We start from the raw sequence: 115,343 nt of genomic DNA, 5'->3' as shown, positions 1-115,343 counted from the left end.
GTTGAATCTAAAAAATATTTCAGAGATGCTGTAGCATAATGCCCTAATGAACGAATACTTTCAGCAACATTGTCAATTATTTCCTCTAATTGAAGATATTGCTCATGAAAAAATTCATGTTTTTCAAAAAAATCTTTCCCTTCAACATTCCAATAAGCATTACGTGTTTTAGTGTATAGCACATATTCATCTGCTAAAAGTTTTGCTAAATGATTAACAACTTCCTGACGATTGTCTTCTGTAATTCCGATATTTGTTTGCATTTTATTTATTTGTTTATTAATAGAATTTTTATTATATTATATGTTAACTGCATATTAAAAACGGGAAGGAATCCTTCCCGTTTTTGTCTAACCTCAACTACTACGAAAACCTATTTTTATTCAATTATTAACTCATTATTTACAGTTATTACACCAGGTGCATTCCATGCTATTCTACCTGCCTGATCTTTCTGGTATAAAGAATGAACAATCCCTTTCAATGTTACATTACTTCCAGAAACATTTACTGCGATTTCCTTATCATTAATAGACCAATTACGTAATAGAGCCCGCTCTATATCTTTCTTTTCTATATCATCATGAGTCTCTGTCTTAATTGCAATGTTATTTGTTACACCTTTTACTCCAATAAGATTATTCACTGCTTTATTTGCCGCTTCTTTCTGAAAGTTCCATTTTACTTCACCATCAATAGTAACCCAACCATCTTCAACTTTTACTTTTATTTTATCGGTTGGAATTTCCCAGCTCCATTTAAAAGCATTTAGAATTTCATTAGCAATATCATTACCACTTTTATTAGTAAAACTTTTTAATTGTATTTTAATATTTTCAACTACAGCTTTAACTCCAGCAACATTTTTAGCAGCTCTTTCGGCTTCAGATTTTTTAGTGTAACTATCAACAAGACCTGTTAGTGTAACAACACCATCTTTTGCAATTACACCAATTTCGATAGTTTTTAATAAAGGTTCCCATTTAATAGCATCGTATACATCTTTTTGTAATTCTGTATTATTTTTCATATTATTTACTTTTTAATCATTTTTTATTTAACAAAGATTACGATAATAATAAAATAATGCTTTACACAATTATTATAAACTGTTACATCATTCACACTTTCTAAAATGGTAAAATTTCAAATTTAATAACTCTTTACTTCAAGTATCATTTTATCCAATACTACTAAAGTCTTCTGACAATACCTGTATCTGATAATTAGGAAAAGATAAAACAGGGATAGTCGATTTATTTATCATTTGATGAGCATAGCTCCCCAATAACAAATTAGAAATACTTTTTTCTTGCTCTGTCATTATAGAAATTAAATCAGCATTTACAGAATGGGAATAATCAAGAATTAAATCTGTGAGATTATCACCATGAAGAGAAGTAATTGTATATGGAATTTTATTTTTATCAATGTAACTTGCAGCTTGTTCTGCATATTGCAATAATTTTTTTTCAATACTATTAGAATTTGACAACCTCACAGTGACAAGGTGAATTTCTGCATTAAATTGTTTTGCTATATTAACTGTATAAGGAACCTTCTCGCGTGTTTCTAACGAATTATCAAAAGGCAATACGATTTTATTAATTTTAGATGATATTTTTCCTTTTCTGACAGAAATTACAGGAACTTTAGAATGAGAAATTATTTTGTAAGCATTTCCACCGATAAACAACTCCTCAAAGCCAGATTCACCATGAGTAGAAAGAACTATTAGTGAATCATCAAACTTTTCTGAAAGATTTGTAGTTTCCTTAAAAATTAAGCCTTCTTTTAATGTATAATTTATTAAACTTTTTGAATTAATTTTTTTATTATAAACTTCTAATATACTATCAAATTTAAATTTTGCTTCTAGTCGCTCTTTTACTATTATCTCATTACCTTTGCCTTCATTTTTTAATATAACATGAACCAATTGGATATTCGCTCCAACTGTATTTGCCAGCATTAACGCCTGATTTAAACCAGTTAATGACTCCTTTGAAAAATCTAAGGGAACAATAATTGTTTTCATGTTTTTATTTTTTTATTTAAGTAAAATTCAACATTTTTATTTCGACATATGTTATATAACTTTTGAAAATAGTTATAACATTCACACATTACGTTTGAATAATCTCGATATTTTATTCAGTAAACTGCATGTATACGAGAATAACTGCAGCCGTAGTCATTAAGATTAAAGTGGCAAAACCAAGAATGTTTGATTTTTTACCATTAGTAAATTTCCCCATTACTTTTTTGTTATTCGATATATGTAGAATAATTGCAATTAATATTGGAGCAGTTAAACCATAAAGTATTGCGGAATATATAAGTGCTTTAATTGGTGATATACCTATATAATTTAACAATAATCCTAATGCCAGAGAAATGGCAATAATAATATAAAAACCTTTAGCTTCATTAAATTTTTTATCCAAACCTTGATTCCAACCAAAAGTTTCTGTAACAATATAAGAAAGAGATCCGCTTAAAACAGGAATTGCTAAAAGTCCAGTACCTATAACACCAATGGCAAAAAGTATATAAGCAAATTCTCCGGCTAATGGTTTCAAAGCCTGAGCAGCCTGTTCAACTGTATCTATCTGATATATGCCTCCATTAAATAACACAGTACCTGTTGTTAGAATTATAAAAAACATTACGACATTTGAAAATAACATACCAAAATCAACATCCTGCTTCATTTCGCGCATTATTTTTTTGTTAACAATTAAATGTTTTTTATTCTGTTGTTCAACCTCCATTGTTGCCTGCCAAAAGAAAAGATATGGAGAAATTGTTGTTCCTAATATTGCAACAAGAATGGTAATAAAATTTTTATCGAACTTTATAGTTGGAATAAAAGTAGCTTTTATAACTGCTAACCAATCTTGTTTATATAAAAATGGAACTATTAAATAAACTAAAAGAACTATGCAAAGATATTTTAGAATTGAAAATATTTTTTGATATGGCAAGTAGATTATTAAAACTAAAAGTAGTATGGTAAAAAATACACTAAAAATTGAAGCGTGAACTGCTGGGAATAAAAGATTTCCAACTGCACCCATTCCAGCAATATCAGCACCAATGTTCAATATAATTGCAGGAAAACTAAACAATAACAATAAATATAGAATAGGCTTTGAATAATTATTTTTAATAGTACCTGTTATACCAAGTGAAGTAACTAAACCTATTCGAGCACACATTTCCTGAATAGATGCCATTAGAGGAAATGTTATTAATGCTGTCCATAATGTTGAAAGACCATAAGCTGCTCCGGCTTGCGAGTATGTTGCAATACCAGATGGATCGTCATCACTTGCACCGGTTATTAGTCCCGGGCCAAGTATTTTCCAAAAGCGAGAAAGGCTATTTGCTTTATTTTTTTTATTGTTCATTTTTTGATTGCAGCAATAATATTAAAAACAATTATCTCTTTTTACCTTTTCCTCCACTATTTCCATTACTATTTTTTTCAGGACTACTTCTATGACCCTGAGATTTGTTATCGTTTTTATAATTCTGATTATTTGAATTGCCATTTTGAACTTTGTTCGAATTACTATTTCGACTTTCTGGTTTAAAACTATTCGTTTTTTGTGCTTTACCATGATAACCTTTAGCATATTTAATTCTATGATCATTAAAATGAACATATGGTGAATTTCCATGATAATTAGGCATTACAACTTTATATCCTCCATATAAATCGTAACCTCTATATCTGGCAGGAAGATAAGTTCTACGAATCCAAACTCCCTGACTGTAATAAATAAATATTGATGATTGAACATCATAATATGCCTCAACATCGGGCAAATAATAATAACGAACTTCAGGGTATCCCACAGGACCCCACGGTGGAAGTGAACCAATATTTACATTTACCGAAACCTGTGCTTGCACAGTACTTACTAAAAACAATACTGTTCCTAATAGAACTAATTTTATAGCTTTCATTTTAATTTGTTTTAACAAATCAAAGATGATTCTATTAATTCATGAAAGCATTACATAATTTGTTATTTGATTTATATAATTCACATATTATTTTTTAAACTTAAAAAGGGCTTTAATATGTTGTTTTAAAATTTCTTTTTCTAATTCTGCAGTATTTGTTGAGTGGTTATTAGCTTCTTTTGAGTTCAAATCTGCAGTTTCATTATCCCCAGTTTCGTATTGCTTTGCTGCTTCATGATGGAACTTTGCAGCTTCCTCTGATTCTATTGCTGCTTTTTTGTGTTTTTCAATTATTGATTTCATTTTATACTTGTATCTTTAATTATTAACAATAAGATAAAGGTCGATATATTCGTTAATTAAGGTTTACATAATTATTAATAAAAATTATATAATTAACATGTTTTAATATACACAATAGTTTGGTCTGTGTGTCACAGTAAATAGAAATGAGAAAATGAAAATAAAAAAGTGCTTTCTGAAATACAAAAAGCACTTTTAAATTAAAGAATAAATTCTTTACATATTATTTACTTTCAATAATATGATGTTTTTGAATTTCTTTCTCAAGTTCTGAAGCATGAGTTGCATGACCATTAGCTTTTACTGAGCTATGATGAGCTTTTTCATGACTTCCAGCTTCGTGATGTTTTGCTGCTTCATGATGAAATTTTGCTGCTTCTTCTAAATGTGATGCTGCTTTTTTGTGTTTCTCAATTACTGTTTTCATTACTATTTGTTTTTAATTGTGAATGAATTTTCACAACAGAATAAAGATCGCTATCCTTATAAAATTAATAATTACATTATTTTGAGAATAAGTTACATTATTCACATATTAAGGAATTTGATTAAATTTACAAAATGTAAAAACAACAATCAAACAAAATATGTCCAACCAAGAATATTTAATAAAAGATTTAGGTGAAAATAAATTCTTATCACCATTAAAACTTTCTAAAGTAAATAATGACGGAATATACAATTACGTAAATTCATCAGAAAGAATTCTTGCAGATGTTCATCTTGAATCAATAGAAGATAGTACGAGTAAGAATATTTCGTTATTATCTCTTGAAAAAGCTGGTCCACACGAAAACATATTTTTTGAACCTTCTAAAACAAAAGTAGCAATTGTTACATGCGGTGGACTTGCGCCAGGGCTTAATAATGTAATTCGTTCCTTGGTTTATGAATTATTTCACAGGTATGGTGTTATTGATATTTTTGGCATTCTTTATGGTTACGAAGGTTTAAATCCAAAATTTAACCATAAATGGATTAAGCTTACAACTGAACTAGTACAAGACATTCATCAAAAAGGAGGTTCAATTCTTGCCAGCTCACGAGGTAATCAACCTATTGAAATTATGGTTGACACATTAGTAACAAATAATATAAATATTTTATTTTGTATTGGAGGAGATGGCACATTACATGGAGCACATGAAATTTATAAGGAAATTGAAAAACGCCGGTTAAAAATTGCAGTTGCTGGTATTCCTAAAACAATTGATAATGATATTTGTTTTATGGATAAAACTTTTGGCTTTGAAACTGCATACACTATGGCAAGCCCAATTATTAAAGATGCACATAATGAAGCCACAGGCGCATACAATGGGATTGTTGTTATAAAACTAATGGGACGTGATTCCGGATTTATTTCTGCATACGCGGCACTTTCTATGCAGGAAGCAAATTTTGTGTTAGTTCCTGAAATCCCATTTGACCTGAAAGGAGAAAATGGGTTATTATCTGCACTTAGAAAAAGAATTGAGCAACGTCACCATGCGCTTATAGTTGTTGCAGAAGGAGCAGGTCAAGATTTATTTACTGATAACCCGGTAGAAAAAGACAAATCTGGTAACATTAAGCTCAACGATATTGGAATTTTTCTAAAAGATGAGATAAAAGAATATTTCCAATCAATAAATATTCCTGTTTCAATAAAGTATATTGATCCAAGTTATATTATTAGAAGCGCTCCGGCAATAGCCAGTGATAGTATATTTTGTTCGAATTTAGCATGCAATGCTGTACATGCTGCAATGGCAGGTAAAACAGATTTTGTTATCGGGAATTTGAATGGTCATTTTATTTTAATACCAATTTCAATTGCAATTAATCAAAGAAAGAAAATTGACCCAGACAGTGAATTATGGTTTAATGTTTTGGAAGCAACAGGGCAACCGAATAGTATGAAGAATTAATAATTGTGTTCAGTGACTCAAGGAACACGGATTCAGCAGTTCTCGATAAACTCGAACTAGCATTAGTGAGAGCTGCACAATCATCATCATTGATTCTTCGAGTAGCGAAGCGTATCGAGAAGTAAGGAGTTATTATTTTTTATAATTTATTTTCTTTGCAAGTAGTTTTTATATTACATTCTCTCCATATACCAGTTTAATTCCTTTTCCATTTTTTTGTATTTAAAAATGGTAGTAATAATTTTTTGTAAGCGAATAAAAGCCGTTTCGCTTTTAACAACGTAGTCAAATGCTCTGTGATGCATACAATTTATTGCTACATCTATTTTATCCTGCGATGATAACATTACAACAGGAATATCAGGGTTATATGCTTTAATTTTGTCTAATGTTTCAATTCCATTCATAGCATCCTTAACTATTCCGTTAAGATGATAATCTAAAATTATTACATCAGGATGATGTGATAAATTTTGCATACATAGTTCACCAGTAGCAAAAGTTTCAATAGTAAAATCAGCATGCTGCAGAAATTCAATTTCTAACAACTTTAAAAATACTGCATCATCATCTACAAGGAACAGTTTTATTTTCTCATTATTGTTCATTTGTTTGTGTTTTTAATCGCATTAAATTCTTCTAGTAATTCTACACATGCCTGTTCGCAAATATTACCAAGTTGAAGAACTAAATCTGGTATCCCATCAGTCTGTTTTTGTGTGCTTGCATATTCCTGAACCTTCTTTGCCATTATTTCAAAATCGGCACTAATTCCCATAATTGAAAAAGAAGGTATTATTTTATGGACTGCAGAATATAAAGAACTCCAGTCTTTATTTTCCATGCTTTGTCTCATAGCAGATATTAACGGTGGAGTTTGTTCTAAATAAAGAGATATCATTTCCATCATTAATTGCGGATCTGATTTAGTACGATGAATTAAATATGCCAAGTCAATACACTTTAACTTTTTATTATTGTCAATTTCAACTTCAATTATTTTATTTACATGCTGAAGTGATGGTTTTTTTACTAAACCAACAATTTTACTATACAATAACCTTTCGTCAACAGGCTTAGCTATATAATCATTCATTCCAACTGCTTTGCATTTTGCTAAATCAACTGTTGTAACATCTGCAGTTAATGCAATTATAGGGATTTTAGAATTCATTTTGTTACGAATATAATCAGTAGCTTCAAAGCCATTCATTTCAGGCATTTGCAGGTCCATTAAAATTACATCATAAGACTTAGCTTGTAATTTTTCAATAGCAATTTTGCCATTACCAGCGATATCACGATCAAAACCATAATCATCTAATAATGTTTTCATTAATAATTGATTAAGTGCAATATCTTCAACAACTAAAACTTTTATATTTTTAATATCTGGATCTAATTCAACTAAATCTAATTCTAAGTTTGCTTCTTCTGTTGTTTTTTGAAAACTTAAAATAAAACTAAAAGTTGATCCTTCGCCAACAACACTTTTAACGCTAATACTTCCGCCCTGAGGTTCTACTAATTGTTTCACAATTGCTAGACCTAAACCGGTTCCCCCGTATAATCTTGATGTACCGCTTGAAGCCTGCTGAAAATTTTCAAAAATTTTGCTTATTTTACTTTCAGCAATTCCAATTCCTGTATCAGTAACAGAAAATTCAATATCTACTTTTTCAACATCTTCGCAAAGTAATTTCACATTTACTATAATTTTTCCTTCTGTAGTAAATTTAACTGCATTGCTAACAAGGTTTAAAATAATCTGATGTAAACGAACGGGATCACCAATTAAGACTTCTGGTATTTTGTTATCATATATTTTAACAAGTTGCAGATTCTTTTCCTGAATTTTTGTTTCAAATAAATGAAGCATTGCCGAAATGGATAATGACATTTTAAAAGGTGTTTGCTCAAATGTCATTTTACCGGCATCAACTTTTGCTAAATCAAGTATATCATTAATTAATACAATTAACGCATCGCCACTCATTTTTATGGCGGTTAAATATTCTCTTTGTTTTGCAGACAAATCTGTTTTTAACACAACTTTTGTAAAACCAATAATGGCATTCATAGGAGTACGAATCTCGTGACTCATATTCGACAAAAACTGTTGTTTTGCTTTTACAGCTTCCTCTGCTATCATTGTTGCACTTTCAGCCTTTGATTTTGCTTCTTCGGCAATTCCGGTAGCTAATTCAGCAAAAACAATTGCTTCGGTTAATTCTCTTTCAATTCTTTTTTGTTCTGTAACATTTCTTGCTACTACTACCGCACCAATTACTTGCCCTTGATCGTTTTTATATACAGAGCCATTAAATAAAACATTAGTTAATTTATGATCCTTTATTACCAAAGGGTAGTCAGTAACAAATCCTTTATCAAACACTTCCTGATAAACTTTACGTGCTTTTTGAGGTTCGGTAAAATAATTAAAGAAATCTGTTCCGATTAATCTTTCGCGAGAAATTCCTGTTATGCTTATTGAAGCATTATTCATATCGGTAATTTTACCTTCCGGACTTATTGTAAATAATGGATCGCGACTAGCTTCAATTAAACTACGTGCATAATTTGCAATTATTAATTCCGCAGCACGTTTTTCTTTCTCGTCATTTTGAAATACAAGTTCCTTATCTGCAATAACTAATTCCGCAGCACGTTTTTCTTTTTCACTTGTTTGAAACACAAGTTCTTTATCTGCAATTACGAGCTCTGCAGCACGTTTTTCTTTTTCGCCTGTTTGAAAAACTAATTCTTTGTCAGCAATTACAAGCTCTGCTGCACGTTTTTCTTTTTCATCATTTTGAAATACAAGTTCATTGTTAGCAAGTATTAGCTCTGCTGCACGTTTTTCTTTCTCGGCATTTTGAAAGGCAAGTTCTTTGTTTGCAATTATAAGTTCTGCGGCGCGTTTTTCTTTTTCCTCAAACTGAAACAAAAGTTCTTTATTTGCTAGAATTAATTCTGCAGCACGTTTTTCTTTCTCGTTGTTCTGAAATAGAAGTTCCTTATTTGCCAAGATTAATTCAGATGCACGATTTTCTTTTTCGGTATTTTGAAAAGCAAGTTCTTTATTTGCAATGATTAATTCTGCTGCACGTTTCTCTTTTTCATCGTTTTGAAATGCGAGTTCTTTGTTAGCATTGCCTAGTTCTATTGCCCATTTTTGTTCTGCAATATCTCTTGCTACTACAACAGCACCAATTACTTTTCCATTAGTATCTCTGTACACAGATCCGTTAAATAATACGTCTGTTAATTTTCCATTTTTATGCTTAAAGGTTAATGGGAAATCAGATATTGATCCTTTTTTAAAAACTGCTTTATAAACTTCGCGTGCTTTATCAGGATCGGTAAAATAATCTATAAAATTTGCACCTAAAAGTGTTTCACGTTCAATGCCTGTGATATTTACTTTTGCCTGATTCATATCAGTAATCTTTCCTTCAATACTTATTGTTATTAAAGGATCCAGACTAGCTTCAATTAAACTGCTGGCGTAAAGAGATTCGTGTGTTTTTGTTCGTTCCATTTTATATTTGTATTCCGCCTTTTAAAATTTAATTTCCAATTTCTTCAATTGGGCTTCTCCTTTTATCTTTCAATTGTTTAAAATGAGAAGGTGATAATCCGGTAACTTTTTTAAATTGATTAGATAAATGTGCGACGCTACTATAATTCATCTTCCAGGCAATTTCGGTAATGTTTAACTCACCATAAATTATAAGTTCTTTTATTCTTTCAATTTTATGTGAAATGATAAACTGCTCTATTGTGGTTCCTTGTACTTCTGAAAATAAATTTGCCAGATATGTATAGTCGTGATTTAATTTTTCACTTAAATAGTCAGAAAAGTTTACTTTAATTAATTCATCGGTATGATGAACCATTTGAATAATTGCATTTTTTATTTTTTCAATCAACATGGCTCTTTTGTCATCCATTAATTCAAGCCCGGAGTTAAGAAGTGCAATTTTAACTTGATCACGTTGCTCTACAGTAAGTGTTTCCATTATTTCAACTTCACCTAATTCAACAACAATAAAATGAAGTCCAAGTTTTTTCAACTCCTCTTTAACTGCCATTTTACAACGACTACTCACCATATATTTGATATACAATTTCAAATAACCTCTTTTTTAAAGATTTAAACAAAGGTGAACAACTTTTAGACAGAAAGTGTTATAAAACTTTTAAATTAAGTTACATAATTCACACATTTAAGAAATGTGTTGTAAAAAGAGAATATGAAATGCTTAGTATTATATGTGAATAATTAAGTAATATTATTGAATAATAATACAATAATATTTTTCAATATTGTTTTAACTATGTTTCAACTAATAAATTATTATCGCAATATATATCTGATTATATGAATTATACATTATCGACTCCACTTCGCCAGACTCAGGTTAGGTAGCTAAGGATGATTGTAGGACAACGCTATGGACAACAGTCTCTTTTATCATCTATAATGGAGTGTTACGAAATGAAGGATTTAGTTCATTATCCATTCAATAGATTTTAATCGTAAAAAAAACGTTTTTAGTCCTCCTACACTTTGGTAACCACAATGGATAACTTGGAATACTAATAAAATCCTATTTCTAGTCCTACACTTAACTTAGGTAATTCGGGATAATAACTAAAACTGGGTTTTATTAAATCAGAAATACGATAAGTTGCACAAATTGCAATATGATTTGAACCTAAACGAGCTTTTACGCCATACTCATAGTTTTCAAAATATTTTAAATTTTGTTCCGTAACATTGATTACAGAAGCATTACTACTATCTGCAGCAACAGTTTTATCTTTAGTAAAATGATTATTTGAAAAATCCCAGTTTGCATAACCTCCAATGTCAAGGTATTTTCCTAATTTATTTCCTCTCCTGTCAAAATTAAAACGTGTAAACAATTGTAATCCCAATCCACCAACAGCTATTCTTTCTTTTTTATGAATACCAACAGAAGGAAAAGTTTTTTTCGAATTTTGTTTAATGCTATAAGTTGAAGACATCATACTTATATCATAGCCCACTGACCAAAAATTACTAATTTTCATTTTGTGTCTGAATCCAAAAAAAACAACGTTAGAAGCTCCATTTCTAACCTTTGCAGTATTTTCCGAAAAGTCATCAGCGACAAATTCATATCCGACATAAAAAAGATTAAACTTTTTTAAATTCGGACCAGTTTTAGGAATTATTGTGTCATTTGTTGGCTCTTCTTCTAAAAGCACGTTCTGAGCATATGAGCTGTATGATACAAACAATATACAAATAAATGCAATGTATTTCATTTTTACAAAAATTTAAAATTGTTTTTCTAGCATATAACCTAAATAATAAATTCTAAGAACATCGCCTTTTTCAAAATCAGATGGGTCTAATGTTAGTACATTATTTTGGAGAACCTCAACAACTGCATATTTCTTAAGTATTGCCTTAGAATTTGCAATATGATAATACAAATATTTATTATTAGTTTTATTTGACGGTAATAATAATGTTTTAACAGATATAGCATTTTCATTTACAATAATTTCAACTGTAGGCTGCTTTGCTACAGAAACCATGCTATTTAAGAAATAAGATGCCTGAGGAATTCCATAACCATGAGCATAATCAAAGTATGGGTAAAGTGTTGCAGATTTTTCTATTTCTAAAAACAACTGCATATTAGTTAAACCTAAATTAGACTGCCATGCACATGCCGCAAAACCAGCTACCAAAGGACTAGAAAAAGAAGTTCCATCAGTTTCGTGAATATTGTTTGGACTGGCTGCAATTACATGCGAAAATGCAGAAACATTAGGTTTTAAACGCCAATCTGCAGATGGTCCGTATGAACTGTAGTTCATGTGATAATAAGTATTGGGATTAATTCCGCCAATTGTTAAAACGCTATCTGCATCGGCAGGTGTAATAATCTTTTTCCATTTGTTGGTGCCCTCGTTACCAGCTGCATTTACAACAAGAATTCCTTTAGAAGCAGCAATATTTGCTGCACGCGATACCAAGCTGCGCTTACCATTCATTTCCCATGGGAAATAGCGACTATCGGTATAACCAAGGGAACTGTTAATAATCTTTGCTCCGTTTTTATCAGCCCACTCAACAGCTTGCAGCCAGTTTTTTTCTTCACTGAAAGGTTCAGAGCCAACTTCTGTGCGAGCTAAAAGAAACTCAGCATCTGTAGCTAATCCGACAGGAATACCATCAATTAGCCCTGCTATACATGATAAAACATTTGTACCGTGACTATTTGCCAAATATACATTTTCCTTATCAGAAGTAAAATCCCAAGTTTTAATAATTTTATTTGCTTTTCTGATATGCTCAAATGCGGGATGTTTATCAACATTCGGAAACCCACCATCAAAAATCGCAATACGAATTCCATTACCGGTAAAACCTACATTACGGAACAAATCACCTTGTAAATGTCCAGTCTGATTTTTCAGAAATTCTTTTTGAGTAGAATCAATTTTAATTTCATCGCCATCTGAGCACAATACCAATCTGGAAGTTAATTCCTCAACACCTTGCACAAATGGCAGAGTTTTTACTTCTGAAATCTGGCTTGAATTAGCCTCCACAAAAACAGCATTAAACCATCTTGTGCAGCCTGTTATTTTTTCAACTTTTTGAGAAATTATTTTTGAGTATTCTTCAGAAACAGGAAAATCAGTAGAATCATAAAGAGATATTCCTAACTGCATTCTTCTCTCAATTGCCTTTGCATCAAAATAAGTAAAAGGATTAAAAGTTACTCCATTTTTATTTTTAAAAAAAACTGCATATTGATTCTGAGAAAATGAGTTTAATACCACACCTAAAAACAAAATGAAAAATAAATACTTCATAACATTTAATTAAAAAGTTCATTTATTGGTTCTCCTGTGCATCCGCTAGGGTACTCAATATTCAACATAGTTGAAATTGTTGGTGCAATATCAACTAAATGCACTTCACGTAAAATAGTTTGTCGTGTAATTTTCCATCCGTACCATAAAAGTGGAACATGTGTATCATACGAATAAGCAGTATTATGATCAACATCATAATCAGAATCCTGAATCCAGCCTGGCTCAAGATTAATTAATATATCGCCTGATCGTTTCTGATTAAAACTATTTTGCATATACATAAATATTCCCTTAGTAAAATTATTTGTTTCAAGAGTTGATGCAGTTACGGCATTCTCAACTCCATTAAACTGTAACATAAAAGAAGCTACTTTATTTTGTATATCTGTCAATGAAATTTTAGAATCTTCTATCAAAGTATGATTTAAAAATATCTGTTGATCAAGATAAGTTAGAACCCACTCACCTTCTCCATAAACAGCATTCAAATAGCTCTTCAATAATGACAATGCATAATACTGTTTAAAGACTCCTCCAGGCAATTTGTTATCAATCAAATACTGAGGATTCTGAGATGAACCATGATCAGCTGTCAAAAAAATTAAAACATTTTCTTTTCCTATCTCAGTCTCTATAAAATCAATAAAATGCGCAATTTCTTTGTCTAATCTCAAATATGTGTCTTCTATCTCTACCGATAATGGTCCAAACCGGTGACCAATATAATCTGTAGGCGAAAAACTTATTGAAAGAAAATCTGTGCTGCTGCCTTTTCCAAGATTCTCCCCCACAACCGCAGCAATTGCAAAATCGTGAGTATAAGTATTTCCAAATGGGCATACCTTAAGTAAAGAATAATCTCTTTCTTTTTTTGGTGGCTTACTTAAAAATGCAAGGTCATAAGGAAAACAACTTTGTTTATTGCCAAACCCTTTTTCGTATTTATTTGTATCCGGAAGGCTTTCTTTATATTCAGGCATTGTCAACAAAGGAGTCCATAATCTGTCAAGATAAAAATCAGAAAGTTTTTTGTTATTAAACTCTGTAACCCACTTTGGAAGTGTATCTAAATAATATGTACTTGTAATAAAATTACCTGAATTATCATCATACCAATATGCTGCATTAGGATTATGGCCACCCGGTAAAATTGATGCCCTGTCTTTTAATGAAATTGCAATTACTTTTGATTTATTCTGATTAGATAACCTTAATTCATCGCCAATAGTTGTAGTTAAAAGATTAACCGGCGACATTTTTCCTTTATCGGAATTACTGCCTACAGCCTTTACTTTAGAATCTTCAACACAATAAACTTTTTGCTTTTTTAATCTTATATACCATTCATTTGAAACTATTCCATTTACAGAAGGAGTTGCACCTGTAAAAATTGTTGCATGACCTGAACCAGTTTGAGTAAATATATAATTCTGACGTGCATTTTTACAAAATGCACCTTCATTTACAAATCTTTTAAAACCATTCTTCTCCAATTTATCCCAGTATCTCGAAATATAATCGTAACGCATCTGATCAACAACTATTCCTATAACAAGTTTTGGCTTTTCGGGTGGAATAGCTTTTGTTTTTTGAGCATTGCAAATACCTGATGAAAGTAAAATACTTATAAAAAGAATTGCTGTAAATCGCATAATTTTATTTTGATTAATTCAAATACAAAAATTGTGATTTTAGTTTACATTTTAGAATTAATTATGGCATATTATCCAGCAGTTTTAAACACCGAATTGCAATTTTTATTATTTTTATAAAAAAAATAATGAGACTAATATTAATTATATCAGTAGTGCTTTTATTATCAGGCTGTAAGAAAACAGAAACTGATATACAGAAACCTTTTATTACAATTTCAAAACCTGCAAATCATGCTAATGTAGCATTAGGAAATAACTTATTTTATGAAATAGAATTTAAAGATGACTTTGAGTTAAAAGAATACAAAATTAAAATTCAATCATCGACCATACCTATTTTAAAAAATACAGAAAGTTATTTATGGGACACTACTATTGTTAAATCAATATCCGGAATTGAATCTTTAATTAAAGATCAGTTACAAGTGCCACTAAATATTGATTCGGGAAGATATCTTTTTTTGATTTATTGTAAAGATAAAGCCGGAAACGAAGAATTTACAGCTCGGGATTTTAATGTAATTACTGCAAAATAGTTTTTAGACTATTAATTCTGACACTCTAAAAACTCATTAAATAATCATCACGTTTACTGCCATATACAAAAATGCTATTTTATTATTATTCAAAATATTTTTTAATTGTATAGATAAAATATAGGTAATAAATACATGTCATTATACACAGATATCATATTTTTGTATTGAAAATAATTTTGGTTGCAAAGTTTTTAAAATTGCCGTAGGTTTGAACTTTAAATACAAATATGAAAAATACTGAATCCGATTCAACATATAATAATCTAGAAAAAATGTCAATTCGTGAAATTTTACATAACATTAATCACGAAGATCATAAAGTTCCGACAGAAATTGAGAAAGTAATTCCTCAAATAGAAAAACTATCCGAAGCTGTATTTCAGAAACTTCAAAACGGTGGCAGGCTTTTTTATTTAGGATCAGGAACCAGCGGAAGATTAGGAATTGTTGATGCATCAGAATGCCCACCAACTTTCGGTGTTGATAAAGGATTGGTAATCGGAATAATTGCAGGTGGAGATCAAGCCATTCGTCAGGCAGTTGAACATGCAGAAGATGATTATGATTCAGGATGGAATGAATTATTGAAGTATAATGTTACAGATAAAGATTTCGTAATTGGGATTTCTGCTTCAGGAACAACCCCTTACGTAATAGGAACACTTCAACATTGTGCTCACAGTGGTATTATTACCGGTGCAATAACTTCAAATCCAGGCTCACCAATTGCACTTGAAGCAATTTTTCCGGTTGAAGTTAACACAGGCTCTGAATTTATTACCGGAAGTACAAGAATGAAAAGTGGAACAGCACAAAAGTTGATTTTAAATATGATATCAACATCTGTAATGATAAAATTAGGCAGAGTGGTTGGAAATAAAATGGTAGATATGCAGCTGTCAAATAATAAATTAATTGAACGTGGAACCAGAATGATTTCTACTTTTTTAAATATTCCTGAAGAGCAGGCAAAAGCTTTACTAATGGAAAATAAGAGCGTTAGAAAAGTAATTGAAAAATATTCATAATTATATTATGACTTTTTCAATAATAATCACATATAACTTTGGTCTGTTTATTTAAATGAGAAATATTTTTAATTTAGCAATATAAAATCAAAACCTTTAACTTATGAAAATTAAGATTGTTGTACTTCTTATGGGCTTACTACTGGTATCTACATTATCATCTTACTCCCAGTCAAAAAAGAAGAAAAAAGAAAAAAAATCTAAAGCAGTAATTGAACAACCTGTAGTACTACCCGAGAATTCAAAAACTGTAACACCTACTATTGATAATTCAAATACAAATTCTACAAATCAGAATAATGACGGTAAACAAATAACACCTATTAAAGATCAAAAACCGGTTGCAAATACAATTACCGAAGCAAAACCAATAAATTTTGAACAAATAATTCAACAATCTAAACCTGTTGTTACAGATAAACCAAACGGCTCAATAAACTGGACACAACAATATGTTGAAGCAAAAGGTTTTTCGGTAATGGATAATGTAAAATTCACAAATCCAGCACAGGCAAAAGCAATGGCTCGCAGAGGTGCTGTTGTTGATGCTCAGAGAAATCTTTTAGAAATTGTAAAAGGTGTTCAGGTTACAGGTGAAACTACAGTTAACGACATGATTGCATCAAGCGATTTTATTTATACAAAAGTTGATGGAATAATAAAAGGAGCTCAGGTGATTGGTGAACCAATTGAAAAAGATGGTGGAATTGAAGTAAGAATGAGAGTTCCGCTTTATGAAACAAATGGTATTGCATCAGCAATTTATGACAAAGTACCTGCATTAAAAAGTGTAAATGCCAACACATTAAATGACGTAATAAATCAGGTTCCACCTGAACTAAAAGATCAGGTTCTTGAAGGTCTTGCATTTAATTTTAATGGAAAGAAAATAGATCCTTCAATGTTTCCTGTTATTGTTGACGAGAACAATAATTTAGTGCTCGACCTTTCAAAGATATATGATCCAAAAAGCGGTAAGTTTCCTCAGCTTTTATCTTCAACTGAAGAGATTTTTAAAGAAGTTGGGTTTGACAAAGGACTTCAAATGCTTAATGTTATTAAAGCAGAATCAGGAAGAATTGTAATTGATAATGAAAGCGTAAAAAAAGTAAACTGGGGAAAAATTGGTCAAACTGTTGCTAAAATCGGGAAGTTTCTATTAATGCTTATTTAATTATTAAAAGTAGATTGTTATGAAGAAAATAATTTTATTATGTCTTTATATTGGATTAATATTCAGTGTTAACGTAGCCTTTTCACAAAAAAAAGGTAAAAAAGACAAAACAAAATCAACAACCACAACAAATAGCACAAATACTCCTGCAAATACTATTCAACAAAACAATCCCGTAATTGTAAACGAAACTCTGAAAACGGATAACAATATAACCGAAGTTGAAGTTAAAGGAGTTGGAATTAAACGTGACGATGCTTTACAGGATGCCTTAAGAAATGCTGTTGGTCAGGGTGCTGGTGTAGCAATTGTTTCAGAAACAAATGTTGAAAATTTTATGGTAGTTCGCGATGCAATATCTTCAAAAACTGAAGGCTATATAGCAAGCTATGTAGTGTTAAAAGAAATACCATTCCCTGACAGATATGAAGTTACAATTAAAGCTAAAGTAAGTTTATCTCCATTAAAGGCCGACATTCAGACTCTCTCTAAATCCATCGGTGGTGTAAGATTTTTAGTTATGTACGACACTCGAAAAGTTTCGGCAGAAGAAAAACCATTTTATGATTTTGCATGCGAAAGAGTAAATGAATTTCTTGCTGAAAGAAAATACAGGTATATTGATAAAGGTAGATTTGAAACTTTACAGAAAGAGGCAATAGGATTGTATCAGGATGAAACTAATTCTGAGACATATGTTCAGCGCTTAGGAATGAAAGCAGATGCACAGTTTATTATTTTAATAAGCAATATTTCATTAAGTTCGACAGAAGAAAATTATCGCTCTGTAACAAAGGTCATGATTGAAGCAAAGGCTTATGATAACTGTACTGCAGAAGGATTAGGCACTATTGTACTTGAAGCAGATGCTAAATATGGAGAAGATCCTAAATCAACTAAAATGCTTGGAGTAAAAGATGCTGTTAATAACGGATTTATAAAACTGCTTTATTTATTTAATCAATATATTGGAAACTGGGTAAATAATGGTACTCCATATGAAATCCGTTTTTATTCTATCGGAACTTTCAGAGATTTTCGCGAACTAAGAAATAAAATGCTTGCAGATTCTAAATTTGGTGGTCAATTAGAAATTGTAAGCCTTGAAAATTTTACAAAATTAAATTTAACGTTTAAAGACAGACCTGATGATTTGGCATATAAAATACTGGATTATGCAGATCAGATACCTGAGTTTAAATCAAAAATTCTGGATGTTAAATTAATTTACGGAAGACAAATTAATTATGCACCACAAAAGGTAAAAGTTCCTGAACTTGAACAAGTAAAATCAAATATTAAATAAAATACTGTAATATGAAAAAAGTATTATCAATTTTAGCAATAATGTGTCTTAGTGTAATCTATGTATATTCACAAGGCTCAAAGGTAACAATGTTCACACAAAATGGCGAGAAATTCTGGATTGTAGTTAATGGCGAGAAAAAAAATAAAGAACCATTAACAAAAGTAACTGTAGATAATTTAACTGCACAAAACTATAAGTTTAAAGTAGTTTTTCAGGATCAATCATTGCCTTCATTGGATAAAGTAATTTACACAAAAAATGTTGAAACAAATGCGTATTCTGATGCAACTTATACCATCAGAAAAAATGACAAAGGTGACAAATATGTAATCAGATTATTATCAGGCGAAGAGCTAACAACTACAACAACTACCACAACAACAGCACCTGCAAATTCAAATGTAACAACAACCACAACAACTTCAAACCAACCAAACCAAACTACTCAAACTTATAATCAAACCACCACAAATACAACTACCAGCAATCCTGACAATATTAATATTGGATTTGGAGTGAATGTTACCGAAACACAAGATGGTGTTAATATGAATGTAAATATGGGTGGAGTTAATGTAAATACAAATGCAAGTGCTACTTCAAATGGAATGAATACTTCAACAAATATGAATGCAAATGGAGTTAACACATCAAATCACACAATTACAACCTCATCAACTACAACAACTACTACAACTACCACTTCTACTTCCGGTAATGTTGTTTCAAACCAAAAGCCAATTAACAATTCGCAAAATAACACAATAGTAAAGGAACCTGTAAAAACATATGTAATGCCTGGCTATTCAGGACCTACCGGATGTTCATGGCCAATGACTAACGAAAGTTTTAATACTGCAAAAAATTCTATCTCTTCTAAATCTTTTGAAGATTCAAAACTTACAATTGCCAAACAAGTGGTTGGAAACAATTGCCTTGTTTGTTCACAGGTTAAAGAAATAATGAAACTTTTTAGTTTTGATGATACAAGATTAGAATTTGCTAAGTTTGCTTATAAATACACTTTCGATATCGGAAATTATTATCAGCTTAATGACGCATTTACATTCGAATCATCAATAGATGAATTAAATCAGTTTGTTACTAACGGAGGAAATTAGACTATTCTTAACAAAATAAAAAAAAACCGCTAATAGCGGTTTTTTTTTATTTTGTTATTTTCTCTTTTTGCTTTTAAAAAAACTTGGAAAAGGTATTGAAGACATTGTTTTTCTTACAGCACTCTTTGTTTCGTGTTCTTCATCGTCATCATAATAACCGTAACCATAGCCATAACCATATCCATATGATCCATATCTATAACCATAACCATACCGGTTACCATAATAATTTGGAATCTTCACATCATTAATCAGAATACCTAAAGACCTATAATTATTATCGCTATACAGGTTATTTACAAATTTTAATACCGTTCTGCTACTATAATTTTGCCTAACAACAAAAATATTTGTATCGGTATATTTTGAAATCAATAACGAATCTGTTACTAAAGCAACAGGAGGAGTATCAATAATAATAATTTCGTAACGTGACTTTAATTCATCAATTAACTGACGCATTCTATCACTCTCTAGTAATTCTGCAGGGTTTGGAGGAACCGGTCCTGAAGTAACAATACTAAGGTTTTCCTGAAGCGTTGGAATTATTACTTCATCGAGAGTATTATTGCCAATAAGATAAGTACTTATTCCTATTGAATTATCAATTCCAAAATCTTTATGTAGTTTTGGCTTTCTTAAATCCAAACCCATAATTATTGTTTTCTTACCTGCTAATGCAAAAATTGAAGCCAGATTCAATGCACAAAATGACTTCCCTTCTCCACTAACAGTTGATGTAATAGCAATAGTATGTGTTTTAAGATTCTTGTCAATATGCAGGTATTGCAAATTTGTTCTTAAAGTTCTGAAAGACTCGGCAATTGATGATTTTGGTTTTTGATATACAACAAAATCAATAGCTTTACTATTGTGTCCAATTGCAGCTATAATTGGAATATTAGTATTAGCTTCCACATCATGGCGGTCAAGAATTTTATCATTAAAGAAATCTACAATTATTATTATAATCAGTGGTATTAAAATTCCTATTAAAATGGCAATTGTATAGTTTAATGTTTTTTTGGGACTTACCTGAGTAGCATTCTGAACCAAACAGTTATCAATTATTTTATTATCAGGAACATTAGACGCTTTTGCAATTCCAGATTCTGCTCTTTTTGTCAATAAATAAGTATATATCTGATCGTTTAGCTTGTATTTTCTTTCGATGTTAATTAATTGTTTTTCTGTACTTGGTAGTTTGGCAATTTCTGTTTCAACTAACGCCATCCGTTTATCAACTTCATTCATTGATATTACATTTGACTGGATTAGATTTCTGATATTCTCTGCTAATGCTTTTCTATTGCTTTCAATTTGGTTATTTACCATTTCAATTGCCGGATTTTTCAAGTTTGAAGCATAGGCATAGTTATTTTTCTGCTTACTCAATTCAGACAAATCAGTTATTAATTTTATTAGCATTGGGTCATCTATTCCAACTATAGAGGGAGCCATAACATCTGTAAAATCCTTTTTCTCGTCGATATACTTTCTAAGATACTCAAAGTACTTTGATTTAATTGTTAGTACTGCCTTTTCTGACTGAACTCTTTCAATTTTATCATATAAAACACTACCTTCTTTACTAATATCAATTAGCTTATTATTTTGTCTGAAATCTTGCAATTTGTTTTCATTATTTTCTAATGAATCTGTAATGTCATTTAGCTGTTCGTCGATGAACTTTATAGTATTTAAAGCAATTCTGTTTTTCTCTTCAAGTCCAGAATTAATATATACTTCTAAAAGTTTATTTATAAAATCAGCTTCCTTTTGTGGAACTAATCCCTGAGTAGAAACTTCAATAATTGTAGATTTTTTATCTGTTGTTATTAAACTTATTTTTCCTCTATACTGATTTGTTAAAAGGTTAATATCATTAATAATGAAAAAATACTGGTAGCTAAAATCAGGGTCACTTTTATTAAAAGGTTTATTTAAGTTAATACAGAAAGTAAAATCATCATTTGAGAACCATTCCCCAAATTTCATTTTCTTCTTTATTCCAAGATTTTCATCAACTTCAAGAAGATATTCGCTTTCTGAAATAAATTTTATATTTATCGGATGGTTAAAATTATTTGTTCTATTAGTATCAATTATAGCAACAAACGGACTCGACTTATAACGTTCAACAGTTCTAATTCTCCCCATTGAAAAATATGATATAGCAAAATCTGGCAACTGACTTATTGTTTTATGAGTCATTGTGTATGAATTAAGAATTGCTATTTCATTTTCTACAACCTTTTTTCTTGTCCTTCTTAATATACCTTGTTCTTCTAAAATACCTTCAACTCCACCAGATAAAGTATTATCCTTATCCTGAACCATTACTAATGCTGATTGTCTAAATATTGGATCAGTATATCTATTTATAAAATAAGCAATGCTTATTGTTACAAAAACGGAAAATGTAAACCAATACCAATTTGCAATTATTTTAAATATAAATTTCTTTATATCTATAGATTCATTTTGTTGGCTTTGGTTATTACCCTTATTAATATTTGATTCCATTAAAATTTAAAAATGAAATTAATAACAAGAATTGCTGTAGTTATTGAAGAAAGAATAATTGAAACATTTGAAGCATTTAATTTCCAATTTTTAGTTTTAATTGGCTCTACATAAACAACATCATTTGGAGTTAAATAGAAGTGTGGGTCTTGTAAAAGATTCTTATCCAATAAATTTACTCTAAATGTAGTAGTCCCTGTTTCGGTTGGTCTAACTACTAAAATATTTTCACGATTTCCATAATCAGATAAATCTCCTGCTTCACCCAGAGCTTCCAAAAGTGTTAATCGGTTATTATAAATGTAAAACATCCCGGGACGTCTTACTTCTCCAAGAACAGTAAATTTAAAACCACCAAACTTAACAATAACTTGTGCATCTTTAAGCATCTCATCTACCTTTTTCTGAACAGTTATCTGCATTTCTTCCAATGTTAAACCTACTGCACTTATTTCACCAAGAATAGGAATAACTACTACTCCTTTTTCACTTACTGTATATCCTCTATAATAAAGTGATGCCTCATTGTTATATGCATAACTTGAAGAAGTTTCATTATCAATATTGAACAAAGCTGTAATTTCTTTATTCAAACTTATAATTTTAATATTTAATACATCCCCAGCATGGATTTTATACTGCGACATCTGATTTGTAAATTTTGATGTACTGTCTGATGTTCCAGCTCCCTGTAAATAAAGCATCTTCTTTTGGCGTGTACAAGACAATCCAATTATGGAAAACAATAAAATTAAAACAAGAAATCTTCGATTAAATACTTTCATGTTATTGTAAATAAAGCGCGAAGTTAATAAATTTCTTACAAACTTATTTTAAAAAATTCATTTATAGTCTTAAAAACAAACTATGTTTAATATAACAATAAGAAAATAAGGTCAACTTTTAAACTATATTCTCTGCTAATTTCTCAAGAGATATTGATAATTTTTTTGCTGTTTTACAGAAATACCGCCTGTTTTTAAAAGCAACAACCCACATAATTCCATTAACAGCATTAGTTAAAAACACTTCATCTGCATTTAGAATATCATTTTCAGAAACACAAACATCGTCATAAACTGTAATTTTTTCATTTAATGCCAGCTGAATAATTATTTCACGCATTATTCCAGGCAAACATCCTTCTGACAATGAGGGAGTAATAAGATTATTGTTTGACAAAACAAATAAATTTGAAGAAGTCGCCTCAATTATTTGATTGTGCTCATTTATTAAAAGACTTTCATCAATATTTTGTGAACGGGCATATAAAGCCGCTTTAATATAAAATAATGAATTAGCAGATTTTATATTGCTAAGTTCATTTATTGGCTTTTTCCATTCTGAAAAAACTCCAATTTTTAATCCCTTAGAGTTTAAAGAATAGTTTAAAGTATCAAGAGGAGTACATTCAATATAAAAATCGGTTTTGTTTGAAATTGGCTGATAATTTCCTCCATCTTTTCGGAATATACATAATCTGATTTTAGCCCCACCAAATAATTTATTTGCATTTAATAATCGTGAAATTTGTTTCTGAAAATAAGATGCAGAATATACCTCAGGTAACTCCATTTGCAAAACTCCAGCACTTTTTCTAAGTCGTTCAATATGGTTTTGCAAAAAAGGTACAGTCGTGCCAACAGCACGCATTGTTTCAAATAAGCCATCACCATATTTAAAACCTCTGTTACTTCCCAAAAAAATGGCCTTATCTGAAGGGATAAATTCACCATTTAAGCAAACAAAAGTAACTTGTCCCATTTTAAATAATTTTATTGATAATTTTAGATAAATCTGAATTAGGCTCAATAAGTATTGGCATAATGTTAGCAGCAAGTGCTGTTTCCACATCTCTTTGCTGGTCGCCAATAAAATAAGAATGCATTCTATCTATGCTGAACCTTGCTATTGCTTTTTCTATTAATAAGGAGTTTGGCTTTCTGCACAAACACGACTCAATTTCATTATGATGCGAACAATAATATATCTCTAAAACTGAAATGTTAAATTTATTTAGTTCTTCAATCAAAAACTCATGTACTTTCTCTACATCATTTTTACTATAAATTCCTTTTGATATTCCACTTTGATTTGTAATAACAATAAACTCAAAGCCTTTAATTGACACGGCTTTCAGAAAATCAACAACTCCATTATTAATAACAAAATCTTCTACTTTATAAGTATAATAAAGCACATTGTTATTAATTACTCCATCCCTATCAAGAAAAATTACTTTTCTCACAATCCAAAATTTTGTTTTATCATATTAATAAAAATAATAAATAATTCCGGTTTTAGAGCTAAGGGAAAAATAAATCCAAATACTGCACCCCAGAAATGAGCATCGTGACCAATATTATCAACATTCTTTTTTGACATATAAGCTGAATAAGCCAAGTATAAGATTCCAAAAATAAATGCAGGAATTCCTATTGGTATAAAAAAAATATAAATTTTATTTAAAGGATCAAAAAGTATCGAAGTAAACAATATTGCCGAAACAGCACCTGAGGCTCCAACTGCATTATAACCATAATTATCTTTATGCTTAAAATAAGAAGGAACAGATGAAACTACAGACGCCATAACAAATTCCAAAATATATAAAAATGTGGCTTTCTCACCAAAATAAGCTGAAAATGCTGATTCTACATAAACTCCAAAAAAGAACAAAGTAAGCATATTAAAAATAACATGATTCCAATCTGCATGAATAAACACATGCGAAATAAACCTATACCATTGATTTGAATGTTTAACCTGATACGGATTAAACATTAACTTATAATAAACCTCACGCTTATTAAATGCAGAAATTGTTACAAGTGCAACAGTAGCAATTATTATATATGTAATCATTTTTTACTTAACAATAAACTTTAAAACTTTATTTCCCCTGTTTGTTTCAACATTAACAATATATAAACCTTGAGAAATATTATTACAATCAAATAAAATTTCATTAGTTCCCTCGGGCCACTCACCTACATATATTTCTTTAATTATTTTTCCATCAGGACTATATAATGAGATTTTAGCATCTAATTTATAACTACTTTTAATCACTAAATTGTAATCTTTGTTATTAGAATAAATATTTAAAGTAAAATTATCCGAATTAAGTTCCTGTACATTATTTGGATTGTAAATACTAAACTTCCACCAGCCAAGTGGAGCTGGCATTGGACGTACCTGAGTTTTTCCGGAAACTGCCTGAGCCCATATATAATAATAAACAGATGATCCTGAAGCCTGAACAGGAATTTCGCCAGACCATGTATTTGTTGAAGCATTTATTAAGGACATTGGAGTTGACAAAAAAGGTTGAGTTGTGTCTGTTCTGTAATAAATCAATGCAGATAATATACCTGTTTTGTGCATTATTGTGGCATTAACCTGATAATTTGACCATACATTATCTGTATTTTGTAAAGCCTGATGAGAAATAAGCAAAGGATTATATGCTCCTATCTCATGAGACGTGCAATGGATAGTCCCACTTTGAGGAATAATGCTGTTTGAGTTAATTCCAACTACCCTATAACCGGGCATAGCTTCCTTATAAATTCTTAATGCTGTAGTGTCATACTGTGTATAGTATGTAGGCACAAGAACAGTTTTATTAATAATTAGTGAATTAGTATATGTTAAATAATCGCCACCACTGCTTGGATAAGAGCTACTTGATTCAGGTGGCATAGGAATTCTTATTATTTTAAAAGCTGTTCCAAAAACAGAATTAAAGTTATTAAGGATATAATTTAAATTAGTTTCTATTTGGGGTCCATCTGAAATACCTGCAGGATACTGTCCTATTAGTAATGTCTCTTCATCCAACAATTTCATGTGCATATCAATATGGTGTATTCCATCATATGGCAAAGTTTCCATTTTGATATAATTATTTATTCCTAAAAAATCATTTACAATATTATTGATATCTGTTTCTGTTTTAGGCGTTGAATTGTATGCCGTTATTGTTGCATTTTCATCTAAAATAAGATGACTTGAAAAAGCTGTTCCAAAACCATCACTCATAAAATTCCCACCCGTAGCAACTAAATCAGTTGGAGCAGTAGTGCATTGATATATAGGCAGACCAAGTCGGGTAGCAAACAATGATGGCGAAGCATCATCAAGTGGTCTGTTTCTATTATATACCCAATCGACTAAATATAATGAGTCCACATCATTTGTGTATATATTGTTAGGGCCAAAATCTCTGATCCAAACTGAATTCATGGATGTTTTAATATATGCTGTATTTGTTGTGCTAATACTATGACTAGTCAGATAATTTTTTACAACATTTGAGTCACTGCAATAAATATAAACTTTAGCCTCTTCACGAGAATACTTTATTATTTCACTTAAAAATGCTTCATATCCTGTTTTCCATGATATTAAAACAGCCTGCATTTCCTCCCATTCGGCAGCATTACGAATTGGCGAAACCGGAGGAGAGGTTATTCCTTTTGGAACAGGTCTTATATAATTGGGCAATTCATTTAACTCTTTTAAAGTTGAATAATTAGGAAGTTGTTCTTCAACCTCCTGAGCAAATAATTGCATTGCGCAAACTATAAGCACAATAGAAAGCAAATAATATTTCATAAAGATTTTTTTACTAATATTTTTATAAAGGTAATATAGTTTTATTACAAAAGAAAAAGCCGTTCCGAATTCGGAACGGCTTTTAAAATATCAGTATTTATTTTAGAAGTGGAAAATTAAATTAATACATCCAGTTAAATTGTCTGTATCAATTGTTCTTTCTGAACCCCATGCATTATCATTTTCAGTTTCTTTAGTAATAACTGATGAACCATTCCAAGTTTCAGTTTCGGTTTTTCCTTTGCCTGTAGTTTTTAATAAAATTCCCCAGCCAAATTCGCCACCAACAGAAATTTTTGGTGCAAAGAAATATTCAACACCAACAAATCCTCTTAGTCCGATTCCAATTGTAGTTCCTTGTTTTACTTTTAATGTTCTGGTTGTTCCTGCAGCAAATGTTGATGATAAAGCTTCACCATATACATTTTTTTCATTCTCGGTACCAAAAGCACCTTTACCATAATTAAACAAAAACTCACCACCGTAAATTCCTTTTAAACGACCTTTTCCTCTGTGTTTCTCTAAACCTAATCCAATAACAACGTTTGAATAGCTTTTCTTTGCTTTATTAACTATAGTATCATTCTGATTTACACCAGCTGCATCATCTACCATAGTTTTGGTTGTTTTAGACATACTCTGAAGTCTGAAATTTACTCTATATGCAGTTTCTGCATCTGTAAAATATTTACCCCAGATTGCGTTATTTGTTTCAGCAGAATTATTTACAAAATTCCAAGCTGCTGGATCAGCAAAAGCTGCGCCACTATTAATTTTTACCATATTTCCAAAAAAATTGAAAATTGGAGAAGCGTCAATTCCAATAGCATAATCACCAGCCTCTGGTAATATTGGAACTCCTTGTTTTGATTTTAAATCCTGAGCATTTGTTACAGTTATAACTGCAAATGCAACTAAAATTGTTAATGCGAATTTTTTCATACATTTTAAGTTTTGGTTTTACGGCACAAAATTAACTATATTTTATAATATAGAACACTAATTTTTAAAAAGATAAGTAAAAATAGATTTGCGAAAACACTATATCACTGAAATTTAATAAAATATGTTAATAAAATGTTAATAACCCTGTTAATAAAATTGCATCTATCTAATAACTAATAGGGCTATGTTTTCAACATGATGTGTATGAGGAAACATATCAATCGGTTGAATTTTCACTACCTTATAATCGTTATTCATCAATTCTAAATCACGTGCTTGTGTAGCTGGATTACAACTTACATAAACAATTTTATTGGGCTTTGTTTTAAGTATTGTTTCAACAACTTCCTTACTAATTCCATTTCTTGGTGGATCAATTACTATAACATCAGGTATACCATTTTGCAGAATAAACTCTTCATTTAATATTTCTTTAGTATCACCTGAATAAAATGTAGAATTTGTTATTCCATTAAGCATGGCATTCTCACGTGCATCTAAAACAGCATCCTCAACAAATTCTACTCCTACAACTTTCTTTGCATTTTTTGCAAGATATAAACCAATAGTTCCAGTTCCGGAATATAAGTCGTAAACTATTTCATTGCCTGTTAAACCTGCATATTCTAATACTTTGTTATATAGTATTCCTGCCTGAGTAGAATTTGTTTGGAAAAAAGATTTCGGACTAATTTTAAATTTTAATCCATTTAAACTTTCAATCATGTAACTATCCCCTTTATATAAAACGGGAGTTATTCCATCCAAACTATCATTGTGCTTTGGATTAATTGCAATATAAAGTGATGTAATCTCGGGAAATTTATCTGTAATATGTGATAACAACATTTTTTGCCAGACTTCATTTTCAGCAAACAAACAAAGAATTATCATTATCTGACCATCTAATGTATTTCTTATTATCAGATTACGAACATATCCAGTATGCAATCTTAAATCGAAAAATGGAATATCATTTTCCACGCAAAAGGAATAAATCTCTTTTCTTATTAGATTTGATGGTTCTTCCTGCAAATAACATTTATCAACTTGAAGTACTTTATCATACCTTCCCGGTATATGAAATCCGGCTCCCCAATAATCAGTTGGTTTAGGTAGCTCTTCTTCACCATCATAAAGCCAACGCTTATTTGAAAAAGTAAATTCAAGTTTATTTCTGTAATTTGTTGTTTTCTTGGATGAAATAATTGGTAATATTTCTCCTATTTCTATTTTACCTATTCTTTGAAGCTGATCAATTACTTGTTTGTTTTTAAAAAACAACTGCTTATCATAAGGTAAGTTCTGCCATTTGCAACCACCACAAACCCCAAAATGTGAGCAAAAAGGATCAACTCTTAATTCAGAAAGTTTTACCATTTTAACAACCTTGCCCTCCAAATAATTTTTATTCTTTTTTATAATAAGTACATCAACAATATCACCAGGTACAACAAAGGGCACAAACAAAACTTTATTTTCGATTCTGGCAATTGCCTTACCCTCGGCTGCTACGTCAATTATTTCAACGTTTTCAATTATTTGTCGTGTAGTGTGTTTTCTTGGCATTATTTTATTTTCTTGTAAACAGATAAAAATTCATTCCAGATCATTGCTGTGGCTCCCCAAATCCTATAACCATAAATAATAAAACAAGGAGATGTATATGTTTTTTCTTTGTATTCAAATGTGAAAGAAGAATGATTATTAATGTCAAGAAAAGCTTCTATTGGTGTTTCTAAAATTTCTTCAACCTCATCTTTGCTTCCAACTAAAACTGGTTTTCCTTTCATGCTAACAATATACGGATGAACCATGATATTACTAACAGGAATATGGAGTGGACTTAGTTTTCCAACATATTCAATCTGATCTTTTTTTATACCCACTTCCTCTTCAGCTTCACGAACAGCTGTTGCATATAAGTCCTCATCTTCTTCCTCTACCATTCCTCCGGGAAAAGCCATTTGACCACTATGCGGACCATGACCAACAGTTCGTTTTATAAAAACCACCGACCACTTAGCATCGTGCAAATAAAGACAAATTAATACGCTTCCATGACGATGTGGCTCTGTTTGCTCAAATTCCTTATAAAAAACACGATTTCCAGAAGCCATTTCAAACTGAGATTGCTCTCCGGGTAATGGCTTTTGAAGTTCAGAGCGAAGCTTTTCAATAAAATCCACCAAATACTATTTATGAAATGTCTTTAAAAAATCCTCTACTTCAGGCACACCACCTTGATAAACCAAATATCCATTATATGGTTCGCGTCTTGTTGTTTCGTCATTTATTGGTGTCATCATCAATCGTCTTACCTCGGCAGGATCATCAGTCTGACCAAGTACCCAACCCAATTTAATGTAAGCAGTTTCTGGTAAGAAATTCTCAGCAGGAACAATTCCTTTTGCCATTAAATCACGACCGGTATCATAAACATACATGTGGCAGAATCCATATAAAGTCTGAACAGCCATAAAAATATGAACACCTTTTTTAGCAGCACGTTCAATTGCTGGATACAATGGTTTGTTAATATGACCCAAGCCAGTTCCTGCTATTATAATACCACGATATCCATTATCAGTTAATGAATCAATAATGTCAGGTTGCATATTAGGATAATAATAAACAATGCTTACTTTATCTTCAAAATATGGCTTAATAATTACATTACGATCTTTTCTGCGATGATTATATTCTTTTTTTATTGGCTGAACCCCATTTGCTTTGGATATTGTTGCGAGAGGAGTATCACTTAATGTTCTAAATGTTGAACGATAAGATGAATGCATTTTTCTTACCCTTGTACCACGATGCAAGAATCCATATTCGTCAGAAGTCGGACCGAACATGCAAACCATAACTTCTGCGATATCGCCATGACCCGCAGCTGTTGCAGCATGAATCAAATTTAAAGCAGCATCAGAAGATGGTCTGTCACTTGAACGCTGTGAACCTACCAAAACAATAGGCACTGGAGAATTCTGAACCATAAAAGTTAGTGCAGCAGCAGTATGACTTAAGGTATCAGTTCCATGACCAATTATAATTCCATCAATACCGTTTTCAATTTCTTTTCCTATTGCAATAGCTAATTTTTTATATTGCTCAGGACCCATATTTTCGCTGAAAACAGCAAATAATTTTTCTGTTGTTAAATTACAAACATCTGCCAATTCGGGTACTGCTCCATATAATTCTCCGGGTGAGAATGCAGGAATTACCGCACCTGTTCGATAATCCAAACGCGATGCTATTGTTCCGCCTGTACCAATAAGTTTTACAGATGGAAAACCATTAGTAAATGGAAATTCCTTTTCAGGAATTTTATAATTTGCCTTTTTATAACCGGTTTCCTTCATGTCTGTTATTGTAACTACATCAAGTCCGATGTTATAACCAGTAACAATTTTCAAAACAATGTGCAAATCATCATCATTTTCTGAACGAGGTAATACTGTTCCTGCAAATTTTCCACGTGTAGTTTCTATTTCTGCAGTACCCCAAACTCTTACATTATATTTTTTTAATAACTCAAGAGCACGCCCTTTATATCCTTGAAAAAAATCTTCACTCATATTCTGAATATTAATGATTTTTTATATAACTATTCAATACTTTCAGACTAATGTTACCAATTGCTTGTTTTCTCAATTGACCCATTACCCAATTAGCTTTTTCTGTTTCACCTTTATTTTTGCCAACTTCTTTAAATCTCTCTTTTAAAAACACAACAGGTGCACAAATATCTTCTTCCTGACGCTTTTTAAATTTCATTGTATCTAACACTCCCGAAAATTCCATTTTTGGGTGCTGATAAATCATTGGTAACATTTCTTTAGCAAAAAGAAAATTAATTTTTTCGTTATACAGGAATTTAAAAAGACCATAAATAATTTCATAATTAAACTCTGACACAGGTTTAATTCTTCCTTGAATATTTTTTAAGAAATGCCCAAAAAATGTTCCTACAAAAACTGGCTCAGCTTTAAATTCATTAATTATTCTTTCGATAATAGGAACTAAATTATTTCTGAAAATATAATGATAACAATCTTCAGGAACTCCCCATTTTTTTAATTGATTATATCTGTCAATTACCTCAACAGGTAATTGTTTTTGCAAACTATCAATATAATCACTTTCCAATGGAATCGGAGCAGAATCAGTATCTGGATACATTCTATCGGCACCTGGAAGTACTCGTTCGAAAATTGTTGTGCCATCACTAATTGACTTTCGTGTTTCGTTAGGTATTCCTTTAAATGCCATTTTACAACGCTCTTCAATTGTTTCCAACGCAGTTTTCATATCTGCGGCTGGTCCCCAGATTATTAAAATTGCATCATTTTCATTGCAACTTAAAAGTTGACCTATTTTATTAAAATCGGCAATACTTACCTCCGGATCAAATTGCTCACTATGTGCCATATTTGGATGCTCAAGACAAGCAATAACTTTTAAACGCTCTGAAATTTCATTAGCAAAACATCTTCCGGGTTGAGTAAAATGTGACAATGCTGAATTAAACCCGGGTAAACCAATTGCCATTATTTTATGCTCTGCTTGCCATGCTGCTCTTAAAGCAGGATAAGGAAAATTAAAATCTTTAAAATTTATCTCATGTGACTTAATTTTCCAATCATCGATATTTGAAATTGATTTTAATAATTTATCTCTTAATTGCAGTAAAGACCATTGTCTGAAACATTCATTATGTGTTAATTCAGGAATCCATTTATTATGAGCAACTCCCTTAATTTCTACTCTTGAACCACCTTTACAACTAACGTTTACATCTTCGCGACCAGCACCAATTCCAACCCTAACTTTTCCTGTGCTTCTGTTTAAAAAGCGGATATAATTTGCAGCTTCCATTACCTCATCAGGATTAACCATATCAGGATAAGTCACAGTTTCAATCAATGGCATTCCAAGTCTATCAGTCATGTAAATTCTACGATGACCAATATCTGATACTTCTCTGCAGGAATCCTCTTCAATACTTAATTGAATTAATCTTACTTTTTTGTTTTTTAATGGAATCTCTCCTTCAACCCCAAGAATTGCAGTACGTTGAAATCCGGTTGGAATACTGCCATCAAGATATTGTTTACGTGTAATATGGACTTCGCCAACAATATTTAATTTACTTAATAAAGAAATTTCGAGTGCAATTCCCAAAGCTTCTCTGTCAATTTTAAAAGGTGGAGTATCATCAATTTCGTAAGTACAAGCTGTTTCGTGTTTTAAGCGATAAACAATTTCTTTACGTGTTTTAAATTCCATTAATGCAGTACCATCATATTCGCCTAACTCACTTAATGTTGGACGCATATGTCTGATAATTTCAGCATGATAATCATCCGGTTTTTGAAATTTACCAGCCGGGCAATTACAAAATAATTTTTCTTTAGTTTTTAATTGCTGATGAACTTCAAGTCCTGACATAAAACCGATTCTGTCGTAATCTGCCTGAGTTGCATCTTTTCTTTTAACGTAACCAATGGCTTTTTTGGTTTCTTCGTAATTTTTTCGGGGATCAAATATTTTGCTCATTCTGAACTTTGTTTTTCTGTTATTTAGCCAATATTTAATTAAAAATAATTATAGCAGTTTAAAAGTATAATTCCGTGTAAAATTAATTTTCGTAAAGAGATTTCCCAAATAAACCGAAACAATTTATTTGTGCACTGTTTTACTGATTGTTGTACTTCTCAGCAATCTGGTCTAGAATTTCAATATTTTCCTGATAAGAACTTGAAGTCAACAGTTTAAGTCGATAATCCTTACTATCGGGTAAAGATTTTAAATATTGAACATAATGACGACGCATTGTCATAATTCCTCCAAACTCACCTTTATCTTTTGCTGATTGTGCTAAATGGTTTTTTGCAATTTCTATCTTTTCAACAATTTTTGGTTCAGGAAGAATTTCACCGGTATCTAAAAATGACGGATATGATTAAAAATCCATGGTTTACCAATAGCAGCACGACCAATCATAATTCCGTCAACATTGTAATTAGTAAACATTTCAAGGGCTTTTTCTGGACTATCAATATCACCGTTTCCAATAATTGGAATTTTTATACGCGGATTATTTTTTACTTTTCCAATTAAAGTCCAGTCGGCTTTACCTAAATACATTTGTGCCCGTGTTCGCCCATGAATAGTTAAAGCAGAAATTCCAACATCTTGCAATCGTTCAGCTATATCTTCTATATTTTTTGAATTTTCATCCCATCCTAAACGGGTTTTTACTGTTACTGGAATTTTAACTGCTTTTATAACTTTTTCTGTAATCTCGACCATTAAAGGTACATTACGCATCATACCACTACCCGCTCCACGATTAGCAATTTTTTTTACGGGACAACCAAAATTAATATCAACAAATTCCGGTTTTGCAGATTCAACAAGTAAAGCTGCCTCGACCATACTTTCGGGCACATGACCATATATCTGAATTCCTATTGGTCTCTCATAATCTGCAATATTTAATTTTTGCAGACTTTTTCTTCCATTGCGAATCAGTCCATCCGACGAAACAAATTCGGTAAACATTACATCAACACCTCCAAGATTTTTGCAGATATAACGGAATGTAGAATCGGTTACATCTTCCATTGGTGCCTGAAAAATCGGCTTCTCTCGTAAATTTATTCCGCAAAAATTCATGCGGCAAAAGTAATCAATTTGATAATTGAACAAATTATTTAATAATTTCATTATGTTTGTTAACCTATACAAGTACATAAATAAAACAATATGGCGTTTAAAAAATTATTGGTTTTTGCAATATTTATGCATTTTGTTTTAACAAGTTATTGCCAAAACCTTATAAATAACGGTGATTTTGAAGTCCCTGGTTGCGATACTGTGACTTGCATGACACTAATTAATAGGGCTAAATGGTATAACACATCTGAATTGCACGGAGCACTATACTTTACTACGAATAATTTTAATGCAACACTTTCAGCAAAAAAAAATGTTTATGGAAGTCAGTTACCTCATAAAGGAAATAATTATTTAGGTTTATACAATAATTCTCATTTATACACTTCTCTGATAAAATCACTAAAGAAAGACAGTTTATATTGTTTTACAATGTATGTTAGCATGGCAGAAAAAAGTGCATCAAAAGGTGAATTTGGTGTTTATTTTGCGAAAACGATTGAAAAAGGTACAGAAAATGAGATTACGCCAATTGCATATTGTAAACCAAATTTTGATGTAATACTTCAGGCAACTGATACCTCAGATTGGGTTCGAGTATGTGGAACATATAAATCAAAAGGAGGTGAAAAATATCTTGTGATAGGAAACTTTAAATCGATTTATAAAAACAATTCTAAGACATTTATTTTCGTCGATGATATTTCACTTGAACAAGTGCCAAAGGACAATTTTATATGCTGCCTTGAAGAATTACATATTAAAACTGGTGACACCATCACTTTAAAGCAATTGCTTTTTAAATCTTCTAGCGTCGTCATTGAAAACTCATCATATCTTGAACTTAATAGGCTAGTTGAATATTTGAAAAAGTTTCAAGAATTAAAAATTCAAATTAACGGGCATACTGATAATGTTGGTAAAACAGAAAGTAATATTGAACTTTCTAAAAACAGAGCAAAATCTGTATATGAATATTTAATAAACAAAGGTATAAAAGCAGAGCGAATGCAGTATGATGGTTTTGGCAGCTCTAAACCAATTGTGCCAAATATCACTGAGGAAAACAAAGCAAAAAACCGAAGAGTGGAAATTGTTTTCGCAAAATAATTTGCACAGTGTTGTAATTGCTTAAATTATTTCATTGAAATAAAAACAGTCAGGTCGAAAGACCTGACTGCATACTAGAATGATGTCAGGTCTTTCGACCTGACATTAAATCTATGATCTTATTTTATCCAATAATCTGTTTAATGTTACAACTTCATCTTCAGTTAATTTCTTAAGTAGCTTATCAACTTCCATTTCTATACAATCCATTCTGCTTAATAACTTCAAGCCTTCATCTGTAATTCGCACATCTTTTTGTCGCCGGTCTTCTTTATTTTCGGATCGTTCAACAAGTTTTCTTTCGTAAAGCTTATCAATAATACGACTTACATCTGAACTTTTATCCAGCATTCTTTCCTTTAAAAAACCAATGGTTGAGGGACCTTCATTAAATCCACGCAAAACACGTAAAATATTATACTGTTGCTCGGTTACATCATGCCTTTTAAGAAACTGAAGAAATTTATAACTTAAATGGTTTGTTGTATAAGTTAAATTAATCATTCCTTTATGATATTCATTCCGGAATCTTCCTTTTATTTCATCTTCAATTTTCATAATGGCAATATTAAAAAATTAGCCACTGATTCACAAATTGAATTTTTCAATCAATGAATCAGTGAAATTTATTATTTAGCTTTTGCTAACTCAACTCTACAAGTAAAAGTAACATCTTCACCAACCATTAAACCACCAGATTCTGTTAACGAACTCCAGTTTAAACCATAATCCTTACGATTTAATTTACCCGAAATTTTAAAACCAGCTTTTGTGTTTTTGTATCCATCAACAGCTGTTCCACCATAAATTACATCTAAAGTTATCGATTTTGTTACACCATGCATTGTAAAATCACCGGTAAGTTTGTAATTTTTTGCATCAACTTTTTTAAATGAAGTGCTTTTAAATGTTGCTAACGGGAATTTATCAGTTTCAAAAAAATCTGCACTCTTCAAGTGTTTATCACGCATCTCATTATCGGTATTTATACTTGTAGCATCAATTACAAAATTGATTTTAGCATCTGAAAAATCAGGTTTATCGCTAAAAACATTTCCCTCAAATTTTGTAAACTGTCCGGTAACTTCAGAAATTACCATATGCTCAAGACTAAAATTAACCGATGAATGAGCACCGTCAAATTCCCATTTTGTTGATTGTGCATTTACTGCAAATGCTATAAACATTGCTACAAAGAATAAATTTATTGTTTTCATTGTTTTAAATTTTTAATTATGGCACAAATATACGTCATAACTTTATACGTTACAACATATATTATTTTTATTTTTCTGATTTTAACATTTTTTATTAATAATACTACTTGTGAACATTGTTAGCAATAATTTATATTTTTCTTACTATTTTTGAGAAAAATATACGAATGAATTTCTGGAAGCTTCCATGGTCATATAAACAGAGTTTTATTGTTTCCATTATTATGTTTCTAATTGGAGTATTAATAGAAACAATAAATAAAGGAAATGGTATAAGCCCCCCTCCTTTTCCAATAAATTTATTTCTTGGCGGATTAATACTTTTAATAATTCTATTATTATATGTTTCTAAAGACAACAGTTTTGTTAAATGGCTCTCATCTGTTCCTGCAGCAATTTCTGCAATATCGACTTACACTGGAATTATTTTAATAATGGGATTTATTCCTCAAATAAATAATCAAAATAAATTTTTAGAAATCGTAGGATTCTCACACATTGCTTCAAGCTGGGAATTTCTTCTATGCTCTTTACAATTAATAATTATATTAGGTTTAGTTACAATAAAAAGATTATCTCCTTTTACTTTTAAAAATTTTTCATTCTTTTTAAATCATGCAGGTTTATGGATTATTTTAGTTAGTGGTTCGCTTGGAGTTAGCGACATGCAAAGAGTTTATATTCCTGCTTATTACAACATAAAAACAAATACCGGGAACAACACTAAAACAGATGAAACAATCAAACTACCTTTTACTATTGAACTTATTAAATTTAAAATTGAAGATTATAACCCTGAAATTGTTTTAATAAACAATAAAACAAAAGAGACTATAACAGAGAGCAGCATAACAAAGAATATAAAAAAAGGCACATTAATCAATATTTCCAACTATAAAATTAAAGTAGACACATTTTATAATTCTGCATTTCATAATCAAAATTCATATACGCCAATGGATATTGAGGGTTCTTCGCCTGCAGCATTTATTACAGTTTATAACAATAAAACTAATGATTCAATCTCAGGATGGATATCAAGCCAGAATCTACAATTTCCTGCAAAAAATTTAAAATTAAATGATAGCATTTCGGCTTATTTTACAATACCTCAACCAAAGAGATTTAGCTCAATTCTAAAAATAACAAATGAAAATAATATCGAAAAAACAATACTTATTGAAGTAAATAAGCCTTTTAAAATAGGTCAATGGGAATTATATCAAACAAGCTATGAATTGGAAAAAGGCAGATGGTCAACTTATTCTGGAATTGAGGCAGTAAAAGATAATTGGTTATATGCTGTTTATACTGGAATTTTTATGATAATAGCAGGAGCAGTTTTATTATTCTGGCAGGTAAAACGAAAATAACATTATACATGGAATTAATATTAAACTTCAAATATATTGCATTACCTGTAATAATAATATGGATAATTGGTGTTATACTTTCATTATTTTCAGATAAAAAATTAATTGTTAATATTGGGAATGCATTTGTTTTACTGGGAATTTTTTCACTAAGTATTTTTATCAGTATTCTTTGGATTAAGCTTGAAAGAGCACCAATGCGCACTTTAGGTGAAACAAGATTATGGTATTCATTATTTCTTTCGATAATAGGAACTATTATGTACTATAAATGGAAAGTTAAATGGAGTATTACTTTTAGCATATTGTTATCGATTTTGTTTTTAGCGGTAAATTTAATACATCCCGAAAATTTTCAAAAAACACTAATGCCTGCATTACAAAGCTATTGGTTTGTTCCGCATGTAATAGTTTATATTTTTGCTTATGCAATTTTAGGTGCAGCAACTTTGCTTGCAATAAAAGGGCTTATATTGGCTTATAAAAAAAGATTTGACAATATAATTATTACTTATGCTGACAATTTAGTTTACATAGGTTTTTCATTTCTTACTTTCGGTTTGTTATTCGGGGCTTTATGGGCAAAAGAGGCATGGGGAAGTTACTGGACATGGGACCCAAAAGAGACATGGTCTTTTATTACATGGCTGCTATATTTATTATACATTCACTACAGATATTTTAATCGTAAAGCAGAAAAAACTCCCCTTTGGTTATTATCACTTGCATTTCTTTTTTTAATGATTTGCTGGTTCGGAATTAATTATCTTCCTACCGCTGCCAATAGTGTTCACACATATTCCCAAGGTTAAAAATGTATAATTTTTCAACATATCTACTTTTCTATATTTAATGTTTATTAACATCTGCATATAGTTATGTGTTTTAAAACATGTTTTATATTTATGGTCTGATTTTAATAGGACAGATACAAGAAGTTTTTATATTTTTGTCTAAAATTTCATAAAATGCATACAGTATTAGTAGGAATTAATTACAAAACCACACAAGTTGATGACAGAGAAAAATTATATTTCTCATCAGAAAAACTCGACATTGCTCTTCCAGTATTACTTACTTATCCTGACATTAACGAATGCGTAATTTTATCAACTTGCAATCGCATAGAAATATATGCTGTTGCAAACAATACTGATATAGCATTTAAAAGTATTATAAAATTCTTAAGTGACTTCCATAAAATTCCTCAGGAAAACTTCCTACCTCATATTTACAAAAAAAATTGTGGAGAAGCTGTAAAACACCTTTTTGAAGTAGCGTCAAGCATAAACTCCATGATATTAGGAGAATATGAAATTCTTGGTCAGGTTAAAAATGCATATGAAAAAGCACAGAGTTTAAATTGTACTAAAGAGTTTATCAATAGGCTTTTTCAAATGGCAACAGTTGTTGGTAAAAGAGTCAGAACCGAAACAGGGATAGGTAAAGGTGCTATTTCTGTTGGATCTGTAGCAGTAAATCTTATTAAAGAAACATATCCAAACGATAAAAAGCTAAATGTAATGCTTGTTGGTGCAGGTGAAGTTTCAACTTTAGTGGCTACAAATCTTACAAATAAGATTGATTGTAATATTACAGTAACAAACAGATCAAATAATAAAGCCGATGAATTTGCTCAAAAATTTAATGCACATTTTGTAAACTACGATGTTAAAGATGAACATTATGCAAAACAGGATGTGATTATTTTTTCAACAGGTTCACAGGAATATATTATCAAAAATGAAGATCTTGAAAAACTAAATGTTTCTAATGGCAAAAAAGTAGTTTTAATTGACCTTTCAGTTCCAAGAAATATTGATCCTGCTTTAGGTAAAAATGAAAATGTTTTCTTAAAAACAGTAGATGATCTGGAAAAGATTATTGATACCAGCCGCGAAGAAAGATTGAGAGAAATTATTAAAGCAGAAGTTATAATTAAAGAGGTTGAAGGAAAATTCTTCGAATGGTATAATATGCAATCAATTGTTCCTGTAATGAGAGGAATAAAAGGAGAATTTAATTCTATTAAAGACAGATTGGTTGAAACATATAGTTCTCAACTATCTGGATTAACTGAATCACAAAAGGAAATCATAAAAAATATGATGGATAGTTATTCAGATACTTTAATTAAAACAATCATGTTAAACCTTAAAGAAGTTACCGACCCTACTCATCTTCATCATCTTGGCGACGCTTTAAAGAAAACTTTTAACGTAAATATAAATCAACATTTAAACCACCCTGCTAATCCACACGGCACACCTAATCCGCACGGAGAACAACATCCACATAATCCTCATAGTCCACAACACCCACACGGCTCAGAAAAACCTCAAAATCCTCACGTACCTAATCCACATCTTCATCATCATCATGCATAATACTTTTATTGTAGCTACAAGAGGAAGCTTGCTTGCTCGAACACAAACAGAGCAAACTGTTGAAGCAATTCAAAAACAAAATCCTGATAGCAAATTTGAAATCACTCAGTTTTCTACTATGGGTGATAAAGTTACCGATAAACCATTAGTAAGCTTTGGTGGAACTGGTGTTTTTGTAAAAGAACTTGAAAATGCTCTTTTAGAAAACAAAGCCGATTTGGCAATTCATAGTTTAAAAGATGTTCCAAGCAATATTCCTAACGGATTAGAATTAGTTTGTTTTCCCAAACGCGAACTTACAAATGATCTTTTTCTGACAAATAACAATGTGTCAATATTTGACATGCCACAAGGTTTTAAATGCGGAACAGGTAGCCCAAGAAGAATTATTCAGTTAATGAAACTTCGTCCAGATGCCAAGTTTTCTGACCTCCGTGGGAACATCGATACAAGACTTCGCAAATTAGAAGAAAATCAATATGACGCTATAATATTAGCAGCTGCAGGAATGAACAGATTAGGAAAAACATTTCCAAAATCAGCAATTCTTTCTGTTGAAGATTTATTACCGGCTGTTGGTCAGGGTGCTATTGCAATTGAATGTCGTGCCGATGATAAAAGAACTATTGACGCTGTCAGAAAAATTAATGATGAAGCAACAGAAATTGCTGTAAAAACTGAAAGAGTATTTATGGCAGTTATTGAAGGTGGATGTAAATTCCCCCTTGCAGCTTATGCAACTGTTTCCGGAAATAAAGTTATTCTTGATGTTTTAGCAGGGCAACTTACTACCGGAAAATATTTAAGAAAAGTTGAAGAGACTACCATTGACAAAGCATCAGAAATGGCTAAACGCATGGCAGACACTCTTCTTGAAGATTGCCAAAAGCAAAATATTAACTTATTTGATCTGAATGTGTGATCTTCATAACAAAATACTAATATCTACACAGCCAACTGAAAGTTTTCCCGAATTTGAAAAAGCGCTGAACAATTCAGGTGCAATTATTTTAAATTTTCCAATGATTTCTGTTACAGAAGCAGAGATTACCGAGCAAGAAAAAAACACTATTCTAAATATTTATAAATTTAACTGGCTAATTTTTACAAGTAAAAACGGTGTTCAGTTTTTTCTGAAAAAACACTTCGACCTTACCGGGAAAAAAGAACTTCCTAAAAATTTAAAAACCGCAGTTATTGGAAAAAAAACTGCAAACGAATTTATCAAAAATGGAATTAAGCCTAGTTATATAAGTGAAAGTAATCTTGCAGAAATTTTTTCGACTGAATTAAAAGAAAATATTATTGAAAAAAATTCTAACGTACTTTTATTACTTGGAAATTTAGCGGGAGATTTAATTGAAGAAACTCTTAAAAACTATGCTATTACAACAAGAATAGATTGCTACGAAAATTCTAACCCAAAAACTGTAGATCTGGAAATTATAAAAAAGATTAAATATGATGAATATGATCTGATTATTTTCACAAGTTCGTCATGTTTTTCTAATTTTGCAGAAACACTAAAAAATCACGGTATTAAAATCAAAAATTTAAGAGTTGTAAGCATAGGGAAATCAACAACTAACACAATGAACGAATATGGTGTAAAACCAGTGATTACAGCAAAACAGTCAAATATTGAAGGAATTGTTCAAGAAATAAAAACATATTATAAACCAAAATCTTAATATTATGAATTATAAAGCTTCTTTTCCACAAACAAGATTACGCAGACTTCGTTATAATGGTGTTGTTCGTAACATGGTTAATGAGACTTCAGTTTCTGTTGATAATTTAATTATGCCTTTGTTTGTTTGTCCAGGTACTAACGTAAATAATCCAATTAAATCAATGCCTGGCAACTCTCAATTATCAGTTGACAATATTGTTAAAGAGTGTAAAGAAATCTATTCTTTAGGAGTAAAATCAGTATTATTATTCGGAATTCCAGAACATAAAGACGAGGATGGCAGTGTTGCTTGTGAACATAATGGAATAGTTCAACAAGCAATTCGTGCAATAAAAAAAGAACTTCCAGAAATGTACATTGTAGCTGATGTATGCAATTGCGAATATACAACTCACGGACATTGTGGTCCAATTGTAGATGGTGATGTTGACAACGACTTAACACTTGTTATTCTTGCGAAACAATCAGTTTCTTTAGCACAGGCTGGTGCAGATATGATTGCTCCTAGCGATATGATGGACGGTAGAATTGGAGCTATAAGAAAAGCTCTTGACGAAAACGGATTTTTGAAAATTCCAATTATGTCATATGCCGCAAAATATGCTTCTGGTTTTTATGGTCCATTTAGAGATGCAGCTGAAAGTGCTCCAAAATTTGGAAATCGTGCTTCATACCAAATGAATCCTGCAAACAGCGACGAAGCAATGAGAGAAATAGCTCTTGATATACAAGAAGGCGCAGATATCGTAATGGTTAAACCTGCTATGAGTTATTTAGATATTATTTATCGCACAAAACAGGAGTTCCGTATGCCAGTTGCTGCTTATAATGTAAGTGGCGAATTTTCTATGGTAAAAGCTGCTGCTGCAAACGATTGGATCGACGAAACACGAGTAATGATGGAAATTATAACATCAATCAAAAGAGCAGGTGCAGATATTATAATTACATATTTTGCAAAGGATATTGCTAAATACCTAAGAGATAAAAAATAAAAAAGTTCATAAAGTGCCTTAAATACTTAAAGTGCCTAAAGTACTTTAAGTACTCTAAACTTTAAGTATTTTAAGTACTTTTTAAATAAAGAAATAATGATAACAGATAAAAGTAAAAAAGAATTTCAACGCGCATGTGAAAGTATTCCAGGAGGCGTTAATTCACCAGTTAGAGCATTTAAGAGTGTTAAAGGAACTCCTTTATTTATAAAACAAGCAAAAGGTTCAAGAGTTGAAGATATTGACGGCAATTCTTTTATTGATTTTGTTGGCTCATGGGGACCAATGATTTTAGGACATTGTCCTGATATGATTTTAAATGCATTAATTGATGCAGCAAAACGCGGAACCAGTTATGGTGCTCCAACAATTGTGGAATCAGAGATGGCTGAATTAATCTGTAAAATGGTTCCTTCCTGCGAAAAGGTAAGAATGGTAAACTCAGGAACAGAAGCCACCATGAGCGCAATTCGTCTTGCACGTGGTTATACAAAACGCGAAAAAATTGTAAAATTTGCAGGATGTTATCATGGTCATGGTGATAGCTTTTTAATTAAAGCAGGTTCAGGTGCAATTACTTTGGGACTTCCTGATAGTCCTGGTGTAACACAATCTATTGCAAAAGATACTTTAACTGCAGATTATAACAACTTAGAATCAGTTGAGCGTTTGTTTGCTGAACATAAAGATGCAATAGCTGCAATTATTGTTGAAGCAGTTGCAGGAAATATGGGTGTAGTAAAACCTGCACCAGGTTTTCTTCAGGGACTTCGTGAAATTGCAACAAAATACGGAGCATTATTAATTTTTGATGAAGTAATTACTGGTTTCCGTCTTGCAAAAGGTGGTGCTCAGGAATATTATAATGTAAAACCTGATTTAACAACATTAGGCAAAATAATTGGCGGTGGCTTACCAGTTGGTGCATATGGTGGAAGAAAAGACATTATGGATATGCTTGCTCCTCTTGGACCAGTTTATCAGGCAGGAACACTTTCTGGAAATCCATTAGCAATGTCAGCAGGTTTGGTAACATTAAACTATTTAAATTCAACTCCTGACTTCTATCAAAAGCTAGAACAAAAAGCAGCTAAAGTTGAAGCAGGTTTTATCGAAAATCTTAAAAAAGCAGGAGTAAAAGGAGTTGTAAACCGCGTTGGTTCTATGATGACTTTATTCTTCAATGATAAACATGATACATTAACTTCTTTTGATGAAGTGATGACAAGCGATAAAGATAAATATGCTAAATTCTTTTATTTATCACTTGAATCAGGAATTTACCTTGCACCTTCTCAATTTGAAAGTATGTTTATTTCTGAAGCACATACTGAAGAAGATTTAAACACACTTTTAGCAGCTAACCTTAAAGCTTTGCAACAGTTGTAACAAAAGAAAGAAACATATAACAATTAACAGTGAACATTTTTCATTAATCATTTAACATTAAACAATCATTTAAATGTCAATATTTTTAGATACAGTAAAAGGAAAAAAATGTGAACGTCCACCGGTTTGGTTTATGCGTCAGGCTGGAAGAGTTTTGCCATCATATCTTAAACTTCGCGAAACTTATACTTTCAGCGAATTAATGCTTGAACCGGAATTAGCTGCAAAAGTCACATTACTTCCTGTTGATGATTTAGGTGTTGATGCTGCAATTCTATTCTCAGATATTCTTGTTGTTCCTCAGGCTATGGGATTAAAAGTAGAATTTTCCGACAAAGGCCCACGTTTTGAAAAACCATTAAAAGAAGTTTCAAATCCTTTGGAACACTTGCATCCTGATGCTTCGTTCTTTGAATATATTTACAAAGCAATTAAAATAATTAATGAAAGTAAACCTAAAGAAGTTCCATTAATTGGTTTCTGTGGTGCACCATTAACTGTTTTATCTTATATGATTCAGGGTTTAAGTTCTAATCATGAATTTCCTGATGCAACAAAATTCATTTTTGAGCAACCTGAATTAACTGCAAAACTTGTTGATATGATAGTAGAAATATCTCAGGTATATGCACAAAAACAAATTGAAAGTGGAGTTGAAGCATTTCAGCTTTTCGAGACCCATGCAGGATTAATTCCTTATCCTATTTATAAAAAACTTTTCCTTCCAGCTGTTGAAAAAATCGGAAAAACAGTGAGAGCAACAGGAACACCATTCTTCTTTTTCCCAAAAGGGATTGGCAACGGAATAGTTGATATGAATTACAATATTGCAGACGTTGTTAGCATCGACTGGCAAGCTGATATTGCACAAGTTCGCAAACAAGTTGGATCAGAAGTTGGATTACAAGGAAATTTAGATCCTCGCTTACTTTTAACTTCACCGGCAGTTTTAAAGAAAGAACTTGAAACTTATATTGATTTTGGAAGCAAAGAAACAAAATGGATATTTAATTTAGGTCACGGAGTACTTCCAAACACTCCTTTTGAAAATGCAAAATATGCTATAGACTGGATAAAATCCGCAAACTGGAAAAGATAATATTACAATGGAAAACAAAAAGCAAGTATTATTAAAATATAATCGCCCGGGACCAAGATACACAAGTTATCCGCCAGCTAATTTTTTTCACAATAAATATAACAATAATCACTTATTAGCTCACGTTGAAGAATCTAACACTGTAGGACCCGAAAATATTTCGATTTATATTCATATTCCATTTTGCTCACAACGTTGCCATTTTTGCGGTTGTAACACTACACTTTTTGAAAGTGAGAAAGTTGTTATAAGATATATTGATTGCTTAATAAAAGAAATACACTCAATAGCAAATCACATTAACACAAAAGACAGACAAGTTACACAGATTCATTGGGGCGGCGGAACTCCAAACTCTATCAGGCACGAACACATTAACAGAGTAATGAATGAGATTCGCAGTCTATTTAAAATTAGTAATACTGCCGAAATTGCAATTGAATGCAATCCTGCTTATCTTGATTATAATGAAATCCATTTTTTAAGAGATTCCGGATTTAACCGAATCAGCATAGGAATTCAGGATTTTAACCCAAAAATTCTGGATTGTGTTAACAGACTACACTCAAAACTTCCACATAACGAATTAATAAAAATTATACGTGAAGCAGGATTCACAGGAGTTAACTACGACTTTATATATGGTCTACCAGGACAAACTGTAGAAAGTTTTAACAATACAATAAAACAAGCAATAGAACTATCACCTGACCGTCTAGTAACATTTTCATATGCTCATGTTCCATGGGTAATGGATGAACAAAAAAATCTTGAAAAATTAGGTTTACCAACTCCTGAAGAAAAACTTTCTATGTTTCTTTCCTCAATGGATATTGTTGCAAATAGTGGCTACGAACAAATAGGATTAGACCATTATGCAAAACCAACCGATGATCTTTCAAAAGCATTGCGTGAGAAACAACTACATAGAAATTTTCAGGGATACTGCACAAAGGAGACAACAGGACAGGTTTATGGTTTTGGTTGTTCTTCAATAACCCAGCTATGGGGCGGTTTTAGCCAGAATGAAAAATCTTTGACTAAATACATGCAAAGAATCGAAGCAGAAGGATTAGCTGTTGAAAGAGGTTATTCATTAAGTTTTAATGAACAAATCTGTAAAGAAGTAATTGATGAAACAATGTGCAATGGTGTTGTTGATTTCACTGAAATTGGCGAACGTTTTTTTATTACTGGAGATGAAGTAAAATCGATTATTGGTTATAACGAAGAAAAACTTCTGGAATTTGTTAATGATAGATTATTAACTATTACAGACAAAGGAATAAATGTTAGCAAAACCGGAATGTTAATTGTCAGAAATATTGCTATGGCTTTTGATCCTCAGTTAAACACTGAAGGCGACAAATATTCAAAAACAATATGACCGGTGTTTTGCTTATCAACATGGGTGGACCAGAAAGTCCTTTGGAGGTAAAAAAGTTTTTACGACTCATGTTTCTTGATAAGCACATAATTCCAGCACCATACATTATCAGAAATCTTTTATCTTTTTACATTAGTAGTACGCGTTATAAAAAATCGTGGAGCAGGTACCAAATAATTGGAGGCACTCCTATTAAAAAAGATACTGATAAATTAGTTATAATAACACAGAACACATTAGGAACATCATTTAAAGTAAAAGCTGCATATTCCTATTCTGAACCATTTATTTCAACAGCTATTTCGGAATTTAATAATGAAAACATTAAAAACATTATTGCAATTCCATTATACCCACAAGCAAGTATTACAACAACTGAAAGTGTAGCTTTTGATATTGAGAAAATTAAAAACAATTTTCCGCAAATAAAAATTAAAGTTGCCAAAGAATTTTTTACTAATAAATATTTTATAGAATTCTGGAACAACATTATTTCATTTCATAACAAAGAGAATAATTTAACAAATCCACTACTTCTTTTTAGTGCACATTCAATTCCGGTTTCTTTTATAAAAAAAGGAGACACTTATCAAAAAGGTATAGAGGAATCAGCAAAATTAATTGCAAACTCTTTGGGATTAGAATACAAAGTCTCGTATCAATCAGGCATGAATCCGAAAACGTGGTTAGGTCCAGATACTATAACAACGATTAAAGAATTAGCATTAAAAGATAAAAATGAAATTGTAATTATTCCTATAAGTTTTGTTAGTGAAAATCTTGAAACTCTTTATGATCTGGATAATCAGATTATACCAACAATAAAGAATGAAATAAAAATTAACATATCAAGAGTAAAAATCCCAGCAATACATACATCATTTACAGAGATGATTAAAAATATAGTTTATGAGCTCAAATATTGAAAAAGACATAGTAATTATAGGTGCCGGGTTAACAGGACTAACTTCTGCATATTATTTAAACAAAGAGAAAGCAGATTTTATAGTAATAGAAAAAAAAGATAAAGTTGGTGGAGTTATTCAAACTGAAAAACATAATGGATATATTGTAGAAACCGGTCCAAACACTGGTGTAGTTGGACAACCTGAGGTTGCAGAATTATTTGAAGATCTAGGAAAAAAATGTGAGATTGATATTCCTGGAAAAAACGTAAATAAAAGATTTATTCTTAAAAACAGTAAATGGGAACCACTGCCATCTGGTATCTGGAAAGGTATTACCACCCCCCTTTTTACTACAGGAGATAAATTCAGAATTCTTGGAGAACCGTTTCGCTCACGTGGTAAGGACCCAAACGAAAGCCTTGCACAGATGGTACTTCGCAGAATGGGAAAAAGTTTTTTAGATTACGCTATTGATCCTTTTATTCTGGGTGTTTATTCTGGTGATCCTAAAATTCTTATTACCCGCCATGCCATGCCAAAACTATACAAGTTAGAACAGGAATATGGCAGTTTTATTGGTGGTTCAATAAAAAAAGGATTTAAAAAGAAAACCGAAAGAGAAATGAAAGCCACTAAAAAAGTGTTTTCTGTAAAAGGTGGTCTATCAGTATTAATAAATACACTTTATGAAGAAGCAGGTACAGATAAGTTTATTTTAGGTTCATCTGATTTACAAATAAATTATACCGACGGAAAATATATTACAACTTTAAAAAACTCGGAAGGAAAAGAAATTACAATTAAATCAAATAAGTTAATTACAACTACAGGAGCATTTGAATTAGATAACTACTTGACATTTTTAGATAAGGTAACTCTTGCTCCAATTACGACATTACAATATGCAAATGTTGTTGAAGTAGTTTTAGGTTTCGAAAATTGGGACGGCTTTAATCCCGAAGGTTTTGGCGGTCTTATTCCTTTTGTTGAAAACCGTGATGTGCTTGGTGTACTTTTTATGTCTACACTTTTCATGAACAGAACTCCTGAGAATGGAACATTATTCACAATGTTTATTGGAGGAATGCGTAAAAACTATCTTTTCGAAAAATCAGAAACAGAAATAAAAACCATAATTGAAAAAGAGTTTATGCAATTAATGAAGCCTTCAAAATTTAACCCTTCATTATTTAAATTATACTGGCATAAAGGTGCAATTCCACAATACGGAATTGAATCAGAAGAGCGTTTTAATCAGATTAAAACACTTGAAAATAAATATCCGGGATTAATTTTTGGCGGAAATCTTAAAGATGGTATTGGCATGGCTGATAGAATTAAACAGGGTAAAGAACTTGCAAAAAGGGCAACAAATAAAGAATAACAACAATTTTCATCTCTATTACCTTACTGATTTCATAAAAAATCAAATTCATATTTGCTTAAATAACGAAAATATTTTTGGCTTTTAACGTATTTTTCACATTTTATATCGTTTTAACTACGATTTATATTCATCCTATTATTTTTTTTTATAAATTTGGCAATATATGATTTATCAATAAAATGAATTCGAGAAAAAGATCTTTAGCCAATCTTCCGGAAGTATTTCAGTATATGACTGATAAAGAATTTGATCTTCTTGAAAAAACTAAATACGAAGTAAGTTATAAAGCCGGAGAAGTAATTTTCAAAAGAGGAACAAAAACAGCTCAGTTAATGTTTCTAACTACTGGACTTGCAAAATCTTACATTGAAGGCTATGGCGATAAGAACCTTATTATCAGACTAATTAAACCCAATGAAATTATTGGTGTTTTAGCTTCTTATGTTGGTAGTCAACATCAATTTTCAGTAATGGCTATCGAAGACTGTACATGTTATTTTTACGATTTGGAATCATATAAAGAAATCGCTCGCAAAAACTCAAAAGTTTACGATTTGCTAACTCAAAGTATTTGCATTCATTCTATGCAATATTATAATAAATTTATTAGCCTTACTCAAAAACAGGTTAATGGCAGAATAGCTGAAACTATACTATATTTATATAATGACATATATCAAACTAATCCTATAACGCTCTCAATAACAAAGTATGATATTGCTGACATGACAGGAATGTCTAAAGACACAACAACGAGAGTACTTAAAAGTCTTGATAACGAAAAGATTATAAAAATACATAATAATGTTATTACAATTTTAGATTTAGAAAAACTTGCCCAAATAAGTAATAACGGATAGTTAATTTTGAATTAATTTTTTTTAACAATTAAAGACTTTTAAGAAGAAATTTAACTGATATTTTTTGAATTTTTAAAAGAATGATTTTCTATGTTTAATTATTAGCCATTCATAATTAAATAGCATAATCTAACAATACTCTTGAACTTTTGATCACATACACATTTACATTCCAGTATATTACGAGCATTACTATTCGCATTCCAAAACACAATCATTATACATATTGTGTTTTTTAACACGTATTGTTGCGACTTTAGTCGTATATATCATGGCTTATACTGACCATTATGCGCTAAACATCATAATAATTCCGCACAAATTACTTTATTAAATATTAAATAGATATTATTACTTATTTATATTTGTTCGAAAGAAATTTTAAAATTAATATTCACTAATAAACATTTATTCTATGAAGAAAACAAACATTTTTTTAAGCATTACTGCTGTAGCAACTTTAATGCTAATTTTAGTTTTTACAGGTTGTAAAAAACCTGCTGACGGCGTTGATGGTGCAATGGGACCACAAGGACCAGCCGGACAAGACGGTGTTGACGCAAACGAAACTTGTAAACTTTGCCACAACGCTACTGTAGTTGAAGCTATTGCTCAGGAGTATGACTTCTCAAAACATTTTACAGGTTTAGCTGCTGAAGAAGAAGTAGGTAGACAAGAATGTGCACCATGTCACGAATCTGAAGGATTTAAATATGTTTGTGCTAATAACACACCTGCAACTTTCGTAATTGCTACAGGTGCAACAACATATTCAAATCAATATACAGTACCACAAGCAAATGCTATTGGAAACATTTCTTGTTTCACATGTCATAGTAGCTTACATACTACTTATAATTCTACAGATTTACCAGCTTTAACAACAACAGCTGCTGTTCCAATGACTATGTATGGTGGTTCAAAAACTATCAATTTAACAGCTGATAACGGTATCAGTAACTTATGTGTTAAATGTCACCAACCTCGTCCAATTACTACTTCTACAACTTCAACAGGTTTAGGTAATGTAATGGATTATGCTGCTCTTGTTTCTGCTCCAAACGATACTTTCTACAGCAGATACACAAGTTCAACAAATAAAGTTTCTTTAAGTTTCAGATCTGGAAACCATTACGGTTCAGTTGGAGCTATTTATGCAGGTATGGGTGGTATTGAATTTGGTACTGGTTATTCAAATTCATTCCATACAAACAATGCTTCATGTCAGGATTGTCACATGGCTACAAGATTAAATGGTTCAGGTGGACATACATTTGTTGCTAAAGGAAATTTCAACGGTTGTAATACAACTGATTGCCATACAGGAATGAGTTCAACAAACACTGATTATACTGGAACAAAAGCTGCTATTAAATCTTTATTAGATCAGTTAGCTACTAAAATTAACACTTTAGGTAACGGTACAAATCCAATTTTACAAGTTGATGCTACTGAAACTAACTTATGGTTAGGTTTATCAACTGGCAATTATGATGGTTATTTAAACATCTATAATGCTTCTTCAAATCCTGGTGGATTCTATAAGACATCTGGAACTACAGATCGTTTCCCAAGTTTAACAAATGCTCAGTGGGGAACAATTATTAACTTCCAGTTAGCTTTAAGAGAATATAGTTTAGGTATTCACAATACAAACTATGTTACAACTTTATTAACCAATTCACTTTCTGCTTGGTAAGCTATTGCTTAAAAAATAACAAAAAAGGGTTGCCATACGGCAACCCTTTTTTTATACAATTTGCTTAGCTATGTTTTTTCTTTATTTTTACAAAAAAATAATTTTATGAAAAAAACTTGGATATTTTGGATACTAGCTTTTATTATAACATTATCTGCGGCCTATTATCAACGCATTACAGGTCCAACCTACCCTAAACGTTGTAAAATACAAACAGGCAATGAAATTGTAAAGTTCAAACTTATTCGCTCATCTGATACAGGTAAAGATCTTGCCATAAATATTCCCGCAGTTGGGAAAGAAGCTAGTGGATATTTGTATTATAAACGTTTCAATACTCCTGATAAATGGACAATATTAGAAATGAAAAATCACAGTGATACATTAACCGCATCAATGCCATCACAACCTGCAGCAGGAAAATTACAGTATATTGTTAGGTTAAAATTACATCCTAATGACAAACTCGAAACTGAACCTCCTGTAGTAGTAAGATTTAAAGGTAGTGTACCAATGTGGGTTCTAATTCCACATATATTCTTTATGTTTCTAGCTATGTTTTTTTCAAATTTCACGGGTTTACTAGCAATTGGAAGAGGAGCTAAACAAAAGAAATGGGCATTAATAACTCTATTAGTTATGATCATTGGAGGTTTGTTTTTAGGTCCGGTAGTACAAAAATTTGCATTTGGCGAATTATGGACAGGTGTTCCTTTTGGCTGGGATTTAACAGATAACAAAACACTTATTGGGTTTACAGGATGGCTTTTTGCAGTTGGAGCAAACTGGAATAAAGAACGCCGAGGCTGGATTATTTTTGCAGCTATACTTACTTTAGTAGTATATAGTATACCTCATAGTATGTTCGGATCACAGTTAGATTACAATACAGGAGTTATTAAACAAGGATAAATTTATAATTTGTTATAAAAAAACCTAACAGGTCTAAAAAGCCAGTTAGGTTTCATAATACATTTTATGAAATACATTAAATATCGAGAATTTCGATTTTAATAATCTTAAAACCTTTAACTACTTCTACTGCAGCTAAAATAACTCCCGAAAGAACGAACATCATCCCTATTAAAAACAAAGATAGAATAACATATTGGCTATAATCATACTCTACAAGAATTTTTAATCCGATAAATAACGATGATAATATAAAAAAAGCAACTCCTAAAGAATAAAAAACTACAGCATCCCTAACAAGTCGCAAACGTCTTTGAAATCTTATTAATTGTGCATTTATACTATGCATCCTTATACCCTCTTCGTAAATTACCTTAGTTTCTTTTGCATGAAGCAAAAGCTTCCTTCTTTCTTCGTTTAAAACTCTTATTCTGGCTACAGTTGCGGAATATTTATTTCCCATTCCAAGAAGTAAAAGAGCGCAGGCTGAGATCATAATTCCTGGTGCAAGCATTGCCTGAATTATGTTTACAATTGAAATATCTATATTCATAACAAAAATATTTTTAGCAAAATTAGTATATATGTATTCAAGATTTTAATACATATATCATAAAATTAATATTCCTTATTATAAACAAATTTCGATTTAATTCAGTAAATAAATAAACCTAACAGATTCTTAATTTCTGTTAGGTTTATACAATTTATTATTTTGATGGCTTTAGCCATTTATCTAACCAACCAAAGAACTCACGTTGCCATAAAATGCTATTCTGTGGTTTAAGTACAAAATGTGTTTCATTTGGAAAAATTAAAAGCTTGCTTGGAATTCCTCTTAATTGAGCACAATTATAAGCCTGCATACTTTCAGTATATGGAATTCTAAAATCGTTTCCTCCGGATATCATCATTATTGGAGTATCCCAGTTTTGCACAAATTTGTGAGGACTGTTTGCATAAGTATTCTGAGCTACTTTGTTATTTTTATCCCAGAATGGTCCACCTAAATCGTGGTTTGTAAAAAACTCTTCTTCAGTCTCAGCGTATTGACTTTCCAAATTAAACATGCCACAATGTGCAATAAATGCTTTAAATCTTTTCTGGTGATGACCAGCTAACCAATAAACAGAGAACCCGCCATAACTAGCACCAATACACCCCAAACGTTCTCCATCGATATAACTTTCCTTTTTTGCTTCGTCTATTGCAGATAAATAATCTTTCATATTCTGACCACCGTAATCACCGGAAATTTGAGCATTCCACTCCTGACCAAATGATGGAACACCACGACGGTTTGGAGCAATAATAATATATTCATTAGCAGCCATAATCTGAAAATTCCATCTGTAACTAAAAAACTGGCTTACGGTACTTTGCGGACCACCTTGGCAATAAAGCAAAGCAGGGTATTTTTTTGTTGAATCAAAATCAGGTGGGTAAATATACCATACTAACATTTTTTTATTGTCTGTTGTTGTAATCCAATGTTCTTTTGACTCACCCATTTTAACTTTATCGTAAATATTTTTATTTGTAAAAGTTAGCTGAGTTTCTTTTCCGTCACTCAAATTAATATTATAAATCTCTGTAGCCATTGCAATTGACATTTTGCCACCGATCATAATATCTCCAACCAACCCGATAGTAGTATAGTCATGCTTTCCAAAAGTAATCTGTTTTACAAAATTTGTTTCTAAATCTACAGAATAAACCTGTTCTGTTGCACGAATTCCACTTATAAAATAAATCTTTTTACTATCTGCACTCCACTGAAAAGATGTTGCATTCTGATCAAAATTCTGACTTAAATCTTTCTTTTCTTTAGTAGATAAATTTATTAAAAATAATCTTTGTTTATCAGATTCATAGCCTGGGGTAGGCATACTTTGCCATGCCATAAATTTTCCATCAGGCGAGAATGAAGGATATTTATCATAACCTGGCATTCCCTCTGAAAGATTTTCTGTTTTGCCCGTCTCGATGTTATAATAATATACATCACTATTTGTACTTATAGAGTATTCGTTTGGAGTCATTTTCTTACATGTATATGCAATACCTTTGCTATTTGAACTCCAGCTAATTTCTTCACCTTCAAAATATGGTGAAAGTGGAGAATCATAAGGTTCACCTTCCATGATATCTTTTCCGGCTGAAATTTTTCCGTCTTTTATTACACTATAAAACACATGACTTACATTTGCATCTTCCCAATGATTCCAATGACGATACATAAGTTCTGTCGCCATGTAAACTTCTGTTTTTGGTAAATCTGCATGAATATCCTGAGGTGTTTGTCTTACTTTTACATCTTTACAATAAAGAACCATTGTTCCATCAGGAGAATACTCAAAACTATTGATTCCATCTGGAATATCAGAAATTTTAATTTGATCTGTACCATCTATATTCATCTCCCATATTTGCGTAGTTCCATCTTCATCAGCAATAAAGCCTATTTTCGAACCATCCGGTTTCCATCTCGGATTAAATTCAGAACCTGCAAAAGTTGTTAAATGCTTTGCTTCGCCACCAGCCGCAGGTACAGAAAATAAATCGGTATAACCACGATTAGCAGAAATCGAATGTCGTGTAACAGAATACACAATAGTTTTACCATCGGGCGATAGTTTTATTTCACCTATTCTTCCGAATTTCCATAATAGTTCCGGGCTTACCTTTGTTTCATTAATTGGCTGACTTGCCAAAGAATCAAATACTAAAGAAGAAGTTGCAGATTCAGAAACAGAATCAGCATTTCCGGTTTTGAAACTAAAATTATACTTCCCTAAAAATATTCCAATAACAAATATCAGAATAACAACAATTACATAAATTGATTTTTTCATTATTACAATTATTAATTTATTTTTTCTTGTCTAACCTATTCAATCCATCAATAGCGAGTTGGTAATTAGTTACCATATTTTTAGCCTGAGTATAGAATTCTCTTGCTTTATCTTTATTTTTCATTTTCTCATAACAATATCCTTTATTATATACTGCTTCAACATAATCTGGTTTTGAAGCCAAAGTAGAATCGAAATATTTAATAGCTTCCTCGTAATCCAAAGCATAAATCATATTCACATAACCCTGATTAAAATAGGCATAACAATATGATTTATCTAAATTGCGTAAAATATATTGGTATTCCCTCAAAGCTTCATCATATCTTTCATTTTCCTGATAAAACATACCAAGATTATAGTGTGGCTGAATATCCTTTGGATTAAGATTAATAGCAGTTTTATAATATTGAATTGCTATTGAATCTTTTAATTCAGAAAATAACATTCCTAACATCATGTACGCTTCAAAATATTCGGCATTATTTTCGGCAGCTTTCTGAAAATTCAGAATTGCAGCATTATTTTCCTTTTTATCACGATGAATCATGCCTCGAACAAAGAACATTGTTGCATTATTTGAATTTACAGTTGCAGCAAGATCAAGATATTCGGTTGCTTTTTTATAATCTTTAACATAAAAATAAAGTGTACCCAGCTTAACCAAAACATCGTCATTATTTGGATTAATTCGATTACATTTTTCCAATATCAGCTTTGATTCTTCTGATTTACCGTTTGTTATATAAAACTCACTTAACCGTATAAAATACTTTGCATTTAGCGAATCTAATCTTGTTGAAATTATTGCATCGTTTATTGCACTATCAAGATCCATTTTATTAAAATAAAGCTCTGCACGACGCATGAAAAGCTCAGCATTTTTTGGAGTTTTTCTAATTGCATTTGATATTTCTGGTATGCTTAACGAATCTAAGGATTTATTCAATATAACCTGTGTGCTTTCAGAATTTGTATCACAAGCATAAATAAATCCAATTAGAATAACAATATATACAATATATTTTCTCATTACAATAAAAAATAAATGCCTGAAAATAATTTCAGGCATATTGATTTAAAATTTTACTTTGTTACAACTGCAAGCTTTTCTCTGATTTTCGCAACAAGCTCTTCGGTAAGTTCCAGATTATCTGTTAAAATTTGTTTAACAGCGTCTCTTCCTTGTCCAAGCTTGGTTTCGCCATAAGAGAACCATGAACCGCTTTTCTTAATTATATTGTTATCTACACTTAAGTCAATAATCTCACCAATTCTTGAGATACCTTCACCAAAAACCACATCAAATTCAGCTTTACGGAAAGGTGGAGCCATTTTATTCTTTACAACTTTAACTCTAACTCTGTTTCCAAAAGCTTCTTCGCCTTCTTTTAACTGAGAAATTTTACGAATATCTAAACGAACTGAAGAATAGAATTTTAAAGCATTTCCACCGGTTGTTGTTTCAGGACTTCCAAACATAACTCCGATTTTATCGCGAAGCTGATTAATAAAAATACAACAGGTGTTTGTGCGGCTAATATTTCCGGTTAATTTTCTTAATGCCTGTGACATTAAACGAGCCTGTAATCCCATTTTTGAATCACCCATTTCACCTTCTATTTCAGCTTTTGGAGTAAGTGCAGCCACTGAGTCGATAACAATAATATCAATTGCTCCTGAGCGAATTAAATTATCTGTAACCTCTAAAGCCTGCTCACCATTGTCGGGTTGAGAAATATATAAATTTTCAACATCAACACCTAGTTTTTCTGCATATGTTCTGTCGAAAGCATGCTCTGCATCAATATAAGCAGCAATACCACCTGCTTTTTGTGCTTCTGCAATTGCATGTATTGCTAAAGTGGTTTTACCAGATGACTCTGGACCGTATATTTCAACAACTCTTCCACGTGGATAACCTCCAATACCAAGAGCTATATCAAGAGCAATTGATCCGGAAGGAATAGTTGCAATATCACTAATAATCTGGTCACCCATTTTCATAATGGTACCTTTACCGTAATCTTTTTCAATTTTTTCTAAAGTTGATTGAAGGGCTTTCATTTTTTCCTTCAAAAGAGATTGGTCTTTTTGTTCTTTCTTACTTTCCATTTTATATTTGTTATTTAATTATTTTTTGATCAAGAATTTGTGAGGTATGTGCACTGGTATTGACTTTTGTAATGATTTTTTCTATAATTCCATTTTCATCAATAACAAAGGTAGTTCTTTTAATTCCATTAAAAGTTTTGCCTAAAAATTTTTTTTCACCCCAAACGCCATATAAATTACATATGACTTTTTCAGTATCAGCAATCAATGGAAAAGGCAAACCAAACCGTGTTGCAAATTTTTCGTGTGAAGCAACACTGTCTGCACTTACACCAATAATCTGATAACCCGATTTCTTAAATAATCCCTCGTGATCGCGAAGATTACATGCCTCAACAGTACAACCCGGAGTATTATCTTTTGGGTAAAAATATAGTACAACTTTTTTTCCCTTAAAGCCAGCTAATGAAATTGTTTTTCCATGCTGATCAACGCCACTGAACTGCGGTGCTTTCGCACCTTCTATTATTTCTGACATAATAATTATGTTTTCAACAAACCTACCGATAAAAAAATATTTATTACCATTTTCAGCAGAATTTTTTTCAACCTTTAGTAAAATTTATGACTATAAATTTGATGTGCAATAAATAAAATATAACTATCTTTATTTTTAAATTAAACACTAATATAGATATGAAAACAATTGCATTTGTTGTATTGCTCACACTTGTACAGATTCCGAATTTTTTATCGGCTCAATCAAAATTAAACGACATTCCTTCATCAGATTTACCCGCAAATGTTAAGCAGACCCTTGATAAATATGTTGAAATACTGAATATTACAAACCTTGATGATTGTGCAGTAAAATTCTGCGAAATTGCCGGTGGTGGTTTAGTAAACGACGATGGTAAAACTTTAAGAACTACAATTAAACCATATTCATTAAAAAAAGATCACGACGATATTAAATTTTACAAACAACCAGTTGAAATTACAAGAGTAAACAAATCAGTTTCGGGATTACAAGGTTTTGGTGCAAGCGCAATAAAAGGTCAGGTTTATAAAATATGGATTGCAAAAAACAATGGAGTTGCCGGACCAGCTGCCCCTGTTTCGATAATGGTTCCCGAAGGGCATGCAACAATAACAACACCTAAGGTTGTAAACATTGGTAGTTTTTAAAATTATTGCTCCAATACCTGCATAAAAACTCTAAACCCCATATGATTTGATGAATGGGAATAAAATTCCTCTGATTCAATTCTGACATCATAACCAGGACTAATCCAACTACCACCTTTTGCAATTCCTTTTTCCTTTATCATTTCAGAAGCATTACCAGCAATATTATACACTCCAAATCCGTTTGGCTCATAATACATTGCGGGCATGGTCAATGCCTCAATTTCTTTTAAAGAAACTGGTTTATTAGACAAAATTGAGTTTACAAGAATAAACTTTTTATTTATTGTATCGAAAGTAATTCCCTCGTCACCAATGCTTAAATAATTACACGCTTTTCCGCCTTTATTATTTACTAAATAATACCCACCCCAAGGATAAACATTTTCTTTTAACCCGCCATGTGCAGCATTTTCCCATTCAGTTTTATTCGGCAATCTGAAAACAACTTTTTTAAACTTTCTTTTTGCCTGAGAATTATATTTTTGAGTCAGCCAGTCGCAATATTTTATTGCCTGATCGTAGGAAACATTTACCAAAGGATAATTCTGATAAGCAGGATGGCGAAAATATAATTCAACATAAGGTTCATTATAAGCATTTTTACTTTTCCAGCCATTAGTATCGGGCAATGCAACTTTATATTCTTCAATTTTTCCGCTTTGTTTTAACTCTGATAAAAAATCGCGATATTCTACATTTGTGGTTTCATAAACATTGCAATAAAGCATTGAATCAACCTTAACATAGTTTTTGTTAATTGATTTATAAGTAAAAATTAAATCATTTTTCTGCGCATTTAAGTTTGAAATTACCAAAAACAAAAATGCAAATAATGTTATTTTCATAATTGTTAGCTTTATGTTTCTAAATATTAACATTTAATAAATATAGATAACGGCGAACTTATTAAAAAATTTGTTTTCTACTACCGAAATATAATTTTATTTTTGTCTTTACGTTACAGCATCTAAAATGAGTCTATTTCAATTTATAAAAAGTCGTGTTTTTTTTAAGCATCTTGGTTTAGCTATAGGTATTACTATACTTTTACTAACACTTAGTTTTTTCTCTATTAATTTTTACACACATCATGGTGAAGCGATATCGGTGCCGGATTTTAGCGGTTTAACATTTGAGCAGGCTCAAAGAATGGCTGAAGACAAAGATTTTAAAGTTGAAATTTCTGACTCTGTACATTTTCAGGAAAAAGAAAAAGGAACTGTTGTTTCACAGGTTCCAACAGCCGACAGCAAGGTAAAAACAGGAAGAACAATATATCTAATTATTAATGGTCAGGAACCTGAAAAAGTTCCAATGCCTGATTTAACAGGAATTTCGGTAAGACAAGCAACTTCAGATGCTGAGATATTCGGATTAAAAATAGGGAAACTAAGATACGTGCCTGATATTTCGACAACAGTTCTTGAACAAAATTTTAAAGGAAAACCAATTAAAGCAAACACTCTTATTATAAAAGGATCAACAATTGACTTAGTAGTTGGTAAAGGCGAAAGTAACGAGAATACATTTATTCCAAATGTTTTAGGATTAACAAATGACGAAGCAGAATTAAAACTTTCTTCACTTTCGTTAAATATTGGGGTTGCAGATTATGACGAAACTGTTAAAACTACTAAAGATTCAACAAGAGCAAGAATCTGGAAACAACATCCTAAATCAGGTAATGACAATGACATTAAACTAGGCAGTTATATTGACATTTGGCTAACATTAGATAATGATTTAATTCCCGAGGTATCAACAGAAAATACACCACCCGATGGCTTATAAAATATTTTTTACTTTTTTAATTACTTTCATCGTAAGTATTACTAATGCACAAGTTGTATTAGTACCACTTGAAAGTAACCCGGTTATTGAAAAATACATTAAAGAAAATACAGATAACCCAAAAAATCTTCTTTCAAATGATACAATATCATTTCCCTTTTTCGACGATTTTTCAAAATATTCAGTTTACCCCGACCAATCAAACTGGCTAGACAATTCAGTATTTGTAAATCAGTCATACGGAGATAACCCTCCATCAATTGGAGTTGCTACTTTTGATGCTTTAAATTTTGCAGGACAACTTCATTCAAATGCCACATCAAACGGATTTATTAGTGATACACTTACATCAAAACCTATAAATTTACTTACTCATATTATTACAAATCCGATTTTGATTTCATCCACTTTATTATTTTATCATACAGGTAATCAAATTTACTACCCTGCAGATTCACTTTCATATGTAAGTGGAGGAACAGTTCATAATTGCATGACCGAGCCTGTTACTTATAATATAAATTACTTCATATATTATGGCAATTTAGTAGTAAGCGACTCTTTATACACGTACGACTCATCAACAAGCACTTATACTCATATAGATAAAACCATAACATATAACATTAATCCTTCCGATTCATTGTACTTAAGCTTCTATTATCAACCACAAGGAATTGGTGGTAACGCTCCCGAAGCAGCAGACTCATTAGTTCTTGAGTTTAAAGTTCCGGGTAACTCCTGGAAACATATCTGGTCAAAACCAGGCTCTGCAAATCATGCTTTTAAACAAGTATTAATTCCCTTAACAGTTTCGACATATTTTATAAAGGGATTTCAGTTCAGGTTTAAAAATTATGCAAGTATTGGAACTTCAACAATTCCAAGTTTTGCTAGTAATGTTGATATGTGGAATATTGATTACGTTAAAATTGGAAAAAATAGAAATCAGTTTGATACTATACCAAATGACGTTGCATTTGTTTATAATGCCGGTCCATTTATTAAAAATTTCTACTCTGTTCCATGGGCTCATTATAAAAGTGTTACAAATCAAAAGAAAGACACATTAAAGTTTTTTTACAGAAATTTAAGTGATACTTTAAGAAATGTTCAATGCAGATATAAAATAACAAATAAAACTAATAATACTGTTATTTTCGATCGTTCACTTGGAAATGAAAATGACACAGCTTTTACAGATTATTATTTTATAAGAAAAGATACTGCAAATTATTTTCCATTTAATTCGGATAATCAGGCAAATTTTGAAGTAAGAATTAGCCAAACATTCAGCACCTTAGATATTCATGCTCCTTATCGCTGGAACGACACCTTAAAATTCTATCAAAAATTCGAGAGCCACTATGCTTATGATGACGGAACTGCAGAATATGGTTTTGGTTTAGCAGGTAACAATACTCAGAATGGAAAAGTAGCATTTAAATTTTACACATTAAAGCCAGACACAATCAGGGGTGTGTATATGTTTTTTAATAGAGCCCTTAATGATGCAAATCAAAAATTCTTTTATTTAACAATATGGAGTGCAGCAAACGGAAGACCAAGTCAAATCATTTACAGCCAAATGGGAGAAAAACCTCAATTTCATGGTTTAAATGAATTTCACTATTACAGTTTAGACACTTCAATATTTATAACTGACACCTTTTTTGTTGGCTGGATTCAAACTACTCAGGACTTATTAAATATGGGATTTGATTTAAACAGCGATAATTCTTCAAAGGTTTTTTATAATATTTCTGGAAACTGGCAAAATATTCCATATGCAGGTACGCCTATGATGAGACCTGTTTTTAGCACTATGCCATTTGTTAACATTAACGAATCTGTAATAAACAAAGAGATAAGCATTTATCCTAATCCTGCATCAGATTATATCAACATAAATGTTAGTTCTGCATATAATTTTCAGATTTTTGATATTACAGGAAGAGTAGTATTACAAACAAAAACTGAGAATGAGCAAATTAACGTTTCAACTATACCTTCAGGTGTATACATATTAAGAGGATCTGACGGGAAATCGCAATTCACTCGAAAACTTATTATTAATAGGTAATGCACGAGGAAGAAGATATTTTATTAAACGAAGAATCTAGCGACCTTTTTGAACATTTTAAAATAATTGTAGATAAAGGACAATCGCTACTTCGTATTGACAAATTTTTAGGATTACGTTTAGAAAATATCTCAAGAAACAGAATTCAAAATGCAGCTATTTCTAATTGTATTTTAGTTAACAACAACCCTGTAAAATCAAATTACAAGGTAAAACCATTTGATGTAATTTCAGTTGTTTTACCTTATCCACCAAATGAACATGAGGTACTGGCAGAAAACATTCCGATTGAGATCGTATACGAAGACAATGAATTGGTTATAATTAATAAACCAGCCGGAATGGTTGTACACCCTGCAAAAGGGAATTATACAGGAACATTGGTCAATGCATTACTATGGCATTTTAAAGATCTTCCACTTTTTAATACAGGGCAAATCAGACCAGGTTTAGTTCATCGTATTGATAAGGATACTTCTGGATTACTTGTTGTTGCAAAGAATGAACTGGCACACTCAAAACTTGCAAAACAATTTTTTGATAAAACAACAGAAAGAACATATTTAGCATTTGTGTGGGGTACATTTGATAACAAGTCAGGAACTATAAACGGAAATATTGGAAGGTCTCCCCGCGACAGAAAAAAAATGACAATTTTCCCAGATGGCGATTCCGGAAAACATGCGGTTACACATTATAAAGTTATTGATGAATTCAGATATTGTTCTCTTATTGAATGTAAACTTGAAACCGGACGAACTCATCAGATAAGAGCACATTTTGAATACATTAAACACCCTTTATTCAGCGACTTAATGTACGGTGGTAATAAAATTATTAAAGGAAATAACTTTGCAAAATACACTCAATTTGTTGAAAATTGCTTTAATATTTGTCCACGACAAGCACTTCATGCAAAATCTTTAGGATTTTATCATCCTTTAACAAAAAAAAGGCTTTTTTTCGACTCTGAACTACCTTCCGACATGGCAGATTTAATTAACAAATGGAGAGAATTCGCTGCAAGTAATTAAACTTCTATTGTTTATAAAAATAATAAATTTTTTATTTTTTTTTGAGAATTAAAAAACTATTAATATAAATTTGCACCGTAAATAAACATTTAAACCTCTATGAAAAAACTTTTTGGACTTTTAATGATTGCAGGAATGATGTCATTCGTTGCATGTGGACCAAGTGCTGAACAATTAGCTGCTGAGCAAGCAAAAGCTGACTCTTTAAAAGCTGATTCTATTGCTAAAGTTGAAGCTGCTGCTGCTGCTGCTGCTCAAGCTCAAGCTGATTCAATCGCTGCTGCTGAAGCTGCTGCTTTAGAACAAGCTAAACTTGATTCAATTGCTGCTGCTGGTGCTAAAAAAGGCAAGAAATAATAATTCAGCCAAAAGCATTAAAAAAAGGTCAACATTAATGTTGGCCTTTTTTTTATGGAATAATAATTCTTATTGAATTCTCAGATAATCTGAATCTAAGACACTTATCCATAACCGCAGGTTCTCCGTCAAAATGAACTGCACCTGATTCCTGCCTGTATATATCAACTTCTTTTGCTACAAATGTTTCAACCAAAGTAGCTTTATTCATATTTTTTAAAAATAAACGACTGGCAAGTGCAGGAGCGTGAATTAATCCAAACGGTTTTAATATTACAACATTCATTAACCCATCAGTTATATCAGCATCTGGTGAAATATAAACATTATTACCATATTGATTTGCATTTGCAACAGTAACCAGAAAAGCATCAATATTTATTTCTTTACCATCCGCTACTATCTTATAATTTGAAGGTTTATAATTTCTAAACTCACGACCAACAATTCTTGTGTAAGTCTTAAACCCACGTTTTCCTGCAGTTGCAAACAAGTGACCAATCTGAGCATCAAATCCGGTACCTGCTGTACAAAAGAAATTTTCATTATTAATAAGACAGCTATCCATATTAATAGTTCTACCATAAATTATAATTTTTGCTGCCTTTTCTAAATTCATTGGAATTTTAAAATGTCTGGCTAAACCATTTCCCGACCCAAGGGGTAAAATTGCAAATGAAATATTTGAATTTACCAATGCACGAGCAGTTCTGTTTACTGTACCATCTCCACCTGCAGCTACAACAATATCAAAATGATCTTCTTTTATTCTCTTCTTTATTGCATCTGTTATATCAAATTGAGGACTCTCCCAATATTGAAAAGAAATTTCAACGCTGGAACCAATCCATTCCTTAAGTTTCAATTCAAGGTTAATTTTTTTCCTTGCCCCAGCTATAGGATTTAATACAACTAATAATTTTTTCAAAGCAGTTTAATAATCTTCAAAGTTAAAAATACCTGTTAAATTATTAATGTAATTCTATATTTTGAAATCATTATGTTTTTTATACTTTTGAAATATCAACTAACAAATTAATAAATGAGATCTCTGTTTCTGTTTATTTGGTTCTTTATTTTTCAATTTTCAATAGTTGCCTTTTCTCAACAATCAAAAATTGATTCTTTACTAGAAATAAATTCCAATACTAAAATTGATACTGTTAGAATAAAAACTTTACTAACTCTTACCGATTTATACTCTTTTCAGAATTCTGATTCTGCAATATTATTTGGTAAACGGGCTAAAGTACTTGCCAAAAGAATTAAAAACCAGTCATACATAGCAAATGCATCAACAGAATTAGGTTGGGCTTATTATGTTTCGGGAAATTACACTACAGCACTTGATAATTTTTTAGAAGCACTTAAGATTTATGAGAACTGTCAGGATTTTAAAAATATGTCAACTGCACTTGGAAATATTGGTTCGGTTTATCTAAATCAAAAAAACTTTAAAAAAGCACGGGAATATTATACCAGAGCTTTAACTATTGATCAAAAAACAAATAACAAAAAATGGATCGCTTCTGATATCAGTAACCTTGGAATAATTTATATGTCAGAAGGAAATTACGAAAAAGCAATTGAATCTTATACAAAAGCTTTAATAATTAATCGTGAAATTAAAAACAAAAGAGATATTTCTATGAATCTTGGAAATATTGGGAATGTTTATTTCAAACTTGGTGAAGATTCTTCTAATACCACAAAACAAAGCGATAGCCTTTATAATATTGCTGCAAACTATTACCTAGATGCAATTAAAATAGATGAAGAACTTGGAAGAAAACTTGGAATTGCAATTAAACTTGGAAACCTTGGCACCTTATATATTCTAATGAGAAAATTTGCCGAGGCCGAAAAATATCTTAAACGAGCAATTACACTTTCTGATAGCATTGGTGCAGTAGATATGATTGACAACTGGCATAAAAATCTGAGTGAATTATATGAAAAAACAAATAATCAGGCAAAAGCACTGTATCACTTTAAAAGATTTAAAGCAATTAAGGATAGCATTACTAATATTCAAACAACACAAAATTCTTTGCGACTTGAAATGAAATACGAATTTGAGAAAATTCAGGCTACTGAAAAAGCAGAGCAGGATAAAAAAGATTTAATAGCTGAATCAGAAAAAAACAAACAACTATTGATTTTAATTTTTGTTTTGGTTGGAATGATTGTAGTTAGTGTATTTGCAATTTTTGCTGTAAGACAAAAAAATATTATTAAGAAAGAAAAACATCGTTCAGATGAATTACTACTTAACATTCTACCGCATGAAACAGCAGAAGAATTAAAAACAACAGGCAGTGCAAAACCTAAACAATTCGATTTGGTAACTGTACTTTTTACCGATTTTAAAGGGTTTACCAAAATTGCCGAAAAAATGACTGCTGATGAATTAGTAAATGAACTTAATTTAATTTTTTCTGAATTTGATAAGATTATTTCTAAATATCCTATAGAAAAAATAAAAACTATTGGCGATGCCTATATGTGTGCCGGTGGACTTCCAACAGCGAATACAACTAATCCAATGGATGTAATAAAGGCAGCACTGGATATTCAGGAATATATGAACAAACATTTAACAATTAACACTAACAACACTGAGACTAATCAATGGCAAATCAGAATTGGTGTTCATACCGGACCAGTTGTTGCAGGAGTTGTTGGAATTAAAAAATTTGCTTATGATATTTGGGGCGACACAGTAAATACTGCTTCAAGAATGGAATCAAGCGGTGAACCAGGAAAAGTAAATATTTCTGGCTCTACCTACGAATTGATTAAAGATAATTTAGCTTCAGATTTAAAAACAATATACAGAGGCGAAATTGAAGCAAAAAATAAAGGAAAAATTAAAATGTATTTTGTAGAAAAAAGCTAAGTTTGCTAAACATTAAAATAATAATATGATAAATTTAAAAGATAAAATCCGTTCAATACCTCACTGGCCTATTGAGTCAGTAACATTCAGAGATATTACTACATTAATGCAGGACCCGGAAGGATTTAATGAAGCATGTAATCGCTTTTACGAAAGGTATAAAGATCAAAAGATTGATAAAATTGCCGGCATAGATGCAAGAGGTTTTGTATTTGGTGCTGTATTGGCAAAGCAATTGGGAATAGGTTTTATTCCTGTCAGAAAAAAAGGTAAACTTCCTTTTAAAACTATTTCTGAAAAATACGATTTGGAATATGGTACTGCTGAACTTGAACTTCATTCTGATGCAATTTCTAAGGGCGAACGCATTGTTATAGTTGATGATTTAATCGCTACAGGTGGAACGGTTAACGCTGCTATCAAATTAGTAGAAAAACTTGGTGGCGAAGTTGTAGAATGTGCATTTGTAGTTGAATTACCCGAGTTAAAGGGTCGCGAAAAAATTAAAGGACACAAAATTTTTTCGATGGTAGAATTTGAAGGTGAATAATTAATAAACTGTTATTTATTCCTATAATATTCTACTTTTCGCTTTAGATTTTTTTTGACTTTCTACTTCAAAAGTAATGAGCAATATTTCGTTCATATCTTTTCACTTGATAGATATGTATATGTTTTGATATGCATTAATTTTTTGCTGTTAAAAAAACAGCAAAAATGAAACTAAAAATTGCAGTTCTTTCAGGAGGAAACTCCTCAGAAGCAGAGATTTCCATAAAAAGTGGCAGACAAGTAGTAAATTGGATAGATAAGGAAAAATTCGATGTTTACCCCATAATAATTATGGGAACAAGGTGGACACTTGGTGATGAAGGGGGTCCTGTAATAAATAAAACCGACTTTAGTGTTATTGTAGATGGCGAAAAAATTAAATTCGATTTTGCATATATTATTGTTCATGGAACTCCGGGCGAAAACGGATTAATGGCTGGATATTTTGAATTACTTGGAATTCCCCACTCAACATGTAACACCCTTGTTTCTTCACTAACATTCGACAAATATTTTTGTAAACTGGCACTCCGTGATATTGATTTGTTAATGGCAAAAGCTATTCTGGTTAAAAAGAATCAGAAAATAACACCTGAAGAAATTGTAAAAGCAGTTGGCTTACCTTGCTTTATTAAACCAAATGCAGGAGGCTCGAGTTGTGGCACTTCAAAAGCAAAAACTATTGAAGAGATACCTGCAGCACTTGATTTTGCTTTTAAAGAAGATAATGAAATTATTATCGAAGAATTTATTAAAGGTACTGAAATTTCATGCGGGGTTTTAAAAACAAAAGAAAAAACATTTTTGTTTCCAGCAACTGAAATAGTAACAAAAAATGATTTTTTTGATTACGAAGCAAAGTACACACCTGGCATGAGTGAAGAAATTACACCTGCACGCATACCAGATCATGTAGCAAAAGAATGCCACCGCCTTTCACTTGCTGTTTATGAATTCTTTGGTTGTAAAGGAATAGTCAGAGTTGATTATATAATAAGAGATGAAAAATTATATTTTCTTGAAATAAATACTATTCCGGGAATGAGTGAAGCAAGTATTATTCCTCAACAAGGCAGAGTTTACGGTATTAGCATGACAGAACTTTTAACAAAGGTTATCGAAGATATTTTAAACTAGTTTTTTCATCCTAATAAAATCTACTTTTATCCAACATAGTTTTCTTTTGCAAGAAATTAAATCTATTTCGTAAATAAAATATAGTCGATTATCAAACTATTCGAACTAAATCAATTTAGAGCCATACCTTTGTACAAAAAAGAAATTAAAATGGAACAGAAAGAAAAAAACATCGACATTACTCTTGTAAAAGACATCGACAAATCAAAGCACAGTGTTTATCATGTTGTTATTAGCAACTATTTTTCAACACGTTCTAACAAAGTATTTATGAAAGTATTTCCAGATTTTAAAGTCTCAGGATTTAAAATCAACAAGAACTAGACATAAAATATTTTCATTTATAATAAACCCTGAATTGCTTAAACAGTTCAGGGTTTATTAATTAACGTGAGTTCGATATAAAATAATAGAATACCTAGTTTTGTTACATTGAGTGGATTTTCGAAGAAAATTTGTATCGAAATGAACAAAACGACTTGTTTTCGATACGAAATTCTGAAAGAATTTCACTCAAACTAGCATCGTTTTCTTATTTCGAACTCACGTTAATTAAAATAATCTTGATTGAGCATCTTCATGTTCCAGAAGCCACTGTTTTCGCCACATTCCACCTGCATATCCTACAAGTTCATTATTGCTTCCAACAACTCTGTGACATGGAACAATTATCCACAAAGGATTTTTTCCGTTTGCAGCACCAACTGCCCTTGTTAATTCTTTTTTTCCAAGTTCTATTGCAAGTTGCCCATATGATTTTGTTTTTCCAAAAGGAATTTTCCCTACTTCTTTCCACACTTTCTGTTGAAATTCAGTGCCTTCATAAACCAAAGGTAAATCAAAATGTTTGCGCACTTTGTTAAAATACTCATCTAATTGCATTTTAGCAATTTCAATTATTTCTACTTCATTAGCCTCTTGAAAATTAATTATAGAGTCTTCTGACAATATTTTAACAGAAAACAATGCTTCAGCAAATGCTTTTATCTCAATAATACCAATTGGGCATTTCAGATAACTTGTAAAAATCTGATCTGTAGACATTTTATTTTTAAACCGCTACCTCACCTTTTATTAAAGGATGCGGATCATAACCTTCTAATGTAAAATCTGAATACTTAAAACTGAAAATATTTTTCACATGCGGGTTTATCTTCATTTTTGGTAAAGGTCTTATTTCTCTTGACATTTGAAGTTTAACCTGGTCGATATGATTTTTATAAATATGAGCATCACCAAATGTATGTACAAAGTCTCCGGGTTTTAAATCAGTAACCTGTGCAATCATCATTGTTAACAAAGCATAGGAGGCAATATTAAAAGGAACCCCCAAAAATAAATCGGCACTTCTCTGATAAAGCTGACATGATAATTTTCCCCCAGCAACATAAAACTGAAAAATAATGTGACAAGGAGGCAATGCCATATTATTTATTTCACCTACATTCCAAGCACTAACAAGATGTCTGCGGGAATCGGGATTATTTTTTATCGATTCAACAACTTGTGTAATCTGATCAATTGCTTTACCTTCATAATTATTCCATGAGCGCCACTGGTGTCCATAAACTGGTCCTAAGTTTCCATCCATATCTGCCCACTCATTCCAGATATTTACACCATTATCATTTAAATATTTAATATTAGTGTCGCCGTTTAAAAACCATAACAATTCGTAAATAATTGATTTAAGATGTACCTTTTTTGTTGTAACAAGCGGAAAGCCTTTACTTAAATCAAACCTCATCTGATGACCGAAGATACTATATGTACCGGTTCCTGTACGGTCTTCTTTTACATTTCCGTTTTTTATAACATGATCTAATAAATCAAGATATTGCTTCATGTGTTAGTGTTATCAGAGTTTATAATTAATGATTTATTGATTGAGCATTTACATCAGCTGGCACATGTTTATGTTTAAAAAATACAGCAAATAATATCGCTACAATTAGCGAATAAATTGCGAATGCGAGCCATATTCCATGCCAATCTTTTTCTCCCGATTCTGACATAAAAAAGGAATTTATTATTAAACCAGATACCAATGATCCAATTATTGATCCCAAACCATTTGTCATCATCATAAACAATCCCTGAGAACTGGATCTGATTTCGGGCTTACATTGTGTTTCAACAAATAAAGAACCTGAAATATTAAAGAAATCGAACGCCATTCCATAAATAATATTTGATAATATTATCATCCACAAAAGATCGCCAGGGTTTCCAAATGAGAATAAACCAAATCTTAAAAACCATGCTATCATACTCATTAACATTACCTTTTTAATTCCAAATCTTCTAAGAAAAAAAGGAATTGCAAGGATAAATAATGTTTCTGAAATTTGAGAAATAGACATTATTATTGTTGAATATTTAACAACAAATGACGAAGCAAATTCCGGAATATTCTTGAATTCATCTAAAAACACATCTCCGTACATATTCGTAAGCTGTAATGCGGCACCCAAAAACATTGAGAAAACAAAGAATAGAAACATTTTATAGTTTGCAAATAATTTAAATGCATCTAAACCCCAAAGTTTAACAAATGATTGTTTTTCTGCACTTTGTTTTTGTGGCGGACATTTTGGTAATGTAAAAGAATAAATGCCTAAAACAAGTGCTGCTGCTGCTGAAATGTAAAACTGAACTTCAGTAGCTTTATTTCCAGTAAGATTTGTTACCCACATTGCTGCAATAAAACCTATAGTACCCCAAACCCTTATTGAAGGAAAATCTTTAACCACATCATAACCATTTTTTTTCAATGCATTATATGCAATTGAATTAGTAAGAGCTATTGTTGGCATATAAAAAAGCATTGCCGCTAACATTATCCAGAAAAACTGGGAAGGGGAATTTGCCATAGAAAGACAAAAAACAGCAATACCACTAAGAATATGAATTAATCCATATACTTTTTCTGCATTAACCCACCTGTCAGCTAAAATCCCGATTAATGTAGGCATTATAATAGATGCGATTCCAAGGGTCATAAATATCATTCCGAAACCATCAGGTCCCCAGCCTTTCGTACCAAACCAATAATTTGCTATTGTAATTAACCATGATCCCCATATAAAAAACTGGAGAAAATTCATCAATGTAAGACGTAGCTTAATACCCATAATATTTAATTTTTTGCTTGAAAATAATGAAAATCAATCTTGATTCCTGCGCTTTATTTCGTCTCTAATTCGAGATGCTTTTTCGTAATCTTCATCCCGAATTGCTTCTTTAAGCATTAAGTCCAGATCTTTTAATTCAAACTTTGAGAAAGACTGTTGTTTTGAAGATTTTTTTGATCCGCTTTTTGAACTGCTATCATCTTCGTCAAAAACATTTATTTCTTTTGACTGTTCCTTTTCTTTGTCTTTGCCAAATTCAATTATAATTCCTGCTTTTTCAATAACTTCTTTAGTGGTATATATCGGACATTTAAATCTGAGTGCAAGAGCAACTGCATCAGATGTACGGGAATCAACTATAACATTTTCTTTTTGATGATTAAACACCAGATTAGAAAAAAACACTCCTTCTTCTAATTTAAAAATATTTACTTCTAATAAATCTATATGGTATGATACAGCAAATTGTAAAAACAAGTCATGTGTAAGTGGACGGGGTGGCTTTAATCCCTCAAGTTCAATTGCTATTGCTTGTGCTTCAAAAGCTCCAATAATAATTGGGATTCTTCTGTCTCCATCTTCTTCAGCAAGTACCAGCGCATAAGCTCCTGATTGTGTTTCACTATATGATAATCCTAAAACTGATAGTCTAACTTTCTCCATATATGTTTTTTATCCTTATACCTTATAAATCCTCACGAATTAACAAATATAATGTTTTGTCCGATTTTTTCCTCCAAATAATTAAATGATTATTAACCGAGTTTTTAACGAAATTTTTAAATAAAACTTAAACTTATTAGCATTTCCATACCTTTATTTATCTTTTTAATCAATTGTTTTGAAATTGAGAATAAAAAAATATAGCAATAGTATTTCTTTTAAATAATTTTTATACCTTTGCACTCCCAAGAAAAAATTAATTTATTACAAAATGTACGCTATAGTTGACATTGCAGGGCAACAGTTTAAAGTGGAGAAAGGCAAGAAATTGTACGTTCACCGCCTAGATGCCACAGAAGGTAGCTCTTTGGAGTTCGAAAAAGTTCTTCTTCTTGATGATAACGGTAAAGTAAAAGTTGGCGCTCCTACAGTAAAAGGTGCTTCAGTTTCTGCTAAAGTTCTTTCTCACTTAAAAGGTGATAAAGTTCTAGTTTTCAAGAAAAAAAGACGTAAAGGATACCAGAAGATGAACGGTCATCGCCAGTATCTTACACAGGTAGAAATTGAAAATATTAAAGTTTAACAATAAAAATTTCCGAATATGGCACATAAAAAAGGTGCGGGTAGTTCGCATAACGGTCGTGAATCGCATAGCAAAAGACTTGGTGTAAAAATATACGGTGGACAACTTGCAGTTGCAGGAAATATTATCGTTCGCCAAAGAGGTACAGTTCATAATGCAGGCGAAAATGTAGGCATGGGTAGAGATCATACTCTTTTTGCACTTACAGATGGCAGAGTAGTTTTCAAAAGAAAAAGAAACGAAAAATCATACGTTTCTGTTGAAGCTCTTCCGGCAGAATAGATATTTTTTTTAATTCATATTTTCTCCCGGTTTTTGCTTGTCAAAAATCGGGAGTTTTTTTTGTAAAAAGATAAAATTATGTTGACATTAAAGCTTATCCAGGAAAATAAAGAGTTTGTTATTGAACGTCTTGCAGTCAAAAATAAAAACGTAAGCGAAACAGTAGAAAAAATTATTGAATTCGATAACCAACGCAGAAGTTTTCAAAATCAATCTGATAACAAACTTGCTGAACTTAATAAAGTCTCTCAGCAAATTGGTCAGCTTATGAAATCGGGACAAAAAGAAGATGCCGAAAAAGCTAAACAAGTTACTGTTAGTTTAAAAGAAGAAATCAGCATACTTGGTCAAAAATTGGCCGATACCGAAAAGCAACTTCATGACGTTTTGGTAACATTACCAAATCTTCCTCATTCATCAGTACCAGTCGGAAAAACTCCAGAAGATAACGAGATAGTAAGATCTGGCGGACCTGCAATTAAAGAGGATGACAAAATGGTTCCTCATTGGGATCTTGCAAAAAAATATGACATCATTGATTTTGACCTTGGAAATAAAATTACTGGAGCTGGTTTCCCAGTTTATAAAGGAAAAGGAGCAAAATTTCAACGTTCACTTATAAGTTTCTTTTTGGATGAAGCTACAAATGCAGGTTTCCGTGAAGTAATTCCTCCTTACATGGTAAATGAAGATTCGGGATTTGGCACAGGACAGTTACCAGATAAAGAGGGACAAATGTATCACGATGCAACAGATAATTTATTTTTAATTCCAACAGCAGAAGTTCCGGTTACAAATATTTTTCGCGATGTAGTTTTAAATGAATCAGAATTTCCTGTAAAATATACTGCTTACTCTCCATGTTTCAGACGTGAAGCTGGTTCTTATGGAAAAGAAGTAAGAGGATTAAACCGTTTACATCAGTTTGACAAAGTAGAAATTGTTGTTGTAGCTAATCCAAAAGACTCTTATGACCAACTGGAGAAAATGGTTAGTCATGTTGAGAATTTATTGTTAAAACTTGAATTACCATACAGAATATTGAAGCTTTGCGGTGGCGATATGAGTTTCACCTCTGCCTTAACTTATGATTTTGAAGTTTATAGCGAAGCACAAAAACGTTGGTTAGAAGTTAGCTCTGTTTCAAATTTCGAATCATTTCAGGCTAATCGGTTAAAATTAAGATACAAAGACGAAGCTACTAAAAAGAACCAACTTGCTCATACCTTAAATGGAAGTGCCTTGGCATTACCAAGAATTGTTGCAGCATTATTAGAAAATAACCAAACTCCAGAAGGAATAAAAGTTCCTGAGATTTTAACATCATACACTGGCTTTAAATTTATTGACTAGTTACAAAATGAGACTAACCCTTTATATTCTGGTATTAGTACTTGCTACTAATTTACTTTTTGCACAGGAAGGATTTAAAGGTGGTTTGTTATTAGGTGCTGTTGCTTCACAAGTTGATGGCGACAGATTAGAAGGTTATTACAAAGGTGGAGCTCAGGCAGGTGTTTTTGTTGTAAATAAGTTCAATAAAAAAACAGGTATTACCATTGAAATGAAATATATTCAAAAGGGTAGTTCGGTAAATCATATTGACAGTATTAATCCACAAAACAACAGGTACTATAAACTCAGATTAAACTATGTAGAAGTTCCGTTTATGTTTAACTTCTATATGAAAAAGAAATTTATGCTTGAATTAGGTGCAGGTTTTTCATATTTATTCAGAGCCCGTGAAGATACAGATGGTAATGGCTTTATGGAACCAACTCCTCAGTTTAAAAAATTTGATGTGCCATTTGTTTTTGGTTTCTGCTATTACCCATTCGATAAATTTCATATTGATTTCAGATATTCTTACTCAATGTTAGCAATTAGAAATCATCCCGGAAATCAGACCTGGTATTTTAACAGAGGACAGTATAACAATTTGTTATCATTTGGAATGTTTTTGCATTTTTAATAATTATAATTTTGAAAGCAAATAAAATAATAATAGCTATTACAGGTGCAAGTGGCTCTGTTTATGCAAAGCAATTGCTAGACAAATTATTATTATTACCATTACAACCAGAAATCGCAGTTATTTTTTCAGATAACGGAAAAAAAGTTTGGAACTTTGAACTTGATAACCAAGAATTAGACGAAAGCAAAATTAAAATATTTCCGGCAAACGATTTTTTTTCAGCTGTAGCAAGTGGTTCTGCAGGATATAATTCAATGATTATAGTACCCTGCTCAATGGGAACAATAGGCAGAATAGCATCAGGAACTTCAGATAATTTAATTATTCGTGCTGCAGATGTAATGTTAAAAGAAAAAAGACAATTAATAATAGTACCACGAGAAAGTCCGTATAATCTTATTCATATAAGAAATTTGGAAACAGTTCTTCTTGCAGGTGCCGAAATTATTCCAGCATCACCTTCTTTTTACAGTAAACCTAAGTCGGTTAATGAACTTGTAAATACTATTACCGAGAGAATTTTAAGCAGATTAGGTTACACTGACAATACATATAAATGGGGCGAATAAGATAATTACTCAACTATTATCTCTTTAAACACACATTGTTTTTGAAATGTTCCGGATTTATCCTTGTCAAATGTTACACCTAAATTTAACTGATAAGTACCGGGTTTATCGAATGTTCTGCTAATTTTTTGACCAACAAATTTTTTATTATCAGAAAACGACCAAATAAACTGGTCTATTTTTTTATCAGGCATATTTGACTGACTTCCGTCAAATTCAACTATTTCACCAACCTTTACTTTATCGTTACAAATTATATATGGTCCTGCTGGATCTTCTACAGATAACAAGTAAGAAGCTATCATTTTATAGACATCGCCTGTTAAAGTATCTATCATATTTAACGAAACATTATATGCACCTGGTCCCGGAAAACAATGATCGGCTTCAAAAGTTTTTTCTTTAGTGCTATCGCCAAAATCCCATTCATAAACAACCGGAATTGTATCCAAATCAACTGTTTTTCCTTCAACAAAATGATAACAATAATTTCTTTCAACTAATGTATCACAATTTTCAAATGCGGGAAGTGTAGAATAAAATTTATAAATATCATCATTCCCATTTCTGTCAGATGTAAAAAAACCATTCTCCGTTGTGTTATCACAAATAAAACCAAAATCGTTATACTTTGTGTTTATCGGTTCATTTAGTCGAACAGGCTTTGACCAGATTCCATCCTGAAAATCTGAATAAAATATATCGTAATTATAAATACTATCATAATTATTTGAAAAATATAGCCTGGAATTCTGAAAAACAAAAGGAAATAACTCACTTGCTGTACTGTTTATTTCTTTTCCAAGATTTTTCGGACTTGTCCAACTACCATTTCTTAAATACGAAACATAAATATCATATTTTCCGAAGCCACCAGGTTTATCAGAGGTAAAATACAAAGTATTTCCCTCATCATTTATAGAAGGATGACCAAAATTATATTTTTCATCATTATACGGAAATGGAATTGGGCTTTGCCAGATATCACTCACTTTACTACAAATAAAAAGCCCTACATTAGTTTTTTCTTTTCTTGCATTTTTCTTTGGTTCATAGTTTTTTGAGAAAACTAGTATTTTACCATTTGTTGAAAGAGGACCATCATTATAGTCAGTATTTATAATTTGCAATAATGCTTCAGCCTCTTCTTTCTGGGCAAATTTATTTAACGGTGAAAAATAAACATTATAGAAAGACAAATTATCTGCACCTTGTTTGCTAATAATTATATTCTCTCTTGAATTTGAACAATAAAAAAATCCATTTCCAAAATATGACGCACCTAATTCACTATAATCACGGGTGCTCTGTCTTATATTCTTAATTTCTATAAATGACTGTGCTAATGCGTTTATACTTAGCAATACAACAATAAACAATGATATGGAATATTTAAAGCTCATGTAAATCAAAATAATTTTATTGATTCGGCATTAGTTTTATATGCGAACTCATACCTTAACATAAACTCATTTGTGCCATGAGCATACCGGTTAAGCATAGAAGTTGAAAAATCGTGAGAATAACCAATTTTAAACTGATTGTTTATTTTATAATCAATTATCCATATCATTGCATCACCAAATCTCAAAGACACTGACATTCCTAAAGCATCATATATACTTAAACCTAAATTTAAATCCATTTGAGTTTGTAAGCCTGGATATGACTTTATTAAACAAGATGGAATAAACTTAATATCCTTATTTAATTTAAAGACATAACCTGCTGTAAAAAAAACATTTCTTGCATTTGCTTTTAATGAATCAGGAGTTTTTCCAAAAACATCATAACCATAATGTAAAATTGAAGGTACTGATAAACCTACATATAATCTATTCGAATAATAATATGTGCCTAAGCTAAAATCCGGTCGATTGCTCTTTAAATACTGACCTTCAAAACTTGCATCACCAGTGGTATTTGTTAATACCGAATTTAAGTTTGAACGAAACATATTTAAACCACCACCTAGTCCAAAAGCTAAAGTTCGATGATTTTTCTTAAAACGAATACGATATGCATAGCTGATAAAAATACCATTATGTTTAGATACTCCGATTCTATCAGAGAACAGTTGTAAACCAACAGCAGAACTCATTTGATTAAGAGGAGTATGTGCGCTAAATGTCATTGTTCTTGGTGCTCCGTTAAAACCTACCCATTGATCCCTGTATAGTAAAGAAGTACTTAAAACTTCTCTACTTCCTGTATATGCTGGATTTATTGCCTGCCCGTTTGACATATACTGACTAAAGTGATGATAGTACTGAGCAAATAAATTACCAGTAAACAAAAAAACAGTAACAATAAGAATTATTTTTTTCATTTCATTACCGTTTTATTATTATGTATCCCTTTTTGGTTTCTGAGTTATCATATTTCAGAATATAGAAATATGTATCTTCTGGCAAAATAATACCACCGGAAGTTTTGCCATCCCATTTGTTATCATATGGTCTCATTCTAAAAACCTCTGTTCCCCATCTGTTAAAAACGACTAATTCAGAACCCGGATAATTCTCAATTCCGGTAACTTCAAAATAATCGTTCACACCATCACCATTAGGCGAAAAACCTTCAGGAATTTTGGAATTTGTTACAGTAATTTTAACCTCATCTGATAAAGGCCCACATGGTCCATTTGAGACAGTCCATTTGAAAATATTTTCCCCGGTAGATATAGCACTTGCTACCGTATGAGCATCATTAGAATACACAAAACTAGCACTTCCCATAACAACCGACCAATATCCTGTTCCATAAGGAGGAGGTGTTGCACTTAAAGGAGTAGAGTTTTCATTTACTAAAGAAATATCAATTCCAGCGTTTGGTGGACTTATTGCATGATAAAAAATTACCGATACATGAACACTATCTTCACAAATTAAGTTTTGTGCATGCCAATAAAGTGAATACGAAAAAGAATTAGTAGAAAAAGAAGGAACAGAGATTTCAGAATTATATAGGACATTTGATGTTACAAAACTCACTAATGCTGGTGCTGTCCACCAGCCATTACCAGTAGTTACAGGAGTTGCATCCATAATAGCATTATTTCCACAAACAATTATTGGACTTGTAGCTGAAAGAGTAAAAGATATTGAGTAAATTGTTACAATATTACTTGGATAAGAATTAGAAACTAAATGTATTATTCTTCTAAAGGATGCAGAATCTGTAATACCTGTTGGAACATAATTCTCACTGGTAACACCTGGAATAACCTGCCAAACAGTTGAAGTACCTGATTTCATTTCCCAGGTAAAAGTAGCCCCTACAGGTGGTGTTCCGCTAGTACCTTTAATAGTATCCAAAGCAGTGCCATTACAAGCAGTACTATTTGCAATTGAAATAGTATTTGCCGGATAAATCGGATATACTGCCAATGTATTACTAACGCTCGTACAAAAACCGGAATTTACAATTCTTTTATAATACAAAGTATCATATGCTGCGTATGAAATATACCAATAAAAAGTATTTGGCATTGTTGCAGTTGAAAATGTTATATTATCATTACTATATCGCCACAAAAATTCATATGTACCATTTCCTCCTGTTGGTGAATTTGTATTGCCAATATTTGTTGTTGTACCATAATTCACTGAGATACCCGTAGTGCTAAGTGTTGTAGTGTATATAATGTTATTTTGTATTGGAGGAGTAACATGAATAGTAATCACATTACTTATTATTACATTTAATCCATTTACAATTACTATTCTTCTGAATTTTTTTGTAGTAAGAATATTTAAAGGATTATAATTTGCATTTGTAGCACCTGATATATCTTCCCATATTGTACCATTAAAAAATTGCCATTGGTATGTATAATTAATCTCAGAATTACCATTTATAGAAGAGCCCATACCACTACAGATTATAGTATCAGGACTAACAATAACATTACTGTCAAGTAAAAGAACTTTTACCGGATTACTATATGAAACACAAGCCAGTTCAGAAGAAGGAAGAAGTATGTATGCGAATCTGTCATAATAAAAAGTAGTGTCGGCACCTTCAGAAAAAATTAAATTCTGATTTAAATATGTACCTTCAGTTGCCGGAAATGTTACAGTAAAATTTGGATTTTGCGATTTTAACCATAAAAATTTTATTGTATCTGTTAAAGTTCCGCCGGTAATTAGTGTCCCATTAAATTGCGATGGAATAATACCTATGTGAATACTCTGAGTAGGTGGATTAACTATATTTGCAGAAAAATTTGTTGATCCAGGAATAACTTTAACAACACACACATTACTTGTATCGGTAAACCCATCGGAAATTACAATTCTTTTATAAAAATTTTGCGTAGCACCTGGATTTGGTGGTTGATACTGCGGAAAAGTATCTGTTAATGATATTACATTCCAGATATTTGATAAAGTATCTAAACTTTTTATCCACTTAAATTTAACAATGGCACCTACTCCTAATGGCATAGTTCCGGTTATTGGCAATGAAAGTGATGTGCCGCAAAGAATTTTATATTTATCAATATTATTATTTGTAATTGCTTTGCTTTGCTTTAAAGTACTTTGAGAATATGAATTAATACTAATAGAAACTAATAATATTAGTATAATTGAAGCGATATGTAAATAATAATATTTCATTTTTTATTGTAAAACAAATCTACAATGATTTTTTCATTTTAATAAAGAATTTTTTTTGCAAATTCATTAAATTGTATCCCATCAAAATTTCCTGAGCTCATCATTAATAAAACTTTATTATTGTATTCAGACGATAATAGATAGTCGATAAGTTGCCTTGAATCTGTAAAAATTTTTAATCCTTTTTTACCAAATGCATTCATAACCTCTTCAACAGAAATCTGCTCAAGCCTTTTGTGCTCTATAGTATGATGATTATAATAAACAATTGCCTCATCAGCTGCCTCCATAGATTTTTCATATTGAGGTAGAAACTCTTTTTTCAAGCTACTGAATGTGTGTAGTTCAAGACAGGCAACTAATTTTCTATTTGTAAACTGCTCTTTTACTGCATCAATTGTAGCTTTAACTTTTGACGGTGAATGTGCAAAATCAAGAAATATTGTGGTATTTTCTGTTTCACCTAACTTTTGTAAACGTTTATTTGCTCCTTTAAAAGTTGAAATTGCCGAGTAAAATTCGCTATCAGAAATTCCGGCCAGTTTACAAATCTCTTTTGCTCCGCTTATATTTTCTAAATTATGCTTGCCAAAAACCTCTATTGAAATTTCACCGGAATCAGTTTTTAATATGGTTTTATTATTTTCGGTTCTGTGGTCATGCACTCCGTAAGAAATATTCTTAATACCTGCTTTTAAATTTTTAGAAAGTTTTTCTAATTCAATATCGCCTTTGTACCATACCAACGCACCGTTATCTTCTATCATTCCTGCAAAAATCGAAAACTGTTCTATATAATTTTCAAATGTTGGAAAAACATTAATATGATCCCATGCAATACCACTCAACAAAGCATAGTGCGGATGATATAAATGAAATTTTGGCCTTAAATCATCAGGTGAAGAAAGATATTCATCGCCTTCAATTATCATATATTTTGCATCTTTTGAAAGAGCGACCATAGTATCAAAACCCTGCACCTGTGCACCAACCATATAATCAAATGCTCTACCCGACTCACGCATAACATGCATTATCATTGATGTAATAGTAGTTTTTCCATGACTGCCACCAATTACAATTCTGATTTTATCTTTAGATTGTTCGTACAAATATTCAGGGTATGAATAAACCTTTAACCCTAACTCTTTTGCTCTTATCAGTTCAGGATTATCACCACGGGCATGCATACCAAGTATTACAGCATCCAGACCATTATGAATTTTTTCGGGAAACCAGCCTTGTTTTTCGGGCAATAAATTACATGCAGCCAATCTTGATTTTGAAGGTTCAAAAATTTCATCATCGCTACCTGTAATTGTATAATTTTCTTTTTTATGTAAGGCAAGTGCCAGATTGTGCATTGCACTCCCGCCTATTGCAATAAAATGAACATTCATAATTTGTTTTTTTAAGATTTGTAAAAATATAAATAAAAATATCTCAAACTATTTTAGGCCATCATAGTTTTAATAAAGATATTGACTATTTTATTTACAATATTATTTGAATATTGATAGCAAAACCATTAATAAAAAGATTAGAGGAGTTGGAGATATTGTGATTGTAAAATAAGTTACAACTCTATATTTGAACATTGTTATTTTGTAATAAACGAAGCACCTAATTGTTTATGTAATAACTTTTAGTTAAAGTTTATTTATTATTTTTCACTTGTAATATTACTAAAGTTGACTTAACCCTATCATCAAAAGTTTTTAAAACAACATAATACCATTTATGATCAGGAATATCAACAGTAAAAAGATCATTCTGCCTGTGTTTTTTTACAGCTGTTTCAAAATCTTTTACCATCATACCTTCAGAAAACCAACCTAAGTCACCAAAGGTTTTATTGTTGTCCATATTATATTGCTTAACTAATTTTTTGAATGAAACTCCATCATTATATTTTTTAATAATTACATCTCTCAAACTATCAATCTTCATTTTAGTTAACTCATCTCCATTTAAATAAATATAACTTACTCTAAAAGTTAATGAAGATGAAGATTCAATTATTTTATAAATATAATTTTTGAAAGTAATAATTTCACCTTTCTTCTTCTCAAAAAGTATCTTGGATATTTCCGAAGAGTCAACATCTGATGAAATTGTTAGCAACTCACTTTCATAAGTTGAATTTGTTTTTATAAAATTATTTGCTTCATCAATTGTGTTAATTTTTATTATGCTTTCTTGTATACTCTGTCCAAATGTAGCAACATTAAGAAACAACAGGCAAACAATTAAAATTTTACTTATATTTATTTTCATTATAAAACCACCATTACTGCACAATGTTTTAAAACTATTATTCCTATTATTTCTTTTTTAATTGTTTTTTCACCCAATTTTCAAGTTCGTTCTTGTTTTCTAATTCAATTATTTCATCCATTTTCTTATCGCTTTTTAATCCATTGCCTTTTTTATAAAATGAAACAGCACTTCTAATTCCAGCTAAATTACATTTAATCAGATCCTCCGAATAAGAATTTTCAATTGAATATTTTGCCCATCCACCAAAAAAGGTTGCCAATAACTCCGGATTCTTTTTGGTAAATGGTAACACACTATAATCAATTTCAATAGTAACCGTAGGCGAGTTAACTAACCACGCATACAATAATGCCATTTGCGTTCTTCTAAAATCAACATCTTTATTAATTGGTGTATTGTTAAGCCAATTAATGGTATTTAAAAGCTGTTTCTCGCTTTTAATAAAAGCCTCTCTTGTAGAATCGGGCAATTCAGTTAAAAGATTATCTGTTTGCGAAAAAATTAAATTTGAGAAGTTTGACAATAAAATAATCAACAAAATCTTCTTGATAGCTTTCATAAATAAATGTTTATTTGATTAGTAGTTTTATCTTGTCTTTTTCATATAATTATTGAAGCTAATTAACGACAAGCATTTTCGTGCAGTCGGTGTTAAACCGCTAAGAATTTTATTTAATGTTAAAGTTATCAAGTTGCCCATAGCTGCACGTTGTTTTCGTAGATGGTGTTAGGCAAAGTGCTTTGTTTCTAATATCTTTTTAAACTCTTTATTTGAATCAAGTTTGTAACGTGTCATGATGTTTTTATAGTTTGCTAAAAGTTTTGATTTTCGAGGTGTAATAATTATATGATTTATTTTATCAGTTGAAGTATACTGAAAGTCAAATCCATATGAATTAAGGAAACCAATTAAAGTCAAATGAAAAGTTTGAATCAAATCCCATCTATATCTTTCCTCTTCTGGGGTCATTCCGTCAAAAAAGATACAAATTTGAGCAATAGAATCGTTATATAAGTATAATTCTTCATTATAGTCATTATAACTTATTACTTTATCCTGTCTAATAAAGGACTCAACCATTTTTTCAAAATTATTTCTAAAAAAATGATCTCTAGCAATACTTTTATCATATTTAAATCCTTCAAAAAATTTTACGTCGCAAAATATTTGTGGAAAAGTCCTTAAGAATTTAATAAATTCTAAATCTTTTTTTGAAGCAAAAGTTGAGTCAATAAATATAAGTTCACCTTCAATTTTTCTTATATATGCAAAGAAAGTCACAAAGCGATAGACAAAACTTTTAAAATAATTTCCTTGATCATATTTTCCATTAACATTAAGCCAATTCTCTTTATAATTCTCACTGAAGTTCCACAATCTATGGTTTAATTGTTCTGCAATATTTAATAATTGCATTTTATTTTTTGCAAGTAATGTCTTTAATATTTTTTGTTGCTCATATTTATGTTCATTTTCTAATTTGTTAAGATGTATTCTTTTTTCGATCCAACTTTTAGTCAAGAAAGAAAGTAAAGTTGTTATGATTGCAGTAAAAGCAGCAATAATTGCAGCTTGTGCTTCGGGTGAATAATCTTTAAGAAATGTCATATTTTGTTTTTTTTAAGCATTTTGCCTAACTAATCGCTATACCCCACTCCATATAGTATAAATATTTATAAGCATTTACATTTAATGAATAGTCTGCTATATATTAATCGTATTATTTAATTTGTTATATTTAATTCTTTAAATTTGTCTATTGTTAAACAAAATAGTTTGTATAAATCAAGCAATTCAGCTTTAGAATTTACAGTCCTACTTACTAAACTTGTGAGATTTATTGTTGATTCTTTTTCTTGATAGTTACATATGAAAGAAAAGACATTATTTTTAAGCAAAATATTTTTAATGTTAGCAATGTCCAGTACATTTTTTATTATTTCAATATTTTGTCCTTGAATTAAATATTTCTTGTCGAATAATTCATCATTTAAAATAATATCCTGCTGTCCAAAAAATTTAAAAAGTTTTTCAATGGAATCTTCATATGTTAATGAAAATTCAAGCTTTTGTTTAACTTTTATAATACAATTAATTTTTAGTGGATGAGTGTCGGATTCTGTAAATTCGATATTAAAATCCTGATAAGGAATTTGCAAGCATAATAATTCTAAGTCCCTAGATACTGTTTGTTTAATTTTAAAAACTCCATTAAGGTCTTTTGCAAGTTCACTCCAAAATTGTCTTTTCTTTGAGATGTCTATGAAACCTAATGTTTGCGTAACATACATTTGTCTAAAAAGACTCTCTTTGTTTTCTTCTTTATTCATAATAATACGTGTTTACTAATCGCTATTTCTAACTCTAAACAAATTTAATATTTATAATTTTCTAACAAATAATTAGAATCAAATATATATAATAACAAATTAAAAACAAAATAATATCAATCTGTTAGGGATTACTGCAAGAACTATAAACACTTTAGACACTTTAGACACTTTAGGCACTTTAGGCACTTTAGGCACTTTAGGCACTTTCTTTAGGTTACCCCAAACTCCTTATGCTGGCTTTTAAAATTTTTACCTACTTCGGCACATTCTGCTTCTTTCTCAAATTCAATCATTAAATGACTATTTGTAAGAACCTTAAAACATGTATTAAGTTTAAATATTTCTTTATAAACTTTTCTTTTTGTTACAGAATCAAAAAGTTTATTTTTTCTTATATTTTTACGATAAGTAATAAATGAAGAGATATAAATTAAAGGATAGTGTAAAATAAAAAGCAGTAACGATGTAGTTTTTACTTTTGTTGGATGTACTTTTTTTATTTTAAAACCAGATAGTTTTGCCAATACTCTTAGCTTTTGTATTCCTATTAAAAATATATGTCCAAAATAAATTTCATCAGAAATATTTTTTTCAGACATCCAGATACTATCAAGCTCATTAGGCGGCATTATTGAATGGAAACGCTCACTTTCGGTTAACAAATAACTAAACTTGGCTCTAAGGTTAGAATAGTTAGGGGTAGTAATTAACAACGTGCCATTTATCTTAAGCACTCTGTTAAACTCACGCAAAGCATTAAACTGATCCTGAAAATGCTCAATTCCCTCCTGACAAATTAATGCATCGGCAGAATTATTTTGCAATGGAATTCCCTTTGCAATTTCTGCTCTGGTGCATGTAAGATTTTCAACATTAAAGTATTCGGGAAATAAATCAAATGCCAGAGGAACCGCACCAATATTTTTTAAAATGTTTGAAGTAACCCCATTTCCTGCAGGAAAATCAACAATAATTTTATTACTAAACCTTACTTTATTAGCTAACAAATATTGCTTTACATAATATTTAATGCTATTTGGATTGTCTTCGTAATTCATGGGTTAATTGGGCAATAATAAATACAAACATAAATAAACTTTCTACTAAATAAAAAAGAAAAAAAATTTACTGAAATTAAAAAAAAGTTTTGAGTTTAATCTTAGAATTATCATGTGTGTAGGTCTCGATACAATTCGACTCTTTAAACAGAGACGAATTACTCGACCTGACTGATAAGGGTTTTTGCGGGTTGTCATATCGAGTAGCTTTTTAATTAAATGCCTAAGGTTGAAATATGTTCTACAAAAGCGTATCGAGATCAAGAGGTGGAAAAATCATATTAATATAATTTTTAATGATCGTTTTGAAATTCAAAACTTTTCTAAAACATTATTAAACTAATTCTTTTTAAGCAGATATCCTATCCTAAAGCCATATGTAAAACCTGGCATCCATTCATTTTGTGATCTTAGAGGATCATAAAAAGATCCTCGAAATTCCTGTTCTTCATCAATATCTGATTTAACATTTCTATATCTTATGCCAATACCAACATAATAATCAATACACAGGCGATACCAGGGTTTTATATGAATATTAAATCCGGTTAACAAATTAGCATAATAAGAACTCACATTTGTTGTTTTGGGTTTAGCCATGCTATATGGGCCCATATCAACCCAAATCTCACTTTTTGCATTATATTTATTTATTCCTAATTCGAGTCCAACAAAATGCTTGGCATATTTACTAAATTCAAAAGGATAAAATTTTAAAGTATTAATAAACTTAAATCCTTTTATTTCTTTATCAAAAGAACCATCGGGCGACAATCCAGAATTAATATAACCCAACTCATGATATAAAGAAAGCCGTTTTCTGATGGAATACTCTGCTCCAACTTGAATTGCCGGAATATAAGGATCCATTATATTAACAAAATTAAGCCTTAAAATAATTTTTCTGTTAGGCCATATTGAATCTTGATTATGAATAAAATTAGCATAAATGATGTTTGAGCTAAACAATATAACAAATAACAATAATATTTTAAAAAATCTCATTACATTATAAATTTTATTGTTTCTTACTCTTTTAATATTTGCGATAACAGAGTAATATTGTTTATATCCGAATAATCGTATTGATAAAATCCTGTTTCACCAATAACAAACATCGTTTTATTATACAAAATAATATCATATGTTGTAATTCCATCAATATGACTCATCGGCAATATGTTATAAGGATTTCTAACATCGTACAAATCAAGTCCGTTTGTACCATTACAAACAAACAGATAAGTACTGTCTAATCCCAGTCCAAAGGGACTTGTCATAAAATGACTTCTAATCAGAACAGGATCAGAAATATTTTTAATATCCAGTATATCTAATCTGTTAACATTTGTATTTCTACAGAGAGAACCGCTTCTTAATGTAACAAAGGCCAGACTATCATTTGCAACCACCGGATCGCAGGATAAAATATGTTCCGACTTTGCAATATAACTAGGTACAGAAGGATTTGTTATATCATAAATATACATTCCATCTTGAGAACCGATAAACAAATAATTATTAAATGGGAAAATCGTTTCTATTCCAAAACCAATATTCACGGTATTTACAAGGGTAGTTGCTGTAGGTGTTGCAATATCGAAAACTTTTAATGAAGTATTGTCAACAGAATACAGATAATCACCACAAACAGTAAAACGAGCCATTGATCCGCCTTTACCTTTACTGTTAATTGCATCAGTACCCTCTTTTGAACAGGAGATAAAAACTGATGAAATTATAATTGCTGCTAAAATTATTGTTGCTCTCATATTATCTTCTGCATTTAGGGTTAACAAGAGTTTGTTTAATCCAACCTGTAACATATCCACGACTGGTATCAACACATTCAAAGTAGCCATAGGTATCTTCAGGATACATTTGAGTAATATTAGAGTAAACATTTGGCAATCTCTTAACCAATACAGGCGTAGCAAGAGTATTTATATCAATTACAACAAGGTCATTGTAATTATCCGCATAAATGAACCCGTTTTTTATCGCTAAGTCTATGTTACCAGGAATACTAAAAAAAGCTACATTCTGAGGATTTGTTTTGTCATGATTATCAATTACATGTATTCCTTTATATTGCTCGTTGATAAACACATATTCACCATAAATATAAATTTTACCGGTCTTGTTTAATGGCTGAGCACCATTAAAACTTATCAAATGTGCTGTATTTTTATCTACATATAAAGGTTTCATCCCTTCTACAATAAAGTCTTTGCCTTTTCCTGCACCAAAAAGCAGAGTTAAAAGAAAGAGTCCCAAAATTATTTTTGCTCTCATATTTTATTAGTTTTATAGACGATAGACCAACTTTTCAAAAATAGGTTGCATAAATTCTTTCTGCTTTTTGACATCATATTTCATTATTTTTTTTCTTGATTAGAATATTCATTTAATTATCTTTAAAGTTTAAATTGAAAAATGCAGAACACAAAACCAAGATACAATTTTAATGACATAACTCTCTTTATTTCAAATAAGATAAAGCAGACAGGTGCTATTAATTTTTGTCAGGCAAATTACCTTATTCCCGGAGATGACAAAAAAGAACTATGGCTTTCAAAATATTTTTCTGCTTTTGCAAACTCAGGCGGTGGAACAATAATCTTTGGAATTAAAAAGTTAAAAGAAAGAGCAAATGAACTTGATGAAATTAATTTTAATACTGTTTCAGATTTCTGGCTTAAAAATTTAATTGAAAACGAAATTTATCCTAAAATTGAAAATGTTGAAGTTTACGAGATTCAGAACACCCAAAATTCCAATAAAGGAGTAATAGTTGTTAATATTCCCAAAAGCAATGTCCGCCCGCATATGGCATTAGACAACAGGTATTATTTCAGGGTTGGCAATAAAACAGAAATGATGTTAGAACAACATGTAAGAGAAATGTATAATGTTGCCTCTGTTTCTAACATGGAATTTATTGGGATAGTAAATACTCAGGGAGTGCCAACATTAGAAAACGGGAAAATTCTTAACATTAATTTTTACCCTAAATTTCTTGTTAAAAATTCGGGAAGTGCTGTTGAAAGTAATTTTAAATTTGAACTATGGCTGCCTTCTGAGTTTCATGATTCTTTGTTTTCGGCAATGCAGAATTATTTTAACAGAATAGAAGGAAGATATTCTGTTTTCTCAGTTCCAAATCGTCAATCCGTTTTTCAAAATGAGATTTGCAATATACTTGAGGCAAAAATATTTGTAAACTACGAAAACATTAATGTTTTTAATAAATCTGAAATAATTATAAAACTTTATTATTCAAACGGATTAAAAGAATTTAATTATAGCCTTAAAGAAACTTTTACTTTCGAAAACCAACTATTACAGGTTAGTGATTTTGTTAAGAAATCTTTAACCTAAACTTAAAAATACCAACTATGAAAAAATCAATTATTTACTTAATTCTTCCATTAATGATTGGATTACAACAATGTAAGAACTGTTCGGATGACAATTCAGAACAAGTGAAAAAATCAAGCATTACCGAAGCAACAATTAAACAAGCAGTAGATACACTCGTAACAATGTACGGTGAAGACCGAAAAGAATTAATTAATAAAGGTGTGAGTCAGGCAGCTGCTTTATGGTTTGAAAGTGATGGAACTGCCGATGATTTTAAAAATTTCTGTAAGGAAAATTATCTTGGAACTGATTTAATGCGTGAAGCAGTTTTTATTAAAATTCAGCACCAGCTGGAAATTCTGAATGGAAACTTTAACAGAATAACAATAGGATTAATGGAACCACTTCATCTTGGTAACGACGAGCTTTTACCTATTGATGAAATGTTTGGTAGCTATAGTGTTAGTTCACATTTAGCCGACGATTTTTTTGCTAACAAAATTGCTTTTGTTACAATATTAAATTTCCCAGCATATACATTAAAAGAAAAGAATGAATCAGCAGCTTCATGGAGCAGATTACAATGGGCATATGCACGTTTAGGTGATATTTTTTCGAGCAGAGTACCTGCTGACTTAATTCAAAAAATCAGCGAAACAATTACTGCTGCTGATACTTATATAAGCGAATACAATATTTTTATGGGTAATCTTGTTGATGATAACAATAAAACATTATTTCCAAAAGACCTGAAACTTATTACTCACTGGGGTTTAAGAGATGAACTAAAATCAAATTATCAGGGTGATGCTGGGCTCGAAAAACAAAAAATGATTTATGAAGTTATGAAAAAAATAATTACACAGGAAATTCCTTCTGATGTAATTAATAGCGACAAATACCAATGGAACCCTAAATCAAACAAACTTACACAAAACAATGCTGAAATTAAATTCAAACCGGAACCTGATACTCGTTATGAACATTTGTTAAATGTTTTTCTTGCAAACAAAAAAATAGATGCTTATAGTCCACAATACCCGACTTATATACAAAGAAAATTTGATGGAGAAATGGAAATGTCTCAGGAAGAAGTTGAAAAATTATTTATTGAATTTATCAGTTCACCTCAGGTAAAAGAAGTTGCAGCCTTAATAAAAAGCAGACTAGGACGCGACCTACAGCCATTTGACATCTGGTATGACGGATTTAAATCACGCAGTACAATTTCAGAGACAGAACTTACAGACGTTGTTAAAACAAAGTACCCAACAAAAGAAAAATTCCAGCAGGATTTACCATTAATACTTCAGAAACTTGAATTTACACCCGAAAAAGCAAATGAAATTTCAAGCAGAATTAACGTAGATGCTTCACGTGGTGCAGGTCATGCATGGGGCAGCGAAATGCGCGGAGATAATGCTCATTTACGTACCAGAGTTGGCAAAGACGGAATGGATTACAAAGGATATAATATTGCCGTACACGAATTCGGGCATACAGTTGAGCAAACCCTTTCTTTATACGACATGGATTATTATACGATGAAAGGTGTTCCCAATACAGCATTTACAGAGGCGTTAGCTTTCATTTTTCAAAAACGCGATCTTGAATTAATTGGAATAAAGAATTCAGATCCATTAAAAAAGGACATGTTGGCATTGGATAATTTCTGGGCTTGCTACGAAATCATGGGGGTTTCTTTAGTTGACATGCAGGTTTGGAAATGGTTATATGCTAATCCTGATGCAACTCCTGCACAATTAAAAGAACAAGTAATTATTATTGCAAAAGATGTATGGAATAAATATTATGCTCCGGTATTTGGTTCAAAGGATGAGCCTATACTTGCAATTTATTCTCATATGATTGATGCTCCTCTTTACCTTTCAGCTTATCCGGTTGGACATCTTATCGATTTTCAGATTGAGAAACAAATTGATGGAAAGAATTTCGCAAGTGAAATTCAGAGAATATACACACAAGGCAGACTCATACCACAAGTTTGGATGAAAGAAGCCGTTGGAAAAGAAGTTTCTATTCAACCTATGTTAGAAGCCACAACCGAAGCACTAAAAAAAGTAAAATAAAATTCTTAATATTGAAGCAAAGGGAATAAGCTTAAATCTTATTCCCTTTTTTTATGAATTTTTATTTAAAATGAGATTTGAGTATCTTTGTACCTAAATTTCAAATTTTAAAATTCATGGCTTATAACTTACTAAAAGGCAAAAAAGGTATTATTTTCGGTGCCTTAAACGAACAATCTCTTGCATGGAAAATCGCAAAACGCGCTGTTGAAGAAGGTGCAGAAATTACTTTGTCAAACACTCCAATGGCATTAAGACTTGGAACTCTTAAACAACTTTCAGAAGAATGCAATGCACCTATTTATCCTGCTGATGCAACAAGTTTTGCAGAAATAGAAAGTGTATTTCAACAATCAATGGATCATTTTGGTGGTAAAATAGATTTCTTCCTTCATTCTATTGGTATGTCGATGAACGTTAGGAAAAGTCTCCCTTTTGATAATCTTAATTATGATTATTTAATGAAAACTTTAGATATTTCGGGAGTTTCATTTCACAGAATGTTGCAGGTTGCACGAAAATTAGACGCTATAAATGACTGGGGTTCAGTTGTTGCATTATCATATATTGCAGCTCAACGTACTTTTTATCGTTACAATGACATGTCGGAAGCAAAAGCTTTACTTGAATCAATTGCACGTAGCTTTGGTTATATGTACGGGCGTGACAAAAAAATCAGAATAAATACTATCTCTCAATCCCCAACTGCAACAACTGCAGGTAGCGGCGTAAAAGGTTTTGACAGCCTATTGGATTTCACAGATAGAATGTCACCTTTGGGCAATGCTTCAGCTGATGAATGTGCCGATTATTGCGTAACATTATTCAGTGATTTAACACGAAAAGTAACAATGCAGAATTTATTTCATGATGGCGGATTCTCCAGTATGGGAATGAGTTTAAGAGCAATGGAAGCAATTGATAAAGATATTTAATTCTTTTCAGTTTCTTTAAAACCAGCAACAAAAACATTTCCGATTAAAGCCGGAATACCTACATTTATTATCCATAATAATGTTGATGCTGATATTATTTCAGCATACATTTGGCTAAAAACACCAAAGAAAATAACGGCAACCGACCCTCTTATTCCAATTTCTGCAAGTGTAAATGTTGGAATAACTGTAACAACATAAAAAGTCAACACTGACGCCAGAATGCAGTTCAGCATAGATATTTCAATCCCGAAAAAAATAATAAGACAATAAAACTGAGCTACAAAAACAATATATCTAAAAAAACTTAACAATAGGAAATTTAATAATATTTTCGCATTAAAAGATTTAAGTATTTGTGCCGTTTTTGATAGTTTATTTAATAATTTCCAATTATCAAATAAATATGTAAACCAGTTTATTTTGAAATAAAATACTAAACTTAAAACTGCTATAAATACTGCAAATAATTGAACCAATGTCTTCAGATTTTCATCAATTAATGTATTTTCCGGGAACTGATATAAAAAAACAATTATTGCAACCGTTCCTGTAATAATTGTAACAATTAACTGGGATAAACTTGAAGCGATCGAAGCAAATATTGCTTTTGCCCTTTCATTTGACGGTATAGCAAATATTCTTCCAACAAATTCACCTGTACGATTAGGCATAAAAAGCGAAACCGAAGTGCCTGCAAAAACTGCTGCATATGCCTTTAAAAAAGAAATTTTTGCGATATCCTTTATTGCGTATTTCCATTTAGCTGCCTCAAGTCCCCAATTTAATAACATTAAACACAATGCAACTAATAAATAAAGCAAACCCGACGACTTATATACACTAAAATTGGAAAAAACTGCTCTGAATTCCTGATGGAAAATAATTCTTTCTGCAAGAAAGATAAGCGATCCTGCAAATATTATCCATTTCAGAATTTGAAACCCATATTTTTTAAAGAAATCCATTTAACCTGTATATTTAGCAAAGCTATAATTTTTTAATATATCAAATAGTTTTTTTAGTCTATATTTCATATATTTGAAAACAATAGAAGACAATAAATTTAATTCGTATGACAAAATATTTATTTTTAGTTTTAATGGCATCATTTGCAATTAATTCTGTATCGTTTTCTCAAACAAAGATTTACAAAGGCAATTCTACAAGTTATTCTGACTGTTTATTTACTATCAGCGACAATAAAGTTTACAAAGGAAACTCTACCAGCTATTCGGACTGCCAATACACTATTTCGGACAACAAAGTTTACACTGGCAATTCCACCAGTTATTCTGATTGCCTATTTACTATTGATAATGATAAAGTATACAAACAAAATTCTACAAGTTATAGTGACTGTTTATATACTATTTCTAACGATAAGGTTTATAAAACAAATTCCACAAGCTACTCGGATTGCCTTTATACATTTGACAACAACAAAGTTTACACTGGAAATTCCACAAGTTATTCTGATTGTCTTGTTACAATTGACGGAATATACAAATATGCAATTATTGCGTGTATAATAGGACCATATTAAATATATTAACATTATGTACAATAGCATTTTTTTGTTTTACATTTCAGAATGTCTATATTTGAAAATATTTTAAATATATGATTAAGCAATAAAATTATGTGGCAAATATTTATTGGAAGCTTAGTATTAAGTATAATTCATGCATTAATTCCAAACCACTGGATTCCTTTAATTGCAATTTCGAAAACCGAGAAATGGACAATTAAAGAAACCCTATTTGCGACATTTATTACAGGTGTTGCTCATACCTTAAGCACCATTGCTATTGGGATTATAGTTGGTATAGTAGGTTATAAATTAACAGAAAATTATAGCAATATAACAAAAGTTGCAGCTCCGGTAATTCTTTGCGCAATAGGAATTATCTATGTAATTCTAGATTTAAGGTCATCACACCATCATCATCATCACTTTAACGAAAACATAAATATAAACAACAATAAAAAATCAAAGTGGGCAATTCTTATTTCGTTAAGCATTGCCATGTTCCTAACACCTTGCATAGAAATTGAAGCATATTATTTTCAGGCTGGTGTAATTGGTTGGCTTGGGATTTTTATCGTATCCTCTGTATATTTGTGTGTTACATTATTAATAATGTTTTCTTTGGTATATCTGGGATTAAAAGGAATTAATAAATTTAATTCGCATTTTCTGGAACACCACGAAAAACTATTCACCGGAATAGTATTGGTTATTTTAGGTGTTCTGGCATTTTTTGTAGAATTTTAACAATTTGCAATATAATTAAAAACTTTAGTGCTTGCGGTAACGGTAATGTTACCAGCAGATAATTGAGTCAATTGGGGGTTTTTATATTTAATCGTAGTTGAAAACTACGATTAGTAGAGGGATGCTTGCGCCAATAGGTTTGTAAGGTAATGTCACAAGCAAATGCTTGCGCCAATGAAGTGTGTTGAAAAATACGATTAGTAGAGAAAAGAACAATTTAGATTAAAAATTAGCGAAAAAGTTTGCTTTACAACATGTATATTTATATATTTGTTTTTAATTAACTAGAAATCAATGCTACTTTATAAACCCAATTTGATTTTAAAGAATTATTAAAGCAACAAACAATGAAAACAAAACTATTTTTAACATTCACTTTAGCAGTTGCCTTATTTGGATTTACTGCAAAAGCACAGACACAACCTCAGAACGGAGGATTTGAATCATGGGACTCAATTGCTACTGGTGTGGCAAACCCAACAGGATGGTCATCTTTTAACAACTTTGTAAGTTTAGGTGCACCGGTATTATCCTTTAAAACTACTGATTCTCATTCGGGAACTTATGCACTAAGGTTAATTAGTCAGACAGCTATTATCCCGCCACCTTTAGGTACAAATACTCTTGATACTGTTACCGGATATGTTTTTATTGGCGGATTAGACATGAATCATGCAGGAACCCCATATACGGACAGACCAATTTCAATAAGTGCATGGGTTAAAAGTACAGTTGTACCAGGTGGTACAATTTATTTAGTTTCAACATTAAGCAAATGGAATTCTGTAACAAATCAACGTGATAATGTTGCACAAGCAGTTTATCCCATGTCTAATTCATTTGCTACGTACACTCAAATAACTACAGCATTTAATTATTCATCACCAAACAATCCCGACACATTAAATATACAAATTATGGCAGGAGACCCTTCTCCAACAGGAACAATTATGCCGGGTAACGAATATTTTATTGATGATGTAACATTCAACTTTCCGGCTGTTGCAAACGGTTTACTTAATCTTGATTTTGAATACTGGGATCTGGTTTCTACTGGTGCCGAGAACCCTTCTGGCTGGTCATCATTTAACAATTTTGCATTCATAGGTGTGCCAACATTATCATTCAAATCTATTGATGCTCATTCCGGAAATTTTGCATTAAGAATGATAAGTGATACTGCAGTTGTTCCTCCTCCTTTTGGCTCAAATTCATTAGATACTTTACCCGGTTATGTGTTTTTAGGTGACCCAAACATGGACTATCCGGGGTTTCCATTTACTCAAAGACCAACTTCAGTTAGTGCTTGGGTAAAAGGCACTATTACCGGTCCAAATATCTTCTATTTTTTTGTAACATTAAGCAAATGGAATTCAACTACACACCAAAGAGATATTGTAGGACAATTAATGCATCCAATAACATCAACAGTTTCAAGCTATATGCAAATTACCGATCTGTTTAACTATGGAATGCCTGATTCGCCCGACACAATAAGCATTCAGTTAATGTGCGGAGATCCTTCACCAACAGGAATCGTTTTCCCGGGAAGTGAATTTTTTGTTGATGATATTTCATTTGCAGGCTTAACAGCACTTAACGAGCTTAATAATGATGTTAGTGTAACTCTGTACCCCAATCCATCAAATGGTATTTTCTCAGTAAAATCCGAATTATTAATTTCTAAAATAGAGATTATGAATGTAATTGGTGAAACAATTTATTCTTCTGAAATAAATTCAAATCAATCAACTATTGATTTTAGCAAACAAGCTAAAGGTATTTACTTTTATCAGGTTAATACAAAGGATAACAACATTGCTACAGGTAAAATTATTATAAAATAATTATCACCTCCTATTTTAACATTTTGCAATAACATGATTTAAAATTTTGTTTTTAAATCTGTTATTGCTTATATTTGAGTTTAATTGTTTGTAATCGTTTATAGTATTTATAAATGTGAGGAACAATCATAGTTAGGATTAACCATTAGTTATGTACCACTTATAAAATTTACCTTTATTTATATATTATCACTATGAAGATAACAATATTATTGGCTAGTTTGCTTATTTGTTGCAATATTTTTGCACAAAATTATAGAACCATTAAATCTGATGCTGAATTTTATTATATCTCTACAGGTACAAATTACGGGGATATAAATGCAATAAAAATTGACTCAACCAAAATTATTGGAAATGACACCATTTTATATAATTTCCGATCAATGAGAAATTCTGTTCATGGAGACACCTGCGGCAATTTGTTTGGTCCATCGTGGATAGGAAATAAAGTAGTACTTAAACCTGATGGTTATAATTTGTTTTTTAATAAAGTTAACGATACCATAAAAATAAATACCAGAGCTCCACTTAATGCAACTTGGGTTTTTTATAAGTTCCCCACCAACTATTATATTGAAGCACAGGTTAAAGAAGTTGATACAGCTAATTTTCTAGGTATAACTGATAGTATAAAAGTTATCGGTTTTCTGTTAAAGGATATTAACGGGGACACTGTCGATTATTTTCCAACCGATATGGTAATTAGTAAAAATTATGGCTTTATCAGAATGCCTGATTTTTATGAGTTCCCATACGATTCAATTACTGATGTTACTTCTACTAACGATCCTAATACAGATTATTATTTACCAGATTATAACATAGTAGGAAAAACCAATCCGACAGTTGGTACTGTAAATTTTAAAGCAAAAGACATTTACAACTTTAATATTGGGGATGAATTTCACACAGAACAAATGTATACTGTAATTGGACCAGGAACAAAGTCCATAACAAATTTAATAAAAACCATTGTAAGTAAAACTGAATCTCCGAACCATGACACAATTGTTTATTCAATTAAAAGATGTGGTAGAATGGAAAGCTGGACTGTTCAGACTGACCATGCCTTTACATATTACAATGACACCATCATAAATACTTATGTATTTCCATTAAATCAATACAATCCGCTTGATGAGCTACCTAATAAAACCTTTTATTTTAATAATTTTTATGATTATTATGATTTACGTGCAAGCTGTTATAGTAGAGCGACAAAATGGCATCCAGGTTATATGGCTTTCGAAAGTGGAGGTAACGGTTGTTATTATATGAATGGGACAATTCCACCCATGATGACTTATTACTATATTGATGGTTGTGGTGGTGGATATTATAATCAGGATGATTGGATGTTTAACGAATATAATCACCTAAGCTTGGTGTATTATAAAAAAGGAACTGAAACATGTGGTACACCTTATAATTGCGGCACCCTATTAAATACAAAGGAACTAAATAAGGAACAAATTGTTTTATTGTTATACCCAAATCCAATTGAAACAATCTCCTGCCTGGAAGTGAAAAATATAAATGAATCGATAAAATTAATTAATTTGTATAACTCAATAGGTGAAATGATCAGAACGGATAACGTAGTTAACTCAAACAAAGCATACATTAGAAAAGGAGAATTAGTAAAAGGAATATATTTTTATCGCATAGAAACAGAATCTGGAAAAAGTCTTTCGGGTAAATTAATTGTGGACTGAAAAATAAACGGTTCATTACACAACCTATTATATCACCGTGCAATAATATATCACATTAAATATGACGGACAAAGAAATAATATCATGGTTACTTGATGGAGATGTATCTATCCAGTTTCAGGTTTATAGGGATTTATTGAACATTGAAAAACCACAACTAAGAAAAAAGATAGAATCACAGGGTTGGGGGTTAAAATACCTTTCGTACCGTTTACCAAACGGACATTGGGGAAGAAGTTTTTATCAGCCAAAATGGATATCCAGCCATTACACATTGTTAGATTTAAAAAACCTGAATGTTTCGCCTGATAACAAATTAATAAAAGAAACTCTGGATATTATTTTCGAGAATGAAAAAGGTCCGGATGGCGGAATTCTGCCTATAGGAACTACAAAAAAAACCGATGTTTGTGTTAATGGAATGGTTTTGAATTACTCATCATATTTTAAAGTAAAAGAAGATTTATTAGAATCAGTTGTTGACTGTATCCTTGCTCAAAAAATGAGTGATGGAGGATTTAATTGTCAGTATAATCGAATTGGGGCTAAACACAGTTCATTGCACTCTACCCTTTCGGTACTTGAAGGAATTTATGAATATAAAATAAAAGGTTATAAGTACAGATTAAAAGAATTAGAAAAAGCAAAATCAGAGTCAGAAGAATTTATACTTATGCATAAGCTGTTTAAATCGGACAAGACCGGAAATATTATTAAACCAAATTTTCTTAAACTTTATTATCCATCTCGTTGGTATTACGATATTCTTAAAGCATTAGATTACTTCCAGTATGCTAAAGTAAAATATGACAGCAGAATGAATGACGCCATAAATATAATTTATAACAAAAGAAATAAAGACGGTTTGTGGAATCTGGCTGCACACCATCCTGGACAAATACATTTTGAAATGGAACAACCAGGAAAGCCAAGTCGGATGAACACATTAAGAGCACTGAGAGTTTTAAAATATTATAAATAACACAAATTAATTACTATAACAATGAACACAAACATTTCAATAATTGAATTTCTTACAGAATTTGCAGAGCAAACTAAAAGAAAAATATATGCCTCCGAAACAGAATACCCGGGTCCAAATATAAATACGGAAACATTTCACAAGAGAATATTATTTATGCCTGAAAACTCAAGTGAACAAAGTTTTCTTATAGGGTATCATGACTCAAAAAGTTTTAACGAAAATGAACTTTATTTTGGTGTGTTCTTTCCGATTTCAATATCAAATTCAATAAAAATTAGTATTCGGAAAAAAGATATTATTGATAAGCTAAATCCTTTATTAAAACAAAAGATTTTTAAAACAGAAAATGATGATTTTGACTCTCAAACTATTATTACCGGCAATGATAAAAGTATAGTAGATAAATATTTTCACAATAATTACACACAAATACTTATATTAGACTGTCTTAACATAAAGCACGGAATAAATGTTGGAATAAACGGGTTTAATTTAGATTTTGTACCAGCATTTAAAAATAAATCACATTTTGGAATCTATACAAGGTTAGCATGGATAAGAGACACGAAAATTATTGAGGATCTATTCAAGAAGATAGAACAATTCAGAAAAATAATTATTGACAAATAAATTCATAAATTTTATCTTCTATTTTAGAAACCATCAAAATGGAAAAAGTATACATTGAATCGAAAACTTTTGAAAAAATAAACTTTAAAGAAACAGAGCTTATTAAAGGAGAATACGAGAACTGTGTTTTTAATAACTGTGACTTCTCAGATATACTTTTTTCAAATATAAATTTTACAGAATGCAAATTTATTGATTGTAATTTTAGTCTGGTAAAATTCTCAAATACGGCTTTTCGTGATATTATATTTAAAAATTGTAAATTGTTAGGGATTATTTTCACTAATTGCAACCCGTTTTTACTTGCATTTAGATTTGAGGATTGTAACTTAACCCTCTCCTCTTTTCACAAACTGAACTTAAAAAAAACAACGTTCAGAAACTCTATACTTAACGAAGTAGATTTTACTGAAACTAATTTAAGTAATTCTATATTCGACAACTGCGACCTGACACGCGCTATTTTCAACAATACGAATTTAGAAAAAACTGACTTCAGAACTTCGTATAATTATTTAATTGATCCGGAAATAAATCGGTTGAAGAAAGCAAAATTTTCTTTAAATGGCATACAAGGGTTGCTTTATAAATATGATATCGAGTTATATTAAATATAACAACGTATATTATTATTTACAAAATTGTCTTTTCTTGCTTTTATCCTAATGTTTCCTGCCAAACTCCATTAAGTACGATTTTATAAAACCATCAAGTTTACCATCTAAAACACCGTTAGCATCTGAGGTTTCAAAATCGGTGCGAACATCTTTAACAAGTTTATAGGGATGTAAAGTATAGCTTCGAATTTGTGAACCCCACTCAATTTTTTTCTTCTGCCCTTCAATCTCAGCTTGCTTCTCGCGACGCTTTTGCAATTCTATTTCGTACAACTGGGATTTTAAAAGTTTAATTGCATTTTCCCTATTGTTAAGCTGCGAACGTGTCTCCTGATTTTCAACAACAATACCTGAAGGAATATGTCTTAATCTGACTCCTGTTTCAACTTTGTTCACATTTTGTCCACCCGGTCCGCTGGATCTGAAAGTATCCCACTCTAATTCCGAAGCATTAACAGTTATTTCAATACTATCATCAATAACTGGTGAGATAAAAACAGATGCAAAGGTTGTCTGACGTTTTCCCTGAGCATTAAATGGCGAAATACGTACTAAACGGTGAACTCCGGTTTCGCTTTTTAAGTACCCATATGCAAATTCACCTTCAAACTCTAATGTTACGGACTTTACACCTGCCTCATCGCCTGGTTGAAAATCTATTTCCCTTATTTTATAATCATGTTGCTCGCCCCAGCGCATATACATTCGCATAAGCATACCCGCCCAATCAAGACTTTCTGTACCTCCTGCACCAGAATTAATTTTAACAATAGCACTTAGTTTATCTTCTTCCTCACTAAGCATATTTTTCAGTTCCAGAGCCTCTAATAAAGCTAAGGTTTTTTCGTATTGTTCGTCAACATCGGCTTCGGTAGCATCACCAGATTTATAAAAATCAGAAATAAGCTGAAGATCTTCAACAGCAGCATTTACCTGACTATAATTATTTGTCCATACTTTTAAAATTGCAACTTTCTTAAGCTGTTTTTCAGCTTCCTTCGGGTTATCCCAAAAATCTGGCGATTGAGTTTTAAGTTCTTCTTCTTCTATTTCGATAGTTTTGCTATCTATGTCAAAGATACCTCCTCAGAGCATCACGTCTTTCGACCAGGTCCCTTAAATGTTCGGTGGTTATCATAATTTTTTTTTCAAAAATACAGTTTTTATTTAAGATTTAATTATCAGTTTGAATTTCTATTATTTTTGATTTTTTTTTATAATTTTGACGTTCACGCATGGAGTGAACCTTGCGTTTAATTAAATTATTATGAAACAGTTTATAGCCAATGCAGCACCAATATTAAAAAGTATAAGCCATCACGGTGAATTTCACAACCTTTTAAAAGGGCATACATGGATTTTGATTGATGGTAAAGATGATGATGAAAAATATACTTTTCAGGAGAATGGCGAAGTTATTATTGATAAAGACCATAATAAAACCACTGTTAAATGGGATTATGCTCACGATTCAAATAAATTACACATTCATAAACCCGAGGCTGTAGTTTATTTTATAAATTATATTGATAAATCTATTGTGGTTTTACAAAAAGAATTAAACCACAGCGCATTTCTATATTTTGTAAACCCAAAACAAATTGAAGATTTAAATATTGAACAATATTTACATAACATTATTGCAAAACATTTACACTTAAGTCTGGTTCATGTTACGGCAGGGTTTGATATGGAGATTCACAGACGTCATGCAGAAGATTCAATCGGAACTCAGGGACAGGAAGTAAGCTGTAACCTTGAACCTATTGCTGATGGTTTTTATCAGAGTTCAACTTCTAATTTCATTTATGAAATTCACGATAGTAAAGTTGTACATAAAAAACATGTACATAAATTAACCCTTTCTGATGGCACTCAAACTAGCTTGTATTCAGAAAATAAAACTGCAGTTATTTCAGTTGGCGATAATTTAGTTGTAAATTTAAAACCACTTGCAAACGGGAAATATACAACAGAAGAAGAATGGTTTACTTTTAATGAAGGAAAAGTTACAAAAACAGGAAATCTTAAAAAATATAAAACTCCTGAAGGAACTTTGGTAATTGAACAACATGATAATAAACCAATGACAGGTGATGAGGCATATTACGAAGGTGGAAAACCTTTTAATGGAGAAGTTTCAGTTGGATTATTCAAAAAAATAAAAGCTGTAAACGGAAAAATTGTTTAATAAACTAAATATTAAAAATATGATTAAAGGTAAGCACATATTTATTTTGCTTACCTTTTTTGTTATTTTCATTTCACAAAGTACTGCTCAGAATAAAGAAAATCAAAAGTTTGAAGCTGATAGCCTTGTAAATTATGCAAAAAGCTTTTTGGGAACTCCATATAAATGGGGTGGCAGTTCGGCAGGTGGATTTGACTGCTCAGGATTTGTTTCTTTTATTTTCAGGCATTTTCAAATAACAACTCCCCACGGAGCCAGAGATTATTATAAACTTGGGAAATCTATTTCTCAGGACAGCTGTAAAAAAGGAGATATAATTTTATTTACCGGCACAAATTATAGTCGAAAATCTGTTGGACATGTTGGAATAATCATTTCTGACTTTGGCGAACCTTTAAAATTTATTCATTCTTCTTCTTCAAAGAATCACTGGGGGGTAACAATTACAGATTTTTCAAATTCAGCTTATCCTAAAAGGTTTATGGGGATTAGAAGATTATAGTATTCAAATAAATTAAAAGACACCTCTTCTAACTACCTCTCAGCTTTCTTATTTTGCTTATAATAAGCAATTTCCCAAAATATATTATAAAATATTATTACTCACGGAAACCTTTTTTTACTTTTTGCTGTCTTTGGATTAGAAACACATTTCTGCTAAAAAAGCCATGAAAGAAATTCTAAGCCAATTACCAAACTGGATACTTGAATACAAACACCTGATTGCTTTTGGTACAGCAGTATTAATTTCCTCGTTATTAATTCCACCAATTATAAGATACAGTATTAAGTTTGGTTATGTTGACGTTCCTGATAGCAGAAAAATTCATTCCAGGTCAGTTCCCAATCTTGGTGGAATTGCAATTTTTTTAGGACTTATTATTGCTTCCTTATTTTGGTACCGCTTTTTTAATAATTCCGACTTTCTTTATATTTCTATCGGTTCAATTGTGTTATTTGTTACAGGAATTTTTGATGACATAAAAGGAATGAAAGCAAAAAGAAAACTTGTTCTTCAGATTATAGCTGCATTTATTGTTGTATCAGGCGGAATAAGAATTACTTCATTTCATAATTTTCTAGGGATTGGCGAATTACCTGTTATAATTCAATACATTTTTTCGATTATAGTAATTGTCGGAGTAATAAACGCATATAATTTAATTGACGGATTAGACGGTCTTGCCGGAGGAATTGGAATAGTAAACTTTGGAGTTATGGGTTATGTGTTTTTTTCTCTTCAACACACTTCATTTGCTTTACTTTCATTTGCTGTAGCAGGAGCTATTCTTGGATTTTTAGTTTATAACTTTAATCCTGCAAAAATATTTATGGGCGATACAGGCGCATTAATTCTTGGGTTTTTGACTGTAGTTTTAGGTATTAAAGCTATAGAATTAAATATTAATACTCAAACTCAGTTTTACTCATCACAGAATATGGTCTTCACTATTTCAAGTATAATGTTTCTTCCTGTTTTCGACACTTTAAGAGTGTTTGCATTAAGAATAATACGACACAAATCGCCATTTACTGCGGGTAAAGACCATCTTCATCATATATTGTTAAAAAAAGGTTTACATCCACGTGAAGTGACTTATATATTAGTAACAATAAACATAATTATTATACTAATAGGATTTACAATAAATTATTTTGTTCCTATTAAGGTTTTCACAAGCACATTAATGTTAATACTTTAGAAATGAAAACAAATATCATAAAACCCATAACAATTTGTCTTTATTTCTGCAATATTGCAGGAGATAAAAACAAGTTAACTGTTTCTGATGAACAGCTAAAACTAGCATTCTCAGAAGGCATTAGGATTGACAGTTCCGACATTCTTGGATTAACTGAGATTTGTGATTCAGAATTTATTTTATGGCCCGAACCAGAAACTATACGTTGTGAAAAGGAATCAGACAACTCATTTTTAACTTCATATAACTGCAAAGTAACAACACCGGAAGGCAAAAACATTGCAGAAATTTCTGATGAACTAATGAAAACTGCTTTAGATAAAGCAAAATCATTTGGCTTAATAAGCATTAACAATGAATCTTATTCTAACTTTATTTTCCCAAAATGTAATCCAACTGTTTTATTAAATGCTATTTAAATTATGTTATCGCAGCTCTTAAATATTAAATGGACTGTTACTGAAATAATGTTAGGTATTTTAGTAATTCTAGGATTAATAATTTTTTACAAATTTTTAAACTATTTGTTAGGCCGTTATATTAATTATAAAGAATCAAAGAGACCTGTTGAAAAAAAGTCAATGATAGAGATAAATAACATATAACTTATTAGAATTAGAAAGGTATAAGTAAGAAACTTAATTAATGATGCTAACTGATAAAGAAATAGTAACTGCCTGTTTGCAAAATAACCGTGAAGCACAACAAATGCTTTACAAAAAATTTGCATCTAAAATGTTTGGCATTTGCTTAAGGTTTGCACAAAAAAATAATCAGGCTGAAGATATTTTACAGGAAGGATTTATCAGAGTATTTGGGAATCTTTCAAAATTTCGTTTTGAAGGATCATTAGAGGGATGGATTAAGCGCATTGTTGTTAATTCTGCAATTGATTACATAAAAAAATTTGGAGCCCATTTTCAGGAACTAAATGAAGAAACTACAGAAAATATTGACATAGTTGAGAATGAAACAATATCAAATTTATCTGTTGAAGATTTAATGAAAATGATTCAAGAATTACCTGACAGTAAAAGATTAATTTTCAACTTATATGCATACGAAGGCTATAGTCATAAAGAAATTGCCGAGAAATTAAATATTTCAGTTGCAACTTCAAAATCACAATATTGTAAAGCAAAAAAAATACTGCAAGAGCAGTTAAATAGTATAAAAACTAAGAATTATGAGCGAGTTCACTAAAACAGATGTAGGAGATTTTTTTGTTAACCGAACAGAAAACTTTGAAAAAAGTCCTCCTGATTCGATGTGGGAGAGCATCGAAAAACAAATACCACAATATTCGGTTACTAATCCATTATTAAAATATTTTATTGGTGGAATAGGATTATCTGTATTAATATTTGGTTTGTTCTTAATTTTCTATAATTATAACACTGGAACAAAGAATATAACAAATCAAAATATATCAGAAAAAAAAGAAATTACAAATAACGAATCTGAAAAAATCAGTAACAATGCTATTGTTTCAATAAATTCTGAGAATACCGAAAAAGACAATATAGTAGCTGATGTAAATACCGAAAAAATCAAAAACAATAACATTATTAAAAACTCAAGTAATAATACAGATTTAAGAAAGCATGAAACTGAAAACACAACAAGTAAAGATTCAGAAAAATCAGTAAAATACTCAATAAATGCGACAGGCTTAAATGGTGTTTCAGAAATAATTTTTGAAAATAGCAAAAAAGAAAATATATTAACATTAGCAAATCCTAAACCAAATGCATTTGGATTTTATGACATAGATATAAGCAAATTACCTAACGGAACTTATAATATTTTCATAACAATAAACGGAGAAAAGAAGCTTCACAAAACAGAAACTTTCAAATAGCTTATTTTTTTTCAGCTAAAATACATATTAGTATCTCATCATAATAAAGCTGATTCTTATTTTGCTGACTCATTATAAGGTCAGTTAGCCTAATTGACATTTCATTTCTTTCATTACCATAATAAAAAATAGTTGCCTTACCCTGTATAACCTTATAATTAGATCCGGAAACATCTTCATATGCAGCTAACGACCTTGACAAACTTTCAATATTAGCTTCTGGTTTATTTGTTTTAACAATTTGCACTTCAATTGATTTATTTGTCGAATCTATATATGTTATTTGCAAAGACTGGCCTGTAATTGCTCCGTTTTGTTGAAAACGAACAAACAAATACAAATCTTCTGCAATTTGTTTTCCTGCAAGTAATTTACCATGTTTATCCCGAATTAGACTCTTTACAGCTTTAAATCCTAGTGTATCATTACAATCAGAAACAATTTTTGTAGCTAACAATTTTGTTACAGGATTCTCTTCTGCCTGTTTTTTCACTACCGAATTACTGTTAACATATTCTTGTGGCTCAACATTTTTAATTGTTTTGCTCTTATCTTCTCCTTTTAGAAATCTTTTTAATGCATAAAGATTTACACCAACACCAATTGTTGGAGTAACATATATTTTACCTTTATAATATGGATGTGTTTCTGGTTTTAATATAGCAAACCCGGGATCAAAAACTAAAGACATTTCAAGGCTTACAATTTTTTCACTTAATTCAAATCCCACGATACCAGCTAAGCCATATACTGTCGGATTATATTGCATTGTACCAATTTTATTAAGATAATAGTTATTTAACCATCCTGCATGTATTCCAATAATTGGTCTCCATCCATCTTCTGGTTTAAAAAAATAATATTTTAAACCCAAAGCCGAATTTATTGTGGATTTAATATTTATTTCGCGATAGTTTTGAGCCTTCATATATCCTGCTCCGAAATATCCACCAAGATTATACCATCTATACTCAACATTTAATCCATATGCTCCAAATGGCAAACCAAAACCACCCTTTACAACAACATACCTTTTATCTTGTGCAATCAGAGAGGCTGACATAAAAAATGCCATTATAACCATACAAATTATTATTTTAAAACCTCTCATATATGCAAATATCGAAAACTTATTGCAATATTCAATAAAATAATCTTAACCCAAATACTAAGTTAAAAGGTAAAAATTGGTAACAAATAACTAATTATTTTTAACAAAATCGCATAAAAGCTGAAGTGAAATTTCAGGCTCTTCAAACATCCCCAAATGTCCGGATTTTTCCAGCACTACTGTTTTAATTTGTTTAATAATATTTGAGTATGCAGAAATATCTTTATAAGAAAAATATTCATCATGTTTTCCTAATATTAAAAGTACAGGGAAATTAATATTCATCAAAAATACAGATCTGTCAGGTCGCTTCATCATAGCAGTTAAACATGCGATCATACCACTTGCAGTTATATTTGAAGCAATTTGCAAAGATTTCCCCAACAGTTCTTTTCTTTTATCTATATATTCTTGAGCAAACATTTTAGGAACTCCCATATTTATTAAAATATGCTTTTTTCCTTTTTTTAACAGCTCTATTTCGTGCAATCTGTTATTTTTCTTTTCTTCATTATCGGCAAAAGGATGTGAATGAAAAAGACAAAAACTTTTTATCTTTTCCGGAAATAATTCGGCAAAAGCAAGTGTAACATAGCCACCCATTGAATGACCAACTAAAAATATTTTTTCGATTTTTAACTGATTCAATAAAAAATTAACAGCCTCAGCCATTATTTCTATTGTTTGTTGTTCAAACTCTTCGCTTTTACCATGCCCAGGCAAATCAGGACAAATTACTTTATATTGTTCTGAAAGCTTTAAAGCAAAATCAGACCATATTTCATTTGTTTCTAAATAACCATGAAGAAATACAATTGGAAACCCTTCTCCAATTATATTATATGACAATAGCTTTTCTTTATAAACTATTGAAGCAGTCATAAAAACCTATTTCGATTGTACAGTTTTTTCTACTTCGTCAATTGTTATAGGAATTCTCTTTTTTCCAAGAATACGATTTCCGGTTTCAGTTACCAGAATATCATCTTCCAGTCTGATTCCACCAAAATCTCTGTATTGATTTACTTTATCAAAATTAATAAAGTTATAGTTTAATCTTTCTTCTTTCCATTTATCAATAAGCGCCGGAATAAAATAAATGCCAGGTTCAACAGTCAGAACAAAACCAGTCTGAAGTTTACGTCCAAGCCTTAAATATGCTGTTCCAAATTGTTCACTTCTTTTTATTTTATCATCATAACCGACATAATTCTCACCCAAATCTTCCATGTCATGAACATCAATTCCCATCATATGCCCTAATCCGTGTGGAAAAAACATTGTATGTGCTCCTGCAGCAACAGCCTCTTTAGTATCACCTTTCATTAAACCAAGATTTTTTAGTCCCTCGGTAATAACAGTAGCTGCCAATAAATGAACTTCACGATAGTTTATCCCAGGTTTAATTGCATTTATTGCAGCATTATTGGTATCAAGAACTATCTGATAAATTTCTTTTTGTTTTTGTGTAAATTTTCCACCAACTGGTACTACCCTAGTATGATCTGTAGCATAACCCATTTCTGATTCAAAACCTGCATCACAAATCATTAAATCACCTGCAACAAGTTTATTACTGTGATTATGATTATGAAGTGTTTCTCCATGCTTAGATAATATTACCGGAAATGAAACAGTACCACCATGTGACAATGCAAGACCTTCAATAAATCCGGCTATTTCACGCTCATAAACTCCTGATTGAGCCATCCTCATTGCGGTTGTGTGCATTTGATAGCCTACACTCATAATATCATCAAGATGAGCAATCTCAAAACTATCTTTAATAGATCTTATTGCAACAACTGCTTTTATTAATTCAACTGAGGCTTTATCTTTTAAAGAAGTTGATGGAATAACAAGCAGTTTCTCAAGTGTAAGTTTATTTTCAGCTCTGTAGGGAGGTAAAAAATGAATTGTCCGTTTTCTTTTATTTGCATCTGATACTAACTCTGAAAGCATTGCCATCGGGTAAGTTTCATTTACTGCAAATTTTTGGCATAATTCCTTTATTGAAGGTTGAGGCCCCATCCAGATAATATCATCAATATCAACGTCGTTACCAAAAACAACATCTTTCCCGTTATCAATATCAATAACACCAGCAAGACCTGGCATTGATAATCCAAAAAAATATAAAAAAGTGCTGTCTTGTCTAAACTTATATGTATTAGCCGGATAATTCATAGGCGATTCATTATTACCTAGTAAAATAATTAGCCCACTTTTTAACATTGAACGCAACTTGTTTCTTCTGTCTTGATATACAATAGAATCGAACATAATCTCTATCTTTTTGATTTTATTCAAACCTACCTAATTTTTCGCATATTTCAAAAAAATGTGTGATAAATAAAACTACTATGTTCTATCTAAAATCTTTTGTATTTTTAGGAGAATTTATTTTAACCAATTGATGGTCTACTCTTCGAAAAATATTTCATTGATAGTTTCAATAATTGTTGCACTATTTACCGGTATTTTTTCTGCTTTTAGTTTTTTTATTGAGAGTACAAATATCTGGAAATATTTATGTATAGAGATTCTTTCTGTATTTATTGTTACATATTTGATAATTTTCTATACTCTAAGAAAAGTTTTAATAAATAAAATAACTCCTATTTATAAAATTATTCAGAAAACAAGCAATCTGGATTTGAGTCAGGTTGACACTTATGAGGATAAAGACATTGTGAACGAAACAAGTAAAGATGTTGCAAATTGGGCTAAACTTAAAACCCGTGAGATAGATAAATTAAAAAAACTTGAAAAATACAGAAGAGAATTCTTAGGTAATGTATCTCATGAACTCAAAACTCCAATTTTTAATGCTCAGGGCTACATTTCTACACTTATGGATGGTGGAATTGATGATCCTAACATTAATCACAAATATCTTGAGAAAGCTGATCAAAGTATAAACAGATTAATTACTATAGTTCAGGATCTGGAATCAATTTCTAAACTCGAATCAGGAGAACTAGAACTAATCCGCGAAGACTTTAATATTATTCAATTAGTAAAGGAAGTTATTGAAATGCATGAAATGCGTGCAAACCAAAAAAGTATTAAAGTACAAATAAATTGTTCTGATAAAATAATACTAGTTAATGCCGACAAACAAAGAATTACTGATGTAATAAACAATTTAATTGTAAACTCTATTATTTATGGGAAACATAATGGAAATACTACAATTTCTTTTTATGACATGGATAATAAAATTTTAATTGAAATAAGTGATAATGGAGTTGGTATTGAAGAAAAATACATTCCACGTTTATTTGAAAGATTTTACAGAGTTGACAAAAGCAGGTCGCGTGATCAGGGAGGAACTGGGCTTGGTTTAGCAATTGTTAAGCATATTTTAGAGGTGCATGGAGAAAGCATACACGTTAGAAGTACTTTTGGTGAAGGCTCAGCATTTTCTTTTACTTTAAAAAAAGCAAATAATTCAAAGTAAGTATGGATAATAATAATTATAAAATTCTTCTTGTTGATGACGAACCGGATATTCTTGAATTTTTAAGTTATAATCTGATAAAAGAAGGCTATAATGTATTTTTAGCCAGTAACGGTATGGAGGCAATAAACATTGCAGGTAAAGAAATTCCAAATTTAATTGTACTTGATGTTATGATGCCTGGAATGGACGGCATTGAAGTTTGTGAAAATCTTAAAAAAAATAAAAATCTTTCAAATACTGTTATAACATTTTTAACAGCACGTAGCGAAGATTATTCTCAAATCGCAGGTTTTGAAGCCGGAGCTGATGATTATATCACAAAGCCGATTAAACCAAAATTACTTATTAGTAGAATTAAAGCGTTGTTAAAAAGATTTGATTTTTCGGAAAATAAAATAACGACTAATACAATTATTAATTTCGAGAATTTATCAATTAATAAGGAAAAATATAGTGTAACAAAGGACGGAATAGAAATAAATTTACCAAAAAAAGAATTTGAATTATTAGTCTTGCTTGCATCAAAACCTGAAAGAGTTTTTACACGTGATGACATTTATAATACCATTTGGGGAAATGATGTTGTTGTAGGTGAAAGAACAATTGATGTTCATATTAGAAAACTAAGAGAAAAAATTGGCGACAACTTCATACAAACCATTAAAGGTGTTGGTTACCGATTTATTGAATAAATAGAATCTATATCAAAATAAAAACCCCGGATTTACCGGGGTTTTTATTCAGTTTATTTATATTAACTAATATCTGTCAATTATTATTCTTGAGTTCATTACCTCATTGCCATTTGTTACTTTTATCTGATATATTCCTTTAGCAAGTTTTTCAATGTTTACAGGAATTATCATGGATGTAGAAGTTTTTGTATATTCAATTGAACTTACAACTTCACCAGTAACACTAATTATTTTTACTTCAAAACTGTTTCCGGTATTTGAACTGTATTTAATGTTAAATTGTCCGTTACTTGGATTTGGAAATACTTCTAGTTGAGATGACACAGACACTAAATTAACATTATCAATAATAACATTAATTGTTTGTGATGTAGAATTAGTTCCACATGGACTCTGAACAATCTGAGTTATTGTATATGTACCATTAGCAAGGTAAGTATAAGTTGGGTTTTGAGTAAAATCAATACCGCCATCACCAAATGTCCAGGTCCATGAACTTGCTCCCTGTGACAAATCGGTAAACGTTACATTACCAAAACCATTATCTATATAACTAAACCCGGCAACTGGAGCTGTGTTTACTGTTACAACTACCTGATCGGTATTTGAACAACCATTGATTGTTCCTGTAACTGTATAAGTTGTTACGCCTGCAATAGATGGAGTAAACGGAGTTCCATCAGTTACACCATTATCCCATGTGTATGAAGTTGCACCACTACCAGATAAAGTCACAGCAGAACCCAAACATATTACTTGGTCAATTCCTGCATTCACTAAAGGTAATGCATCTACTGTTATATCTATTGTTTGGATAGAACTACAACCTGCAGTTGTGCCTTGAACAGTATATGTAATACTTGTTGGTGGAGTTGCATCAACTGAACTACCTGTTGTAGCACTTAAATATGTTGAAGGTGTCCATAAATAGGTATCTGCACCAGTTGCATTTAATGTTGTTGTTTGACCAACACAAATTGTACTATTTGTTACAGTCACAGTAATTGTTGGAGCACCATTTTCACTTACAGAAGCTATTGCAGTTGATGTACAATTTCCATCAAATACAGAAACAGTATATGAACCTACTCCGAGATTTATTGCAGTAGCTGAAGTCTGACTAGCAGCTGCTACATCCCATAGATATGTATAAACTCCTGTTCCACCTGTAGCACTAGCTGTTGCAGATCCATCCGCGATACCACATGATGCATTTAAACTTGTTGCTGATGCTATTGGAGATGCATTTACTGTTACAATTATCTGATCGGTATTAGAACAACCATTTGAAGTTCCAGTAACAGTATATGTAATAGTTCCAACTGCCTGTGTAAACGGAGTTCCATCAGTTACTCCATTATCCCAAACGTATGAAGTTGCACCACTACCTGTTAAAGTAATCTGTAAGCCTTCACATATTATCTGGTCGGCACCTGCATTTACATTTGGTATTGCATTTACTGTTACAATAACCTGATCGGTATTTGAACAACTTCCTAATGTGCCTGTTACAGTATATGTTACTATTCCAACTGTTGGTGTAAATGAAGCTCCATCTATTACTCCATTATCCCATGTATATGAAGTAGCTCCACTACCTGTTAAAGTAACAGAAGTTCCTTCACAAACCACTTGGTCAGAACCGGCACTTACATTTGGAAGAGCATTAACTGTTACAACTACCTGATCGGTATTTGAACAACCACCTGTTGTTCCTGTTACAGTATATGTTATTGCACCTACAGCAGGAGTAAACGGAGTTCCATCTGTTACTCCATTATCCCATGTGTATGAGGTTGCACCACTACCTGTTAATATAACAGGAGTACCTGAACAAACTACCTGGTCTGCACCTGCATTAACAACTGGTAATGAATTTACAGTTACTACTGCACTTGAAGTTGCTGTACAAGCATCTGCACTGGTTACAGTCACAGTATATGTTGTTGTAGCAGCAGGGGTAACAGTTATTGCGGCTGTTGTTGCGGCATTACTCCATAAATAACTTGCACCACCTGAAGCTGTCAAAGTTGAACTCTGACCGGCACAGATCGTTGCACTTGCTGGAGTTATTGCAGCTACCGGAACTGCATTTACAGTTACAGACACATTGCCTGTTGCATTATTTGAACCATCATTTACAGTTACATTATAAGTCGTATTTACTGTAGGAGATACCACCGGATTTGCTATCGTTGAAGTAAATCCTGCCGGTACTGATGTCCATGAATATGTATAGATTCCACTACCTCCTGAAGCTAAAGCATTAAGTTGTGTTGAACTTCCTAAACATATCGCTGTTGGAGTTGCAGAAGTTGTTACACTTAAAGGACTTCCTGTTATCGTTACAATTACTACATCAGTGCCTTGACATGATGTAACAGCATCTGTTACTGTTAAAGTATAAGTTGTTGTTGTACCTAAATTAACAGTTGTTGGATTCTGAACATTTGCAGATACTAACTGACCGGCTGGAGACCATAACCATGTATATGTTCCTGAGCCACCTGAAGCCGAACCGGTAAGAGAGGTTGATGTTCCATTTGGTATTGACTGATCAACGCCTGCATTTGCTACAGGTGTTGCATTTACAGCTACTACTGCACTTGCTATTGCTGTACACGTTGCTGCATTGGTTACAGTCACTGTATATGTTGTTGTAGCAGCTGGGGTAACAGTTATTGCGGCGGTTGTTGCAGCATTACTCCATAAGTAGCTGGCACCACCTGAAGCTGTCAAAGTTGAACTCTGACCGGCACAAATTGTTGCACTTGCTGGAGTTATTGCGGCTGTTGGCAATGTATTTACAGTTACTACTGCACTTGAAGTTGCTGTACATGTTGCTGCATTGGTTACAGTTACTGTATATGTTGTTGTTATTGCTGGCGTAACAGTTATTGCAGCGGTTGTGGCAGCATTACTCCATAAGTAACTTGTACCACCTGAAGCTGTCAAAGTTGAACTCTGACCGGCACAGATTGTTGCACTTGCTGGAGTTATTGCAGCGGTTGGAGCTGCGTTTACAGTTACTGTTGCACTTGATATTGCTGTACATGTTGCGGCATTTGTTACAGTCACTGTATATGTTGTTGTTGCGGCAGGGGTAACAGTTATTGCTGCTGTTGTTGCGGCATTACTCCATAAGTAACTTGTACCACCTGAAGCTGTCAATGTTGAACTCTGACCAGCGCAGATTGTTGCACTTGCTGGAGTTATTGCAGCGGTTGGTAAAGCATTTACAGTTACGATTCTTGAAGCTGTTGCTGTACATGTTGCTGCATTTGTTACAGTCACTGTATATGTTGT

The 115,343-nt window shown here is 31.2% G+C and carries 108 protein-coding genes and 1 pseudogene (1 of these 109 running past the window's edge); 53 read left to right on the top strand and 56 right to left on the bottom strand.

All coding sequences use genetic code 11. The features are described 5' to 3' along the window. The 7 genes from HY951_05165 to HY951_05135 all read right to left on the bottom strand — a co-directional run. On the bottom strand, positions 1-263 hold the 5' portion of the coding sequence (locus tag HY951_05165; GenBank protein MBI5539427.1) for a DNA starvation/stationary phase protection protein. The gene continues 211 nt to the left of window position 1, outside the view; the window shows 263 of its 474 coding nt (coding positions 1-263); it begins with the start codon at positions 261-263; its stop codon lies off the left edge, out of view. A 116-nt stretch (positions 264-379) separates the two neighbouring features. Then, positions 380-1,030 carry a BON domain-containing protein gene (locus tag HY951_05160; protein MBI5539426.1) on the bottom strand — a complete coding sequence of 217 codons (651 nt, stop codon included), beginning with the start codon at positions 1,028-1,030 and terminating at the stop codon, positions 380-382. A gap of 150 nt (positions 1,031-1,180) precedes the next feature. Then, positions 1,181-2,038 (bottom strand): universal stress protein, encoded by an 858-nt coding sequence (locus HY951_05155; protein ID MBI5539425.1) that lies wholly within the window; start codon positions 2,036-2,038, stop codon positions 1,181-1,183. A 112-nt stretch (positions 2,039-2,150) separates the two neighbouring features. Beyond that, positions 2,151-3,413, bottom strand: coding sequence for a divalent metal cation transporter (locus tag HY951_05150; protein MBI5539424.1), 1,263 nt, complete (start codon positions 3,411-3,413; stop codon positions 2,151-2,153). Between the two features lie 31 nt (positions 3,414-3,444). Next, the gene (locus HY951_05145) at positions 3,445-3,975 is read right to left on the bottom strand and encodes a hypothetical protein (protein MBI5539423.1); all 531 of its coding nucleotides are present in this window, start codon (positions 3,973-3,975) and stop codon (positions 3,445-3,447) included. Positions 3,976-4,062: 87 nt separating this feature from the next. Beyond that, positions 4,063-4,278 (bottom strand): hypothetical protein, encoded by a 216-nt coding sequence (locus HY951_05140; GenBank protein MBI5539422.1) that lies wholly within the window; start codon positions 4,276-4,278, stop codon positions 4,063-4,065. A gap of 223 nt (positions 4,279-4,501) precedes the next feature. After that, entirely contained in the window at positions 4,502-4,705 is a 204-nt protein-coding gene (locus HY951_05135) for a hypothetical protein (protein MBI5539421.1), read from the bottom strand. Positions 4,706-4,865: 160 nt separating this feature from the next. Between HY951_05135 and HY951_05130 the strand changes: the two genes are divergently transcribed. Then, positions 4,866-6,188 carry an ATP-dependent 6-phosphofructokinase gene (locus HY951_05130; protein ID MBI5539420.1) on the top strand — a complete coding sequence of 441 codons (1,323 nt, stop codon included), beginning with the start codon at positions 4,866-4,868 and terminating at the stop codon, positions 6,186-6,188. 173 nt (positions 6,189-6,361) lie between these two features. On the opposite strand, the gene HY951_05125 is transcribed toward HY951_05130, so the two are convergent. From HY951_05125 to HY951_05100, 6 genes are all read right to left on the bottom strand, one after another. Further along, positions 6,362-6,796, bottom strand: coding sequence for a response regulator (locus HY951_05125; protein MBI5539419.1), 435 nt, complete (start codon positions 6,794-6,796; stop codon positions 6,362-6,364). Next, positions 6,793-9,729 carry a PAS domain S-box protein gene (locus HY951_05120; protein ID MBI5539418.1) on the bottom strand — a complete coding sequence of 979 codons (2,937 nt, stop codon included), beginning with the start codon at positions 9,727-9,729 and terminating at the stop codon, positions 6,793-6,795. The genes HY951_05125 and HY951_05120 overlap by 4 nt, the downstream gene beginning before the upstream one ends. 28 nt (positions 9,730-9,757) lie before the next feature. After that, positions 9,758-10,303 carry a helix-turn-helix transcriptional regulator gene (locus HY951_05115; protein MBI5539417.1) on the bottom strand — a complete coding sequence of 182 codons (546 nt, stop codon included), beginning with the start codon at positions 10,301-10,303 and terminating at the stop codon, positions 9,758-9,760. Between the two features lie 487 nt (positions 10,304-10,790). After that, positions 10,791-11,504 (bottom strand): hypothetical protein, encoded by a 714-nt coding sequence (locus tag HY951_05110; protein MBI5539416.1) that lies wholly within the window; start codon positions 11,502-11,504, stop codon positions 10,791-10,793. A gap of 12 nt (positions 11,505-11,516) precedes the next feature. Then, on the bottom strand, positions 11,517-13,070 hold the full coding sequence (locus tag HY951_05105; protein ID MBI5539415.1) for a S8 family serine peptidase: 1,554 nt from the start codon (positions 13,068-13,070) through the stop codon (positions 11,517-11,519). A 5-nt stretch (positions 13,071-13,075) separates the two neighbouring features. Further along, on the bottom strand, positions 13,076-14,725 hold the full coding sequence (locus HY951_05100) for an alkaline phosphatase family protein (GenBank protein MBI5539414.1): 1,650 nt from the start codon (positions 14,723-14,725) through the stop codon (positions 13,076-13,078). A 128-nt stretch (positions 14,726-14,853) separates the two neighbouring features. Between HY951_05100 and HY951_05095 the strand changes: the two genes are divergently transcribed. The 5 genes from HY951_05095 to HY951_05075 all read left to right on the top strand — a co-directional run bounded on the left by HY951_05095 (position 14,854) and on the right by HY951_05075 (position 19,899). After that, complete coding sequence (locus HY951_05095; GenBank protein ID MBI5539413.1) at positions 14,854-15,264, top strand: DUF4625 domain-containing protein; 411 nt, start codon at positions 14,854-14,856, stop codon at positions 15,262-15,264. 230 nt (positions 15,265-15,494) lie between these two features. Further along, positions 15,495-16,295: an N-acetylmuramic acid 6-phosphate etherase gene (gene murQ / locus HY951_05090; GenBank protein ID MBI5539412.1), complete on the top strand. Its 801-nt coding sequence runs from the start codon at positions 15,495-15,497 to the stop codon at positions 16,293-16,295. Between the two features lie 103 nt (positions 16,296-16,398). Beyond that, entirely contained in the window at positions 16,399-17,469 is a 1,071-nt protein-coding gene (locus HY951_05085) for a hypothetical protein (GenBank protein ID MBI5539411.1), read from the top strand. A 19-nt stretch (positions 17,470-17,488) separates the two neighbouring features. Continuing rightward, positions 17,489-18,775, top strand: a complete 1,287-nt coding sequence (locus tag HY951_05080; protein ID MBI5539410.1) for a hypothetical protein — start codon at positions 17,489-17,491, stop codon at positions 18,773-18,775. An 11-nt stretch (positions 18,776-18,786) separates the two neighbouring features. Then, on the top strand, positions 18,787-19,899 hold the full coding sequence (locus HY951_05075; GenBank protein MBI5539409.1) for a DUF4476 domain-containing protein: 1,113 nt from the start codon (positions 18,787-18,789) through the stop codon (positions 19,897-19,899). Between the two features lie 54 nt (positions 19,900-19,953). Here HY951_05075 and HY951_05070 read toward each other — a convergent pair whose 3' ends face one another. The 12 genes and pseudogenes from HY951_05070 to dusB all read right to left on the bottom strand — a co-directional run bounded on the left by HY951_05070 (position 19,954) and on the right by dusB (position 34,677). Continuing rightward, positions 19,954-22,425: a polysaccharide biosynthesis tyrosine autokinase gene (locus tag HY951_05070; protein ID MBI5539408.1), complete on the bottom strand. Its 2,472-nt coding sequence runs from the start codon at positions 22,423-22,425 to the stop codon at positions 19,954-19,956. Next, complete coding sequence (locus HY951_05065; GenBank protein MBI5539407.1) at positions 22,425-23,210, bottom strand: polysaccharide biosynthesis/export family protein; 786 nt, start codon at positions 23,208-23,210, stop codon at positions 22,425-22,427. The genes HY951_05070 and HY951_05065 overlap by 1 nt, the downstream gene beginning before the upstream one ends. A gap of 118 nt (positions 23,211-23,328) precedes the next feature. Continuing rightward, positions 23,329-24,189 (bottom strand): aminotransferase class IV, encoded by an 861-nt coding sequence (locus HY951_05060; protein MBI5539406.1) that lies wholly within the window; start codon positions 24,187-24,189, stop codon positions 23,329-23,331. A 1-nt stretch (position 24,190) separates the two neighbouring features. Next, positions 24,191-24,673, bottom strand: coding sequence for an HAD-IIIA family hydrolase (locus tag HY951_05055; GenBank protein MBI5539405.1), 483 nt, complete (start codon positions 24,671-24,673; stop codon positions 24,191-24,193). Then, the gene (locus HY951_05050) at positions 24,670-25,290 is read right to left on the bottom strand and encodes a rhomboid family intramembrane serine protease (protein ID MBI5539404.1); all 621 of its coding nucleotides are present in this window, start codon (positions 25,288-25,290) and stop codon (positions 24,670-24,672) included. The genes HY951_05055 and HY951_05050 overlap by 4 nt, the downstream gene beginning before the upstream one ends. Before the next feature lie 3 nt (positions 25,291-25,293). After that, complete coding sequence (locus tag HY951_05045) at positions 25,294-27,045, bottom strand: agmatine deiminase family protein (protein ID MBI5539403.1); 1,752 nt, start codon at positions 27,043-27,045, stop codon at positions 25,294-25,296. 102 nt (positions 27,046-27,147) lie between these two features. Continuing rightward, positions 27,148-27,987: a hypothetical protein gene (locus HY951_05040; GenBank protein ID MBI5539402.1), complete on the bottom strand. Its 840-nt coding sequence runs from the start codon at positions 27,985-27,987 to the stop codon at positions 27,148-27,150. 165 nt (positions 27,988-28,152) lie between these two features. Continuing rightward, the gene (gene rlmD / locus HY951_05035) at positions 28,153-29,559 is read right to left on the bottom strand and encodes a 23S rRNA (uracil(1939)-C(5))-methyltransferase RlmD (GenBank protein MBI5539401.1); all 1,407 of its coding nucleotides are present in this window, start codon (positions 29,557-29,559) and stop codon (positions 28,153-28,155) included. Continuing rightward, positions 29,559-30,179 carry a CoA pyrophosphatase gene (locus tag HY951_05030; GenBank protein MBI5539400.1) on the bottom strand — a complete coding sequence of 207 codons (621 nt, stop codon included), beginning with the start codon at positions 30,177-30,179 and terminating at the stop codon, positions 29,559-29,561. The genes rlmD and HY951_05030 overlap by 1 nt, the downstream gene beginning before the upstream one ends. Before the next feature lie 6 nt (positions 30,180-30,185). Then, positions 30,186-31,574 (bottom strand): Glu-tRNA(Gln) amidotransferase subunit GatD, encoded by a 1,389-nt coding sequence (gatD, locus tag HY951_05025; GenBank protein ID MBI5539399.1) that lies wholly within the window; start codon positions 31,572-31,574, stop codon positions 30,186-30,188. 10 nt (positions 31,575-31,584) lie between these two features. Continuing rightward, entirely contained in the window at positions 31,585-33,555 is a 1,971-nt protein-coding gene (gene gatE / locus HY951_05020) for a Glu-tRNA(Gln) amidotransferase subunit GatE (protein MBI5539398.1), read from the bottom strand. Positions 33,556-33,694: 139 nt separating this feature from the next. Beyond that, positions 33,695-34,677: pseudogene (gene dusB, locus HY951_05015) on the bottom strand (tRNA dihydrouridine synthase DusB). Positions 34,678-34,767: 90 nt separating this feature from the next. Here dusB and HY951_05010 point away from each other — a divergent pair. Beyond that, positions 34,768-35,787, top strand: coding sequence for an OmpA family protein (locus HY951_05010; protein MBI5539397.1), 1,020 nt, complete (start codon positions 34,768-34,770; stop codon positions 35,785-35,787). 111 nt (positions 35,788-35,898) lie between these two features. Here HY951_05010 and HY951_05005 read toward each other — a convergent pair whose 3' ends face one another. Beyond that, complete coding sequence (locus HY951_05005) at positions 35,899-36,345, bottom strand: MarR family transcriptional regulator (protein ID MBI5539396.1); 447 nt, start codon at positions 36,343-36,345, stop codon at positions 35,899-35,901. A 71-nt stretch (positions 36,346-36,416) separates the two neighbouring features. After that, positions 36,417-37,004, bottom strand: coding sequence for a YceI family protein (locus HY951_05000; GenBank protein ID MBI5539395.1), 588 nt, complete (start codon positions 37,002-37,004; stop codon positions 36,417-36,419). A gap of 167 nt (positions 37,005-37,171) precedes the next feature. Here HY951_05000 and HY951_04995 point away from each other — a divergent pair, with 167 nt between their 5' ends. The 14 genes from HY951_04995 (at position 37,172) to HY951_04930 (ending at position 53,093) form a co-directional block, all read left to right on the top strand. Further along, the gene (locus HY951_04995; protein MBI5539394.1) at positions 37,172-38,377 is read left to right on the top strand and encodes a cytochrome c biogenesis protein ResB; all 1,206 of its coding nucleotides are present in this window, start codon (positions 37,172-37,174) and stop codon (positions 38,375-38,377) included. 8 nt (positions 38,378-38,385) lie between these two features. Beyond that, positions 38,386-39,189, top strand: coding sequence for a cytochrome c biogenesis protein CcsA (gene ccsA / locus HY951_04990; GenBank protein ID MBI5539393.1), 804 nt, complete (start codon positions 38,386-38,388; stop codon positions 39,187-39,189). Positions 39,190-39,345: 156 nt separating this feature from the next. Continuing rightward, positions 39,346-40,764, top strand: coding sequence for a glutamyl-tRNA reductase (locus HY951_04985; protein MBI5539392.1), 1,419 nt, complete (start codon positions 39,346-39,348; stop codon positions 40,762-40,764). Then, positions 40,757-41,686 (top strand): hydroxymethylbilane synthase, encoded by a 930-nt coding sequence (gene hemC, locus HY951_04980; GenBank protein MBI5539391.1) that lies wholly within the window; start codon positions 40,757-40,759, stop codon positions 41,684-41,686. The genes HY951_04985 and hemC overlap by 8 nt, the downstream gene beginning before the upstream one ends. Next, positions 41,679-42,455: a uroporphyrinogen-III synthase gene (locus tag HY951_04975; GenBank protein ID MBI5539390.1), complete on the top strand. Its 777-nt coding sequence runs from the start codon at positions 41,679-41,681 to the stop codon at positions 42,453-42,455. The genes hemC and HY951_04975 overlap by 8 nt, the downstream gene beginning before the upstream one ends. A 4-nt stretch (positions 42,456-42,459) precedes the next feature. Further along, entirely contained in the window at positions 42,460-43,452 is a 993-nt protein-coding gene (gene hemB, locus HY951_04970; protein MBI5539389.1) for a porphobilinogen synthase, read from the top strand. 96 nt (positions 43,453-43,548) lie between these two features. Next, positions 43,549-44,841: a glutamate-1-semialdehyde 2,1-aminomutase gene (hemL, locus tag HY951_04965; protein ID MBI5539388.1), complete on the top strand. Its 1,293-nt coding sequence runs from the start codon at positions 43,549-43,551 to the stop codon at positions 44,839-44,841. A gap of 73 nt (positions 44,842-44,914) precedes the next feature. After that, positions 44,915-45,940 (top strand): uroporphyrinogen decarboxylase, encoded by a 1,026-nt coding sequence (locus HY951_04960; protein ID MBI5539387.1) that lies wholly within the window; start codon positions 44,915-44,917, stop codon positions 45,938-45,940. Between the two features lie 7 nt (positions 45,941-45,947). Then, positions 45,948-47,327: an oxygen-independent coproporphyrinogen III oxidase gene (gene hemN / locus HY951_04955; GenBank protein MBI5539386.1), complete on the top strand. Its 1,380-nt coding sequence runs from the start codon at positions 45,948-45,950 to the stop codon at positions 47,325-47,327. Beyond that, entirely contained in the window at positions 47,324-48,253 is a 930-nt protein-coding gene (gene hemH / locus HY951_04950; protein MBI5539385.1) for a ferrochelatase, read from the top strand. The genes hemN and hemH overlap by 4 nt, the downstream gene beginning before the upstream one ends. Continuing rightward, positions 48,237-49,619 (top strand): protoporphyrinogen oxidase, encoded by a 1,383-nt coding sequence (hemG, locus tag HY951_04945; GenBank protein ID MBI5539384.1) that lies wholly within the window; start codon positions 48,237-48,239, stop codon positions 49,617-49,619. Before hemH ends, hemG begins: the two co-directional genes overlap by 17 nt. Positions 49,620-49,801: 182 nt before the next feature. Further along, entirely contained in the window at positions 49,802-50,482 is a 681-nt protein-coding gene (locus HY951_04940; protein MBI5539383.1) for a Crp/Fnr family transcriptional regulator, read from the top strand. A gap of 415 nt (positions 50,483-50,897) precedes the next feature. After that, positions 50,898-52,181 carry a hypothetical protein gene (locus HY951_04935; GenBank protein MBI5539382.1) on the top strand — a complete coding sequence of 428 codons (1,284 nt, stop codon included), beginning with the start codon at positions 50,898-50,900 and terminating at the stop codon, positions 52,179-52,181. Between the two features lie 105 nt (positions 52,182-52,286). Continuing rightward, on the top strand, positions 52,287-53,093 hold the full coding sequence (locus HY951_04930; protein ID MBI5539381.1) for a hypothetical protein: 807 nt from the start codon (positions 52,287-52,289) through the stop codon (positions 53,091-53,093). Positions 53,094-53,169: 76 nt separating this feature from the next. Here the strand turns inward: HY951_04930 and HY951_04925 are convergent, their stop codons facing one another. The 5 genes from HY951_04925 to bcp form a co-directional block, all read right to left on the bottom strand. Next, positions 53,170-53,646, bottom strand: coding sequence for a DUF2721 domain-containing protein (locus tag HY951_04925; GenBank protein ID MBI5539380.1), 477 nt, complete (start codon positions 53,644-53,646; stop codon positions 53,170-53,172). A gap of 157 nt (positions 53,647-53,803) precedes the next feature. After that, the gene (locus HY951_04920; GenBank protein ID MBI5539379.1) at positions 53,804-55,948 is read right to left on the bottom strand and encodes a S9 family peptidase; all 2,145 of its coding nucleotides are present in this window, start codon (positions 55,946-55,948) and stop codon (positions 53,804-53,806) included. A 16-nt stretch (positions 55,949-55,964) separates the two neighbouring features. Then, complete coding sequence (locus HY951_04915) at positions 55,965-57,020, bottom strand: tetratricopeptide repeat protein (GenBank protein MBI5539378.1); 1,056 nt, start codon at positions 57,018-57,020, stop codon at positions 55,965-55,967. Between the two features lie 14 nt (positions 57,021-57,034). Then, a complete protein-coding gene (recA, locus tag HY951_04910) occupies positions 57,035-58,063 on the bottom strand; it encodes a recombinase RecA (GenBank protein MBI5539377.1) in 1,029 nt (342 codons plus the stop codon). A 10-nt stretch (positions 58,064-58,073) separates the two neighbouring features. After that, the gene (gene bcp, locus HY951_04905) at positions 58,074-58,541 is read right to left on the bottom strand and encodes a thioredoxin-dependent thiol peroxidase (protein MBI5539376.1); all 468 of its coding nucleotides are present in this window, start codon (positions 58,539-58,541) and stop codon (positions 58,074-58,076) included. Between the two features lie 158 nt (positions 58,542-58,699). On the opposite strand from bcp, the gene HY951_04900 reads away from it, so the two are divergent. Then, positions 58,700-59,191, top strand: a complete 492-nt coding sequence (locus HY951_04900) for a hypothetical protein (protein ID MBI5539375.1) — start codon at positions 58,700-58,702, stop codon at positions 59,189-59,191. 2 nt (positions 59,192-59,193) lie between these two features. Here HY951_04900 and HY951_04895 read toward each other — a convergent pair whose 3' ends face one another. Continuing rightward, positions 59,194-60,039, bottom strand: a complete 846-nt coding sequence (locus HY951_04895) for an SUMF1/EgtB/PvdO family nonheme iron enzyme (protein ID MBI5539374.1) — start codon at positions 60,037-60,039, stop codon at positions 59,194-59,196. A gap of 127 nt (positions 60,040-60,166) precedes the next feature. Here HY951_04895 and HY951_04890 point away from each other — a divergent pair, with 127 nt between their 5' ends. The 4 genes from HY951_04890 to HY951_04875 all read left to right on the top strand — a co-directional run bounded on the left by HY951_04890 (position 60,167) and on the right by HY951_04875 (position 64,459). Continuing rightward, a complete protein-coding gene (locus tag HY951_04890; GenBank protein ID MBI5539373.1) occupies positions 60,167-60,985 on the top strand; it encodes a PASTA domain-containing protein in 819 nt (272 codons plus the stop codon). After that, a complete protein-coding gene (locus HY951_04885; GenBank protein ID MBI5539372.1) occupies positions 60,975-63,068 on the top strand; it encodes a T9SS type A sorting domain-containing protein in 2,094 nt (697 codons plus the stop codon). The genes HY951_04890 and HY951_04885 overlap by 11 nt, the downstream gene beginning before the upstream one ends. Further along, complete coding sequence (locus tag HY951_04880) at positions 63,068-64,102, top strand: RluA family pseudouridine synthase (protein ID MBI5539371.1); 1,035 nt, start codon at positions 63,068-63,070, stop codon at positions 64,100-64,102. Before HY951_04885 ends, HY951_04880 begins: the two co-directional genes overlap by 1 nt. A gap of 99 nt (positions 64,103-64,201) precedes the next feature. Next, complete coding sequence (locus HY951_04875) at positions 64,202-64,459, top strand: hypothetical protein (protein MBI5539370.1); 258 nt, start codon at positions 64,202-64,204, stop codon at positions 64,457-64,459. A gap of 52 nt (positions 64,460-64,511) precedes the next feature. Here the strand turns inward: HY951_04875 and HY951_04870 are convergent, their stop codons facing one another. Continuing rightward, positions 64,512-65,387 (bottom strand): YegS/Rv2252/BmrU family lipid kinase, encoded by an 876-nt coding sequence (locus tag HY951_04870; GenBank protein MBI5539369.1) that lies wholly within the window; start codon positions 65,385-65,387, stop codon positions 64,512-64,514. A gap of 114 nt (positions 65,388-65,501) precedes the next feature. On the opposite strand from HY951_04870, the gene HY951_04865 reads away from it, so the two are divergent. From HY951_04865 to HY951_04850, 4 genes are all read left to right on the top strand, one after another. Further along, the gene (locus tag HY951_04865; GenBank protein ID MBI5539368.1) at positions 65,502-67,358 is read left to right on the top strand and encodes a tetratricopeptide repeat protein; all 1,857 of its coding nucleotides are present in this window, start codon (positions 65,502-65,504) and stop codon (positions 67,356-67,358) included. A 28-nt stretch (positions 67,359-67,386) separates the two neighbouring features. Beyond that, a complete protein-coding gene (locus tag HY951_04860; GenBank protein ID MBI5539367.1) occupies positions 67,387-67,908 on the top strand; it encodes an adenine phosphoribosyltransferase in 522 nt (173 codons plus the stop codon). Between the two features lie 167 nt (positions 67,909-68,075). Continuing rightward, complete coding sequence (locus HY951_04855; GenBank protein MBI5539366.1) at positions 68,076-69,047, top strand: D-alanine--D-alanine ligase; 972 nt, start codon at positions 68,076-68,078, stop codon at positions 69,045-69,047. A gap of 150 nt (positions 69,048-69,197) precedes the next feature. Beyond that, positions 69,198-69,371 (top strand): hypothetical protein, encoded by a 174-nt coding sequence (locus HY951_04850; GenBank protein MBI5539365.1) that lies wholly within the window; start codon positions 69,198-69,200, stop codon positions 69,369-69,371. A gap of 228 nt (positions 69,372-69,599) precedes the next feature. On the opposite strand, the gene HY951_04845 is transcribed toward HY951_04850, so the two are convergent. From HY951_04845 to HY951_04830, 4 genes are read right to left on the bottom strand one after another with little or no spacing between them, the layout of a single operon-like run. Next, on the bottom strand, positions 69,600-70,091 hold the full coding sequence (locus HY951_04845; protein MBI5539364.1) for a methylated-DNA--[protein]-cysteine S-methyltransferase: 492 nt from the start codon (positions 70,089-70,091) through the stop codon (positions 69,600-69,602). 7 nt (positions 70,092-70,098) lie between these two features. Beyond that, positions 70,099-70,893, bottom strand: coding sequence for a thymidylate synthase (locus HY951_04840; protein MBI5539363.1), 795 nt, complete (start codon positions 70,891-70,893; stop codon positions 70,099-70,101). A 25-nt stretch (positions 70,894-70,918) separates the two neighbouring features. After that, positions 70,919-72,181, bottom strand: coding sequence for a nucleoside permease (locus tag HY951_04835; protein ID MBI5539362.1), 1,263 nt, complete (start codon positions 72,179-72,181; stop codon positions 70,919-70,921). A gap of 33 nt (positions 72,182-72,214) precedes the next feature. Beyond that, on the bottom strand, positions 72,215-72,844 hold the full coding sequence (locus HY951_04830; protein MBI5539361.1) for a bifunctional nuclease family protein: 630 nt from the start codon (positions 72,842-72,844) through the stop codon (positions 72,215-72,217). A 271-nt stretch (positions 72,845-73,115) separates the two neighbouring features. Between HY951_04830 and rplU the strand changes: the two genes are divergently transcribed. From rplU to HY951_04805, 5 genes are all read left to right on the top strand, one after another. Next, entirely contained in the window at positions 73,116-73,427 is a 312-nt protein-coding gene (gene rplU, locus HY951_04825; protein ID MBI5539360.1) for a 50S ribosomal protein L21, read from the top strand. Positions 73,428-73,445: 18 nt separating this feature from the next. Beyond that, positions 73,446-73,709, top strand: coding sequence for a 50S ribosomal protein L27 (rpmA, locus tag HY951_04820; protein ID MBI5539359.1), 264 nt, complete (start codon positions 73,446-73,448; stop codon positions 73,707-73,709). 78 nt (positions 73,710-73,787) lie between these two features. After that, positions 73,788-75,062: a serine--tRNA ligase gene (gene serS / locus HY951_04815; protein MBI5539358.1), complete on the top strand. Its 1,275-nt coding sequence runs from the start codon at positions 73,788-73,790 to the stop codon at positions 75,060-75,062. A 7-nt stretch (positions 75,063-75,069) separates the two neighbouring features. After that, on the top strand, positions 75,070-75,681 hold the full coding sequence (locus HY951_04810) for a PorT family protein (protein MBI5539357.1): 612 nt from the start codon (positions 75,070-75,072) through the stop codon (positions 75,679-75,681). Between the two features lie 11 nt (positions 75,682-75,692). Then, positions 75,693-76,253: a UbiX family flavin prenyltransferase gene (locus tag HY951_04805; protein ID MBI5539356.1), complete on the top strand. Its 561-nt coding sequence runs from the start codon at positions 75,693-75,695 to the stop codon at positions 76,251-76,253. A gap of 5 nt (positions 76,254-76,258) precedes the next feature. On the opposite strand, the gene HY951_04800 is transcribed toward HY951_04805, so the two are convergent. From HY951_04800 to HY951_04745, 12 genes are all read right to left on the bottom strand, one after another. After that, on the bottom strand, positions 76,259-77,656 hold the full coding sequence (locus HY951_04800; GenBank protein ID MBI5539355.1) for a PD40 domain-containing protein: 1,398 nt from the start codon (positions 77,654-77,656) through the stop codon (positions 76,259-76,261). A 5-nt stretch (positions 77,657-77,661) separates the two neighbouring features. Next, positions 77,662-78,582, bottom strand: a complete 921-nt coding sequence (locus tag HY951_04795; protein MBI5539354.1) for a type IX secretion system membrane protein PorP/SprF — start codon at positions 78,580-78,582, stop codon at positions 77,662-77,664. Between the two features lie 4 nt (positions 78,583-78,586). After that, a complete protein-coding gene (locus tag HY951_04790; GenBank protein ID MBI5539353.1) occupies positions 78,587-80,875 on the bottom strand; it encodes a gliding motility-associated C-terminal domain-containing protein in 2,289 nt (762 codons plus the stop codon). Between the two features lie 38 nt (positions 80,876-80,913). After that, entirely contained in the window at positions 80,914-82,275 is a 1,362-nt protein-coding gene (locus HY951_04785; GenBank protein ID MBI5539352.1) for a peptidoglycan synthetase, read from the bottom strand. Positions 82,276-82,531: 256 nt separating this feature from the next. After that, on the bottom strand, positions 82,532-83,152 hold the full coding sequence (locus HY951_04780) for a peptidylprolyl isomerase (GenBank protein ID MBI5539351.1): 621 nt from the start codon (positions 83,150-83,152) through the stop codon (positions 82,532-82,534). A 46-nt stretch (positions 83,153-83,198) separates the two neighbouring features. Further along, entirely contained in the window at positions 83,199-83,714 is a 516-nt protein-coding gene (locus HY951_04775; GenBank protein ID MBI5539350.1) for a hypothetical protein, read from the bottom strand. 168 nt (positions 83,715-83,882) lie between these two features. Next, positions 83,883-84,764, bottom strand: coding sequence for a hypothetical protein (locus HY951_04770; GenBank protein MBI5539349.1), 882 nt, complete (start codon positions 84,762-84,764; stop codon positions 83,883-83,885). A gap of 116 nt (positions 84,765-84,880) precedes the next feature. Further along, positions 84,881-85,486 (bottom strand): hypothetical protein, encoded by a 606-nt coding sequence (locus HY951_04765; GenBank protein MBI5539348.1) that lies wholly within the window; start codon positions 85,484-85,486, stop codon positions 84,881-84,883. Positions 85,487-85,698: 212 nt separating this feature from the next. Beyond that, complete coding sequence (locus HY951_04760) at positions 85,699-86,547, bottom strand: class I SAM-dependent methyltransferase (protein ID MBI5539347.1); 849 nt, start codon at positions 86,545-86,547, stop codon at positions 85,699-85,701. Positions 86,548-86,886: 339 nt separating this feature from the next. Next, complete coding sequence (locus HY951_04755) at positions 86,887-87,552, bottom strand: DUF3575 domain-containing protein (protein MBI5539346.1); 666 nt, start codon at positions 87,550-87,552, stop codon at positions 86,887-86,889. Between the two features lie 23 nt (positions 87,553-87,575). Next, positions 87,576-88,319 (bottom strand): hypothetical protein, encoded by a 744-nt coding sequence (locus HY951_04750; GenBank protein MBI5539345.1) that lies wholly within the window; start codon positions 88,317-88,319, stop codon positions 87,576-87,578. A 1-nt stretch (position 88,320) separates the two neighbouring features. Next, positions 88,321-88,842 carry a hypothetical protein gene (locus HY951_04745; protein MBI5539344.1) on the bottom strand — a complete coding sequence of 174 codons (522 nt, stop codon included), beginning with the start codon at positions 88,840-88,842 and terminating at the stop codon, positions 88,321-88,323. A 141-nt stretch (positions 88,843-88,983) separates the two neighbouring features. Between HY951_04745 and HY951_04740 the strand changes: the two genes are divergently transcribed. The 3 genes from HY951_04740 to HY951_04730 all read left to right on the top strand — a co-directional run bounded on the left by HY951_04740 (position 88,984) and on the right by HY951_04730 (position 92,935). Further along, complete coding sequence (locus HY951_04740) at positions 88,984-89,928, top strand: ATP-binding protein (protein ID MBI5539343.1); 945 nt, start codon at positions 88,984-88,986, stop codon at positions 89,926-89,928. Between the two features lie 53 nt (positions 89,929-89,981). Next, on the top strand, positions 89,982-92,000 hold the full coding sequence (locus HY951_04735; protein ID MBI5539342.1) for a hypothetical protein: 2,019 nt from the start codon (positions 89,982-89,984) through the stop codon (positions 91,998-92,000). Positions 92,001-92,116: 116 nt separating this feature from the next. Further along, positions 92,117-92,935, top strand: a complete 819-nt coding sequence (locus HY951_04730; protein MBI5539341.1) for an enoyl-ACP reductase — start codon at positions 92,117-92,119, stop codon at positions 92,933-92,935. On the opposite strand, the gene HY951_04725 is transcribed toward HY951_04730, so the two are convergent. After that, positions 92,932-93,903, bottom strand: coding sequence for a flippase-like domain-containing protein (locus HY951_04725; GenBank protein ID MBI5539340.1), 972 nt, complete (start codon positions 93,901-93,903; stop codon positions 92,932-92,934). The two genes, HY951_04730 and HY951_04725, sit on opposite strands and share 4 nt — an antisense overlap. A 107-nt stretch (positions 93,904-94,010) precedes the next feature. Between HY951_04725 and HY951_04720 the strand changes: the two genes are divergently transcribed. The 7 genes from HY951_04720 to HY951_04690 all read left to right on the top strand — a co-directional run bounded on the left by HY951_04720 (position 94,011) and on the right by HY951_04690 (position 101,004). Continuing rightward, entirely contained in the window at positions 94,011-94,481 is a 471-nt protein-coding gene (locus tag HY951_04720; protein MBI5539339.1) for a hypothetical protein, read from the top strand. 96 nt (positions 94,482-94,577) lie between these two features. Next, complete coding sequence (locus tag HY951_04715; protein ID MBI5539338.1) at positions 94,578-95,213, top strand: hypothetical protein; 636 nt, start codon at positions 94,578-94,580, stop codon at positions 95,211-95,213. A gap of 347 nt (positions 95,214-95,560) precedes the next feature. Continuing rightward, the gene (locus HY951_04710; protein MBI5539337.1) at positions 95,561-97,060 is read left to right on the top strand and encodes a T9SS type A sorting domain-containing protein; all 1,500 of its coding nucleotides are present in this window, start codon (positions 95,561-95,563) and stop codon (positions 97,058-97,060) included. Positions 97,061-97,254: 194 nt separating this feature from the next. Then, positions 97,255-98,778, top strand: coding sequence for a T9SS type A sorting domain-containing protein (locus tag HY951_04705; protein MBI5539336.1), 1,524 nt, complete (start codon positions 97,255-97,257; stop codon positions 98,776-98,778). 61 nt (positions 98,779-98,839) lie between these two features. Beyond that, positions 98,840-99,760 (top strand): hypothetical protein, encoded by a 921-nt coding sequence (locus tag HY951_04700; protein ID MBI5539335.1) that lies wholly within the window; start codon positions 98,840-98,842, stop codon positions 99,758-99,760. Between the two features lie 21 nt (positions 99,761-99,781). Further along, positions 99,782-100,393 (top strand): hypothetical protein, encoded by a 612-nt coding sequence (locus tag HY951_04695; GenBank protein ID MBI5539334.1) that lies wholly within the window; start codon positions 99,782-99,784, stop codon positions 100,391-100,393. Between the two features lie 38 nt (positions 100,394-100,431). Continuing rightward, positions 100,432-101,004, top strand: coding sequence for a pentapeptide repeat-containing protein (locus HY951_04690; GenBank protein ID MBI5539333.1), 573 nt, complete (start codon positions 100,432-100,434; stop codon positions 101,002-101,004). Between the two features lie 51 nt (positions 101,005-101,055). Here HY951_04690 and prfB read toward each other — a convergent pair. After that, positions 101,056-102,148 (bottom strand): peptide chain release factor 2 gene (gene prfB / locus HY951_04685; GenBank protein ID MBI5539332.1). Its coding sequence is split into 2 segments (ribosomal slippage): positions 101,056-102,084 and positions 102,086-102,148, totalling 1,092 coding nucleotides; the frame shifts between segments, so codons are not numbered across the junction. Between the two features lie 129 nt (positions 102,149-102,277). Here prfB and HY951_04680 point away from each other — a divergent pair. The 6 genes from HY951_04680 (at position 102,278) to HY951_04655 (ending at position 106,765) form a co-directional block, all read left to right on the top strand. Next, entirely contained in the window at positions 102,278-103,201 is a 924-nt protein-coding gene (locus tag HY951_04680; GenBank protein MBI5539331.1) for a hypothetical protein, read from the top strand. A 19-nt stretch (positions 103,202-103,220) separates the two neighbouring features. Continuing rightward, positions 103,221-103,703 carry a C40 family peptidase gene (locus tag HY951_04675; GenBank protein MBI5539330.1) on the top strand — a complete coding sequence of 161 codons (483 nt, stop codon included), beginning with the start codon at positions 103,221-103,223 and terminating at the stop codon, positions 103,701-103,703. A gap of 166 nt (positions 103,704-103,869) precedes the next feature. Beyond that, a complete protein-coding gene (locus HY951_04670) occupies positions 103,870-104,904 on the top strand; it encodes an undecaprenyl/decaprenyl-phosphate alpha-N-acetylglucosaminyl 1-phosphate transferase (GenBank protein MBI5539329.1) in 1,035 nt (344 codons plus the stop codon). 2 nt (positions 104,905-104,906) lie between these two features. Continuing rightward, on the top strand, positions 104,907-105,323 hold the full coding sequence (locus HY951_04665) for a glutamine synthetase beta-grasp domain-containing protein (GenBank protein ID MBI5539328.1): 417 nt from the start codon (positions 104,907-104,909) through the stop codon (positions 105,321-105,323). Between the two features lie 226 nt (positions 105,324-105,549). Further along, a complete protein-coding gene (locus HY951_04660; protein ID MBI5539327.1) occupies positions 105,550-106,107 on the top strand; it encodes a sigma-70 family RNA polymerase sigma factor in 558 nt (185 codons plus the stop codon). Next, positions 106,091-106,765: a hypothetical protein gene (locus HY951_04655; GenBank protein MBI5539326.1), complete on the top strand. Its 675-nt coding sequence runs from the start codon at positions 106,091-106,093 to the stop codon at positions 106,763-106,765. The genes HY951_04660 and HY951_04655 overlap by 17 nt, the downstream gene beginning before the upstream one ends. A 1-nt stretch (position 106,766) precedes the next feature. On the opposite strand, the gene HY951_04650 is transcribed toward HY951_04655, so the two are convergent. From HY951_04650 to HY951_04640, 3 genes are all read right to left on the bottom strand, one after another. Next, complete coding sequence (locus tag HY951_04650) at positions 106,767-107,828, bottom strand: hypothetical protein (GenBank protein ID MBI5539325.1); 1,062 nt, start codon at positions 107,826-107,828, stop codon at positions 106,767-106,769. Between the two features lie 138 nt (positions 107,829-107,966). After that, positions 107,967-108,758, bottom strand: a complete 792-nt coding sequence (locus HY951_04645; GenBank protein MBI5539324.1) for an alpha/beta hydrolase — start codon at positions 108,756-108,758, stop codon at positions 107,967-107,969. Positions 108,759-108,764: 6 nt separating this feature from the next. Further along, on the bottom strand, positions 108,765-110,159 hold the full coding sequence (locus HY951_04640) for an aminopeptidase P family protein (protein MBI5539323.1): 1,395 nt from the start codon (positions 110,157-110,159) through the stop codon (positions 108,765-108,767). A 133-nt stretch (positions 110,160-110,292) separates the two neighbouring features. Between HY951_04640 and HY951_04635 the strand changes: the two genes are divergently transcribed. Together HY951_04635 and HY951_04630 are read left to right on the top strand one after the other, a co-directional pair. After that, complete coding sequence (locus HY951_04635; protein ID MBI5539322.1) at positions 110,293-111,339, top strand: sensor histidine kinase; 1,047 nt, start codon at positions 110,293-110,295, stop codon at positions 111,337-111,339. Positions 111,340-111,341: 2 nt separating this feature from the next. Continuing rightward, positions 111,342-112,034 carry a response regulator transcription factor gene (locus tag HY951_04630; protein MBI5539321.1) on the top strand — a complete coding sequence of 231 codons (693 nt, stop codon included), beginning with the start codon at positions 111,342-111,344 and terminating at the stop codon, positions 112,032-112,034. 66 nt (positions 112,035-112,100) lie between these two features. Here the strand turns inward: HY951_04630 and HY951_04625 are convergent. Further along, positions 112,101-115,343, bottom strand: a 3,243-nt coding sequence (locus HY951_04625; GenBank protein ID MBI5539320.1) for a T9SS type A sorting domain-containing protein, incomplete at its 5' end; no start/stop codon positions are given.

This window comes from Bacteroidia bacterium, assembly GCA_016218155.1.
In the GTDB taxonomy this organism is placed as follows: domain Bacteria; phylum Bacteroidota; class Bacteroidia; order Bacteroidales; family GWA2-32-17; genus GWA2-32-17.
Note: the sequence above shows the minus strand (reverse complement) of the source record. Positions and strands in the feature narration are given on the sequence as shown.

Bases quoted from the DNA above. Each gene is read 5' to 3' on its own strand.
- HY951_05160 (MBI5539426.1), bottom strand. From the start codon at position 1,030: ATGAAAAATAATACAGAATTACAAAAAGATGTATACGATGCTATTAAA.
- HY951_05060 (MBI5539406.1), bottom strand. From the start codon at position 24,189: ATGGGACAAGTTACTTTTGTTTGCTTAAATGGTGAATTTATCCCTTCA.
- HY951_04710 (MBI5539337.1), top strand. From the start codon at position 95,561: ATGAAAACAAAACTATTTTTAACATTCACTTTAGCAGTTGCCTTATTT.
- ccsA (MBI5539393.1), top strand. From the start codon at position 38,386: ATGGAATTAATATTAAACTTCAAATATATTGCATTACCTGTAATAATA.
- HY951_04630 (MBI5539321.1), top strand. From the start codon at position 111,342: ATGGATAATAATAATTATAAAATTCTTCTTGTTGATGACGAACCGGAT.
- HY951_04735 (MBI5539342.1), top strand. From the start codon at position 89,982: ATGATTGGATTACAACAATGTAAGAACTGTTCGGATGACAATTCAGAA.
- HY951_05110 (MBI5539416.1), bottom strand. From the start codon at position 11,504: ATGAAATACATTGCATTTATTTGTATATTGTTTGTATCATACAGCTCA.
- HY951_04900 (MBI5539375.1), top strand. From the start codon at position 58,700: ATGAAAACAATTGCATTTGTTGTATTGCTCACACTTGTACAGATTCCG.
- HY951_04665 (MBI5539328.1), top strand. From the start codon at position 104,907: ATGAAAACAAATATCATAAAACCCATAACAATTTGTCTTTATTTCTGC.
- rpmA (MBI5539359.1), top strand. From the start codon at position 73,446: ATGGCACATAAAAAAGGTGCGGGTAGTTCGCATAACGGTCGTGAATCG.
- HY951_04715 (MBI5539338.1), top strand. From the start codon at position 94,578: ATGTGGCAAATATTTATTGGAAGCTTAGTATTAAGTATAATTCATGCA.
- HY951_05100 (MBI5539414.1), bottom strand. From the start codon at position 14,725: ATGCGATTTACAGCAATTCTTTTTATAAGTATTTTACTTTCATCAGGT.
- HY951_04925 (MBI5539380.1), bottom strand. From the start codon at position 53,646: ATGAATATAGATATTTCAATTGTAAACATAATTCAGGCAATGCTTGCA.
- HY951_04865 (MBI5539368.1), top strand. From the start codon at position 65,502: ATGAGATCTCTGTTTCTGTTTATTTGGTTCTTTATTTTTCAATTTTCA.
- murQ (MBI5539412.1), top strand. From the start codon at position 15,495: ATGAAAAATACTGAATCCGATTCAACATATAATAATCTAGAAAAAATG.
- HY951_04720 (MBI5539339.1), top strand. From the start codon at position 94,011: ATGACAAAATATTTATTTTTAGTTTTAATGGCATCATTTGCAATTAAT.
- HY951_05080 (MBI5539410.1), top strand. From the start codon at position 17,489: ATGAAGAAAATAATTTTATTATGTCTTTATATTGGATTAATATTCAGT.
- HY951_04935 (MBI5539382.1), top strand. From the start codon at position 50,898: ATGAAGAAAACAAACATTTTTTTAAGCATTACTGCTGTAGCAACTTTA.
- HY951_04875 (MBI5539370.1), top strand. From the start codon at position 64,202: ATGAAAAAACTTTTTGGACTTTTAATGATTGCAGGAATGATGTCATTC.
- HY951_04845 (MBI5539364.1), bottom strand. From the start codon at position 70,091: ATGTCTACAGATCAGATTTTTACAAGTTATCTGAAATGCCCAATTGGT.
- HY951_05115 (MBI5539417.1), bottom strand. From the start codon at position 10,303: ATGGTGAGTAGTCGTTGTAAAATGGCAGTTAAAGAGGAGTTGAAAAAA.
- HY951_04985 (MBI5539392.1), top strand. From the start codon at position 39,346: ATGCATACAGTATTAGTAGGAATTAATTACAAAACCACACAAGTTGAT.
- HY951_05145 (MBI5539423.1), bottom strand. From the start codon at position 3,975: ATGAAAGCTATAAAATTAGTTCTATTAGGAACAGTATTGTTTTTAGTA.
- HY951_05005 (MBI5539396.1), bottom strand. From the start codon at position 36,345: ATGAAAATTGAAGATGAAATAAAAGGAAGATTCCGGAATGAATATCAT.
- HY951_04785 (MBI5539352.1), bottom strand. From the start codon at position 82,275: ATGAATGTTCATTTTATTGCAATAGGCGGGAGTGCAATGCACAATCTG.
- HY951_04920 (MBI5539379.1), bottom strand. From the start codon at position 55,948: ATGAAAAAATCAATTTATGTAATTGTTGTTATTCTGATATTTGTTATT.
- HY951_04770 (MBI5539349.1), bottom strand. From the start codon at position 84,764: ATGACATTTCTTAAAGATTATTCACCCGAAGCACAAGCTGCAATTATT.
- gatD (MBI5539399.1), bottom strand. From the start codon at position 31,574: ATGAGTGAAGATTTTTTTCAAGGATATAAAGGGCGTGCTCTTGAGTTA.
- HY951_04700 (MBI5539335.1), top strand. From the start codon at position 98,840: ATGACGGACAAAGAAATAATATCATGGTTACTTGATGGAGATGTATCT.
- HY951_04775 (MBI5539350.1), bottom strand. From the start codon at position 83,714: ATGAAAGCTATCAAGAAGATTTTGTTGATTATTTTATTGTCAAACTTC.
- HY951_05040 (MBI5539402.1), bottom strand. From the start codon at position 27,987: ATGAAAAAATTCGCATTAACAATTTTAGTTGCATTTGCAGTTATAACT.
- HY951_04635 (MBI5539322.1), top strand. From the start codon at position 110,293: ATGGTCTACTCTTCGAAAAATATTTCATTGATAGTTTCAATAATTGTT.
- HY951_04940 (MBI5539383.1), top strand. From the start codon at position 49,802: ATGAATTCGAGAAAAAGATCTTTAGCCAATCTTCCGGAAGTATTTCAG.
- recA (MBI5539377.1), bottom strand. From the start codon at position 58,063: ATGGAAAGTAAGAAAGAACAAAAAGACCAATCTCTTTTGAAGGAAAAA.
- HY951_05150 (MBI5539424.1), bottom strand. From the start codon at position 3,413: ATGAACAATAAAAAAAATAAAGCAAATAGCCTTTCTCGCTTTTGGAAA.
- HY951_04670 (MBI5539329.1), top strand. From the start codon at position 103,870: ATGAAAGAAATTCTAAGCCAATTACCAAACTGGATACTTGAATACAAA.
- HY951_04795 (MBI5539354.1), bottom strand. From the start codon at position 78,582: ATGAAAAAAATAATTCTTATTGTTACTGTTTTTTTGTTTACTGGTAAT.
- HY951_04840 (MBI5539363.1), bottom strand. From the start codon at position 70,893: ATGAAGCAATATCTTGATTTATTAGATCATGTTATAAAAAACGGAAAT.
- HY951_04835 (MBI5539362.1), bottom strand. From the start codon at position 72,181: ATGGGTATTAAGCTACGTCTTACATTGATGAATTTTCTCCAGTTTTTT.
- hemB (MBI5539389.1), top strand. From the start codon at position 42,460: ATGAATTATAAAGCTTCTTTTCCACAAACAAGATTACGCAGACTTCGT.
- HY951_05085 (MBI5539411.1), top strand. From the start codon at position 16,399: ATGAAAATTAAGATTGTTGTACTTCTTATGGGCTTACTACTGGTATCT.
- hemC (MBI5539391.1), top strand. From the start codon at position 40,757: ATGCATAATACTTTTATTGTAGCTACAAGAGGAAGCTTGCTTGCTCGA.
- HY951_04780 (MBI5539351.1), bottom strand. From the start codon at position 83,152: ATGAAAATAAATATAAGTAAAATTTTAATTGTTTGCCTGTTGTTTCTT.
- HY951_05050 (MBI5539404.1), bottom strand. From the start codon at position 25,290: ATGATTACATATATAATAATTGCTACTGTTGCACTTGTAACAATTTCT.
- HY951_04850 (MBI5539365.1), top strand. From the start codon at position 69,198: ATGGAACAGAAAGAAAAAAACATCGACATTACTCTTGTAAAAGACATC.
- HY951_04680 (MBI5539331.1), top strand. From the start codon at position 102,278: ATGAAACAGTTTATAGCCAATGCAGCACCAATATTAAAAAGTATAAGC.
- HY951_04880 (MBI5539371.1), top strand. From the start codon at position 63,068: ATGCACGAGGAAGAAGATATTTTATTAAACGAAGAATCTAGCGACCTT.
- HY951_04705 (MBI5539336.1), top strand. From the start codon at position 97,255: ATGAAGATAACAATATTATTGGCTAGTTTGCTTATTTGTTGCAATATT.
- HY951_04885 (MBI5539372.1), top strand. From the start codon at position 60,975: ATGGCTTATAAAATATTTTTTACTTTTTTAATTACTTTCATCGTAAGT.
- HY951_05130 (MBI5539420.1), top strand. From the start codon at position 4,866: ATGTCCAACCAAGAATATTTAATAAAAGATTTAGGTGAAAATAAATTC.
- HY951_04810 (MBI5539357.1), top strand. From the start codon at position 75,070: ATGAGACTAACCCTTTATATTCTGGTATTAGTACTTGCTACTAATTTA.
- HY951_04760 (MBI5539347.1), bottom strand. From the start codon at position 86,547: ATGAATTACGAAGACAATCCAAATAGCATTAAATATTATGTAAAGCAA.
- HY951_04755 (MBI5539346.1), bottom strand. From the start codon at position 87,552: ATGAGATTTTTTAAAATATTATTGTTATTTGTTATATTGTTTAGCTCA.
- HY951_05140 (MBI5539422.1), bottom strand. From the start codon at position 4,278: ATGAAATCAATAATTGAAAAACACAAAAAAGCAGCAATAGAATCAGAG.
- hemG (MBI5539384.1), top strand. From the start codon at position 48,237: ATGAGCTCAAATATTGAAAAAGACATAGTAATTATAGGTGCCGGGTTA.
- HY951_05095 (MBI5539413.1), top strand. From the start codon at position 14,854: ATGAGACTAATATTAATTATATCAGTAGTGCTTTTATTATCAGGCTGT.
- HY951_04800 (MBI5539355.1), bottom strand. From the start codon at position 77,656: ATGAGCTTTAAATATTCCATATCATTGTTTATTGTTGTATTGCTAAGT.
- HY951_05120 (MBI5539418.1), bottom strand. From the start codon at position 9,729: ATGGAACGAACAAAAACACACGAATCTCTTTACGCCAGCAGTTTAATT.
- gatE (MBI5539398.1), bottom strand. From the start codon at position 33,555: ATGAGCAAAATATTTGATCCCCGAAAAAATTACGAAGAAACCAAAAAA.
- HY951_05105 (MBI5539415.1), bottom strand. From the start codon at position 13,070: ATGAAGTATTTATTTTTCATTTTGTTTTTAGGTGTGGTATTAAACTCA.
- HY951_04960 (MBI5539387.1), top strand. From the start codon at position 44,915: ATGTCAATATTTTTAGATACAGTAAAAGGAAAAAAATGTGAACGTCCA.
- HY951_04890 (MBI5539373.1), top strand. From the start codon at position 60,167: ATGAGTCTATTTCAATTTATAAAAAGTCGTGTTTTTTTTAAGCATCTT.
- HY951_04765 (MBI5539348.1), bottom strand. From the start codon at position 85,486: ATGAATAAAGAAGAAAACAAAGAGAGTCTTTTTAGACAAATGTATGTT.
- HY951_04745 (MBI5539344.1), bottom strand. From the start codon at position 88,842: ATGAGAGCAAAAATAATTTTGGGACTCTTTCTTTTAACTCTGCTTTTT.
- HY951_04695 (MBI5539334.1), top strand. From the start codon at position 99,782: ATGAACACAAACATTTCAATAATTGAATTTCTTACAGAATTTGCAGAG.
- HY951_04750 (MBI5539345.1), bottom strand. From the start codon at position 88,319: ATGAGAGCAACAATAATTTTAGCAGCAATTATAATTTCATCAGTTTTT.
- HY951_04995 (MBI5539394.1), top strand. From the start codon at position 37,172: ATGAATTTCTGGAAGCTTCCATGGTCATATAAACAGAGTTTTATTGTT.
- HY951_04730 (MBI5539341.1), top strand. From the start codon at position 92,117: ATGGCTTATAACTTACTAAAAGGCAAAAAAGGTATTATTTTCGGTGCC.
- HY951_05045 (MBI5539403.1), bottom strand. From the start codon at position 27,045: ATGAAATATTATTTGCTTTCTATTGTGCTTATAGTTTGCGCAATGCAA.
- HY951_05065 (MBI5539407.1), bottom strand. From the start codon at position 23,210: ATGAAAGTATTTAATCGAAGATTTCTTGTTTTAATTTTATTGTTTTCC.
- HY951_05000 (MBI5539395.1), bottom strand. From the start codon at position 37,004: ATGAAAACAATAAATTTATTCTTTGTAGCAATGTTTATAGCATTTGCA.
- HY951_04790 (MBI5539353.1), bottom strand. From the start codon at position 80,875: ATGAAATATTATTATTTACATATCGCTTCAATTATACTAATATTATTA.
- hemN (MBI5539386.1), top strand. From the start codon at position 45,948: ATGGAAAACAAAAAGCAAGTATTATTAAAATATAATCGCCCGGGACCA.
- rplU (MBI5539360.1), top strand. From the start codon at position 73,116: ATGTACGCTATAGTTGACATTGCAGGGCAACAGTTTAAAGTGGAGAAA.
- hemL (MBI5539388.1), top strand. From the start codon at position 43,549: ATGATAACAGATAAAAGTAAAAAAGAATTTCAACGCGCATGTGAAAGT.
- HY951_04655 (MBI5539326.1), top strand. From the start codon at position 106,091: ATGAGCGAGTTCACTAAAACAGATGTAGGAGATTTTTTTGTTAACCGA.
- rlmD (MBI5539401.1), bottom strand. From the start codon at position 29,559: ATGCCAAGAAAACACACTACACGACAAATAATTGAAAACGTTGAAATA.
- HY951_05010 (MBI5539397.1), top strand. From the start codon at position 34,768: ATGGCGTTTAAAAAATTATTGGTTTTTGCAATATTTATGCATTTTGTT.
- HY951_05155 (MBI5539425.1), bottom strand. From the start codon at position 2,038: ATGAAAACAATTATTGTTCCCTTAGATTTTTCAAAGGAGTCATTAACT.
- HY951_04915 (MBI5539378.1), bottom strand. From the start codon at position 57,020: ATGCCTGAAATTATTTTCAGGCATTTATTTTTTATTGTAATGAGAAAA.
- hemH (MBI5539385.1), top strand. From the start codon at position 47,324: ATGACCGGTGTTTTGCTTATCAACATGGGTGGACCAGAAAGTCCTTTG.
- HY951_05075 (MBI5539409.1), top strand. From the start codon at position 18,787: ATGAAAAAAGTATTATCAATTTTAGCAATAATGTGTCTTAGTGTAATC.
- HY951_04855 (MBI5539366.1), top strand. From the start codon at position 68,076: ATGAAACTAAAAATTGCAGTTCTTTCAGGAGGAAACTCCTCAGAAGCA.
- HY951_04930 (MBI5539381.1), top strand. From the start codon at position 52,287: ATGAAAAAAACTTGGATATTTTGGATACTAGCTTTTATTATAACATTA.
- HY951_04830 (MBI5539361.1), bottom strand. From the start codon at position 72,844: ATGGAGAAAGTTAGACTATCAGTTTTAGGATTATCATATAGTGAAACA.
- HY951_04640 (MBI5539323.1), bottom strand. From the start codon at position 110,159: ATGTTCGATTCTATTGTATATCAAGACAGAAGAAACAAGTTGCGTTCA.
- HY951_05070 (MBI5539408.1), bottom strand. From the start codon at position 22,425: ATGGAATCAAATATTAATAAGGGTAATAACCAAAGCCAACAAAATGAA.
- HY951_05135 (MBI5539421.1), bottom strand. From the start codon at position 4,705: ATGAAAACAGTAATTGAGAAACACAAAAAAGCAGCATCACATTTAGAA.
- HY951_04725 (MBI5539340.1), bottom strand. From the start codon at position 93,903: ATGGATTTCTTTAAAAAATATGGGTTTCAAATTCTGAAATGGATAATA.
- HY951_04740 (MBI5539343.1), top strand. From the start codon at position 88,984: ATGCAGAACACAAAACCAAGATACAATTTTAATGACATAACTCTCTTT.
- bcp (MBI5539376.1), bottom strand. From the start codon at position 58,541: ATGTCAGAAATAATAGAAGGTGCGAAAGCACCGCAGTTCAGTGGCGTT.
- HY951_04645 (MBI5539324.1), bottom strand. From the start codon at position 108,758: ATGACTGCTTCAATAGTTTATAAAGAAAAGCTATTGTCATATAATATA.
- HY951_05125 (MBI5539419.1), bottom strand. From the start codon at position 6,796: ATGAACAATAATGAGAAAATAAAACTGTTCCTTGTAGATGATGATGCA.
- HY951_04660 (MBI5539327.1), top strand. From the start codon at position 105,550: ATGATGCTAACTGATAAAGAAATAGTAACTGCCTGTTTGCAAAATAAC.
- HY951_04895 (MBI5539374.1), bottom strand. From the start codon at position 60,039: ATGAAAATAACATTATTTGCATTTTTGTTTTTGGTAATTTCAAACTTA.
- HY951_04975 (MBI5539390.1), top strand. From the start codon at position 41,679: ATGTGTGATCTTCATAACAAAATACTAATATCTACACAGCCAACTGAA.
- HY951_04690 (MBI5539333.1), top strand. From the start codon at position 100,432: ATGGAAAAAGTATACATTGAATCGAAAACTTTTGAAAAAATAAACTTT.
- HY951_04675 (MBI5539330.1), top strand. From the start codon at position 103,221: ATGATTAAAGGTAAGCACATATTTATTTTGCTTACCTTTTTTGTTATT.
- HY951_04650 (MBI5539325.1), bottom strand. From the start codon at position 107,828: ATGTCAGCCTCTCTGATTGCACAAGATAAAAGGTATGTTGTTGTAAAG.
- serS (MBI5539358.1), top strand. From the start codon at position 73,788: ATGTTGACATTAAAGCTTATCCAGGAAAATAAAGAGTTTGTTATTGAA.